This window comes from Bartonella vinsonii subsp. arupensis OK-94-513 (assembly GCF_000278235.1).
Lineage (GTDB): Bacteria > Pseudomonadota > Alphaproteobacteria > Rhizobiales > Rhizobiaceae > Bartonella > Bartonella arupensis.
This window is the reverse complement of record NZ_JH725038.1, coordinates 18,299-133,641: the sequence shown is the minus strand read 5'-3', so window position 1 is coordinate 133,641 and position 115,343 is coordinate 18,299. Positions and strand designations below refer to the sequence as shown.

The 115,343-nt window shown below is 38.4% G+C and carries 97 protein-coding genes, 3 tRNA genes, 1 other RNA gene and 1 pseudogene (1 of these 102 cut by a window edge); 49 read left to right on the top strand and 53 right to left on the bottom strand.

The window, feature by feature from the left end; genetic code table 11:
• Positions 1-1,126, bottom strand: partial view of a glutamate--cysteine ligase gene (locus ME1_RS05715; protein WP_004864473.1) — the 5' portion only. Its footprint begins 248 nt before the window's first position; 1,126 of the gene's 1,374 nt are visible here — the first part of the coding sequence; its start codon is at positions 1,124-1,126; the stop codon falls past the left edge of the window.
• 68 nt (positions 1,127-1,194) lie between these two features.
• Positions 1,195-1,938: a 16S rRNA (uracil(1498)-N(3))-methyltransferase gene (locus ME1_RS05710; RefSeq protein ID WP_004864472.1), complete on the bottom strand. Its 744-nt coding sequence runs from the start codon at positions 1,936-1,938 to the stop codon at positions 1,195-1,197.
• Between the two features lie 233 nt (positions 1,939-2,171).
• Here ME1_RS05710 and ME1_RS08135 point away from each other — a divergent pair, with 233 nt between their 5' ends.
• Positions 2,172-2,315, top strand: coding sequence for a hypothetical protein (locus tag ME1_RS08135; protein WP_004864470.1), 144 nt, complete (start codon positions 2,172-2,174; stop codon positions 2,313-2,315).
• A gap of 101 nt (positions 2,316-2,416) precedes the next feature.
• Here ME1_RS08135 and ME1_RS05705 read toward each other — a convergent pair whose 3' ends face one another.
• A complete protein-coding gene (locus tag ME1_RS05705) occupies positions 2,417-4,297 on the bottom strand; it encodes an AsmA family protein (RefSeq protein ID WP_004864467.1) in 1,881 nt (626 codons plus the stop codon).
• A gap of 322 nt (positions 4,298-4,619) precedes the next feature.
• On the opposite strand from ME1_RS05705, the gene folD reads away from it, so the two are divergent.
• Positions 4,620-5,519, top strand: a complete 900-nt coding sequence (folD, locus tag ME1_RS05700; RefSeq protein ID WP_004864464.1) for a bifunctional methylenetetrahydrofolate dehydrogenase/methenyltetrahydrofolate cyclohydrolase FolD — start codon at positions 4,620-4,622, stop codon at positions 5,517-5,519.
• Between the two features lie 40 nt (positions 5,520-5,559).
• On the opposite strand, the gene edd is transcribed toward folD, so the two are convergent.
• The 9 genes from edd to ME1_RS05655 form a co-directional block, all read right to left on the bottom strand.
• The gene (gene edd / locus ME1_RS05695) at positions 5,560-7,383 is read right to left on the bottom strand and encodes a phosphogluconate dehydratase (protein ID WP_004864462.1); all 1,824 of its coding nucleotides are present in this window, start codon (positions 7,381-7,383) and stop codon (positions 5,560-5,562) included.
• Positions 7,384-7,447: 64 nt separating this feature from the next.
• Positions 7,448-8,185, bottom strand: a complete 738-nt coding sequence (pgl, locus tag ME1_RS05690; protein WP_004864460.1) for a 6-phosphogluconolactonase — start codon at positions 8,183-8,185, stop codon at positions 7,448-7,450.
• 10 nt (positions 8,186-8,195) lie between these two features.
• Positions 8,196-9,671, bottom strand: coding sequence for a glucose-6-phosphate dehydrogenase (gene zwf, locus ME1_RS05685; protein ID WP_004864458.1), 1,476 nt, complete (start codon positions 9,669-9,671; stop codon positions 8,196-8,198).
• A gap of 119 nt (positions 9,672-9,790) precedes the next feature.
• On the bottom strand, positions 9,791-11,074 hold the full coding sequence (locus ME1_RS05680; protein ID WP_004864456.1) for an NAD(P)/FAD-dependent oxidoreductase: 1,284 nt from the start codon (positions 11,072-11,074) through the stop codon (positions 9,791-9,793).
• Between the two features lie 11 nt (positions 11,075-11,085).
• Positions 11,086-12,513, bottom strand: coding sequence for a glutamine synthetase family protein (locus ME1_RS05675; RefSeq protein ID WP_004864454.1), 1,428 nt, complete (start codon positions 12,511-12,513; stop codon positions 11,086-11,088).
• Between the two features lie 848 nt (positions 12,514-13,361).
• A complete protein-coding gene (locus ME1_RS05670) occupies positions 13,362-13,772 on the bottom strand; it encodes a hypothetical protein (protein ID WP_004864452.1) in 411 nt (136 codons plus the stop codon).
• A gap of 15 nt (positions 13,773-13,787) precedes the next feature.
• Positions 13,788-14,042 (bottom strand): hypothetical protein, encoded by a 255-nt coding sequence (locus tag ME1_RS05665; RefSeq protein ID WP_035011744.1) that lies wholly within the window; start codon positions 14,040-14,042, stop codon positions 13,788-13,790.
• A gap of 140 nt (positions 14,043-14,182) precedes the next feature.
• Positions 14,183-14,259, bottom strand: a tRNA-His gene (locus tag ME1_RS05660).
• Between the two features lie 129 nt (positions 14,260-14,388).
• Positions 14,389-15,477, bottom strand: a complete 1,089-nt coding sequence (locus ME1_RS05655) for a quinone-dependent dihydroorotate dehydrogenase (RefSeq protein ID WP_004864450.1) — start codon at positions 15,475-15,477, stop codon at positions 14,389-14,391.
• Positions 15,478-15,993: 516 nt separating this feature from the next.
• On the opposite strand from ME1_RS05655, the gene mscL reads away from it, so the two are divergent.
• Positions 15,994-16,407, top strand: a complete 414-nt coding sequence (gene mscL, locus ME1_RS05650) for a large conductance mechanosensitive channel protein MscL (RefSeq protein ID WP_004864449.1) — start codon at positions 15,994-15,996, stop codon at positions 16,405-16,407.
• A gap of 18 nt (positions 16,408-16,425) precedes the next feature.
• On the opposite strand, the gene ME1_RS05645 is transcribed toward mscL, so the two are convergent.
• Entirely contained in the window at positions 16,426-18,699 is a 2,274-nt protein-coding gene (locus ME1_RS05645; RefSeq protein WP_004864447.1) for a PAS domain-containing sensor histidine kinase, read from the bottom strand.
• Positions 18,700-18,914: 215 nt separating this feature from the next.
• The gene (locus tag ME1_RS05640; RefSeq protein ID WP_004864445.1) at positions 18,915-21,437 is read right to left on the bottom strand and encodes a DNA translocase FtsK; all 2,523 of its coding nucleotides are present in this window, start codon (positions 21,435-21,437) and stop codon (positions 18,915-18,917) included.
• A 448-nt stretch (positions 21,438-21,885) separates the two neighbouring features.
• Between ME1_RS05640 and ME1_RS05635 the strand changes: the two genes are divergently transcribed.
• The 3 genes from ME1_RS05635 (at position 21,886) to rpoH (ending at position 25,378) form a co-directional block, all read left to right on the top strand.
• Positions 21,886-23,316, top strand: a complete 1,431-nt coding sequence (locus tag ME1_RS05635; protein WP_004864442.1) for an aldehyde dehydrogenase family protein — start codon at positions 21,886-21,888, stop codon at positions 23,314-23,316.
• A gap of 32 nt (positions 23,317-23,348) precedes the next feature.
• Positions 23,349-24,347: an RluA family pseudouridine synthase gene (locus ME1_RS05630; RefSeq protein ID WP_004864440.1), complete on the top strand. Its 999-nt coding sequence runs from the start codon at positions 23,349-23,351 to the stop codon at positions 24,345-24,347.
• A 152-nt stretch (positions 24,348-24,499) separates the two neighbouring features.
• Entirely contained in the window at positions 24,500-25,378 is an 879-nt protein-coding gene (gene rpoH / locus ME1_RS05625) for an RNA polymerase sigma factor RpoH (protein WP_004864438.1), read from the top strand.
• 156 nt (positions 25,379-25,534) lie between these two features.
• Here rpoH and ME1_RS05620 read toward each other — a convergent pair whose 3' ends face one another.
• The 3 genes from ME1_RS05620 to ME1_RS05610 form a co-directional block, all read right to left on the bottom strand.
• A complete protein-coding gene (locus ME1_RS05620; RefSeq protein ID WP_004864437.1) occupies positions 25,535-26,962 on the bottom strand; it encodes a hypothetical protein in 1,428 nt (475 codons plus the stop codon).
• 229 nt (positions 26,963-27,191) lie between these two features.
• Positions 27,192-28,481, bottom strand: coding sequence for an adenylosuccinate synthase (locus ME1_RS05615; RefSeq protein WP_004864435.1), 1,290 nt, complete (start codon positions 28,479-28,481; stop codon positions 27,192-27,194).
• A gap of 402 nt (positions 28,482-28,883) precedes the next feature.
• Positions 28,884-30,047 (bottom strand): phosphoserine transaminase, encoded by a 1,164-nt coding sequence (locus ME1_RS05610; protein WP_004864433.1) that lies wholly within the window; start codon positions 30,045-30,047, stop codon positions 28,884-28,886.
• Between the two features lie 404 nt (positions 30,048-30,451).
• On the opposite strand from ME1_RS05610, the gene ME1_RS05605 reads away from it, so the two are divergent.
• Positions 30,452-30,527, top strand: a tRNA-Phe gene (locus tag ME1_RS05605).
• Positions 30,528-31,272: 745 nt separating this feature from the next.
• Here the strand turns inward: ME1_RS05605 and ME1_RS05600 are convergent.
• The 5 genes from ME1_RS05600 to ME1_RS05580 all read right to left on the bottom strand — a co-directional run bounded on the left by ME1_RS05600 (position 31,273) and on the right by ME1_RS05580 (position 35,287).
• Positions 31,273-31,590 (bottom strand): hypothetical protein, encoded by a 318-nt coding sequence (locus ME1_RS05600; RefSeq protein ID WP_004864431.1) that lies wholly within the window; start codon positions 31,588-31,590, stop codon positions 31,273-31,275.
• A gap of 343 nt (positions 31,591-31,933) precedes the next feature.
• Positions 31,934-32,488, bottom strand: coding sequence for a biotin transporter BioY (locus tag ME1_RS05595; protein WP_004864428.1), 555 nt, complete (start codon positions 32,486-32,488; stop codon positions 31,934-31,936).
• Between the two features lie 36 nt (positions 32,489-32,524).
• Positions 32,525-33,139, bottom strand: coding sequence for an energy-coupling factor transporter transmembrane component T family protein (locus tag ME1_RS05590; RefSeq protein ID WP_004864426.1), 615 nt, complete (start codon positions 33,137-33,139; stop codon positions 32,525-32,527).
• A complete protein-coding gene (locus ME1_RS05585; RefSeq protein ID WP_004864424.1) occupies positions 33,136-33,816 on the bottom strand; it encodes an energy-coupling factor ABC transporter ATP-binding protein in 681 nt (226 codons plus the stop codon). The genes ME1_RS05590 and ME1_RS05585 overlap by 4 nt, the downstream gene beginning before the upstream one ends.
• A gap of 40 nt (positions 33,817-33,856) precedes the next feature.
• Positions 33,857-35,287 carry an amino acid permease gene (locus ME1_RS05580; RefSeq protein WP_155815147.1) on the bottom strand — a complete coding sequence of 477 codons (1,431 nt, stop codon included), beginning with the start codon at positions 35,285-35,287 and terminating at the stop codon, positions 33,857-33,859.
• Between the two features lie 178 nt (positions 35,288-35,465).
• On the opposite strand from ME1_RS05580, the gene ME1_RS08285 reads away from it, so the two are divergent.
• Positions 35,466-35,798 (top strand): hypothetical protein, encoded by a 333-nt coding sequence (locus ME1_RS08285; RefSeq protein WP_004864421.1) that lies wholly within the window; start codon positions 35,466-35,468, stop codon positions 35,796-35,798.
• Between the two features lie 314 nt (positions 35,799-36,112).
• Here the strand turns inward: ME1_RS08285 and ME1_RS05570 are convergent, their stop codons facing one another.
• Complete coding sequence (locus ME1_RS05570; RefSeq protein ID WP_004864419.1) at positions 36,113-36,319, bottom strand: SlyX family protein; 207 nt, start codon at positions 36,317-36,319, stop codon at positions 36,113-36,115.
• A 469-nt stretch (positions 36,320-36,788) separates the two neighbouring features.
• On the opposite strand from ME1_RS05570, the gene ME1_RS05565 reads away from it, so the two are divergent.
• The 8 genes from ME1_RS05565 to lpxK all read left to right on the top strand — a co-directional run bounded on the left by ME1_RS05565 (position 36,789) and on the right by lpxK (position 44,890).
• Positions 36,789-36,864, top strand: a tRNA-Thr gene (locus ME1_RS05565).
• Between the two features lie 667 nt (positions 36,865-37,531).
• The gene (locus ME1_RS05560; RefSeq protein WP_004864417.1) at positions 37,532-37,951 is read left to right on the top strand and encodes an EVE domain-containing protein; all 420 of its coding nucleotides are present in this window, start codon (positions 37,532-37,534) and stop codon (positions 37,949-37,951) included.
• A 241-nt stretch (positions 37,952-38,192) separates the two neighbouring features.
• Positions 38,193-38,642, top strand: a complete 450-nt coding sequence (locus tag ME1_RS05555) for an SRPBCC family protein (RefSeq protein ID WP_035011742.1) — start codon at positions 38,193-38,195, stop codon at positions 38,640-38,642.
• A gap of 957 nt (positions 38,643-39,599) precedes the next feature.
• Positions 39,600-40,931 carry a TldD/PmbA family protein gene (locus ME1_RS05550; RefSeq protein ID WP_004864413.1) on the top strand — a complete coding sequence of 444 codons (1,332 nt, stop codon included), beginning with the start codon at positions 39,600-39,602 and terminating at the stop codon, positions 40,929-40,931.
• Positions 40,918-41,721, top strand: a complete 804-nt coding sequence (locus ME1_RS05545) for a 3'(2'),5'-bisphosphate nucleotidase CysQ (protein ID WP_004864411.1) — start codon at positions 40,918-40,920, stop codon at positions 41,719-41,721. Before ME1_RS05550 ends, ME1_RS05545 begins: the two co-directional genes overlap by 14 nt.
• Positions 41,722-41,766: 45 nt before the next feature.
• On the top strand, positions 41,767-42,009 hold the full coding sequence (locus ME1_RS05540; protein WP_004864408.1) for a DUF4170 domain-containing protein: 243 nt from the start codon (positions 41,767-41,769) through the stop codon (positions 42,007-42,009).
• Positions 42,010-42,525: 516 nt separating this feature from the next.
• Positions 42,526-43,848 carry a lipid IV(A) 3-deoxy-D-manno-octulosonic acid transferase gene (gene waaA / locus ME1_RS05535; RefSeq protein WP_004864406.1) on the top strand — a complete coding sequence of 441 codons (1,323 nt, stop codon included), beginning with the start codon at positions 42,526-42,528 and terminating at the stop codon, positions 43,846-43,848.
• Positions 43,838-44,890, top strand: a complete 1,053-nt coding sequence (lpxK, locus tag ME1_RS05530) for a tetraacyldisaccharide 4'-kinase (protein WP_004864405.1) — start codon at positions 43,838-43,840, stop codon at positions 44,888-44,890. Before waaA ends, lpxK begins: the two co-directional genes overlap by 11 nt.
• Positions 44,891-44,902: 12 nt before the next feature.
• Here lpxK and ME1_RS05525 read toward each other — a convergent pair whose 3' ends face one another.
• The gene (locus ME1_RS05525; RefSeq protein ID WP_004864403.1) at positions 44,903-45,139 is read right to left on the bottom strand and encodes a DUF2093 domain-containing protein; all 237 of its coding nucleotides are present in this window, start codon (positions 45,137-45,139) and stop codon (positions 44,903-44,905) included.
• Between the two features lie 114 nt (positions 45,140-45,253).
• The gene (gene mutL / locus ME1_RS05520) at positions 45,254-47,092 is read right to left on the bottom strand and encodes a DNA mismatch repair endonuclease MutL (protein WP_035011740.1); all 1,839 of its coding nucleotides are present in this window, start codon (positions 47,090-47,092) and stop codon (positions 45,254-45,256) included.
• A gap of 291 nt (positions 47,093-47,383) precedes the next feature.
• Between mutL and ME1_RS05515 the strand changes: the two genes are divergently transcribed.
• The gene (locus ME1_RS05515) at positions 47,384-48,472 is read left to right on the top strand and encodes a 2'-deoxycytidine 5'-triphosphate deaminase (protein ID WP_004864399.1); all 1,089 of its coding nucleotides are present in this window, start codon (positions 47,384-47,386) and stop codon (positions 48,470-48,472) included.
• A 549-nt stretch (positions 48,473-49,021) separates the two neighbouring features.
• Positions 49,022-50,170 carry an FMN-dependent L-lactate dehydrogenase LldD gene (gene lldD / locus ME1_RS05510; protein WP_035008846.1) on the top strand — a complete coding sequence of 383 codons (1,149 nt, stop codon included), beginning with the start codon at positions 49,022-49,024 and terminating at the stop codon, positions 50,168-50,170.
• Between the two features lie 133 nt (positions 50,171-50,303).
• Here lldD and ME1_RS05505 read toward each other — a convergent pair whose 3' ends face one another.
• The 4 genes from ME1_RS05505 to ME1_RS05490 form a co-directional block, all read right to left on the bottom strand.
• Complete coding sequence (locus ME1_RS05505) at positions 50,304-51,269, bottom strand: transketolase family protein (protein ID WP_004864396.1); 966 nt, start codon at positions 51,267-51,269, stop codon at positions 50,304-50,306.
• Positions 51,266-52,114, bottom strand: coding sequence for a transketolase (locus tag ME1_RS05500; protein ID WP_004864394.1), 849 nt, complete (start codon positions 52,112-52,114; stop codon positions 51,266-51,268). The genes ME1_RS05505 and ME1_RS05500 overlap by 4 nt, the downstream gene beginning before the upstream one ends.
• 85 nt (positions 52,115-52,199) lie before the next feature.
• Positions 52,200-52,757, bottom strand: coding sequence for a 16S rRNA (guanine(966)-N(2))-methyltransferase RsmD (rsmD, locus tag ME1_RS05495; protein WP_004864393.1), 558 nt, complete (start codon positions 52,755-52,757; stop codon positions 52,200-52,202).
• Positions 52,738-54,141 (bottom strand): pseudouridine synthase, encoded by a 1,404-nt coding sequence (locus ME1_RS05490; RefSeq protein WP_004864390.1) that lies wholly within the window; start codon positions 54,139-54,141, stop codon positions 52,738-52,740. The genes rsmD and ME1_RS05490 overlap by 20 nt, the downstream gene beginning before the upstream one ends.
• Positions 54,142-54,403: 262 nt before the next feature.
• Between ME1_RS05490 and ME1_RS05485 the strand changes: the two genes are divergently transcribed.
• The gene (locus ME1_RS05485; protein WP_004864389.1) at positions 54,404-54,850 is read left to right on the top strand and encodes a nucleoside deaminase; all 447 of its coding nucleotides are present in this window, start codon (positions 54,404-54,406) and stop codon (positions 54,848-54,850) included.
• Between the two features lie 113 nt (positions 54,851-54,963).
• Here the strand turns inward: ME1_RS05485 and ME1_RS05480 are convergent, their stop codons facing one another.
• The 18 genes from ME1_RS05480 to gshB all read right to left on the bottom strand — a co-directional run bounded on the left by ME1_RS05480 (position 54,964) and on the right by gshB (position 77,586).
• A complete protein-coding gene (locus tag ME1_RS05480; RefSeq protein WP_004864387.1) occupies positions 54,964-55,491 on the bottom strand; it encodes a hypothetical protein in 528 nt (175 codons plus the stop codon).
• A 203-nt stretch (positions 55,492-55,694) separates the two neighbouring features.
• Positions 55,695-58,610 (bottom strand): isoleucine--tRNA ligase, encoded by a 2,916-nt coding sequence (gene ileS / locus ME1_RS05475; RefSeq protein ID WP_004864384.1) that lies wholly within the window; start codon positions 58,608-58,610, stop codon positions 55,695-55,697.
• A gap of 255 nt (positions 58,611-58,865) precedes the next feature.
• Complete coding sequence (locus tag ME1_RS05470; protein WP_035011768.1) at positions 58,866-60,353, bottom strand: outer membrane beta-barrel protein; 1,488 nt, start codon at positions 60,351-60,353, stop codon at positions 58,866-58,868.
• 154 nt (positions 60,354-60,507) lie between these two features.
• A complete protein-coding gene (locus ME1_RS05465) occupies positions 60,508-61,338 on the bottom strand; it encodes an outer membrane beta-barrel protein (protein WP_004864382.1) in 831 nt (276 codons plus the stop codon).
• 336 nt (positions 61,339-61,674) lie between these two features.
• Complete coding sequence (locus ME1_RS05460; RefSeq protein ID WP_004864379.1) at positions 61,675-62,526, bottom strand: outer membrane protein; 852 nt, start codon at positions 62,524-62,526, stop codon at positions 61,675-61,677.
• A gap of 316 nt (positions 62,527-62,842) precedes the next feature.
• Positions 62,843-63,673: an outer membrane protein gene (locus tag ME1_RS05455; protein WP_004864378.1), complete on the bottom strand. Its 831-nt coding sequence runs from the start codon at positions 63,671-63,673 to the stop codon at positions 62,843-62,845.
• 799 nt (positions 63,674-64,472) lie between these two features.
• Positions 64,473-64,784 carry a hypothetical protein gene (locus tag ME1_RS05445; RefSeq protein ID WP_004864375.1) on the bottom strand — a complete coding sequence of 104 codons (312 nt, stop codon included), beginning with the start codon at positions 64,782-64,784 and terminating at the stop codon, positions 64,473-64,475.
• Positions 64,785-65,381: 597 nt separating this feature from the next.
• The gene (locus tag ME1_RS05440) at positions 65,382-66,002 is read right to left on the bottom strand and encodes a ribonuclease D (protein WP_004864373.1); all 621 of its coding nucleotides are present in this window, start codon (positions 66,000-66,002) and stop codon (positions 65,382-65,384) included.
• On the bottom strand, positions 65,999-67,390 hold the full coding sequence (locus tag ME1_RS05435; protein ID WP_004864371.1) for a M20/M25/M40 family metallo-hydrolase: 1,392 nt from the start codon (positions 67,388-67,390) through the stop codon (positions 65,999-66,001). Before ME1_RS05435 ends, ME1_RS05440 begins: the two co-directional genes overlap by 4 nt.
• Before the next feature lie 77 nt (positions 67,391-67,467).
• Positions 67,468-68,337: a bifunctional DNA-formamidopyrimidine glycosylase/DNA-(apurinic or apyrimidinic site) lyase gene (mutM, locus tag ME1_RS05430; protein WP_004864369.1), complete on the bottom strand. Its 870-nt coding sequence runs from the start codon at positions 68,335-68,337 to the stop codon at positions 67,468-67,470.
• Positions 68,338-68,375: 38 nt separating this feature from the next.
• Positions 68,376-69,623, bottom strand: a complete 1,248-nt coding sequence (locus ME1_RS05425) for an aminopeptidase (protein WP_004864368.1) — start codon at positions 69,621-69,623, stop codon at positions 68,376-68,378.
• Between the two features lie 30 nt (positions 69,624-69,653).
• Positions 69,654-70,505: a cell wall hydrolase gene (locus ME1_RS05420; protein ID WP_004864366.1), complete on the bottom strand. Its 852-nt coding sequence runs from the start codon at positions 70,503-70,505 to the stop codon at positions 69,654-69,656.
• Positions 70,506-71,098: 593 nt separating this feature from the next.
• Positions 71,099-71,821 carry a phosphate signaling complex protein PhoU gene (gene phoU, locus ME1_RS05415; protein ID WP_004864364.1) on the bottom strand — a complete coding sequence of 241 codons (723 nt, stop codon included), beginning with the start codon at positions 71,819-71,821 and terminating at the stop codon, positions 71,099-71,101.
• Positions 71,822-71,844: 23 nt separating this feature from the next.
• Positions 71,845-72,603, bottom strand: coding sequence for a phosphate ABC transporter ATP-binding protein PstB (pstB, locus tag ME1_RS05410; RefSeq protein ID WP_004864363.1), 759 nt, complete (start codon positions 72,601-72,603; stop codon positions 71,845-71,847).
• Between the two features lie 42 nt (positions 72,604-72,645).
• Positions 72,646-73,938, bottom strand: coding sequence for a phosphate ABC transporter permease PstA (gene pstA / locus ME1_RS05405; RefSeq protein WP_004864360.1), 1,293 nt, complete (start codon positions 73,936-73,938; stop codon positions 72,646-72,648).
• Entirely contained in the window at positions 73,935-75,395 is a 1,461-nt protein-coding gene (pstC, locus tag ME1_RS05400) for a phosphate ABC transporter permease subunit PstC (RefSeq protein ID WP_004864358.1), read from the bottom strand. The genes pstA and pstC overlap by 4 nt, the downstream gene beginning before the upstream one ends.
• 62 nt (positions 75,396-75,457) lie before the next feature.
• Positions 75,458-76,501, bottom strand: a complete 1,044-nt coding sequence (locus tag ME1_RS05395) for a PstS family phosphate ABC transporter substrate-binding protein (RefSeq protein WP_004864356.1) — start codon at positions 76,499-76,501, stop codon at positions 75,458-75,460.
• Between the two features lie 146 nt (positions 76,502-76,647).
• Entirely contained in the window at positions 76,648-77,586 is a 939-nt protein-coding gene (gene gshB, locus ME1_RS05390; protein WP_004864354.1) for a glutathione synthase, read from the bottom strand.
• An 86-nt stretch (positions 77,587-77,672) separates the two neighbouring features.
• Between gshB and ME1_RS05385 the strand changes: the two genes are divergently transcribed.
• Complete coding sequence (locus tag ME1_RS05385; RefSeq protein ID WP_004864353.1) at positions 77,673-78,413, top strand: molybdopterin-synthase adenylyltransferase MoeB; 741 nt, start codon at positions 77,673-77,675, stop codon at positions 78,411-78,413.
• A 9-nt stretch (positions 78,414-78,422) separates the two neighbouring features.
• Here ME1_RS05385 and ME1_RS08330 read toward each other — a convergent pair whose 3' ends face one another.
• The 3 genes and pseudogenes from ME1_RS08330 to ME1_RS05380 all read right to left on the bottom strand — a co-directional run bounded on the left by ME1_RS08330 (position 78,423) and on the right by ME1_RS05380 (position 80,214).
• Positions 78,423-78,557 carry a hypothetical protein gene (locus ME1_RS08330; RefSeq protein WP_280641462.1) on the bottom strand — a complete coding sequence of 45 codons (135 nt, stop codon included), beginning with the start codon at positions 78,555-78,557 and terminating at the stop codon, positions 78,423-78,425.
• A gap of 543 nt (positions 78,558-79,100) precedes the next feature.
• Positions 79,101-79,538, bottom strand: a pseudogene (locus tag ME1_RS08280) (MFS transporter); the annotation flags it as partial.
• Positions 79,539-79,626: 88 nt separating this feature from the next.
• Positions 79,627-80,214 carry a c-type cytochrome gene (locus ME1_RS05380; protein WP_004864351.1) on the bottom strand — a complete coding sequence of 196 codons (588 nt, stop codon included), beginning with the start codon at positions 80,212-80,214 and terminating at the stop codon, positions 79,627-79,629.
• A gap of 104 nt (positions 80,215-80,318) precedes the next feature.
• On the opposite strand from ME1_RS05380, the gene ME1_RS05375 reads away from it, so the two are divergent.
• The 24 genes from ME1_RS05375 (at position 80,319) to truB (ending at position 104,868) form a co-directional block, all read left to right on the top strand.
• A complete protein-coding gene (locus tag ME1_RS05375) occupies positions 80,319-81,050 on the top strand; it encodes a 3-deoxy-manno-octulosonate cytidylyltransferase (protein WP_004864350.1) in 732 nt (243 codons plus the stop codon).
• On the top strand, positions 81,047-81,910 hold the full coding sequence (locus ME1_RS05370) for a prephenate dehydratase (RefSeq protein ID WP_004864348.1): 864 nt from the start codon (positions 81,047-81,049) through the stop codon (positions 81,908-81,910). The genes ME1_RS05375 and ME1_RS05370 overlap by 4 nt, the downstream gene beginning before the upstream one ends.
• Before the next feature lie 411 nt (positions 81,911-82,321).
• Positions 82,322-82,729, top strand: a complete 408-nt coding sequence (locus ME1_RS05365) for a hypothetical protein (protein ID WP_004864345.1) — start codon at positions 82,322-82,324, stop codon at positions 82,727-82,729.
• 833 nt (positions 82,730-83,562) lie between these two features.
• Positions 83,563-83,660, top strand: an RNA gene (gene ffs / locus ME1_RS07845) — signal recognition particle sRNA small type.
• Positions 83,661-83,941: 281 nt separating this feature from the next.
• Positions 83,942-85,864, top strand: coding sequence for a DNA polymerase III subunit gamma/tau (locus tag ME1_RS05360; RefSeq protein ID WP_004864342.1), 1,923 nt, complete (start codon positions 83,942-83,944; stop codon positions 85,862-85,864).
• A 14-nt stretch (positions 85,865-85,878) separates the two neighbouring features.
• Positions 85,879-86,202: a YbaB/EbfC family nucleoid-associated protein gene (locus tag ME1_RS05355; RefSeq protein WP_004864340.1), complete on the top strand. Its 324-nt coding sequence runs from the start codon at positions 85,879-85,881 to the stop codon at positions 86,200-86,202.
• A gap of 37 nt (positions 86,203-86,239) precedes the next feature.
• Entirely contained in the window at positions 86,240-86,845 is a 606-nt protein-coding gene (gene recR / locus ME1_RS05350) for a recombination mediator RecR (RefSeq protein ID WP_004864338.1), read from the top strand.
• A 68-nt stretch (positions 86,846-86,913) separates the two neighbouring features.
• Positions 86,914-87,942: a YeiH family protein gene (locus ME1_RS05345; RefSeq protein ID WP_004864337.1), complete on the top strand. Its 1,029-nt coding sequence runs from the start codon at positions 86,914-86,916 to the stop codon at positions 87,940-87,942.
• A gap of 100 nt (positions 87,943-88,042) precedes the next feature.
• A complete protein-coding gene (gene tsaB / locus ME1_RS05340) occupies positions 88,043-88,726 on the top strand; it encodes a tRNA (adenosine(37)-N6)-threonylcarbamoyltransferase complex dimerization subunit type 1 TsaB (RefSeq protein WP_004864335.1) in 684 nt (227 codons plus the stop codon).
• Positions 88,726-89,217: a ribosomal protein S18-alanine N-acetyltransferase gene (rimI, locus tag ME1_RS05335; RefSeq protein WP_035011734.1), complete on the top strand. Its 492-nt coding sequence runs from the start codon at positions 88,726-88,728 to the stop codon at positions 89,215-89,217. The genes tsaB and rimI overlap by 1 nt, the downstream gene beginning before the upstream one ends.
• A gap of 31 nt (positions 89,218-89,248) precedes the next feature.
• Positions 89,249-90,625, top strand: a complete 1,377-nt coding sequence (gene miaB / locus ME1_RS05330) for a tRNA (N6-isopentenyl adenosine(37)-C2)-methylthiotransferase MiaB (protein ID WP_004864332.1) — start codon at positions 89,249-89,251, stop codon at positions 90,623-90,625.
• Positions 90,626-90,788: 163 nt separating this feature from the next.
• Positions 90,789-91,895, top strand: coding sequence for a PhoH family protein (locus ME1_RS05325; protein ID WP_004864330.1), 1,107 nt, complete (start codon positions 90,789-90,791; stop codon positions 91,893-91,895).
• 12 nt (positions 91,896-91,907) lie between these two features.
• A complete protein-coding gene (gene ybeY / locus ME1_RS05320; RefSeq protein WP_004864328.1) occupies positions 91,908-92,384 on the top strand; it encodes an rRNA maturation RNase YbeY in 477 nt (158 codons plus the stop codon).
• Positions 92,385-92,481: 97 nt separating this feature from the next.
• Positions 92,482-93,501, top strand: a complete 1,020-nt coding sequence (locus ME1_RS05315; RefSeq protein WP_004864326.1) for a hemolysin family protein — start codon at positions 92,482-92,484, stop codon at positions 93,499-93,501.
• Positions 93,464-95,098, top strand: a complete 1,635-nt coding sequence (lnt, locus tag ME1_RS05310; protein ID WP_004864324.1) for an apolipoprotein N-acyltransferase — start codon at positions 93,464-93,466, stop codon at positions 95,096-95,098. The genes ME1_RS05315 and lnt overlap by 38 nt, the downstream gene beginning before the upstream one ends.
• 146 nt (positions 95,099-95,244) lie before the next feature.
• On the top strand, positions 95,245-95,658 hold the full coding sequence (locus tag ME1_RS05305; protein ID WP_004864323.1) for a helix-turn-helix domain-containing protein: 414 nt from the start codon (positions 95,245-95,247) through the stop codon (positions 95,656-95,658).
• A 130-nt stretch (positions 95,659-95,788) separates the two neighbouring features.
• Positions 95,789-97,057, top strand: a complete 1,269-nt coding sequence (gene metK, locus ME1_RS05300) for a methionine adenosyltransferase (protein WP_004864321.1) — start codon at positions 95,789-95,791, stop codon at positions 97,055-97,057.
• A complete protein-coding gene (locus tag ME1_RS05295; RefSeq protein ID WP_004864319.1) occupies positions 97,054-97,755 on the top strand; it encodes a tRNA (guanine(46)-N(7))-methyltransferase TrmB in 702 nt (233 codons plus the stop codon). Before metK ends, ME1_RS05295 begins: the two co-directional genes overlap by 4 nt.
• A gap of 127 nt (positions 97,756-97,882) precedes the next feature.
• On the top strand, positions 97,883-98,533 hold the full coding sequence (rimP, locus tag ME1_RS05290) for a ribosome maturation factor RimP (protein ID WP_035008921.1): 651 nt from the start codon (positions 97,883-97,885) through the stop codon (positions 98,531-98,533).
• Positions 98,534-98,580: 47 nt separating this feature from the next.
• Positions 98,581-100,212: a transcription termination factor NusA gene (gene nusA, locus ME1_RS05285; RefSeq protein WP_004864315.1), complete on the top strand. Its 1,632-nt coding sequence runs from the start codon at positions 98,581-98,583 to the stop codon at positions 100,210-100,212.
• A complete protein-coding gene (locus tag ME1_RS05280; protein ID WP_004864314.1) occupies positions 100,213-100,848 on the top strand; it encodes an RNA-binding protein in 636 nt (211 codons plus the stop codon).
• Positions 100,845-103,370: a translation initiation factor IF-2 gene (gene infB, locus ME1_RS05275; protein WP_004864311.1), complete on the top strand. Its 2,526-nt coding sequence runs from the start codon at positions 100,845-100,847 to the stop codon at positions 103,368-103,370. Before ME1_RS05280 ends, infB begins: the two co-directional genes overlap by 4 nt.
• A 126-nt stretch (positions 103,371-103,496) precedes the next feature.
• The gene (gene rbfA / locus ME1_RS05270; RefSeq protein ID WP_004864309.1) at positions 103,497-103,904 is read left to right on the top strand and encodes a 30S ribosome-binding factor RbfA; all 408 of its coding nucleotides are present in this window, start codon (positions 103,497-103,499) and stop codon (positions 103,902-103,904) included.
• Between the two features lie 4 nt (positions 103,905-103,908).
• Positions 103,909-104,868: a tRNA pseudouridine(55) synthase TruB gene (gene truB, locus ME1_RS05265; RefSeq protein WP_004864308.1), complete on the top strand. Its 960-nt coding sequence runs from the start codon at positions 103,909-103,911 to the stop codon at positions 104,866-104,868.
• A gap of 447 nt (positions 104,869-105,315) precedes the next feature.
• On the opposite strand, the gene ME1_RS05260 is transcribed toward truB, so the two are convergent.
• Positions 105,316-106,944 (bottom strand): MFS transporter, encoded by a 1,629-nt coding sequence (locus ME1_RS05260; RefSeq protein WP_004864306.1) that lies wholly within the window; start codon positions 106,942-106,944, stop codon positions 105,316-105,318.
• A gap of 317 nt (positions 106,945-107,261) precedes the next feature.
• Between ME1_RS05260 and rpsO the strand changes: the two genes are divergently transcribed.
• The 3 genes from rpsO (at position 107,262) to ME1_RS05245 (ending at position 110,994) form a co-directional block, all read left to right on the top strand.
• Positions 107,262-107,531: a 30S ribosomal protein S15 gene (gene rpsO, locus ME1_RS05255; protein ID WP_004864305.1), complete on the top strand. Its 270-nt coding sequence runs from the start codon at positions 107,262-107,264 to the stop codon at positions 107,529-107,531.
• Positions 107,532-107,787: 256 nt separating this feature from the next.
• The gene (gene pnp, locus ME1_RS05250) at positions 107,788-109,923 is read left to right on the top strand and encodes a polyribonucleotide nucleotidyltransferase (protein ID WP_004864304.1); all 2,136 of its coding nucleotides are present in this window, start codon (positions 107,788-107,790) and stop codon (positions 109,921-109,923) included.
• 72 nt (positions 109,924-109,995) lie between these two features.
• Positions 109,996-110,994 (top strand): class I SAM-dependent methyltransferase, encoded by a 999-nt coding sequence (locus tag ME1_RS05245; RefSeq protein ID WP_004864301.1) that lies wholly within the window; start codon positions 109,996-109,998, stop codon positions 110,992-110,994.
• 19 nt (positions 110,995-111,013) lie between these two features.
• On the opposite strand, the gene hslU is transcribed toward ME1_RS05245, so the two are convergent.
• Together hslU and hslV are read right to left on the bottom strand one after the other, a co-directional pair.
• A complete protein-coding gene (gene hslU, locus ME1_RS05240; protein ID WP_004864299.1) occupies positions 111,014-112,324 on the bottom strand; it encodes an ATP-dependent protease ATPase subunit HslU in 1,311 nt (436 codons plus the stop codon).
• Positions 112,325-112,906, bottom strand: a complete 582-nt coding sequence (gene hslV, locus ME1_RS05235) for an ATP-dependent protease subunit HslV (protein WP_035008919.1) — start codon at positions 112,904-112,906, stop codon at positions 112,325-112,327.
• A 220-nt stretch (positions 112,907-113,126) separates the two neighbouring features.
• On the opposite strand from hslV, the gene ME1_RS05230 reads away from it, so the two are divergent.
• Positions 113,127-114,116, top strand: a complete 990-nt coding sequence (locus tag ME1_RS05230) for an asparaginase (protein ID WP_004864295.1) — start codon at positions 113,127-113,129, stop codon at positions 114,114-114,116.
• A gap of 177 nt (positions 114,117-114,293) precedes the next feature.
• Positions 114,294-115,238: a type I pantothenate kinase gene (gene coaA, locus ME1_RS05225; RefSeq protein WP_245256278.1), complete on the top strand. Its 945-nt coding sequence runs from the start codon at positions 114,294-114,296 to the stop codon at positions 115,236-115,238.
• Positions 115,239-115,343 lie beyond the last annotated feature (105 nt).

The window sequence follows — 115,343 nt, the reverse complement described above, 5'->3', positions numbered from 1 at the left end:
CTTTAGGAACACGTCTGCGCATATCCAGAACTTCTTCAAAACACCAATCTTTTGTCAAAGCCTCTGCTTCATTCAATGCTTCACTATCATAAAGAAGCCCAACCCAAAAAGCCGACAATGCACAAATATGCTTCCAAGAACCGCAATCAGCACCTCTCATTTCTAAAAATCGTTTTAAGCGTACTTCAGGAAATAAAGTTGAGAGATGATTAATCCAATCTCCCATATTGGGTATTGCGTTTGTAACTTGTCCTCTTAATGCTCCCTGCATAAATTGACGAAAAGTTATATGTGTACAATCATAATAACGACCATCGCGCACGACAAAATACATGGGGACATCAAGTGCCCATTCAACATAATCCGCAAAACCAAAACGCTCAGAAAATACAAACGGAAGAACTCCTGACCTCTGATTATCAGTATCGCGCCAAATTTCAGAGCGCCAAGATAAAAAGCCGTTCGGTTTTCCTTCTGTAAAAGGTGAACTGGCAAATAATGCTGTCGCAATAGACTGTAATTTCATTGATACTTGCATTTTTCGCCGCATATCAATTTCAGATGAAAAATCAAGATTCACTTGAACCGTTGATGTGCGATACATCATATCAAGGCCACTATGACCAACCTTTGGCATATAATTTGTCATAATCTGATAACGTGACTTAGGCATTCGCGGAGTTTCAGCTAAAGTCCACTTTGGACTAGCCCCCATACCAAGAAAACCAATACCCAATGGCCCTGAAATTTTTTTGAGAAGAGTTAAATGCTCCATCACCTCGCAATAAGTATGACCAATGGTTTTCAGTGGTGCACCAGATAATTCAAATTGCCCCCCAGGTTCCAAAGAAATGGCACCTTGACCAACTGATCCTATAAGCCCAATAATATTTCCCTCATCTACAATAGGCTTCCATCCTAAAGCTTCTTGCATTCCCTCTAGAAGTGCACGAATCCCTTTAGAACCTTCATAGGGAACAGGACGAAAACCATCTATATAAAATGGAAATTTTTCATGCTCCGTACCAATACGCCAATCATGCTCTGCTTTACACCCCCCTTGGAAATAGCTAACCAAGGAATCTAAGTTATAAATTTCACTTTCATCCGTTATATCAAGCGCCATAACTTATTGTATCCTATCATCAGTTCCATCATTTTAAATGAATTGTTTAGAATGATTTTACGAACGTCTCAATTAATTGACCAATCCCCCACGGTAACATTAAGAAGAGCCAAAGCAGCAACAGCTGCAGTGTCAGCACGTAAAACACGCGGACCTAAAGATATCGGAATCACAAAAGGATGTTTTTTTAATAAGTTCCGCTCTTCTTCACTAAAACCACCTTCTGGTCCAATGAGCACCCCAGATGCTGTCATCTCATACTTTTTTAAAAGATGTAATGGATTATGTGGTTTATGCGCTTCATCACAAAAGAACAAAGGTCGTGCCTCGTTCCAATGAGCTAAAAGCTCTGCTAACGAGATAGCAGATACACATTCAGGCACGGATAAGATGCCACACTGCTCTGAAGCCTCAATAACATTAGCTTTCATACGCTCCATATTAATACGCGTAACTTGTGTGTGATGCGTTATAACAGGCTGCAACATTGATACCCCCATTTCAACAGCTTTCTGCACCATATAATCCAAACGCGCGTTTTTGAGTGGAGCAAAGCAGTAAATGAGATTTGAATGCGTCGTTTGCAATCTTTCTTGATGAATAAGCTGAATCACAACAAATTTTTTCTTAATGGTGGTGAGTCTAGCAAGCCATTCACCATCCTGTCCATTAAAAAGTAAAATTTCAGCGCCTTCTTGCATGCGCAAGACATGTATAAGATAAGCAGCTTGTGCCCCCTCTATCTTGATTGCTTCATTCAAAGCAAGTGGTTGTCGGACAAATAACCTTTTAAGTTTATAATTTATGCGCATAGAATTGTGCCAAAGCTAACTATAATCATCAAGAAGATAAAAAAACATATAACAAAAAGAGAGAATTATATCTATAGAACTATAATATATTAAAGAATTATAGAGTTTTTTCGCTTTATGAGATAATGCTGGGAACAAATGGATCACTAAATGATTCTGCTTATCTGTAATTTTATAAAAACACATTATTCACCATTGTATTCAGTCATAGGTCACATAGTTTGAGGGAAAATATGTCTGCTAAAAAAGCCACAATTATCACTATTATTAGCCTGTTAGCTTTTATTCTGATCACTGTAGGAATCGGCTCTGTTGGAGCAGATGGGAAGTTTTCCGTCACTAAAGATGGCTATGGCATTTCTTCACAAATTCAATAAGCTCCAAGCTCTGGATAGCTTATCTATAAAATTTTATCATGACATAAGACTTTTAACAGTTTTTCTAAAATTTTTACCAATACCAATATGAAAAATAGCGATCAATCTGCATAGATACCTTGTTTAACCAAAAAAATTCCGCGTTCTTGTCCTTTAGAACTAAGAGAAAAAGTAAAAGGCCAAACGAGACTGTTAGCAAGGCATTGAACATCTTGACAGAGCGTTTCTGAACTATGCGTTTTTCGCAATCTTGCCTGCAAACTAAACTCATTCTGTAGTTCTTGCATGACAGAAAATGCAATTGTTCCCCAAATGGATAAACTCCAATCTGCCGTGCACATCAATGATTCTGTTACCTTTATCGTACTATCTGAAAATGTTGTTTGAATATCCCAGAAATCGAAAGCTGTTGAGAGGGCATCGTCTCCCATTAAGAGAAATTGCTCATTTTTTGAAAGTCTCATTTGTAAATCATTCAAATCATATCCTAACAATCGACCAGAAGACATATTCAATGTTAATTTACCCTGCATCTTTGAAAAGATTTCTGACCAAGAACTGGCAAGCGTTTCTGCCGTCATAGTAAAGTTTGTTTTGCTCTGTGCCAATGGAGTTATTCCTAGAGCCTCTGCAGCAGTTTGTATATCAATAGAAGTCCCTGAAGCACGTCCTTTAATACGCATTTTCTGCTTATCTGGTACAATTTCGATATTGCTTTGAAATGAGCCACCAAAAACATTTGCATGTCCAAGATCAAAAATACCATGCCTATTTCTTATTTGTATCGCAGCAGCTAAATTCGTAAGCGCAAATTTCCCTATTTTTGCTTGAGGCAAAGAAAGTCGTAGATCCACCCCAATACGATTAAAAATTGCCATATCAAGAAATGAATCCTGATTTTTAACCGAAAAAAACATTGATCCCAAAACATTAAAATCTAGATTATCAAATGCTAAAGATCCCCTTATAATTGGTACATAGTCCTGAAAATCAACTTCTAAAGCTCCACGCGCATTTGCTGTACCCATCGTAAATGTAACATTATTCATTTGGATATGCATTGGCTGTGCTAAAAAACCAGACTCCCATACAATAGGTGCTTTTAATCTATACCCCCAAAACTGATTGCCTCCAATCCAAGACAATGTCTGATCCCAACCAGGAGAACGCATCGATACTTTTCCATCAAAACGATAATATTCAGATAATCGAGCCTGCCCTATAAAGGTTACGCCACCACGCACAGAATTAAGACTTGCCTTAATCTGGCTTTTCCCTCCTGCTAAAAGCAGCAATGCTTGGTCAGCATCAACTGATAATTTTGTCAACTCTCCGCGCCAACGAGCATCTGCACGAAATCTCACTTCCTGTGTTGATTCGGGCCAATCTAAGGTCGCATTTAAACCCGTTATTTTTTCTGCTACTCTGGAAATATTATCATGATACACAAGAACGCCATTTTCGACGACAATCCGCCCAAACGGTTGTCTCAAAAGATGCTCTATATCTGGATGATCAGGATTATGCTTCAATATTTCACGAGCACTGCGTATTGCTAATCCTAATGCACCTTGTGATCGTGAAAACCTATCAAAAAAATCTGCAGCTGTTTTTACGGGCTTTTCCATAACAAACTGAGGGCGCACAATTCGCGTTTCTGAAAAAGAAACATGTCCCAAAAGAAGGTCGATCAAAGAAAGGTCAACTTCTATTGATTCAGCTTCCATCAACGGTACAACATGATTCATCTTTGATGTTAAAGTAACACCAGAAAGAAGTGCTTTAGGGTAAGGAAAAAGATTTAATCGAGGGGGATCACGCAATTGCACATTATAACCCGTCCACGCACTCAAATCCTGTGCTAAACGAATACGAATCATATCGGTAGAAACAAGATAAGGTAAAATAAAAAGACCAACTCCAAGCGAAAAAATAATTGTAATAAAAATTCCGCTCAAAAATTTTATTATTCTGACGTGCACAATCTTCCTCTATACTCTCACTCCTATAACAAGATTAAAAGCAAACTCAAATGATCGTCAAAAAACTTCTTATAATCCTAAAATTTGCCATATCTCATTTAACAACTTCATTATTCTTGTTCTTATCCAAAGTTTACGAGAACAGCAATGTTGCTGCTTCTTTACAAAGAGATTATTTTAAAAGCTGTCAAAAATTATAAAATACATAATATTGTCATACCATTCTTACTGTTTTCATAGGAATATTTCTATAAAACGCTATTGTATTGTCAGCAAATGCTTTACAAAAAAATAAACAGCCCTATCGAAAGGATCTCTCTCAATGAATAATATTATCGACGGAAAAAAGCTCGCTGAAGAGATTATTGTAAAAGTTAAGGCTGAAACAACAAAACTCCGCAATCACTATAATATACAACCTGGTATTGCTGTTATTATTGTCGGAGATGACCCTGCAAGTCAGGTTTATGTTTCATCAAAAAGCAAAAAAGCCGAAGAGTGTGGTTTTTTTTCAATTAAACATATGGTTTCCAAAGAAACACAAGAACATGAACTTCTTCAACGCATTGCCGCATTAAATTCTGACCCTAAAATCCATGGCATTTTGGTGCAACTTCCCTTGCCCCCCCATATTAATACAAACCGCATAACACAAGCCATTGCTTTCCAAAAAGATGTTGATGGTTTTCATTATATCAATGTAGGAAAACTCGCAACCAACAACCTTGAGGACGCTATCATTCCTTGTACACCAGCAGGCGCTATGATGATGATTGAACAACAATGTGGACGAGATTTATCCGGTCTTGATGCCGTTGTTATTGGACGCTCTAATATTGTAGGAAAACCTATGGCCGCTCTTTTAACAGCAGCAAATGCTACCGTGACAATTGCCCACAGTCGTACCCGTGACCTTGATGATGTATGTCGTAGCGCAGATATTTTAGTAGCAGCCATAGGCCGCCCACGTATGATTAAAAGGGACTGGGTTAAAAATGGTGCTATTGTTATTGATGTTGGCATTAATCGCATTGCAGCTCCAGAAAAAGGCATAGAAAAGACACGTCTTGTTGGTGATGTCGATTTTGAAGAAATAAAAGGAAAAGCTGCTGCAATTACCCCTGTTCCAGGAGGGGTTGGGCCTATGACAATTGCCATGCTCATGGTTAATACGCTCAAGGCAGCGGCTCGAGCACATAATCTGCCTGTGCCAAAATTTTAAGAGATTTTACACATATTTATTGCAATGAATATTCCTTTACTCATACTATCAAAACAGATGCTCCTTGATCTGCACTATTAACGGATTTGCGAAAAACATGAAAAAGCTCACGCCCAAAGCCATATTCATTTTTTGAAAGATCAGGAAGTATGATTGTCCGTGCATTAAATTTTGACAAATCTTCCAAAAGAGCTAATTCTCCCACATGTGCATCAAGACGAACGATATCACCATCTTGCAAACGCGCAATGGGACCATTATCCAAAGCTTCTGGTGTAACATGGATTGCAGCAGGAATTTTTCCTGATGCACCCGACATACGACCGTCCGTTACCAATGCCACCTTTTGACCACGATCTTGTAAAAGACCTAAAATTGTCGTTAATTTATGAAGTTCCGGCATGCCATTGGCTTTTGGCCCTTGATAACGAATGACAGCGATAAAGTCTTTGTCATTCAATGCTCCAGATTTAAAAGCCTTTTGCAGCCCCTCTTGATCATCAAATACAAGAACTGGAGCTTCAATCCGCCAATGCTCAGATTTAACAGAGGAAACTTTAATAATAGCTGTACCCAAATCTCCCGACAAAACACGAATCCCACCATCAGGCCGAAATGGGTTTTTCCACCCTGATAGCACCTTCTGATCACCACTTTTATTGAGAGCAGGCACACGCACCACGCTACTATCAGCGGAAAGCTTTACTTCAATTGCATAAGCATTGAGGTCTTTACCAAAAACTGTACAGACATCTTCATGCACGAGACCCGCCTCAATGAGCTCGCGAATAACAAATCCCATACCACCAGCGGCATGAAAATGATTGATATCGGCCAAACCGTTAGGATAAATCCGTGCTAAAAGAGGAACAACTGACGAAATTTCTGCAATATCATGCCATGTCAATTGAATACCGCAAGAGGCAGCCATAGCAATCAAATGAATCGCATGGTTGGTAGATCCCCCTGTCGCATTTAATCCTACAATAGCATTCACGAAAGAACGTTCATCAACTATCATACCAAGGGGACTATAATCATCGCCAAGTGCTGTCATTTCAAATACACGCTGAGTAGCTTCCTTTGTTAAAGCGTCACGCAACGGTGTATTTGCATTAATGAAAGAGGCTCCAGGCATCTGTATCCCCATCATCTCCAGTATCACCTGATTTGAGTTAGCAGTCCCATAAAATATACATGTTCCTGGACCATGATAAGAACGTGCTTCTGATTCGAGCAAGGTTTGGCGATCTATCTTATTTTCCGCGTAAAGCTGGCGGATCTTGGCTTTTTTATCATTGCCTTGCCCACTTGTCATAGGGCCAGCAGGAACAAAAATTCCTGGCAAGTGACCAAATGTTAGTGCCCCAATTACTAAACCAGGTACGATTTTATCACATACTCCAAGATACAACGCAGCATCAAACAGTTCGTGTGATAAGCTTATAGCCGTCGCCATTGCAATCACATCACGCGAAAAAAGAGAAAGCTCCATCCCCACATTCCCTTGTGTTACACCATCACACATCGCAGGAACACCACCTGCCACTTGTGCAACACCACCAACCATACGAGCAGCCTCTTTAATGAGGTGAGGAAAAGACAAAAAAGGTTGATGTGATGAAAGGATATCATTATACGCAGTAATAATACCAATATTTCCTACGATATTACACTTTAAGCGTTCTTTGTCTATTTGACCACAGGCTGCAAAACCATGAGCCTGATTGGCACACCCTAAAAAACTTCTTTTGGGACGATTTTCATGTGCCTTAGCAATATGATCTAAATAAATTTCTCGTGTTGGTAGAGAACGTTCATAAATCTTTCGTGTAACCGTAGCAATTGTCTTAGAAAGCGCCATATTTATACCCCCTCATTTACGCTTTCCATCATTAACGAGAGATTGCGTGTTTTCTACATCTGTATCACATTTTCACTTCACTTATTTCATTTTCATCTGGTGACCAATAAACCTGTATAAGGTGATGGGTATTGCGTAAAACCGCACGAACAGGCATTTCTATTTCATCCCCATCCTGACAAACTGCTTCAAAACAATCGCGTTTCTGAAAACCTTCAAAATGAAGAATAATGCAACGAGATTGTATGATAACTGGCAAAGTGAGCGTAAGCCTTGGCTCAAGAGTACTCTTCGCATGAAGTGGTAAAACAAGTGCCTGTGTTTGAAGATCAAGTGCTTGTTTCAAACGATCAGCATCAGGAAAAAAAGAAGCCGTATGACCATCAACCCCCATTCCTAAAACAATAACATCAAATGGTCTAGGCAAAGTATTGATACGACTAGCGGCTGAAAAAGCCGCAAGCTCAACAGTAATTGCCTTATGATAAAGTCCTACAAAATGTGCTTTAGCTGCAAAGTTTTGTAATAAATGACGGCGTACCCTATGTTCATTTGAACGCTCATGCTGAGCAGGCACAAAGCGTTCATCGACCAAAGTGATGATAATATTTTGCCAATCAATATCAGCTTTTGACAAATAATGAAAAAACAATTCTGGTGTTTTACCACCAGAAACTGCTAAAATTGCGCGCTTACGCTCAAGGACAGCTACACTAAGCTCTGCTGCAACACGATCAGCCAATGCTAAAGCTAAATCCGTGGGCGTTTCAAAATTTAAACGATCAATATTCATTCCATGCATACTTATTACTCTAAACTAAATTGTTCCATATACGCCCATCACGTTCCATCAAAAGTGTCGAAGCAGATGGCCCCCACGAACCAGCTCTATATCCATGAACAGGCTGCTTTATTGCTTGCCATCCCTCAAGAATAGGATCAATCCAACACCAAGCAGCTTCAACTTCATCACGACGCATGAACAGTGTTTGATCCCCACGAATAACATCCATCAAGAGGCGTTCATAAGCATCAGGATTACGTTCAGAAAATGCAGACGCAAAACTCATGTCCAATGGAATATGACGAAATCGCATACCACCAGGACCTGGATCCTTAATCATCAACCATTGTTTTACCCCTTCATTAGGCTGGAGACGAATAACGAGGCGATTAGAAAAAATTTCATCCAAATGCGTATTAAAAATATTATGAGGAATGGGTTTAAAAACGACAACAATTTCAGACATCCGTGTAGGCATACGTTTACCAGTTCGTAAATAAAAAGGTGTATCCGCCCAACGCCAATTGTTAATCTTAACTTTAAGCGCTACAAATGTTTCGCTCTTACTGACCTTTTTCCCCAAATCATCAAGATAAGAGCCTACAGAAATACCATTCAAGATACCAGCAAAATACTGGCCACGTACAGTGTATTGCTCTACATTATGCACATTAAGAGGTGTTAAAGAATGTAAAACTTTCAGTTTTTCATCACGCACCGCATTTGCCTTATTGGTAAATGGTACTTCCATAGCAACCAAACATAGCAATTGCAGCATATGATTTTGTACCATATCGCGTAGCGCACCTGCACTTTCATAATATTCAGCACGTCCTTCTAATCCTAAAGATTCAGCAACTGTTATCTGAACATGATCAATATAATTGGAATTCCATAACGGCTCATAGAGTGTATTGACAAACCGCAACGCCATTAGATTTTGAACTGTTTCCTTGCCAAGATAATGATCAATACGAAAGATTTGATCTTCATCAAACACTTTTGCAAATATATCATTAATCTCTATTGCTGTTTTTACATCACGTCCAATGGGTTTTTCAATGATAATCCGTGTTTGCTGCGTTACCAAACCATTTTTCTCTAATCTCATCGCGATATCATCAAAAAGGTGTGAACCAATCGCTAAATAAAAAGCCCGAATATCAGCTGAATCCTTTGACAACACTAGAGCAAGATCCTGCCATCCCCGATCTGATGTAATATCAACAGAAACATAAATTAAACGCGCAAGAAAACGGTTCAATTCAATTTGGTTGAGATCTTTTGGATGAACATGTTTTTCCAGAGAAGCCCGAACAAAATTTTGATATTCTTCATTACTCAGTGAAGAACGTGAAACCCCAATAATACGCGTTGGCTCACTTAATTGTCCAACACACTGGCAATGATAGAGAGCTGGAATAAGTTTGCGTGATGTTAAATCGCCATTGCCACCAAAAACAATACAATCAAAGGAAGAGACTGGAATAATTTGACTCACCATGAACTTGTCTCTCTTCCTATTTAATTATAAAAGCTTAAACAATTTACAGAAGCTCCAATCATTAAAGCAGACAGATCTTAAACAAGCCATTAATTTTCTTCGTTTTAAACAATATCCAGTTACAAATGATCCATTAAAGAAAACCAGCGCATTGCTAAAAACATAAGCGGATAACGCAGAATTTTCCCACCAGGAAAAGACGAAATCTTTAAATCCTGAAAAGACGCAAAACGTTCACGTTTCCCAGTAAGCCACTCAGAGTATAATTTCCCTATAAAAGGAGCAAGTATAACCCCATGTCCTGAATAACCACCACAATAAGTTATACCCGAAAGAAGTTGGCGAACATAAGGCATACGTTCAACTGTGATAGCAACTGTTCCCCCCCAATGGTGTGTCAGCTTTATAGAGTGTAGATGAGGATAAATTTCAATAATCTGCCGTCGTATACGTTCTTCTAAATTTGCAGGATACTGATTATCGTAACTTTCTACTCCACCAAATAATAAGCGATTATCAATGCTTTTGCGAAAATAGCGTACCATAAAACGGGAATCATCTACCGATTCGCCTCCCTGAAGAATAGGATTGTCTTTTGATAAAGGTTCGGTTGCTCCAATATAAGAGCGGATAGAAAAAATATTTCTTTCAATAAAATGTTGAAGTCCAAGTTTATAACCATTGGTCGCCAATAAAACATGTTCAGCCTTTATTTTGCCCCGTTCCGTTAGCACACTATAATGGCTACCATCGCGTTTTACTGCAGATACTTGCGTCTTCTCATAAAGTTTAGCACCAGCGTTTTTTGCGTTTTTGGCTAATTCAACAACAAGCTTTAAGGGATTTATATGACCTGTCCCCGCATCATAAATACCACCATGATAAAAAGAAGAACCAATACGCTTAGCTGTTTCATCCTTGTCCAGAAAAGTAAGACCATGATAACCATAACGCTGCATCGTTTCCACATGCCGTTGATAAGATGTGAGTTCACGTTTTTTATGGGTAACGGAAAGATGACCTTCCATAAAATCACACTGACAATCGGACTTTGCACACCAAGATAGAACATCTCTTTTGGCTTCTTCAGCGAGATCAAACAGCACTTTACTTCGCTCAAAACCATATTTTTTTTCCAGTGTTTCTACCCATTGTCGTTGTCCCGTTCCCAATTGCCCACCATTGCGCCCTGAAGCACCGTCACCAAACCGTGAAGCCTCAAACAAAACAACATGTACTCCAGCCTTAGCTAAATGATAAGCCGCTGAAAGCCCTGTAAATCCACCTCCGATAATAACCACATCGCACTGTATCTGTTCATCTGAAAACGGATAAAAGGGGCGTTCTTCTAAACTATCTTCATACCAAGAAATTCCCGGAGAAATCGGATTGTAATCAATCATCGTGATAAACCTCAAACATTAAGCAAGAGATATTCGCGCTCCCACGGGCTAATCACTTCCATAAAAGTTTCAAACTCTTGTCGTTTGATTGCAGCATAGGTACTGACAAACGCATCTCCTAGAATTGCACGTATCGCTGTATCTTGTTCAAATAAGTTGACCGCTTCAATGAGACCACGTGGCAATTCAATGTTATCAGCATTCACATTATTTGTTGTTGGCTCATCGGGTTCAAGCTTATGCTGCAATCCAATGAGACCGCAAGCCAAAGAAGCTGCAAGAGCTAAATAAGGATTAGCATCTGATGAAGGGAGTCTATTCTCAACACGCCGTCCTTGTGGAGCAGAGCGAGGTACACGAAAAGCTGTGGTACGATTATCATATCCCCATCGCAAATTAACAGGTGCTGAAATATCAGGCATGAGACGTCGATAAGAATTTACATAAGGAGCCAGCATAACAAGCCCCCCTGCCATATGTCTTTGTAATCCACCAATAAAATGGCGAAAAAAGACACTTTCCTCACCATCTTCTTGTGTAAAAATGTTCATACCCGTCTTCTGGTCAACAACCGATTGGTGAATATGCATAGCAGAACCCGGTTGTCCTTGAATAGGCTTAGCCATAAAAGTTGCATACATATTATGCTTAAGTGCCGCTTCACGAATTGTGCGTTTGAACATAAACACTTGATCAGCTAATTCAATCGGATCACCATGACGTAAATTGATTTCAAATTGGCCAGCCCCCTCCTCATGAATGAGCGTATCAATTTCCAATCCTTGCGCTTCTGAAAAATGATAGATATCATCAATGAACTCATCAAATTCATTTACACCGGCAATCGAATAGCCCTGTCCCCCGCCAATTGAACGTCCTGAACGACCAACTGGAGGTACTAAAGGATAATCAGGATCAGGATTTTTCTCTACTAAATAAAATTCAATTTCTGGTGAAACAACCGGCTTTAGTCCCATTTCTGTGTAAAAATCAATCACTGTTCGCAAAACATTGCGTGGTGTATAATCCACAACTTGCCCATTTTGATACACAAGATCACAAATCACTTGTGCGGTAGGCGCATCTTCCCATGGCACAATGCTTAACGTAGAAAGATCAGGCTCAAGGCGTAAATCTCCATCTGTTTTCGGATATTCAAAACCATGCCCATCTTCAGGATAATCGCCTGAAATTGTTGCCACAAAAACGGCTGAAGGCAATGCCAATGATGTTTCTGATGTAAATTTTTTAGAAAGCATCATCTTGCCACGTGGTACACCTGCTTGATCAGGCGTAATACACTCAATATCTTCTACATTACGGAAAGCAAGCCACTGTGAAACTTGCTCCCAGTTTTTTACACCACGTAAATTTTTGAGAAAGCCAGAAACAGGTTTAGAACCCTTATTTTGCATTTTTTTACCATTTTTCACAACCATGACACACTAACTCAAAAAATAACCAAATTACGCCCTTACGCTACCACCCCAATGAACGTCACGAAAAAACTTTATCAACGTAAAAAGAATGACACAACTTATATTGAGGTAAAAGAGACCTTACCACCATTATAAGCTGCTTACACTATCAAATATAGTAAAAAATGGTACTGCACGCGATACATCGGTACTAACGTTCTCTTAAAAAACACACAGATAATTAATCAGCTTCAAAAAACAACCTTACCAATGAAGTACTAGCTAGAGGGTTGCATGCACAACGCAATAATGGCACACTGATTCCCACAAGCGTGCTTCACATATTGTACGTATAGCCTGTACAGAGTCTACCGCTCCTAAATACTTAGACGTAATACTACTGGATCGTACAGTGACCGCAGTTGCACTCTTAAACACCGGTTCCTACCATATCATAATGCTTGACAAAAGCATCATGCCATCATAGCAACCGCTTTGCGTATGGGTTCCACAACATAGTTCTACAAATTGTTGACGCATTGCCAAGCTAAGAGTTTTCTTGCCCACCTACGCCAATGAGACCATCACTATCTTCTTTTTGAATCGTAAAACAAAATGATTTCCCATTAGCGATAAACCATCTGCTCAAAGTCCAGCTAGCTCAAACTCATAGCATTCTAAACCTTTAGGCTCGCTCTTCCCCCAAGGGGGCATAGTCAGATATATCACTTCCGTCACGTATTCACGCGCTGGGATAAAAAATCTGAAACTACGAGGCAACGCTGCATTTGTATGCAGCGTTGTTGTTAGGTATAAGCTTCTATTGAGATAGTTCTAATGGGAAGCACCCACAGCTAATGGTATAGGGATTAATTTGGATTCTTTCGAAATGTTATATATAAATTTAATGTGCCGCCCCAAAACATACCACCAGTGAACCCACTTAAAAGACCAAAAAGAAGGTTAAAATCAAATGCATATTTCAAATCAGGTTCAATCTTGAGAAAAACAATCAATGCGAATTTGATGACAAAAGCGATAAGAATAAATGTCAGCGTCAACCGCGTACCAGGCAGAATAATTAAATCCGTTCCCTCTTTGATTTTTAAACGCGGAGTGGCATGCCAGAGCAACCAGCCAACACCAACGCCGATCATCAGCCCTGCCAACATTGAGATTGCTCCCCAGCGCGGGAACGCCAGCTGGCTAATCACAGCGCTTGCGCCCAAAATCTGACATATACCCAAGAAATTTTGCTCGGCGCGATGCTTTATAGCCATGATTGGTGGACCTTTTTATATTTTTCTCTTAAATCCTTTGATGATAAACCGCGCTTGATAGCGCGCGAGAAGTATCGGCATACGACAAACGAAAAAAGCCAACAATCCCAGCTCAGGAGCAGCCCGATGTTTGCTCATGATGCTTGCAATCTGAATCAACCGATCCATCTGTTCTTCATTAAGAAGGTTGCCGGTCAGTGCAAACCATGCGTTCTGCAAATAACGGTTTTCATCGGCAATATCAATCAAATTACATCCACGAATAAACAATGCGGAAAGGCTGCTTTTAGCTTGGCAATGTCCTGCTCTTGTAGGCTTTGGCTCAAACGCAAAAAAGGCCGATAACTGCGGCTTTTAACCACAGCAAAAGTCGCACTAAATAAGAATTAGAAAAGTTGTAACAAGATAAATGGTACGGTTGGTGGGATTTGAACCTACGACCTCTGGTGCCACAAACCAGCGCTCTAACCAACTGAGCTACAACCGCATAAAAACTTAATGCATCATAAGTGTTTACTATTCCGTAAATACTCATTCTCTATCTGTGTGACATAAGGAAGATCAAAAGAGTTTGCAAGCCCCTTTAAAAAAATCCCGCATTTTTTATTAATTTTTTTTATAAAGGAAGCGCGCGCTTTGCCCAATGGTCAACACTGTGATCACGATAAGCTTTTATACTCTCAACTCCATCTTGCTGCATACACTGCAAAATCTCTTTCAGAATAGTTATAGCAAGCTCTGGTCCCTCATAAACCATCCCACTATATAACTGAATCAAATCTGCACCAGCTTTAACTTTTTCCAATGCCGTTTGTGCATCCCTTACACCACCAGCACCAATAATTGCTATCTTCTTACCTAATTTTTGACGCATTTTTGCAAGCACAATTGTAGAGCGCTCAAAGAGTGGACGTCCAGAAAGCCCCCCCTCCTCACTACTAAGAAAACTATTGTGAAGCCCTTGGCGTGAAAGAGTGGTATTGGAAACAATAAGACCATCAAAATCAGAAAACTTCATTTCTTCAGCGATATCATCCAATTCTTTTTCTGATAAATCAGGTGCAATTTTTAAAAAAATGGGAACGGAAAATCCATGTTTTTTCTTTTGCTCATTACGCGCCTGCGAAATTGCATTCATCAAAAGATGCAAACTGTCACGTGCTTGCAAAGCGCGTAACCCTGGCGTATTAGGCGAAGAAATATTAATCGTAAAATAATCAGAAACATCATAAAAATGAGCAATACCAGCAGTATAATCGTTAATCTTATCAACCGTATCTTTATTGGCACCAATATTGATTCCTACAATACCAAGGTGTTTACATGCACAAAGTCTGCTGTAGACAATGTGATGTCCGTCATTATTAAATCCCATTCTATTAATAATTGCTTCATCTTCTTTTAAGCGAAAAAGCCGTGGTTTAGGATTTCCTCCCTGAGGCTTTGGCGTCACTGTCCCAATTTCAGTAAAACCAAATCCTAACTGAAAAACAGCATCAACAACTTCTGCATTCTTATCAAAACCCGCAGCAAGACCAACAAAATTTTCAAACTCAAGCCCCGCAACAGTCACACTTAAACGCTTATCAACGACCTTTTGATACCTGTTCAATCCACTTTTTAGACTGATAATAGCTAAACGATGAGCATGTTCTGGATCCAACATAAATAAAGCAGAACGACCAATACAACGAAAAAAATTCATCTATTTTTCTCCACAACATTCCCTCTTATATCTCGCACAGCCTTCCATAAGAGATGGTATGCTATTTAAACAAGAATACAAATCCCACCAGAAAGAAAATTTATAACATTATCACTCATACTACTTGTGAACATTGATCAAAAAAGATTTTCCGCTTTAAAAAATGTTCTTTTGTTCACAATTGTTCATATTGTGCAATGAAGCACTTTTTTAAAATTTTATTATAAAAAGCTTGAAACAATTTTATAAATCACCAAAATTTTCCATTTCTATCTTAAAGGGAGAGTAGATACAGCTTAAAAAAGCTTTTTGTCGTTCTGCACTCTATGCGATACCCTTATATAGAGTCAAACAATGCCCCTTGTTAGTCTTTTAAAATATATCATAATATTTTCAAAAAAGAGTTTTCATATTATAATGTCAGGTTTACTAAGAAAATAAAAACTACCCTTTTCTTTTTTATCAAAAGCGATAATTAAAATGAGCATCTGTCGCATACATAAAGGGGAAAACGCAATGCTTAAAGAATTCAAGGAATTTGCTCTAAAAGGTAACATGATTGATCTCGCCATCGGTGTGATTATAGGAGGAGCTTTTGGTGGTTTGGTCAATTCAATTGTCAATGATATTTTTATGCCAATCATTGGGCTTATTACAGGTGGAATTGACTTTTCTAACATGTTTCTTCAGCTTGCCGGCGAGAAACAAGCTACATTGAGTGCCGCTAAAGCAGCGGGAGCAACCATTAGCTACGGCAACTTTATAACTTTACTTATTAATTTTCTCATTATTGCTTGGGTCCTTTTTCTCTTTGTTAAAGCTATGAATAAGCTCCGTCGAAAACAAGAAGAAGAGGAAAGTTCAAAAAAAATGTCTCTAGAAGAACAACTTCTGTCAGAAATCAGAGATCTTTTGGCCAAGAAAAAATAAACTTATGCGTGATTTGACTCATGGAACATTTGACTCATGGGACACTGGAAAAAACATTTCCACAGTTGTTCCATGATTGGGTTTTGAAAATAATAAAAATTGGCCACCACTTTCTTCTACCATTGCTTTACACATTGGAAGACCTAAACCTGTTCCAACAAAAGCGCTGTCGCCAGATCGTCCATCTTTGCGCTCTACTTGTCCATAGGGTTGCAGTGCTTGTATAATCTCTTCATCACTCATCCCAATACCGTTATCACTTACTGCAATCTTCACGCGCTCTTTTTTTCTATAAGAAACGTGAACAATAATTTGCCCACCCGACGGTGTAAAACGGATGGCATTGGAAAGAAGATTCCATATAATTTGCCGAAATATCTGTTGTGACACACTAATAAATGGCACATGAGAAGGAGCAGCAATACGCATCATAATGCCATTATGATTAGCCTGTGTTTCAAGAAAAGCCATACTGGCACGTAAACAAGATATCACATCAAATGCTTCCACAGGCATATTAATCTTGTTATTTGAGCCAGAATAATTTGCTTTTGAGCATTCTAGTAATTGATTAACCAGCGATAATATATGTTTTCCAGATGAAATAATATCGCGTAAATATCCACGATACCGCTCATTATCTATCAGACCAAAACGGCCATCTTTCATAATTTCTGCAAAACCAATGAGAGCGTTTAAAGGTGTCCGTATTTCATGAATCACTTCAACCATTTGATTTTCTTCTACTCTTTTATCTACTGGTAGAATTTCCTCTGTTATATTATGCAATATAACAGCATAATTGTCTTGTCGTGCCAAAGGTACAATTGTCATAAAAACCGTTATATTTTTATGACTTTTCGTCACGAGTTCTGCTCTCTCTCCGCGATTAAAAACCTGATTTTTTTCCTTCACACGGATCAACTTAAAATATTTTTCAAATAAAAAACGACTTTGCAAAGTAAATAATGATGATAACGGCTTGGCTAGTAATTCGTTGATTTCATAGCCAGTTAATGCCAAAGCAGCACTGCTAACCGCTCGAATAAAACCCTGTTCATCCAACCAAAAAATGCCATCCGTTGCTGTATCCAATAATGATAAAACAACTGCTGGTTCTTTGATGAGAGTTTGTTCTATAGCATTTTCCGGTAATGTCTGTGCACTAGGCAACAAAACAGCTGTTTCCTTAACCCAATGATCACATCCTACCGATGAATGCAATTCTTCACGCAATCGTTGTGCAATTTCACGAAATGCTGAACGCTCTATCTCCGAAAGACTTGGTGTTTTTGTTTCCAGATTTTCATCTTTTTTCTCTTGTCCATTTTCTTGCTTCTTCAAAATACCAAAGCCATAAAATCCCTCAAGCCGTCGTTCGTTATCAAAAATTGGCACAGCAGATAATTCAACATCAAGCCACTCTGGAGAATCATCAATAGGCCATTGAACTGTCCATTTATTCCAAGGTAAAGCCGCTTCAATAAAGCCGTTTAAGGATTGATACCGTTCATCACTAAATCTCTTGGTAAGTTCATAAAAATCAGATCTCAAAATAGAAGACGATAAAGGTCCAACAATTTCAGCTAACTCTTTTGAAACATCACAAAAACGTCCATTTTTATCCATTCTCCAAGTAAACCGTTGTGGTAAAAGTTCCGGATTAAAATGAAAAAGCTCCTGTTTACTCTTCAACTCTTCCGCTTTTAATGGCATGCATAAAACCAAAAAACTTGCTGGTTTTATTTCTAGGCGAATAATACCAACTTGTGTATAAGCACCCGCTATGGATAAAATGGTTTTGACTGTCTTCTCATGATCAATCGTCTGTAGTAGAATTTGGATTGTTTCATCAACAAAAGAAAAATGAGAAGAAGCTTCTAATATTGTTGCATATTCATCAATTATCGCAACGGACATTGTTGCATTATCCAAGCCAGCGATAAGAGAAATCTTTTCCTCTTCCAGAGGAGATTCTAATAAAAATACCTTGCCTAAACCAATAATATCAATAGAAACTACAGAAAATTCAGCAGTATGCTTTAAACCATCTAATGCAACAGAACTTGCACATTGAGCACTCTTCAATATTTTATGACGCTCCATTTTGTCTAAAAAAGACCGGTCTTTCATCATATCCGATACAGAAGAAAAACCAAAAAAATACGCCGCAGCTCCATTGGACCAAAGAAGATTGTTACAATCAGAGGAAAGAACAAAAGCTCTCTGTCCTCGCATGAAGGTTTGTTTAATTTCTTCACATTCCAGATAATCTAAAAATGTAAAAGACATCTTAAACCCTTCTTTGTATTTATGCTACATACCAGCAACCCTAATACAAAATATCGCTTCTATTTTGTCACTCCCCATTTAATATTTTTAATATTCCACAGTTTAAAAATAAGTACAGAACAACCCTCGCTCATAGCATAAAGCAAGCATTAATCATTAAAATAATGATCGTTAGACATTTTTAAAGCTATATATTCTTAAAATTATCTCGCTTACTACATGTACTCATTGAGTAAAATTTCACGTTTCCCTACATGATTAGCAGCTCCAACAATGCCTCTTTCTTCCATGCGCTCAACGAGAGAAGCTGCTTTATTATAACCGATTGCAAGGCGGCGTTGAATATAAGATGTCGAACATTTTTTATCACGCATAACAATCTTTACAGCTTGCATATAAAGTTCCTCACCATCTTCACTAGATTTTTCTTCCTTTGAAACTCCAGAAACTGAATCCGTAGCCTCATCTTCTTTGTTATCGTCTTCACTATCCGTTACCGTTGCTAAATAATCAGGCTTTCCTTGCATTTTAAGATGTGCAACAATGGATTCAACTTCTTCGTCAGAAACAAAAGGCCCATGAACGCGTACAATACGTCCACCACCTGCCATATGAAGCATATCACCTTGCCCCAACAGTGTTTCAGCTCCTTGTTCTCCTAAAATTGTACGACTGTCTATTTTCGATGTAACCTGAAAAGAAATACGGGTTGGAAAATTTGCTTTAATCGTACCAGTGATGACATCAACAGAAGGACGCTGTGTGGCCATAATAAGATGAATACCCGCTGCACGTGCCATTTGCGCTAAACGTTGAATGGCATTTTCAATTTCTTTACCTGCCACCATCATGAGATCAGCCATCTCATCAACAATCACAACAATATAAGGAAGCTGTGTTAGATCCATTGCTTCTTCGTGATAAAGTATTTCCCCACTTTCCTTATCAAAACCCGACTGTACAGTGCACATGATCGTTTCGCCTTTTTGTGCTGCAAGGGCAACGCGAGCATTAAAACCATCAATATTACGCACACCTAATTTAGCCATTTTTCGGTAACGTTCTTCCATTTCACGAACCGCCCATTTTAAAGCTGTTACAGCTTTTTGCGGATCCGTCACAACAGGCGTTAAAAGATGAGGAATACCATCATAAACAGAGAGTTCTAACATTTTAGGGTCAACCATGATCAAACGGCACTGCTTTGGTGTCATGCGATAAAGAATCGACAAAATCATTGTATTAATTGCGACAGATTTGCCCGATCCTGTTGTTCCTGCAACCAATAAATGAGGCATTTTTGCCAATTCTACAATTACCGGTTCACCATTAATCCCTTTCCCCAAAGCAAGAGCGAGTTTAAATTGGCTTTCACGAAAAGAACTTGTTTGGATTAATTCTCGTAAATAAACGGTTTCACGAACCGCATTTGGCAACTCAATTCCAATAACATTCCGTCCAGGAATTACAGCTACGCGTGTAGAAATAGCAGACATAGAACGCGCAATATCATCAGAAAGGTTAATGACCCGCGATGATTTTACTCCAGCTGCAGGCTCAAACTCATACATTGTTACCACTGGACCTGGATGAACATGGATAATTTCACCCTTAATGCCAAAATCTTCCAAAACACTTTCTAAAAGTCCAGCACCGCGTTCTAATGTTTCCTGTGGAATCACTGTACCTTCATGAAAAACAGGTTCCTGCAATAAATTTATTGGAGGAAATTCATAAGTAGCATCATCAAAAGATTGAACATTTGACGTAAAAGCGGAATTATAATTACTGAGCGACGAACTAGCAGATCGTAATGATTTGCCTTTTGGTTTCATTACAGAAGAATCCCTTGGATTTTTTGCAATAGCTCTTGATGTAGAGCAAGCAATATTGCTCGTATTTTTGGTGTCTATAAGAGCCTTTACATCGCTTAACCTATCAGAAGAATCTTCAATAGCAAGCTGAGAATGATACTCTTGATTCTCTTTAACTGTATGATTCTTTGCATGCATTAAATCAGAAATTTGTTCGTCTTTCCCAATCTCTCCCGCTGGAGTTTCTGCTGTAATTGAATCATAAAATTGTGGAAAGCGGTATTCAAGAACACGGTAAAGAGCAGTAATTGATTCATCAAAGGCAGAAGGTGTATCAGATGTAATCTCATTATTCGTGCAATCAATCGACAAATTATCTTCTGAAATTTGAGCATCAACCTGCTCTAGCATAAAGGATTCACACTCAAAAAATGCATCATCAGAAAGATGAAAAACAGGCTTTATTTTTTTCACCACATTTTCTACTTGTAATTTATGTTCCTCTGTATCTTTCTCAAGCGGCATACTAACAGCTTGCCGTGATAATTGCTTCAAAACCGCTGAATGACAAATTGACGCTTTATTCTCTATCGATTGAGAATTAATGACTCTTTTTGTTGATGAGAGATTTTTTGTTTTTTTGTGCGTATGTGGAATGTTTGTAAGATTTTTTTGCTCTTGCTTTGTAAAAATTTTAAACTGTTTTGCAAAAATTGGATCTGCTTCTATCCGACGACGTAAAATCTCAACTTCTGGTGTTCGCGTAAAACGTACATTTTGTCCCAAGGCAAATGCTTTTTTCCATACTTCCGGATAAGGAAATATCTCAACAATCTTAGTAGATACATTTCCTTCTGATGCACTTTGTGGATTCTCATCAGAAAAAGAAGACGTAGAAACAGATTTTTTTTTCGAATTATGCATGATACCCAACAAACTTATAATAATAATGAGAACAATTGCCTCTTCAAAAAGAATATAGAGAGACTATAACACGAAGGTTAATAACCTTTTGCTGACTGCTACTTTTTAACAAAAAATAATGCCATAATTTCTTTCCGTAGGACTTTCTCTGCAAATCTAGGGAAATTACAAAATTCATGATGTCATGAAACTGTACTCTCTTTGTTTTTAAGAAAATTCTATGAGAAAAAATTGCCAATTATTCTTTTTCCTGCTTCTTTCATAAAAATGATGAGCGCAATAATATAAACACTAGTATAATAAGTGCTCTTTCAATTCTCCGTGCTTTATTGTCATAAAAATAAATCAATTTGTTGCTTTGACAAAATTATCCTTGTTATTCTTGTTTAAAAAGGATCAAATAGGGTAAAATTTAACAATATAAAAAGAGAAAAATGAGGGAATAATCATGTTTAATAAGCGGAAATTTTATATTAACGGTCTATGGGATGATCCAAGCACTCCCCACGATCTACACGTCATTGATCCATCAACAGAAGAAGCTTGTGCTGTCATTAGCCTTGGCAGCGTAAGAGACGCAGATAAAGCAATTAATGCTGCTAAAGAGGCTTTTCAAACTTGGAAAACAACCCTGCCTAGTGAACGTCTTGGTTTCGTCGAAAAAATTTTAGAAATCTACGAAAAACGCTCAGGTGATATGGCAAAAACCATTTCAATGGAAATGGGAGCACCGATTGACATGGCACTCAATGCACAAACAGCTACCGGCAGTTCTCATATTCGCAACTTTATCAAGGCTTATAAAGAATTTTCATTCCAAGATGTTTTAATAGAAGGAAATGAACAAGCAATTCTCCATTATGATCCTATCGGCGTTGTAGGACTGATTACTCCATGGAATTGGCCTATGAACCAAGTAACACTTAAAGTCATCCCTGCTCTCTTAGCTGGCTGCACGATGGTGTTAAAACCTTCTGAAATTGCTCCTCTTTCTGCCATGCTCTTTGCTGAAATTTTAGATGAAGCCGCTTTGCCTGCCGGTGTTTTTAATTTAATCAACGGTGATGGTGCCAACGTTGGCTCTTACCTCTCTGCTCATCCAGATCTAGAAATGATTAGCTTTACCGGATCAACCAGAGCAGGAAAAGATATTTCTAAAAATGCCAGCAATACTTTAAAACGAGTTTGTCTGGAACTTGGAGGGAAAGGCGCTAATATCATCTTTGCTGATGCTGATACAGACGCTATTCAACGTGGGGTACGACACTGCTTTTATAACAGTGGACAAAGCTGTAATGCACCAACCCGTATGCTTGTAGAACAAGCCCTCTATGATGAAGCTATCCAAACAGCCAAAGAGATTGCCGAACAGACAAAAGTGGGACCAAGCCATCAAGCAGGAAATCATATTGGTCCCGTAGTTTCAAAACAACAATACAACAAAATTCAAGATCTTATCCAATCTGGAATTGATGAAGGTGCAACTCTTGTTGCAGGTGGGACTGGTTTACCAATGGGAATGGAATGTGGTTATTATGTACGCCCCACAGTTTTTGCTGATGTGAAACCTCATATGCGTATTTTTCGAGAAGAAATCTTTGGTCCAGTCCTCTCAATTCTTCCCTTTAATACAGAAGATGAAGCTGTAGCTTTAGCCAATGACACCGAATATGGTCTTACAAATTATATACAATCACAAGATCGCAGTAAATGTCGTCGTATCGCAGCACAAATACGGTCCGGTATGGTAGAAATTAATGGACATGGGTTGCCTAGTGGGAGTTACTTTGGAGGCGTAAAATTTTCTGGACGTGCTCGTGAAGGTGGTCTCTGGGGAATTAAAGAATTTCTCGATACAAAAGCAATTTCATATTGGTAAAAGGATCTTATTAAAAGCTTAATAGGAATTATATGATCACACAGCAAATAACGGATGAAGATGCTCTTGGGCAACGACTCGATCAGTGGCTTGCTAAACAATACCATAATGCGCTGTCACGTTCACGCCTACAAACCCTCATCCGTGAAGGCTATCTTAAAGTTGATGGTCAACTCATAAGGGAACCAAAAACAAAATTAAAACCTAACCAAATCATTGAATTGACAATGCCTGTCCTTCGTGATGCGGAACCTAGGGGTGAAGCCATCGCTTTGGACATTCTTTTTGAAGATGATCATGTTATTGTCATCAATAAACCAGCTGGTCTTGTTGTTCATCCCGGCAATGGTAATTGGACCGGAACATTGGTTAATGCTCTTATCCATCACTGTGGGAATAGTTTATCTGGTATCGGCGGGGTTAAGCGCCCCGGTATTGTCCATCGTCTCGATAAAAACACAAGTGGCGTCATGGTTGTTGCCAAAAACGATCTCGCTCATAAAAGTCTCAGTGCCCAATTTTCTGACCATGGGCGTACCTGTGCATTAGATCGGCGTTATCACGCTTTGATTTGGGGAGTTCCTAGTCGCAATATCTGGACAATTGATGCTTCTCTTGGTCGTTCTCCCCATAATCGAATAAAGCAAGCTGTCGTCCATAACCACAAAACTCATGCGCGCCATGCTGTTACACATTTTTCTCTCCTTGAAAAATATAGAATCTGTGCAAATACAACACCTTTTGCCAGTCTTCTGGAATGTCGTTTGGAAACTGGAAGAACTCATCAAATTCGTGTTCATATGGCTCATATTGGACACCCGCTCATAGGTGATACTGTTTATGGAAATGCTTTTAGAACAAAATCAAATATCCTTAATCCCATCACTAAAAATGCAATCGATCAATTCAACCGACAAGCGCTCCATGCCGCTAGCCTTACTTTTGAACACCCCGCTACAGGCCAAATTATGTCTTTTTCTTCACCACTCCCTCAAGATATGGCTGAACTTATCAAGCATTTTAAAAAATAAATTGAAACTTTTTGCTTTATCAGGATTTCACAATAGATATCTTTTTTTGAACAAATTTGAAAATTATGCTAGGATAAAGTTGAAGAGATGTTTAGAATATCTGGAAAAAGAATTTGCCTTATGAGGGAATTCGTACAAAAGGAGGGTGCTTTATGGCCCATATGAATCTGCTATCAGTCACAACAGGTGACGGAGGATTGAATCGTTACCTGGAAGAAGTCCGTCGTTTTCCAATGCTTGAGCCAAAGGAAGAATACATGCTGGCTCAGCGTTATCGTAAACATAATGATTTAAAGGCTGCGCATAAGCTTGTAACCAGTCACTTGCGGCTTGTAGCCAAAATCGCCATGGGATATAGAGGCTATGGGCTGCCTATTGGGGAAGTTATTTCAGAAGGCAATGTTGGCCTTATGCAGGCTGTTAAGCGTTTCGAGCCAGAACGTGGTTTTCGTCTTGCAACTTATGCGATATGGTGGATTAAAGCATCAATTCAAGAATATGTATTGCGATCTTGGAGTTTAGTAAAAATGGGAACAACCGCTAATCAAAAGCGTTTGTTTTTCAATCTTCGTAAATTAAAAAGTAGACTTCAAGCCCTTGACAGTGGCGATCTTAACGAGGAACAAGTAAAAGAAATTGCAACCCAATTAAATGTCACAGAAGATGAAGTTATTTCTATGAACCGTCGACTTGGTGGTGACACTTCACTCAATGCGCCTCTTCGCACAAAAGAAGGTGAAAACGGCGAATGGCAAGATTGGTTGGTGGATGACTCTGACAATCAGGAACAGGCTTTGATTGAACAAAGCGAATTGGAAAATCGTCGTTCCATGCTTATAAACGCTATGGACAATCTGAATGAACGTGAAAAGCGTATATTCAAAGCTCGTCGTTTAAGCGATAAACCATTAACGCTAGAAGAGCTCTCAAGTGAATTTAATATCAGTCGTGAACGTGTCAGACAAATTGAAATGCGTGCATTTGAAAAAGTACAAAATTCTATCAAAGCTTCTGCCTTATCTCAAAGTTAAGTGTAGAGCCTACGAAATTAGATATAAATCCAATTTGTTTGCGTGTTCTTGATAAGAAAAGAGCTGTATTGGTTTTATACTCTTGAATCGGTCAACAGAACCCTTTTGGCAGAAAGGGTTCTTTATGTAGTTTCTTGCATTACTCACATTGGTGTTTTATTTTTTCTGACCAAGAACTGTGAGCTTATCTGGTTGCGCGAGCCATTGTCCAATAACTTCATTAAAAATAGACTCACCTGTTGGTCCTTTTGCAAAGGTTAACTCATTTATACGTCCGTTTTTATCTGTTAACACCAAACGCACCCAATCCAATTCTCGCATCAATTGTAAATTCCGGTCAAGAAATGGATGATTGCCGCTTAAAGCAACAAGAAAAAAATCATCGTCAATCTTCGCTGCAACAGCCCTTGTTAAAGCTTGTCCAATGGATTGTTCACTTGCTTTAAAAGTTAATGCTTGGACATTACTTATAGCTTGACCTGAAAATTTATCAGAAGGAATAAAGATAAGATCCATCATATATGCAGCAGGAAAAGACATATCGGTATTACGACGTAGAATTAACCGTAATGATAACCCTTCATCGGGAATTGTTATATCACCTTGTATAGCCGATTCTTCTGGAGCTCCCTTTACACGAGACTCCTTTATAAGCGTCCAACGAGCACTTCCTGTCGCCACTTTTTCTGTATCAGAATTCGTACGCGCTTGATAAAAAACAGCTTCACCTAGTTGCTCAGGTAATTGCAAATTATTCGCTACAACTGTTGAGCTCCCCTCTTCATTCGAAGAATCCGCTGTTTTATCTAAACCGACGTCAACTTCGCTTCCATCCTCTAATAAGCGTTTTGTTAACTTTTGATTAACCGAAATTGCCTTTGATAATGCATGAGAAACTTGAAGATTTTGCTCCGTTAACTGGTAATCATCTGTTACAAACACACGCCCCCCAATGAAACAAATACCAACAGTTAAGATGGCAAAACTAGCAAAAGCAGAAGCACTTATTACAATGCGCCTTTGCATCGATGACCGATGAGCACGACGCAAAGCCTGAGAAAAAATATGCGAAACAATGTGCGGATTATCCCCTTGCGAGGAAGCAGTTAAAGGGGAAGCTTTTAACATATTGTCATCAATATTTTGAGAAGGAAAATCTGCTTTCATATTGACAGGCTCTGCATCTGGCATAACTGATACACAAGGCTTATTAAGCGCCCTTTTGTCCTTTGAACTTGTAACAGAAGCTTGTCTTTCTTTTGTTTCTACCTCTGAAAACGCATTATTCTGTGGCAATGGAGAACTTTGTATGTGCTTGCCATCTTCAGTACTCTGTGTAGAATTCCATCCAATGACTGAAGAAAGCAACTTCTTTTCAACTGCTAAATACTCTTCCTCAACAGTTGCAATAGCACTTCGTAAAGTCTTTCTCTTCTCATCTGCTATGGCATGCGGTACTTTTGCTGCTACAAACTGATGTTCTAATGTTTCGATAGCCCGTTTATAAATTCGCTTACGCACTTGTGCTGTACCATTACTCTGTGCACTAATTGCCTTTTTTAAGATTCCAACGAAATCTACCATATCCTTTATGTCTTTCTCAGACCGAAAAAAGAAATCCCATCATAAAACTAAAAATGCCTTCATTTTAGCCTTCTAAATTGATTGCCATTTACATCGATACAACTATCGTAATAATTTAAAATGAATGTGAAAAATAAACAATACTATTTTACAGCTTTCTCTCCTTTGCCTTTTAAACTCTCCTGGTAGAAAAACACAAAAAAACCTGTATAGAAATCATACATAATGATTAATTTGCAAAAGGGTCAGTTATAAGGATAGTATCTTCACGCTCAGGGCTAGTGGATAATAAAGCCACCTTTGTATTAATTCGTTCTTCAATATAGCGTATATATTTAACAGCCTGCACCGGTAAATCCTCCCATCTCAATGCATGTGCTGTTGCTTCCTTCCATCCTTCTAATGTTTCATAAATAGGTTTTACACGGGCTTGAGCTCCCATGGAAGAGGGTAAATAATCGATTTTTTTACCATTAAGCTCATAACCAATACAAACTTTAATTTCATCCAAACCATCCAAAACATCAAGCTTCGTCAGTGCTATCCCCTGAACACCACAAACCGTTACCATCTGTCGTACTAAGACAGCATCAAACCAACCACATCGGCGTTTTCGACCCGTCACAACACCAAATTCACACCCACGCATCCCAAGAAATTCGCCAATATCATTTATCTGCTCTGTTGGAAATGGTCCTTCTCCCACACGTGTTGTATAAGCTTTTGCAATCCCCAAAACGTAATGAATTGAGCTAGGCCCCATACCTGAACCAGTACATGCCTGTCCAGCAACTGTATTAGATGACGTCACATAGGGATAAGTTCCAAAATCATTATCTAATAAAGCACCTTGTGCACCTTCAAAAAGAACGTGCTTTCCCATCTGATAACTTTCATCTAAAAGACGCCACGTACAATCCATAAAGGGTAGAACTTCATCCGCTACTTGCATCAACTCATCATAAAGTGTTTGAGAATCAATTTCTGCAACCCCCATCCCACGCCGTAAAGCATTATGATGTCCCAAAAGCCGTTCGATCTTAGCCATAAGCGTCTCAGGTTCTGCTAAATCCATCACGCGAATCGCACGACGCCCCACCTTATCTTCATAAGCTGGTCCAATACCACGCTTTGTCGTACCAATTTTTAAACCAGATAAACCGCTTTCACGCGTTGCATCAAGATCGCGATGCAAAGAAAGAATCAACGGAGCATTTTCAGCAATACGTAAAATTTCTGGGGTAATCTTTACACCCTGATCACGTAGTTTTTTTAATTCTGCTACAAAATGGTGAGGATCAATAACAACACCATTGCCGATAATTGATAACTTCCCACGAACTAAACCAGACGGCAAAAGCGATAATTTATAACTAACCCCATCAACAACCAATGTATGACCTGCATTATGCCCCCCTTGATATCTCACCACAATATCTGCCCGTTCAGACAGCCAATCTACAATCTTACCTTTGCCTTCATCACCCCATTGTGTACCGACAACTACTACATTGGCCATAACTTTCTCCGTCGCGTTTTTCAAATAAAACCAGCATTCAAAAACAAATGTCTCTTTATAACGAAACCTTAGAGCAAGTGCGACTCTTCATTTCAGCTTTTTCCCAATCTTTAAGTAATTAAATTTTCAGATTCATAATAATAAAAGGCAAACAAATGCTAGGATTATAAAATATATCTTTATTTTAAATCAGTCATTTTTTTCGCAAAAAGTAGAAAAATTGAGAGCTTTTGGTGGTTTTGTCGTCAACACTTGATAAATCATCCACTCTCCCTTGTGATCTTTCACAATCTATGCAGCATTTTTAAATTGTTTGTATGACACAAAAATACGAAAGATCATGATAATCTCCCGTATTCTTTTTCTTGAAAAAAACGGATTATAAAAATCGCTAATAATTACTTAAAGTCGCGCTTTTTCAACTTGAAATGCCCATTCAAGCCAATGTGTTAAAATTTCAAGATCGGAAGCCTCAATCGTTATACCTGTCCAAATCCGCAGCCCTGGAGGAGCATCTCGATACGAACCAATATCATAAGCAGCCCCCTCCTCATCAAGACGATTCACTACCGCTTTTATAAAAGATACCCGCTTTTCAGTCTCTAAAGCAGTAATAACTGGATCAACAATATCCAAACAAACAGATGTATGAGAACGTACGTGAGGATCTTTTGCCAAATATTCCAACCACGGAGTTTTACGAACAAAAGCATCAAGTACAGAAAAATTTTTCTCAACGCGCGCCATTAATGCCCGTAAACCACCCTGCGCCTTTGCCCACTTCAATGCATCAAGAAAATCCTCAACACATAGCAAAGAAGGCGTATTGATGGTTACCCCTCTAAAAATATTTTCAGTCAATTTTCCATCTTTTGTCATACAGAAAATTTGTGGCATGGGCCAAGATGGAACATAACTCTCAAGTCTTTCAACAGCACGAGGACTTAAAATCAACATACCATGTGCAGCCTCTCCTCCAAGAACTTTTTGCCATGAAAAAGTAACAACATCTAATTTTGAAAAATCAAGATTTTGTGCAAAAGCTGCTGAGGTTGCATCACAAATTGTCAACCCTGCTCGCTTATCTGGAATGAAATCTGCATTAGGAATACACACACCTGAAGTCGTTCCATTCCATGTAAAAACAACATCACGATCAAAGTCAATTTGTGTTAAATCTGGTAATTCACCATAGGGAGCTTCAAAAAGACGCACATCAGAAAGCTTTAATTGTTCAACAACATCTGCAATCCACCCGGATCCAAAACTTTCCCACGCTGCCATATCGACGCCACGCTCACCTAATAAAGACCATAGAGACATCTCAACAGCACCGGTATCTGAGGCAGGAACAATCCCTATACGATAATCCGAAGGCACTTCAAGAACCTCACGGGTTAAATTGACGACTTCAGCAAGTCTCAATGCTGCTTCTCTCGATCGATGTGAACGTCCAACTAATGCATTTTTAAGAACTTCAAGACTCCAACCAGGACGTTTACTACAAGGACCTGAAGAAAAATTAGGATTATTTGGACGACAACTTGGTTTTTTTAACATTATCATTATTTCTCCCCTTTAGATGGCTTGCCTTTCTTTAAAGAAAGGCGAATTACTACAAAGACTGCGCCAATAGTCTTTGCAAACAAAAATCAAAAATGTTTTCTATTTATTTCGTAAGCTCAAAATACGCGGGAATCTTTTAAAAACATCTCTCTTAGACCATGAATCGAGATTGATTCTCTAAAAATAATTTCCTCGTGTCATCACTACGATAAAGACAGCATCCTGATAACGATACACTAACGTGACATAACATAGCTATCAAGTTTATTTTATTGGAAAGAGTCACTATATTGCTTAGAATACGGAGATAAACTTATAAAAAATCGATTATTTTTCGTTTCATGACTGGACAGAGAAAATTTTAATGTTATAACCGCACACGTTTCACGTGTTTTGTGAAACGTGCCCAGATAGCTCAGTTGGTAGAGCAGCGGACTGAAAATCCGCGTGTCCGTGGTTCGAATCCGCGTCTGGGCACCACTTTGTGTCTTTAACCCAAATAACTTATTGATTCTACATATGTTTTTTGAGTGAAGGATACGTGGATAAAAGTAAGGGAATAGGATTTCGAATCTACCCCTATTCGGAATTTTTTCAATTACGAATCAGGCGTTCTTTTCAGAGCGTTTCTTAGAAGAGCCAGCTGTCCAAAGAGTTTCTATTTCTAAAAAAATCTTTGAAAATCTCTCTCACCTTTGTATAATCACTAAAACTCTATACAAATTTACTTTTGATATCCTTGAAAAGATGCACCAAAATAAAGTCATATTCAAAAAATTACAGGAAATGTAATAATTTTTCTTGAGATAATACTGTAAATCTGAATGAAATAAGCTGTTTGTAGTACTTTAAAATGCAACAACTCGTTTCCATAAAAAATTAAAATAGAGGAAGAAACTTTTGCCTAATATGTTTCATTTACTCTAAAAGCTTTACTAGATTAAATCTAGTAATTTTTTCTTCCAAAGTAAAAAAACTTATAAGTTTTTATCCATAGAGAACCCAACATTGTAAAAAACGCGTATATTTCAACCTTATGATAGTCTCATAGGCTCAATATCCGCAAATCCGCAAAATAATAGCTATGAAAAAACAAAAAAACACCTGTTGTTCTGTTAAATCATCGAAAAAATTCTGAATATATTGAAAAAGATTGATGTTCCCATTATTCAGATTACTTATACTGGTCAATCATTGCTTAATGAAAAGATAATACACTTTTATCCTACCAATTAAATATAGAGAATATAGAAGCGTATAAATATCTTCCTAAATCAGCATACACACGTCCTAATTTCGAAAAAGCTGATGTTACAGTTTTCCAAAATATACCATGTTTCCCAGGATGAGCAGGTGCAATAACTTTATTCAATAAAGAATCAAAAGATAGAACCGGTTCACTCAAAAACATATTTTTTGCAGTAACAGTAGGCACAAGAACAACAGATGTTTCTTTTTGAAAAACCATATGCTCAGACGCTTTCACAACAGATGAAAACAATAAAATAATAGCGCATACAAAAAAATAATATCTTATATTCATAATTTTACTCATATATACTTTATTTTAATACTCAAAATGAATTCAATATAATATCTTTTTGTATTATATATTATAAATATAAATAATCATAGAAAAATTTTATAATTTATTAAACAATAGATATTAATATAATTTTCTATACAATTTTTGTTTAATATATCATCTGACTTTTTTAATAAACTTAATTAAAACAAATCATAATCCATGTAATTTATCAGTGATATTTTTATGCTTAACGCATCATGAATAGTATACAGATTGTATAGTAACTTTTTAAATAAATACTTAAATAACCCACAATAAGTTTCTGTTCTCTTACATATTTTTTCTATTTAAGTGGAAATTATCTTTTTCGGGGCACAATAAGGGGAATAGATTTTTTAACTGTAAGTGCTATAAAGGAGGCAATTAACACTTTCAGAAAATCGCCAATTAAAAAACCTAAAGAACTTATTAAAGCTGTCAGCAAGGGAATTTGAGTAACATAAGCCATCCATGGTATTCCAAAAAGGAAAACAATCCCAATACCACCTACAGCATTTATCACAAATAACTTAATAAAATTTAGCCGACGCCAAAGCAACTCAACCATAAAACCAATAAAAAATGCAGCAAATGGAAAACCTATCAGATAACCACTAGTAGCTCCTAAAAAAACACTAATTCCACCACGACCACTAGGCAAAAGAGGTAACCCAATTGCGACAAGGACAAGGAAAAGAAGCGATGCTAAAGCTCCCCTCTTCGCCCCGAGTATAGATCCTGCTAACATCGGTCCCATCGATTGAGCCGTAATAGGAACTCCAAGCAGAAAAGGAAGAAAAATAGGAGGGAATAGCCCCAAAACTGCATAAATAGCAGCAAATAGGGCGATATAAGATAAATCTTTTGTATTCATTAAATTATTCCTTTACTGCGAATACCTTTATCGACATTAGACTTTACTATCAGTATTACTATCATAAGAACGTGCTTCTAAGGCCTCAGCCACCTCCGAAGCCATCTTGATAGTTCGTATAATAAGGGGCATTGCAAGAGCAAAAATGTTGCTATCAAATCCGCGCGCCCGCTGTGCTTCACGCACTTCATTAAATTTCTCACTCAAAAGAGGAATAAACCTTATCGCCATAGAGATAACCATACTTACTTTTGATGGATTTATGCCAAAGCAACGAAAATGCCGTAGCCCTGCTTGAATCGTGTCAACCATATCTGAAACTTTTGTCGTAAATGAAATAAGCGATGATAAAGAAAAAAGAATAATAAGGCGTAAGACGACTTCAGCCCCCTCAAGCCAACTCTTACAAAAAACTTGAAAAACAAATATAAGTACTAAAAATAAACCCATCGATTTAAGCTGTTTTACAACATTCTTGAAAGGAATCTTCGCAACTCCATACAACAAAGCTACAAACAATAAAAAAAACGAGAGCATAGGTACAGATGAAACCATGAATAGAGTAGTTCCACATACCGCAAGAAATAACAACTTAATACTTGGCTTTATCTTATGAACAAATGTATCCCTCGGAAGATATAAGCCGATCATGACATTCTTCTTATATATTCTTTGATCGCAACAAAAGGTACATCATCTACAACTATTTCCCCCTTATCAAAAACCAACACTCTATCAAACTTTTTCAAAAACTCCAAATCATGTGATACAACAATTGCTGTTTGTGATAATTCCTCTATAACTCGCGTCACGCGACGCTTATTTCGCAAATCAAGTAATGTCGTCGGCTCATCAAAAACAATATAGTCTGGTTTCATTGCCACTACACTGGAAATGGCAACGAGTTGTTTTTGTCCACCACTTAATAAATGAACTGCGTGATTTCTGAAATTTTGAAGATCATAGCGCTGTAAAATTTCATCTACGCGCTCCTTAATTTCCTCTTTACTAAGTTTTAGATTTTTGAGACCAAAAGAGAGATCTTCTTCCACTAATGGCAAAACGATTTGATTATCAGGATTTTGAAACACAAATCCCACTTTACGCTTTACTGCCTTTGCATCACGCTTTGTATCAAGCCCATCAACACTTACAAAACCGTCAGATGGTAATTGTAACCCATTGATAAGACGAACAAATGTACTTTTTCCAGAACCATTCGCACCAATAATAGCAATTCGTCTTTCAGTAAGTTGTACAGTGATATTCTTTAAAACACACAAATCTCCAAAAATTTGCGTCACCTTATCAAATTTTATAATCCCCAAGATTTATTCCAATCAATCCCTTTTATTACCTTTTCTACTGCTATCGCTTAAGTTTATAGCCTAAGAGTAAAAACAAGCACCATATAGGAATAATAATAACTGCCAAACTCATGTCAGGCATCTGCGCAGGAATATATGTTCCAAGAAAGGGCATCTCTATTCCTATCATATCAAAAAGTCGAGTCATTAACCCATTTTTTCCAAAGCCACTTACAAACATTATGCAAAATAACAAAGCAAGAAAACAAAGGCAAAGATAGTTAGCGTAAGGATATAAACCAAACGCATAAATAAAGTCCTCTTTTCTGTTTTTATGTGCTTTTCGAAATTTTAAATGAACAATAACAATAATAGCCCAAGTAATAACCGCTGCTGCTGTTGCAAGAGCCATGATCCGCATAAAACTATTATCAGGAATAAGAGCATTAACGACAATAATTATCGCAGTACAAAACGATGAAAACAGGATAGCCACATAAGGAACACGAGCAGCACTCAGTTTACTAAAAATATGTGGAGCATTTTTTTGTATAGCTAAACTGTAAAGCATACGACCATTGGAATAAATACCACTATTGTAAACTGAAATGGCAGCCATAATGACCACAAAATTCAAAATATGAGCAGCAGCTGGAATTCCTATGGTTTCAAAGATTGTAACAAAAGGGCTACCTTTTTGCCCGATCATATTCCACGGGCTTATCGTCATAATAACACTAATAGAGCCAATATAAAAAATTACAATCCTCCACATAACTTTACGAATAGCGATTGGTATTGTTTTTTGTGGATTTGATACTTCCCCAGCAGCAATACCAATCAGTTCTGTTCCTCCAAATGAAAACATCACCACACACGTAGCCAAAACAACTCCTATTGCACCATAAGGGAAAAAACCGCCATGAGCCCAAAGATGGTGGATGCCCACTTGATTCCCATCTATTCCAGTGAAAATGAGAAACAATCCAAAAATAATCATACCAACAACAGCAGCGACTTTAATTAAAGCCAAGAAAAATTCAAATTCACCATAAAAACGAACATTCAACAAATTGATTAATGTCACCAGCAAAAGAATGATGAACGATGACTTCCAATGATCAATAAAAATCCAATGATCTAGATAAAATCCTATAACTGTAAGTTCGGTCATACTAACGAGAATATAAAGAAACCAATAATTCCAACCCGTTATGAAACCAGCTAAACTCCCCCAATATTTATAGGCAAAGAAACTAAAAGCACCCGATGTTGGTTCTTCTACCGACATCTCACCAAGCATTCGCATAATGAAATAGATAATCAGTCCCCCAAAAAGATAAGCAAGAATGGTTGAAGGACCAGCCAATTTTATAGATTCTGTTGATCCATAGAAAAGACCCGTTCCAATAACTCCTCCTAAAGCAATCATTTGAACGTGACGATTTTGAAGATTACGCTTCAATTCATTATGTTTTTCCTCAAACATCATTCCTCATTACTTTTGTTGTATTCAACCTAAATTTTTATCGAAGTAACATAAACATAGCTTTTATGCATCTTTTTCAAAAAAATACAAAAAGAACGTAAACTTATTTCCTTGTCATAATGCAACTCCTTGTTTTTCTATGCATTATGCGAATGATGCGCTAAAATTACAGGAAGAAAATATGCTCCGTCTTTTACTCAAATTAATGACTTTCATTTTTGTTACACTAACAATTATAGTATTGGTCATTGACAGCGCATACTCTGTAAGCACGTCATATTTGACGATAACCCCCTTGAATAAAATGCTAGCAAACCTTCTACAAACAGATATCTATGGGCTTAACCAGTCTATACGTAACATCATACCAGCTTTCCTATCCTCAATCTGTATTGCTTTTACTTGTTTACCAGCATGGTCTATTCTTGGTGCGTTAGCAATAGTATGTTGTATCTTAAATCACGAGAAACAAAAGCCTTTTCACAAAAAAACATATATAAAAGAAATCTACTAAATTTACCCCTCTCATTCCACCTATAAAGAAAATCTGTACAGGAAGGCAATAGTTATATGATTGCTAATTTCCCTCTCTAAAAGTTTATTCTGTTTTTCAGCACCATGAATCACATACGGGAATGACTTCTGTAATAAGATGAACAATTTCTTAAATAATAAAGGAAAGTTCCAAATCTTATAAAATCTATTCTACACGTCTAACAGAACGCGTTAAAATAAAAAACTGAGCGGTAAACGACTATGGTTATCATAAAAAAAATCCAGAAACAATTACCGAGAAAATTTGCAATCTACAAAAAGTATCTAATATCTCTATCGATGAGAAGATGGAGGAATAGTATCTTCGAAAACTCTCCGTTCTTCTAAATCCGAAAATTTCCTCATTAAAACATTAATTTTTTTAGATATCTCATTCAAACTTTTCCATTGATCAGTTACCACGCAAGAAAGCTCGTCAATAAGCTTTTCCTGATAAGCTAGCTTCGTTTCTAATTCTATTAGCCTATTTTCGTCCGACATGTTTCTTACTCCGTCTTAAATAGAAAAACGTATTTAATTTATTAAGCCCTCTTTTTATTCTCATTTTTATAAGAATGAGAAGTCCTTTTTCTACTCACTCCACTGATCTTATCTTCACATTATAAAGGTGGAGGATACCTTTTATTCCTCTAGCCGTTTACTCAATATCTTTCCTCTGCATAGAAGAAGCAGAAAATATCTTTACGAGGATATTTTGCCATCATTTTTTCCACTCCAAAGATGCGCTTTCATACCAACTTCTAAGTTTAAATGTAATCTTAAATTGGAAAGCATTTTACAGCATCAAGATCAAAAATATTGTTCTGCTCTCAAGCCCTTGCATTTCCCTCCTCCTCCCTCAATAATTACAGCATGTTATAAAGTATTGAAAAAAATGCATACTTGCTTTTGTATGTACTTTTGGCTATTACCCTCAAACTGACTGTTGTCTCGTTATATACAAACCTAGGCCGCATTAGCTCAGTTGGTAGAGCACATCATTCGTAATGATGGGGTCGCTGGTTCAAATCCGGCATGCGGCACCACTTAACTTTTTAAAATAAAACACAAATAAGAGTCTGTTCTAATTATTTTTAACTTACCCGTTCATCTATCTTTACAATGCACAATTGAATCTTATTGTATGTCATACAAAGCTGTTAGCAATACCATTTAAACTATATACAATTTTAATGCTAAATACCATTAACTTAACTGTATATGTAAGCTGTGTCTTGTTCATGAACAGCAAGCTATAGAAAGAATCGTAAAAAAACTTATCTTTTCATCAAAGGCTTGCACACCAAATAAAACATTTCCTCGTTATTTTTAATTCGCGTATCGTACTTTGCTATGTCTTCATGCTTTAAAGGTATAGTATGAGCTAGAAGATTAGCAACAATGGAATATATCCCTTTTTAAAAAGGCACTGCTAAGTAATTCATTTGAGAGATTTTAATAATCCTGAATTCTGCTTCTAATTCAATAATTATTTATGTAATCTTCATTGCAAAATTGCATTTCACAACAAGCATTATATTTTTTTCTCTATCCAATATTATTAACCGCTTATAAGAAATTTACAGATTTAATTTATTCAGGTTGCATCTATACCTTAAACGGTGTGAAAAATCCCTCTCTGTTATGACTTTAAAAGAGATATTTCACTTCGTGTAGAAAATATTGCTTACTTTGCGAAAGAATGAATATAAAATGAAACATTGGATAGCTATAATTTCCCGAGATCACGCTCGCCTTGCAGCCAAATTAGGTTTCCTTCAAGTCTGTCACGGTAAGGCTGGTCCACTTCAAAAAACATCTAAGGGAGATGAAGTCTTCATTTACTGTCCACGGAGTGAAATGAGCACTGGAAAAATTCTTCAAACTATAGAGTTTCAGTGTGTGTTTAAAGACAACAACATTTATCAAGTAGAGCAAACTCCTGATTTTACACCTTTTCGAAAAGACGTTCTCTTTAATAAACAAGCAAAACCTGTTGTTTTAAAAGAAATTCAAGGTCTAGAATTTCTATCCAATCCTCGTTGGGGGATGTTAGCAAGGCGAGGTTTTTTCGAAATTACAGCTTATGATGCAACCCGAATTCGCAAAGCCATGGGAATCCATGATGGCTAATTATTCATCTATTTTTGTTATTTCAAGTATTGTAAAGAAGACCTCTTTTAGAGACTGAATGGCTTCTTTTAATTAAAGCATAGTCTAAAGAGATTGGTACCAACGCATTATTTGTCATGACACTGCTGTTTGAAACTGGGATGAGATAGAAATGAATGTCTTAAGTTTAAGAATTTCTTTTGGCTTGAATCCTATATAGCCTATCTATTAAACGGATTTTTTTATGAAACAGGGGACTCTCATGTTTAAATGGACACATAGCGAAGAGATTAACACACAAGCAAGTGCTGAACAAATTTGGGCTATGTGGCAAGACGTAGCAACATGGCCTTGTTGGGATCACGAACTTGAATGGGTAGAGCTTCCTAGTGCTTTCAAAACAGGAGCTGTAGGACAAATGAAACCTAAAAAAGGACCGAAAGTAACCTTTACACTTGATAAAGTTATAAAAAATGTTTGTTTTTCTAATTATGCTAAACTTCCTTTCACACGCATAATTTTTGATCATGAATATATTAGCTCAACAAAATCTGATTCTTCAAAAAATAAAATTCGCCATACAGTAACTATGTCTGGCTTATTTTCTCCTTTATTTGGAGTGCTTATTGGATCAAAGATTAAATTACACCTTCGTGATGCAATGATCGAAATGAGCCGTCGTGCTCTTAATGGTGATAAATCTTTTCTATAGCTACGCTTACTCATTTAAGAAAATTGAATTCGTCAAAAAAAGATGACGCAGAAGTTTAGCCCACATTAAAGTTGAGTCTTTGAACCATGCATGTTTAACTAACCAATTGCCCATGAGGTATATGGTCATTATTTATTTAAACCTAATAAGGACATCAAAGGATCAATTCTATAATAAAGTTCTTATAAGATAACTTAATTCTATTTTATCATACAAAAGCTTCAGCATTTTTTTAGCTAAAAATAGGAAAGTTGCACCTGTTAATTGTTGTTCTATAAAAAAACTTATAAAATCAAATAATTTCTTCTTTTATGACTCCTTTGAAAGTATACCTTGAAAGATACCACGTGATAAATAAGTGCAATATTGACTCCATAAAAATACTCTAACTCTCTTTAAGTGCATCTATTCAAAAAATGATTGTTTTTTTAGACACAGAGATATCTCATGACTGGCAAATATCTTTGTGCTTATTAAAAAGACTATGAAATGCTATTTTTCCAAATTAATTATATTGAATACTCTTAATTTCCAAACTGAATCTGAGAAATAAATATAGAAGAAGTTGATCAGGATTTTCCTCTTTAATGGACAAAGTAGCTAATCAATTATCACGCATGAGAAAAGATAATCGCAGCTTTAGTTTAAGACTCAAATGTATGTGGTCTAGTCCGTTTTGCAGTTTTTGAGTTTAAAATTAAGTGTCAGCGCACAATTTTCCATTGGTTTTATATAAATATGGATTTGACTTACTGATGACAGTGAGCAAATTAGAACAGCTGAAGCCAAAGAGATCTTACTTGCTTTTTTTTGAAAGAAGCTGAAAAAAATCGTTCGATTTATTAAAAGAACGTGTGTATGCGAGTATTTATATTGATAAGCATACAAAATTACATTTTATATGAATTCGCCAAATTGCTTATCTATATAAATAATAAATATTTAAGGGAGTCTATAATGACCGACAAAAACCAGATTGATAAAGCTGCTTCGTTGGTTGAAGCTGCGAGACGTTCTGGAGCAGATGCTGCTGATGCTGTTATTGTCCGTACACATTCTACCGGTGTATCAGTTCGTTGTGGAAAAGTCGAATCGACAGAAGCTTCAGAAAGCAATGATTTTACATTGAGGGTTTTTGTGGGCAAAAAAGTAGCAAGTGTTTCTGCTAATTTAACGGCTTATCCGCAAGAACTAGCAGAGCGTGTTGTTGCAATGGCAAAAGCTTCTCCTGACAGTTTATTTGAAGGTTTGGCAAATAAAGACTATTTGGTTACACACCCTAAAGATCTTGATCTTTTTGATGATTTTATTCCACATAGCCATTTTTTAACAGAAGATGCTTTAAAAACGGAGGCAGCAGCCCTCGATGTTAAAGGAGTAAGCAATTCTGGTGGAGCTACAACAGCTTATGGCCGGAGTGGGTTTGTTCTTGTAACAAGCGATGGTTTTTGTGGGGCTTATCATTCCAGTTATTTTTCACGTTCTTGTAGTGCTGTAGCTGGTGAGGGTACAGCAATGGAGAGGGATTATGATTATACAACTGCCCTCCATTTTGCTGATTTGGAAGCAGCAGAAATTGTGGGAAAAAATGCAGGAATGAGAGCAGTTCGGCGTTTGGGAGCGGTTCGTGCTACCACAAAGGTTGTGGATGTTATTTTTGATCCACGTACGGCTCGCGGAATTGCTGGGCATATCGCATGTATGGTGAATGGAGCATCTGTAGCTCGTAAAACGAGCCTTTTACAAAATTTCTTAGGAAAAGCAGTGATGAAATCAGATGTTTATGTGACAGATCAACCTTTGCGATTGCGTGGAAATGCTTCTCGTCCTTTTGATGGAGAAGGAGTAGAGGGGCAAACATTGAATATTATTGAAAATGGTATTTTAAAAAACTGGCTTCTTTCATCATCTTCAGCGCGTGAATTGGGGCTTGAAACCAATGGTCATGGTGTACGTTCAGCATCATTGGTTCAACCAGCAAGTACCAATTTTGCTATTGAACCGAGTTTAATTTCGCCTCATGATATGATAAAAAATTTGCGTACTGGATTCTATGTTACAGAATTATTTGGGCATGGCATTGATTTCGTTACAGGACAGTACAGTCGTGGTGCTTCTGGTTTTTGGATTGAAAATGGCGAAATTGCTTATCCAGTAAGCGAAGTAACACTAGGTTCTGATTTACTCCATATGTTAGCACATTTAACACCTGCGAACGATATAGATCGGCGTTATAGTACAGCAGCACCAACATTATTAATTGAAGGAATAACACTTGCAGGAAAATAACACGCATCATTCTTCTGATTTAAACCTCTTGCTTGATATTGGTCGACAAGCAGGAGATTTAGCAATGAAGTATTTTGGATGCACGTTAGACGTTTGGATAAAAGATGGAAATTCACCAGTTAGTGAGGCCGATTTTGCAGTTGATCACTTTTTGAAAGAAAAACTTCTTGGGGCACGCCCAAATTATGGATGGATTTCAGAAGAAACTAAAGATCATCGGAAACAACAAAGCTATGAGCGCTACTTTGTGGTTGATCCTATCGATGGAACGCGTGGTTTTCTTTCTGGCAACACCTATTGGTGTATTTCAATAGCTATTATTGAGAATGGGCGCCCTATCGTGGGTGTTGTACAATGTCCAGCTCAGGGCGATGTTTATGCCGCTATTATTGGTGGAGGGGCTACATTCAATGGCAGAAAACTTCCTCTTTTGGCATCTCAGATTAAGAGCAAATATAAAGTTTCACTTGATAAATCGCTCGCTCAAAAATTGCCAGATAATTTTCTCAATCAAATCAGTTTTTATCGCTATATTCCCTCTCTTGCATATCGTATTGTCCTTGTTGCCCAAAATGAGATTGATATTGTATTGGTTCGTCCGAACTGTCATGCATGGGATATCGCCGCAGCTGATCTTATTCTACAAGAATGTGGAGGATGTTTTTTATCGCTTGATGCACCTTTTATATCTTACGGAATTGAACCTTATCAATATGGACTTTTAATTGCGGGTAAAAATAATTGCTGTCAAAATATGATAGATGTTGTTCGTCAAGCAAAGTTAGTTTAATCACATAAAAAATGCGCTAAAATTTCTTAACGATATGGAGGCACCATGACTGAAGCCAATGAAAAAAAACAATTTTTGCATCTTGTATTTGGTGGGGAATTGAAAAATCTTAAAAGTAATCAATTTAAGAATCTTGATGATTTAGATGTAGTTGGTATTTTTCCAGATTATCAATCAGCTCAGGAAGCATGGCAAGCGAAAGCACAAAGCAGTGTAGATAATGCATTACAACGTTATTACATCGTAGACTTGCATCACCTTCTTGATAATGAAATGGATGATGCATAATAAAACTTGAATTTTACATTGTTACTTTCCTCATTATGCAAATGCTGAAAAAATAAATCTTTTAAACATAATATTAGAATGTGGCATTTCAAAAAAATGAGCGTTTAAATTTGTTTATAAGCTAAGAAGAAAAAGTAAAACACCTTATATTCATAAGTTTCTATGAGAATGTTTATGCTCAAAATTCTCTTAAATCTGATAAAAAACACTATAATTGTGGATATAAAGCGCATAAAATTAGAAAAGGGATTATTTTATTAGCCAAATTATTTACCTGTACTATCTCATACTTTATGTACATATATTGTCATGGGAGAAAATTCTTGAAAAAATATAGGATAAATTGTGATATCGTTTTCCAAAGCATTCTCATGAATAAAGCGTTTTTTATTGCTTAAAATGCGAAGAATATCTTGCTCCTCGCTATAAAAAATTGATGCAATGAACAAGGATGGATGAATCGTTTAATAGAAAAAGCTTACAGACGTCTTAAAACAGGTGAATGAGGTGGTTTTAATGATGGAAATAAAGGCATGTGCAGCTCTTTTAATCTATCGGATGATTGGTTTTTGTTTACGTCCCATTATACCTTTCTATTTGTTTCTTCGTGCGGTTCGTGGAAAAGAAGAATGGGGGCGCCAAAAAGAGCGTTTGGGTAAAAGCCATAAAGTCCGTCCTCAAAGCCCATTAATTTGGTTGCATGCGGCAAGTGTTGGAGAAACACTTGCTCTTGTTCCACTTATTAATTATATTTTGTCATTAAAAATCAATATATTATTAACAACCTGCACTGTAACATCCTCTTCTCTTGTAAAAAAGCAGTTTGGTAACCGGCTCATTCATCAATATGCTCCGTTGGATTTAGATTTGGCTGTGCATCGTTTTATCAGTCATTGGAAACCTGATTTAGCATTGATTTGTGAATCAGAGATTTGGCCTCTCCGTATTAAAGAACTTGCAAAAATGCACATACCACAAATTCTTGTTAATGCTCATATGTCTGAACGTTCTTTTAAAGCTTGGCAAAAACGGCGTGTTCTTGCCAGACATATCTTTAAGCATATTGACTTGGCTATTGGACAAAATGAAAAAGATGTAGCTTATTACAACGCCCTTGGGGTAAAATCTGTTGCGCTTTCTGGCAATCTCAAGGCTGATGTTTTGCCGATTGAAGATCAAGATTTGCTTGCATATTATCGTAGTGCTATTGGCAATCGCCCAGTTTGGGCAGCTGTTTCAACCCATGAAGGGGAAGAAGAAATTGCTTTTGAAGTTCATAAAATTCTCAAAAATTATTTGCCAGATTTATTAACAATCATTGTGCCTCGCCATCCTGAACGTTTAGAAGACCTTATAAGAAAATGCGACAAAAAGAGTTTGTGCTTTATCCGTAGAAGTAACAATGCTGTTCCAAATGCAAATACAGACATTTTGTGGGGCGATACAATTGGAGAAATGGGTCTTTTTCTTCGCTTATCAAAAGTTTCTTTCATTGGGAAGTCATTATGTGGAGATGGTGGACACAATCCATTGGAGTTAGCTTTGCTTCGATCCGCCATTTTAACCGGACCTCATGTTTCAAATTTTCAAGAAATGTTTGACAAATTTGTAACCCGTGATGCAGCATATATGGTTCAAGATGCAAAACAACTTGCTATACAAGTGTATAGGCTTTTAACAAACGAAGCATTGCGACAAGAAATGGTTGATAAAGCCTATGACGTAGCAACCGGCATGGCAGGTGCATTCGAGCGCACATTAAAGCTTCTTGAGCCATTTTTGCAACCTCTCGTGATACAAACAGGTTTAAGCCAACATCGGAGTCAGTATGCATATTAGTACACCTCATTTTTGGTGGAAAGAGAGAAGTTTTTTACGTTTTTTATTAACTCCGGTTTCTTGGATATATGGTTATTTTTCAAACCGCCGTATGGCAAAAGTGCCCCCTATCATCGATCTTCCAGTTTTATGTATTGGCAATTTTACATGTGGTGGTACCGGTAAAACCCCTGTTGTCATTGCTTTTGCAAAAGCCGCTAAAGAGCTTGGTTTCGTGCCTGGTGTCGTATCACGTGGCTACGGCGGAGCATTCAAGGGAGTACATCTTGTAAATGAGAAATATGATAATGCACGCGATGTTGGAGATGAAGCGCTTTTACTCGTACGGCATGCTTTTGTTGCCATATCAACCGATCGTTATGCGGCAGCTCAACGGCTCAAGAAAGAAGGATGTACTCTTATTTTAATGGATGATGGCTTTCAAAGCCGCCGTCTTTATATGGATTATGCGTTGCTCGTTGTTGATGCAATGCGTGGTTTTGGTAATGGAGCTGTTTTTCCAGCAGGGCCTTTGCGTGTACCACTAAAAACGCAGCTTTCTTTAACAGATAGTATTTTGCTGATTGGTCATTTGGATGCGTGTGATAAAATGGCTTTTTCTCTCATGCATACCGGAAAACCTTTGCATCACGCTCATTTTAAATCGTTAGCCTCCGATAAGGTTGCAGGAAAATCATTCTTGGCATTTGCAGGTATTGGCAATCCCTATAAATTTTTTCAATCCATTAAAGAACTCTCTGGTCATGTGGTGCAAACTTACTCTTATCCTGACCACTATTTTTTTACTGACACAGATTTAAATAATCTTGTACAAAAAGCTAAAATGCAAAACTTATGGCTCGCTACAACTGCTAAAGATTATGCACGTATAAAAACAAACCGTGTGCAAAAAGATTTAAAAAATCTTATTGTATTTGATGTTCAAGTTAATTTTGCTCAAGAAGATTTTTGCTATAAGATTCTTGAGGAGGTCATAACCCGTTTTAGAGAACGGCAAAAATCCTCTTTAATCTGCATTTTGGAAAAAAGGCGAGATTCATAGCCTTCAAATTGGTTATTTTTTCTGTGCTTTTAACAATTGGCTGAGATACGGATTGCATTCAAGTTCACGATGATAGGAAATTTCACAACTCGCATATGCTTCTTGGCGATGATGATTCCAATATTTTAAATCGTCTAGCGGGATTTTTTGTCCACTGACAGCACAAAGGGTATAGGTTCCATATTCTATGATTTTATATCCATTATTGGAATAATGGATTTTTGCTTCACGTTCATCATTGGAAAACATACTTCATAATCCCTTTTTGTTAGTATGAGAGATGACACAAGAAAAGTGCCATAAGATGCCCTATAAAGTCGAGAATGAATTTAACTTTTTCTTCCTAAAATAGTGCGTGGTAACTTATTTTCTACCAAAAAGCCTCTCTATATCAGCCAATTTGAGTTCAATATAAGTAGGACGACCGTGATTACATGTGCCTGTATGAGGGGTTGCTTCTATTTGTCGTAGCAGCGCATTCATTTCTTCGGGGCGTAAAACACGCCCTGACCGTATTGAACCATGACAAGCCATAGTTGCTGCAACATAATCAAGCATTGCTTTTAAATTGTCTGTCGTATCATATTCAGCGGCTTCATCTGCAAGGTCCTTAATGAGAGCTTGTACGTTTATCTCCCCTAACATAGAGGGTGTTTCACGCACAACAATTGCTCCAGGTCCAAATGGCTCTATGCCCAAGCCAAACTTTTGCAAAGCATCTTTGTGCGTTAAAAGACATGTTGCCTCTTCTTCAGAGAGTTCTACAATTTCAGGGATAAGCAACAATTGTGAAGCAAGCGGTTTGGAATAAAGTGCATTCTTGAGTGCTTCATAAACCAATCTTTCGTGAGCCGCATGTTGATCGACAATGATCAAACTCTCTTGAGTTTGAGCAATAATGTAGTTTTTATGGATTTGTGCTCGAGCTGCTCCTAGCGGATAAGATAGTTCTTCTAATGACAATTCAGCACTTGGAATGTAAGCATCACCACTTGGCATATCTATCCCCTCCATAAGAGGAGTAACATCTTCTTTTAAACTAAAAGAATTGTTAATATCCAATGGCTTATGTACCATTGATGCAGATGCAAAAGAGTGATGCTGTGGGTTGTAAGAAGAAGGTGCGTGAGTGCTTTTAAAAGTCTTCAATGGCTGTTGTGTCTGAAATGCAGCCAACATTGCTTCAGAACGCGTTGAAGTAGGCCGAACACCCGTTTGATGCAATGCTTCACGAATTGCTCCGACGACTAAACCGCGAATAAATCCTGGATCACGGAATCGAACATCCGCTTTTGTTGGGTGGACGTTAACGTCAACATCAGCGGGTGGTAAATCAATAAAAAGAATGGATACAGGATAACGATCCCGCGTCATCACATCAGCATAAGCTCCCCGAACTGCTCCCCAAAGAAATTTATCGCGCACTGGGCGCCCATTAACATAAGCAAATTGATGAAGACTATTACTACGGTTGAAGGATGGCAAACAAGCAAACCCAGTTAAACGGACTGATTCGCGTTCAGCATTCAGTGCAATAGAGTTGGGAGCAAATTCTTTTCCCATTACTTGTGTAATACGTTGCAATTGTCCTTCAATGTTATTTTGCGTAGCAGGAAGCTCTATAGAAGTTCTGTCTGGACCTGAAAGAGAAAAACGGATATGCGGAAATGCGATAGCAATTCGTTTAATCATATCGGTAATGGCATTCGTTTCAGCGCGGTCAGTTTTCATAAATTTTAGCCGCGCTGGAGTGACGAAGAAAAGGTCACGAACTTCAACAATCGTTCCAGGATTTGCAGCAGCTGGTTTGGGACCCAAAACTTTCCCTGCTGTAACAATAATTTCAGTAGCACTCTCAGCATCTTGCGTTCGTGAGATTAATTTAAGTTTAGCAACAGAACCAATAGAGGGTAGAGCTTCTTCTCGAAACCCAAGAAAGCAGATATTGTGCACATCATCAGTAATTTTTGAAGTACAATGGCGAGAAACTGCTAAAGTTAACTGATCTGCAGGAATACCACAGCCATTATCACTCACCTTTATAAAATTTTTTCCTCCGTTTGCTGTAACAATTTCGATTCGCGTTGCTCCCGCGTCAATGGCATTTTCAACAAGTTCTTTAACGACATTTGCTGGCCGTTCAATAACTTCCCCGGCGGCAATTTGATTAATAATATTTTCGCTGAGATGGCGTATAATCATCATAAATTCTAACAGGATTCCTGCGGATTCTTAAGCAAGCTTTGATGTATGATAACATTATTTGTGTAACATTCAAGAATGAGAGTGCGTGAAAGGTGCTCTCCCAAAATAACACTCTTCATTAACTTTCAAAGAGTAGTATACAAAATGCTATTTTATTGTTCATAATATTTTCATATGAATAATTAATAAGAAAAATCAAAGGAGAAGTGTTTTTATCGCTCTAAAACATCTTGTACTACTCAATTATCTACTCCAAAAGAGAGTAAGTAAGAATGGAAGGCAAAACATATGACGCGTGTTAGCGGTATTTTGGCAGATAATGATATACAAGCTTTGATTGATAATGACATTCTCAAAGCTCTTTGTCCATTTGATACAGCCCAAATACAACCTGCAAGTCTTGATCTTCGTTTAGGAAACAAAGCCTATCGTATACGCGCTTCCTTTATGCCGGGAGCAGATGTAAAAGTTTTAGATAAGCTCGAACGGTTAAAATTGCACGAATTTGATTTGCAAGATGGAGCAGTCTTAGAAACAGGTTGTGTTTATATTGTGCCTCTTTTAGAAAGTTTGGCTTTACCTGAAATTTTATCAGCCGTCGCTAATCCTAAAAGTTCTACTGGACGATTAGATATTTTTACACGTGTAATTACAGATAATGCACAAGAGTTTGATAAGATTTGTGCCGGTTATCACGGTCCACTTTATCTTGAAATTAGCCCACGCACATTTCCAATTTTGGTGCGTACCGGTTCACGTTTATCTCAACTTAGGTTTCGCAAAGGACATAGTTATTTAAATGAAAGTGAACTCCATGTTTTGCATAGGAACGAAACGCTGATATCAGATGATCTGCCTAATATTAGTACGAGTGGTATTGGGCTTTCCATTAATTTAAAGGGGGATGAAAATGGACTTGTAGGCTATCGCGGTAAACGCCATACAAGTGTTATTGACATTGATAAACACGCTGTTGCTCACGTTCTAGATTTTTGGGAACCTCTTTTTGACCGTGGTCAAAGAGAACTCATTCTCGATCCTGATGAGTTTTATATTTTGGTTTCGCGAGAAGCTGTCCATGTTCCTCCACTTTATGCAGCTGAAATGACCCCTTTTGATCCCTTAGTTGGTGAATTTAGAGTGCATTATGCAGGTTTTTTTGATCCAGGATTTGGACATATGGAAGTGGGGGGAAAAGGGGCAAAAGCGGTTTTGGAAGTGCGCAGCCATGAAGTTCCGTTTATTTTAGAGCATGGTCAAATTATTGGCCGTTTAGTATATGAACACATGCTTCATCGACCGTTAAAGCTTTATGGACAAAATGCTGGATCACATTACCAAGCGCAGGGATTAAAGTTATCTAAGCATTTTAAATGAAGGTACACCATATTTTAATGTCATTATAAATTAAAAAAGTTTTTTACAGTACAATAGTAGTTTTTTCGAATTTGGCATTATTTGTCACTTTTTTTAATATATCTCTTTTTTCATTCAAACGACAATTTGATGATTTTATTTATGTTTCCTCTTCTGTTGATAAATAACTAAAAAATTGCTGGATGTATTCAACGGGTTACTTTTCAGTTCTAGCAACAGCCCCTTTTATTTTATGTAGGAAACACAATGATTAACTCTATACCTTATGGCCTATAGTATGAAGCATCTTTGTGGGGAGTATCTTTTAAAGAAATATTAGTTATAAGAGAAAACATCCCCATTTTTGAAAAATATGATGAAATTTTCACAACCCTAGAGAAGGTAAATAAAGTCATTTTTGTTATCAATTGATTTTTTTGAATTGCAATCTCTGTTACTTATATTTACTTAGTTTTGTGTTCTGTAAGAACATTTAAGAGGAGGTGCGTGGGCTCATCTTTATTGATTTTAAGGTGTTTTCGCTTTTCATTCAGAAACAATGGTACCATTATGATTATTTCCTCAACATTTGATTACCGCAAAGCAGCAAAACGTCGACTTCCTCCTTTTCTTTTTCACTATATTGATGGCGGAGCATATGCTGAGGAAACAATGCGACGAAATTGTACAGATCTTCAGGCACTTGCATTACGTCAAAAAATTCTGAAACAGATTGGTGAGGTTGATCTTTCAACAAAGCTTTTTGATCAAACACTTAATTTGCCGATTATACTTGCACCCGTTGGGTTAACAGGCATGTATGCACGCCGTGGTGAAGTACAAGCAGCACGTGCGGCCGTTGCAAAAGGTATTCCTTTTACCCTATCCTCAGTTTCCGTGTGCCCCATTGCAGAAGTGCAGAAAGCCGTTGGAAGTGCATTTTGGTTTCAACTTTACGTTCTCAAAGATCGTGGATTCATGCGTGATGCATTAGAGCGGGCTTGGGAATCGGGTGTGCGCACCTTAGTCTTTACAGTTGATATGCCGGTTCCTGGTGCACGTTATCGTGATGCACATTCAGGAATGTCTGGGCCTTATGCTGGAATACGTCGTATTTTACAAGCTTTTACCCATCCGCATTGGGCTTGGAATGTTGGTGTTATGGGGCGCCCACATGATCTTGGAAATGTTTCTACCTATTTGCAAAAGAAGATTGCATTGGATGATTATGTTGGTTGGCTTGGTGCTAATTTTGATCCCTCAATTGGTTGGCGTGATCTGCAATGGATTCGAGACTTTTGGAAAGGCAAAATGATTCTGAAAGGTATTCTTGATCCAGAAGACGCACAAGAAGCAGTACACTTTGGTGCTGATGGTCTTGTTGTTTCCAATCATGGTGGTCGTCAACTCGATGGTGTCTTATCAACTGCACGCGCATTGCCAGCAATTGCGGAAGCTGTAAAGGGCAAGTTGACCATTTTAGCGGATTCTGGTGTTCGTTCTGGTCTTGATGTTGTACGCATGATAGCACAAGGTGCAGACGCTGTTATGATCGGTCGTGCTTTTGTTTATGCTCTTGCAGCTGCAGGTGAAAAAGGTGTTGCACAGCTTCTTGATCTTTTTGCTAATGAAATGCGGGTCGCTATGACATTAACTGGTGTACAGGCGGTCAAAGAAATTACACGCGAAAATTTAGTGCGGACAGATGCTTTTGAGTAATAAAGAAAAGCTTGTTTCATTGGAAATAAAAATGCGAAAATTTAATGGACTTATATATCTTATTTCTTCGCATCCTCAATAATTTATGATGTTTTGAGCTAGAGAATATATTCAGATGCAATTTAATGTTTTATTATCTCATTGCTAATACAGCTTTTGTTATACCCTCTCGACTGATCCCATAATTTGCTAAAACCTCTAATTGGCTTCCATTACAAATTGGCTCATCTGGTATTCCTAATGATATAAATTTGCATGCAATGCTCTGTTCCATAAGTAATCTCGCAATTGCTTCTCCAAATCCGCCATTGATACTATGTTCTTCACAGACAACAACAGATTTGTGGGACTTGCATAATTCTAGCATAGATTCCTCATCTAAAGGTCGAATTGTTGGCACACTTGCAATCGTTGGTATAATTTCATATTTTTGCAGTTCCTCAGCAGCATCGAGACAAATCTGGACAGTTTCTCCAGTGGCAAGCAAAAGAATATCTTTTCCCTTTTTTATAATAGAAGCTTTGTGAATATCGATTTTTGAAGCATCATCATGAATATTTTCCACTGCACGCTTTCCTAAACGTATATAAACAGGCATAGGATTGTTTAGAGTAGAGAGTATGGCAGCTTCTGTTTCTTTATTATCAGCAGGAGCAATGATACGTATATTAGGAATAGCGCGAAGAGAAGCAAAATCAGAAATGGCATGATGTGTTGCCCCGAGTGGTCCATAGCTAATACCAGCACTAATACCAATCAGTCTAACAGAGTTTTCGCAATAAGCGACATCTACCTTTATTTGTTCAAGTGCACGCGTTGTCAGAAAACAGGCCTGTGAAACAACAAATGGCTTTTTTCCACACGAAGCAAGTCCAGCAGCAATCCCTACCAAATTTTGTTCAGCAATGCCAACTTCTATAATACGTTCCGGATAGAGCTTTGCGAATTGATCAATCTTTCCAGATATGAGTGAATCAGCTGTCAGAACAACAGTATCTTTATCACATTGCGCTATTTTTATAAGGGTTTTATTCATAATTTCGAGGTTTGAAAATTTTACAGCTGTTTGCGTTTTTTGATGAGGAATATCCACGCTCATTTTCCCATTAATTGAATTTTTGTTTGAATTTCATTGATAGCAATATTGTATTCTTCATCTGTTGGAACTTTATGATGCCAGCGTATGTAATTTTCCATAATGGAAATGCCACCCCCCTTTATTGTGTTCATCAGTATTGCTGTTGGTTTGTCCTTATGAAATGGAGGAGAGCTTAAGGATTTTTTCAGTTGTGTAATATCATGACCATCAATTTCGACCACATGCCAGCCAAAACTTGTAAATTTATCTGCTAAGGGCTCTGTTTTCATTAAAACATCAGTCGTATCAGTAATTTGTAGCCGATTTCTATCGATAACTGCGATAAGATTGCTGAGTTTATAGTGCGCTGCAAATAATATAGCCTCCCAGACAGATCCCTCTGTCATTTCTCCATCACCAAGAAGCACAAAAACACGGTAGGATTGAGAATTAAGCTGTCCAGAAAGAGCCATTCCTGCACCAAGAGACAAGCCATGACCGAGAGAACCTGTACTTTGCTCAATACCAGGAATTTTTTTGGTTACGTGTCCAATAAAATTTGAACCAAATTTTAAATAAGTCTCGAGAAGCTTAGGATCAAAATAACCCATTTCTGATAATACAATATACAATGCTTCAACTGCATGTCCCTTACTTTGAATATATCGGTCGCGATTGTTATCATGGATACGCGTTGGAGTTATTTGAAGAATATATTTGTATAAAATATAAATAAAATCAATACAGGAAAGGCTACTAGCTGTGTGGCCGGATTTTGCTTTTCTAATGAGGTCAAGTATTTTAAGACGTAAGCGAAGAGCATAAATTGCATCGCAAATATCCGCATTGTTGATTGCACAAATCACACTATCTCCTCCCCCCGTGAAAGATTTATAGAATAATTTCTCTTATCCTATCAGATAAAAATAAGAATTTTTTTTAAGTTTAAAGTTATGATCGCAGTTTATAGAGACGTATTGCTGTCTCACCATAAAAACGCTCATCATCGAGATAAAAGATATCAGGTAAATGAATAATCGCATCTTTCTTTTCTTCGAGCACAAAGAGTGTCTCAGCTTTTGCCCACCCACCTCTCAGAGCCTCCACAAAAGCACGCTCGCCTAAACAATGGCCATAGGGAGGATCTGCGCAAATAACATCAAATGGAAGCATTGTCCCAATATTGCCTAGTTTTGTTGCATCACGACGCAAAATACGCCCAATCGATTGCAATTCAAAAGTTTCAATATTTTTTTGAAGCAATCCACGTCCCTCAACAGAATTTTCAACAAAAACCGCAGCTTTTGCACCACGTGATAGAGCTTCTATACCTAAAGCACCCGTACCAGCAAAAAGATCCAGAATGCGTTTATTGGTCCAAAATTGTTCTTCTCGACTAGCAAGAATATTGAAAAGACTTTCACGCGTACGATCACTCGTTGGGCGAATTGACTGCCCCACAGGCGCAAACAAAACACGTCCGGCAAACTTACCGCCGACGATCCGCACGTGGTCCTCCAAATCTTTTGGCTGTTTTTGCATCACTACTATACGCTTTAGATTTTTTCATGGAACCATCAAATGTTTTAGCCCTACGCTTATTCTCAAAAGAACGTTCATCATAATTGCCTTTCACAACCTTTTCTTCTTTCTTTAAAAAACGCTCCTTCTTGCCACCAACACGCTCCTCACCATAAGGTTTTTTACCACGTTTTTGATCAAAACGAACGCTCTTCTCTTTGGCCAGCTGAACCTCTGCTGGCTTTTTCTTACCTTTATAGAAAGCTCTTTTACCTCCTAAATTGCTTTTATGATCATGAGAGGTATTTTCACTGTAAAAAGGCTTCTTACGCCCACTGTTTGGGCGTGCACCAGGAGCCATCCAAACATTAGAACGGCGCGAACGAGGCAAAATACGTTCTGCTTTTCGCTCCTCGCTCTTATCCTTACACGTAAATTTCTCATCAGATTTTGTCCCCAATCGTGTTTGATCATGCTTCACAGAACCGCCTCGTAGCTTACGTTGCACATCTCTTCCACTCGAAAAAATCCAATTCCCCTTGGTGACAACAAGATCTTTCTCACTTTGTTTTTCTGCAACAACCGCAGAATTTGAAAAGGGCTTCAGAATAGGAGAATCAAAATCTGCATTGGCTTGCATAATTAAACGCTCACCCAATTGATCACGTAACATTCGACCTTTTATCTCGCGAACTGCTCCCTCTTCCAAATCAGAGAGCTGAAATGGACCATAAGATATACGAATTAAACGATTAACCGATAATCCCAATGCACCAAGAACATTTTTTATTTCACGATTTTTTCCTTCACGCAAAGCTAAAGAAAGCCATAGATTCGACCCTTGTTCACGTTCAATCGATGCTTCAATCGAACCATAAAAAATACCATCAATCGCAATGCCATTTTTAAGATTATCAAGAGCACTTTGTTTAACTCTTCCATGAGCACGAACCCGATATTTGCGGACCCATCCCGTTACAGGAAGCTCTAATACACGTGCTAAACCACCGTCATTGGTTAACAACAAAAGCCCTTCCGTGTTAATGTCAAGCCTACCCACAGAAAGAACACGAGGCATCCCTTTCGGCAAATTGCTAAAAACTGTTGGCCTCCCTTCAGGATCACGGTTCGTGGTGACAAGACCCGCCGGCTTGTGGTAGAGCCATAACCGCGTTCGCTCTATAGGAGATAAAGGTTTGCCATCAACTTTAATCACATCAGAGCGGGTAACATTAAAAGCAGGAGTCGTCACAACTTTACCATTAACAACAACACGACCCGCAGAAATCATCATTTCTGCATCACGACGCGAGGCAACACCAGCACGCGCTAATCTTTTAGCAATCCGCTCACTCTCACCGTTTTCCTTCATTTGTTCTTTACACCAATCTCTTTGCGTACGTTCAGAAAACTGCCTGTCTGCACTATAGCTCTTATCTTAAAAGGGGAAGTAACATAATCATTTATCATTTGCTATCCTTTAGCAACAATAATACACTTGTTTACTTGCAAGTTGATTTTAAACATAAAAAAAATAATGCTTCCTCTCAAAGGATCATAGCACATTCCTTTTGCAACAGTCTTCTTTATGATGAAGCCTTTTTGATTTCCTCTATTTCAGTAGAAAGAACAGTATGACTTTGACTCCCATGGAAATAGCTCTTTTAGAAGCGCAAGAAGCAAGAAAAAAAGACGAAATCCCCGTAGGTGCTGTTATCACATGCGGAAATACAATTATTGCACGCGCTGGTAACTCCATAAAAGCCTCACATGATCCTACCGGACATGCTGAAATGCGTGTAATCCGTATGGCTTGTGAAATATTTCAAAGCGAAAGACTCCCTGATTGCAATCTTTATGTAACACTAGAACCTTGTGCTATGTGTACTGCAGCCATTTCATTTGCACGTATACGGCGTCTTTATTATGCAACAAATGACGCCAAAGGAGGCGCTATCGAACACGGCCCACGCTTTTATCAGCAACCAACCTGTCATCACAGACCTGAGATCTATTCTGGTTTCAAGGAAAAAGAAGCTGCTCAACTTCTTAAAGACTTTTTTGCACAAAAGCGGCGTTAAAAATAATTCCCCTTCTTAACGCTGGCTCATCTCTAAAAATATTGGAACTCTCTGGTTATAGCTCTTCCTTTTACCAAAACCGGTTTTGGATACACCTTTTCTCTCGCGCTCTTTTAACGCTTCGTTTTTACTTCTGGACCAACAGGCGCAATCCTTGCTGGTTGACGATAACTTAAAGGTGGCTCAGTGAGATACCGACGATAGTTTGCACTTCCAATTTGCGCTCTCTGACGACGTAAATATTCCTGCCGTTGCTTCGTATTCAACCGTGAAATACTTTCCGAACCAGCACTAGCATGCTCATTAACTGATGACGCTTTTTGGGAAAAAACAAGCCCCCTATTTCCATCAAGATGCTGCCTTGATGTTGCGGTTCTACTAAAAGAGTTATCCTGCTGCGGTAATGGTAAAACTCTGCGCGCGCTGGGATCTGGTATCACAAGTTTTGGATGTGCTTTCATCACAAGCTGACTATTGTCATTCGTCGGTGTTAGCGAAGTAATGTTAGCAACATCTTCAAAAAACTGCAATGAAACCGGCTTATCTGTACCATAGGTAGGAGCGGATAAACCACATCCTGTTAAAATAAAGCACATGCCTAAAATGCTTATTGGCAATCTTTTTACTTCACGCTTTTTCACTGCTTATCCTATTTTCCTAAGTAAAGTATATGGCTGTTCGATCTTCCCGCAATTTATTGGAGATCTGGCTTACACAAACTTACCCCCCACGGAAAAACAACGGATTTCATTATTACCATAAAAGGCTATCCGCATCAATGACAGAATTCAAACCATAACAATGCTCTTTACACCCCCCGCATTTCTATGCCTTGATTTCAATTTTAAATCTTGCCAAGCATCTGTAGTTCCCGCAAAGCTTCTGCATCGCGAGCAGATACATCAGGATAAGCTGGATCACTCCCAACATCTTGTGTATAACGCCATGACCTAGCACATTTTTTCCCCAATGCCTTTTCCGGATACACACCAACACCTTCAACATCACTCAGAGTAAAAGCATCCTCAGGTGGTGCATGCGGTTTAATTGTTAAAGCACTGGTGATGCAAATTTCTGCCATATCTAAGCTCTCCAATGCCTCCAATAAAGCTGGATTAGAAATAAAAACAATAGGTGCAGCTTCTAAAGATGATCCAATACGCTTATCAGCGCGTTCAAGCTCTAAAGCCCCCGTCACAACTTTACGAACCTGTTTCACCTTTTTCCAACGTTCAGCCAAAGATTCGTTCTGCCATTCCTTTTGCACAGAACAAAACTGTTCTAGATGCACGGATTGGCTTTCAGGATAACGTTCCAACCAAGCCTCTTCCATTGTAAAAGGCAACATGGGTGCAAGCCATGTGACCATTCGTTTAAAAACCTCACGAACAACCTGCAAAGAAGCTTTACGCTTTGTTGATGAAGGAGCATCACAATAAAGAGAATCTTTGCGAATATCAAAATAAAATGCTGATAATTCAATGATCGAAAAATCCAGCAATGCACGCATAATCTTTTTGAAATCAAACTCATCATAAGCTCGATTAATCAATTGATCGAGTTCAAAAAGCCGATGCAATATAAGTTTTTCCAGATCTGGTAGTCCGCAATAAGCTATTTCCTCTCCTTCATCATACGCCAACGTCCCAAGCATCCAACGAATTGCATTGCGTAATTTACGATATGAATCTACATTTGTTTGAAGAATTTTTTTGCCTAAACGCTGATCTTCCCAATAATCCGTCGTCATGACCCAAAGACGAAAAATATCCGCACCAGATGTTTTAATGATCTCTTGTGGAACAACCGTGTTCCCCAAGGATTTAGACATTTTCTTGCCATTTTCATCCAAAGTAAAACCGTGCGTAATTACCGCCTTATAAGGAGAACAAGCGCGTGTACCACAGCTTTCCAAAAGAGAGGACTGAAACCACCCACGATGTTGATCAGACCCTTCAAAATAAACATCGGCAGGCCATTTTAAATCAGCCCGATCTTCTAATACAAAACTATGGCTTGCTCCAGAATCAAACCAAACATCAAGAATATCAAAAACCTGAACCCAAGACTCCTGTGCACGATCACCTAAAAAACGCTCACGCGCTCCTTCAGAAAACCATGCATCTGCTCCTTCTGCTTCAAAAGCCTGCAAAATACGCGCATTCACACACTCATCTTTCAGAACAACACCATCTTCATTGGCAAAAATACAAATAGGGACTCCCCAAGACCGCTGGCGAGAAAGAACCCAATCAGGACGCTCTGCTATCATAGAAGCTAAACGGTTTTGCCCAGAAGGAGGAACAAAACGTGTCATCGAAACGGCTTCTAGAGCACGGCTGCGTAAAGTTGATCCATCTCCAAGATCTTTATCCATTGAAATAAACCATTGCGGTGTATTACGGAAAATAACCGGCTTTTTTGAACGCCAGCTATGAGGGTAGGAATGCTTTAAACGACCACGTGCAAACAATCGATCAGCTTTTATTAAAGCGTTAATAACTTCTCTATTGGCATTTCCCATTTTTCCATTATCATCAATAACGCGTGCTGGTCCCTCTTGACGATCCGGCCCCAAACCAGGAACATCCTTCGTATAAAAACCAGCATCATCAACAGGAAATGGTATAGATGAATCAATCCCCGCCTGCTCCAATAAAGGCTTATAAACATTCCAAATTTCAAAATCCTCACGCCCATGGCTTGGCGCTGTATGAACAAAACCTGTACCAGCACTCTCTGTTACATGCGAACCATCAAGCAACGGAATCTTATAATTATACCCTCCAGCCAAACCTTTAAGTGGATGAGAAAGAATAAGTGTTTTAAGCTCATCAGCAGAAACAACACGTAAACGCTTCAAAACAAGTTTTGCTTTTTCCGCACAGCTCACAGCCAATGCATCAGCAAAGAGAAGTTTTTCTCCAGCTTGAGGACCAAAATCATTTTCTGCACTTTCAACTTCATAAACACCGTAAGAAATCTGCGACGAATAACTCACAGCACGGTTACCAGGAATTGTCCACGGAGTTGTTGTCCAAATCACGACATAAGCGTCATACAAATCGCTAGAATCTGTTTTTAAAATAGGAAACTTAACCCAAATAACCTCTGATTCATGATCATGATATTCAATCTCTGCCTCTGCCAGAGCCGTTCGCTCCACAACAGACCACATCACAGGCTTTGAACCGCGATAAATTTGATCTGACAGAGCAAATTTCATCAATTCACCGGCAATGCGCGCTTCTGCATGAAAAGCCATGGTGGTATAGGGTGACTTAAAATCACCAACAACGCCAAGGCGTTTAAATTCTTCACTTTGAACAGTTATCCAATGTTGTGCAAATTCACGGCATTCTTGACGAAACTCATTAAGAGGTACATCATCCTTATTTTTCCCTTGTGCACGATATTTTTCTTCAATCTTCCATTCAATCGGAAGTCCATGGCAGTCCCAACCAGGAACGTAATTTGCATTAAAACCGCGCATTTGGAATGAACGAACAATCACATCCTTTAAAACTTTGTTCAAAGCATGGCCAATATGAATATGTCCATTTGCATAAGGCGGACCATCATGAAGAATGTAAAATGGGCGATCTTTTGCTTGATGTCGCAACTGCGCATAAAGCCCCATATCCTCCCACCGCTCTATCAATTCAAGCTCTTTTTGCGGCAACCCTGCACGCATAGGAAAATTTGTTTGTGGTAAATAAAGAGTTTTCGAGTAATCTACTGTTTCATTTTTCACAGTCATTGTGAAATATTCCCATCCACTTTTACGATTTCATTTTTGCATAACTCCCCTGAACCCTGCAACTCTGTTTTTTTAATCTATAGGGAAAGTCGAATGAACCATTCATATTAAGCAGTAATCAGGAAGATATATCATCACATTTTACGGGGTTTATCATGAAACTATCAAGAAAGAAAACCAAAAAAATGACCTTCTTAAAAAATGAGGACTCCACCATTTGGTGGAGTCCCTTAGTAATTTATTCTTTACAACAAATTAAAATTTGTAAGCGACACCAACACGGAAATCATTGGTCGTATATTTCATCTCAATTTTTTCTTTTGCAAATTTCTTTTTGCCAAAATCTGAATAACGATATTCCGCCCGCACGATCACATTGTCTAGCATTGCAAAATCAACACCGCCACCAACAGTATAACCAATCATAGTCTTTGTTTCATCGGTTAAGTTCTTAGAAGAAACAACTCTTCCATCATCTTTCTTTAACGAAACCGATACAGTGTCTTGGAGCTGTGCATAAGCAATACCGCCAGCAACATAAGGCATAAAGCGATCAGCAGCAAAACCTATACGCACACGTGTGGCACCAGCCCAATTCTGTTTCAAAGTATGGCTTAAAGTTTCAGCTTCACTGTCTCTTTCCAAACCAAGTTCAGAGACCACTTTTCTCATTTGCTCTACACCATATACACTGCTAGTGTTTTTATCCGAAGCTTGTGTAGCTTGTGCATTACGTCCAGCCGCGCTGTTTGTACCATGTGAACTAGAAACATGCGGATGAGAAGCGTGTGGATTGACGCCACCGCTGTGCGTATTAATACTATGTGAATTAGCGCCAGCCCCATGCCCAACTCCGTGAGATGCATGGTGCGCATGAGAACCCTGTTCACTGTGAGGATTCCTGTTGGTATCACTACCTACCCCATTGGCTGGCTGTGTTGGTGCTGGTGTTGCCGCCATCGACTGCGATGATCCTTCTGATAGCGATCTTGCCAATAATAGTGCTTCTTTTTTTGATCCCTGTGCCTCTGATTTAGCTGACTCTGATCTTGCTTGAACTGCTGGTGCCGCAGCTACTGCTACCCTAGCTACTGATTCTGACTTTGCTGGTTCTGTCGATGGTACCGTTGCCACTGCTGGTGTCACTGCCCCTATTGATTTTGCCGCTGCTGTCGCTGGCTTTGCTGGTGCTTCTGGCTTTGCTGGTGCTGCTGGCTTTGCTGGTGCTGCTGGCTTTGCTGGTGCTGCTGGCTTTACTGCTGCTGGCTTCGCTGGTGCTGGCGCCGCTGGTGCTGCTGCTGCCCCAGATGCTGACCGTACTGATCTGCGAGATCTTGCTACTAAATTATCTACCTCAGCATTGCCAGATGCACCTAAAGTGATAGTATTTGTGTGTTTTTGTCCAGACCAAGTTAAATCCGTATCGATACCTAAAATAAAGTTGTCGCCGAGATCAATATTAGAACCTGCGTAAAGCCCCCCTTCAAACCCTGAAAGTTTAGGGGATAAATCTTTGCTTAGCGGTATACTCTTGTCCTTACCAACAATGCTCATATCAGTTTTACTGGAAAAACCACCAACTTGGCCACCCAAGTAAAAACCCGCCCATGTAAAATTAGGAGCCACAAAAGCTGATGAAGAAGCTTTCGTTGGCTGATGAGGAACCATTACATCGGCTGCCTGCGCTGTAGAAACTGAAATCAATGCGAAAATAGATGCTGTTATTAAACGTTTCGTATTCATAAAATGTCTCCAAATATCCAAAACGAGGCATATATAGTGCATCTGTTTTAAAATATCTGTAGCAAAAATATCACATTCACAAAAAAATAGAGGCCCCATCTTTGACAGAGCCTCTTAGAAATCTTTAGTGTTAATAATTTCGTTTTTTACGAGATTAGAATTTGTAAGCTACACCAACACGGAAATCATTGGTCTTGTAGCTAAACTCATCTGTATCCCTATCGAATTGCTTTTTACCGTAATCTGAATAACGATATTCTGCACGCAGTAAGACATTATCGGTCATTGCGATATCAACACCACCACCAAGGGTATAACCAACAAATGTCTTTGTTGCATCAAAGAATTTAGCAGAAGCGATTTCTGCATTACCCGCAGCTTCTGTTGCCTTAATCGTATAGGTACCTTGCATCTGTGCATAAGCAATACCACCAGCAACATAAGGCATAATGCGATCAGCCGCTGCAAAACCAATACGCACCCGTGTAGCACCAGACCATTTTTCCTTTAAAGTGCTACTATCTGTACGCTTGTCACCTGCCTTGATACCACCAATTGTTTTTCCTGTAGCAACACTGGCCTTCAGTTCTGTAAGATCATCCTTAAAATCATTAAGTTCATTTTCTTGAAGAACATGTGAAAAACGCTCTTTTGTTTCTTCACGATCAGCCCAGACTGCATCGGTTTCAACACCTAGAATAAGACCATTTCCAATATCAAAATTGGAACCCGCATAAATACCACCCATAAAACCAGAAGGCTTAGGTGTTAAATCTTTGTTAAGTTTATTTTTGCTTGGTTCAGTTATCTCAACCTTACTTGAAAAGCTTCCAACTTGACCACCAATATAGAAACCTGTCCAAGAAAACGCAGGGACAGCAATAACTGGTGCTGCTTCATGTGGAATGATAACATCAGCAGCCTGTGCTGCAGAAGCTGCTGCCATAGCGATAACAGAAGTTGTTACTAAAGATTTTATATTCATAAATTTTGCTCCTAATTTATTTATGAAACTATCCTATAGGACTAGGTAAAGAAAATCTGTAGCAAAAATGACACTGTTATAGAAATAAAGGCTCCATTCAGAAATGACACCTCTTAACACTTTCGTTTATACGAACGATTTTAAGGTATGAAAATTTATAACTTATTGATATTAAAATCAAATTATAAATATTGTCTCTGTATTGCTTTTTACAAAGATCAATCATTAACGAATTTTTAGATATGTAATAATATGTTTTCTGTGGCACTATTGCCACAGAAAACAACTAAAACCCTGTCAAAATAAAACTTCTGAATAATTTTGCTTACAAATAAGCTAAAATTTATAAGCTACACCAACGCGAAAATCATTAGTCTTATAATTAAATTCAGCTTCATCATCTTGGAATTTCTTTTTACCAAAATCTGAGTAACGATACTCAGCACGCAACAAAACATTATCAGTCATTGCGAAATCTACACCACCTCCAAGAGTAAAGCCAACCATCGTTGTTGTTTTATCACCCACAGTACCGGTAACTGTTTTACTTGGTTTATTCTCTAACGATTTTTTTGTTCCAGAAACCGTAGCAATACCTTGCATTTGTGCATAAGCAATACCACCAGCTATATAAGGCATAATACAATCCGTGACTGCAAAACCAATCCGTGCTCGCGTGGCACCAGCCCATTTTTCTTTATAAGTAAAACCATATGATCCTGTATCGCCTGCTACAAATTTTTCAGCGTCATCCAATTTAATGCTGGCATCTGTAAACGCCTTGTTAAAATCCTCAATGTCACTAACCTCAAGCTCTTTTGTAGAGAGCGTTTTTGTATCTCCTCTATCAGCCCAAACTGCATCTGTTTCGACCCCTAGTATGAGACTATTTCCAAGATCTATATTGGAACCGGCATAAATTCCTCCCATGAAACCTGAAGGTTGAGGTGTCTGATCTTTACCAAAAAACTCACTTTTCTTACCAGAATCTGTTATGTTAACCTTACTTGAAAAATTCCCAACTTGACCACCAAGATAAAGACCTGTCCAAGAAAATGCAGAGGGAGACATAATCGGTGTCATCCGTGGGGAGGCAACCTCATGTGGAACTACAATATCAGCAGCTTGTGCCACAGATGTTGAAATCAAAGCGATAACAGAGGTCATCATTAAACATTTTATATTCATAAATTTCGCTCCTAATTCATATAATGCAATCCTGCGCAATCACGCAAAAATATCTGTAGGTAAAAATGGTACAGCCATACAGAATGGAACCTCTATCCAAAGAGAGAGCTGCTTAATAAACTAGGTGTGCACTAAAGTTTTTCAATCACATACACAGAAATTATTGATGTTATAAGAGCTTTCATCTTTGTCCTTTGAAAATCTTTCTTTATCACAATTAATGAGCACCGTTATTGAATATGTGCAATAATGTAGCTCGAAATAACAAAAGCTCCGCCAAAGACGGAACTTTTGAATGGTTTATTTTACAAATACATTAAAATTTGTAAGCTACACCAACACGGAAATCATTGGTTTTGTAAGAAGTTTCATATTTATCGTTTGAGTATTTCTTTTTACCAAAATCCGAGTAACGATATTCAGCGCGAACAATAACATTATTACTCATTGCTAAATCAACACCAGCACCAAGGGTGTAACCAACAAATGTCTTTGTTTCATCAGAAAGATTACCAGAAGCTATGACTTTGCCTGAATCTTTTCCTGTTATTGATATCGATGTGATATCTTGAAGCTGCGTATAGGCAATACCACCAGCAATATAAGGCATAATGCGCTCAGCTGCAAAACCAATCCGTACCCGCGTAGCACCAGCCCACTTCTCCTTAAAAGTGAAACTGCTAGAGCGTTTATCACCAGCTTGGATCTCTTCATTAATCTTAATACCAGCGTCGCTCACTATTTTAGTAACATAATCTTTGTGATTTGGAGCAATCAGATACACTTTCCCCGTTTTTGTGTCACTTTTGTCAGACCACATGATATCTGTATCAACACCTAAAATAAGGCCATTGCCGAGATCAATATTGGAACCTGCATAAAGACCGCCCATAAAACCTGACAATTTAGGCAAAAAGTCATCATCTACTGGAATGTTTTTTCCATTGCTGAGAATATCCATCTTCGTTTTACTTGAAAAACCACCAATCTGACCACCAATATAAAAACCTGTCCAAGAAAAAGTGGGAGCAACAACAACCGGTGCAACAGGTGTAGGATTAGGGGGAACAATAACATCTGCTGCCTGCGCTGCTGAAACTGAAACAAAAGCGAAAGCAGAAGCTGTTATTAACCATTTCATATTCATAATTTCTCTCCATAGCTGAATATTTGAACACACGATTGCATATAGAGCCGCCTCTACAGATATCTGTAGTAAAAATGATACACTCATAAAAAAAACAAAAAGCCCATCCCCCACCTCTCCCTTTAGCCATTTGTTCTAAAATAAATAGGAATTCTTAAGCTATAACAATGTAAGAAATAAACCTTATCAATCAAATTCACTGCTGTTCTTTTATAGGCTCTCCAAAATCTAAACCGCATTCTCTATGAAAAATATGCCCTGACGATTGTTGCAAAATGCAACACCTTCGCCTTAATGCTCATAAGAAACACTTTCGATTTCAACTGTCATAATGACCATATCCCATGGTGCAATCTCTTAGATTTCTGCCTCTCAAGTGAAAAAAAACTTGCTTCTCCGAGTACAAGATCACAAAAACCGCAACAAAACTACATGCAACCTTATAATTTCAGAACCTTTTTTTAAAACTCTTTACGCATTTATTTTTTTAGCGCTCCATCATCTTATGCTCTTTATCAGTCTCAATCCTCCTCTCCTTACAGCAAAAAAAATCGCCAAGAAAAAACTCCCTTAGAAATCTAAAACACTATAACTCTCTTATTCTTACACCTCTCATTTTACTGAAATAGGAACACCCGTGCATTTTATATCAAGGATGCATTCTCTCTTCTCACAAACAGACCCCACAACCAAAAGCGGCAACTGCATAATGCTCGCCCCCCTGCTTTCTCCCCTCCTTTAGACTTCATAAATTACTAAGAGAAAAAATTTATATCTCTTAACGTCGCAGCTTTGCTTATTAAAAACTCATCGGGCCTTTAAACAAATTTGGCCGACCTCTTTTACCCCTATGACCTCTTCGTTTAGAAGAAGACGCTACAGGTACCAGCTCAACAGCCTCTCTCCCTTGATTATTCTCAATACAAGAAAAATTCGTTTGAATAACTTCAGATAAACTATTGTTAGCCTGCTGAATAGCAAAAGAATCTACCGAAGGAATAACAGAAGACATACTCTGCTTCAGCTTTTGAGCCATCATCAAATTTGTTCCTTGAGCGACAGAAATTGAAGCAAAAGTAGTAAATGCTGTAATAAAATATTTCAGATTCATAGATCTAACTCCTTATAAAATATCCATAATGAATTTTACCTAGTGCCCTCACTTCAAATTTCCATAGAAAATAATACGCGTCATAGATAAAAAGTTAAGAATCCTAAAAAGTGAAAATTTGTTGCAGTTTAATTTAAAAAAATGATTTTTTTAGCTCTGCTAACGCAGAAATCACTGACTCTGTAACCAATGAAAATAGAAGCTACCTTCAGTTGTACAACAAACGAAATTGGTGTTTATAAATGCATTTTTTTGAGCAACGATATTTTATTTCGTATAAATAATGCAAATTTGATAATACTCATAGAGAAAACTGTCTCTGTGAATGTTATGTATCTTCTACTCTTCCCCCCTTATAAAGCTCTCTGTTTTTTCTAAACTTTAATAAAATAAAAGCAATTATAAACATAAAAATAGAGATTCATAAATGTACTTTTATTGAATCTCTCCAAATGAAAGAGCACTTTCTATACTCAGAATGAGGTCATAAAACACTAGTATGAAAACAGACAAAAAAACAAAAGCCCATTTGTCATGGGCTTTTGTTTTGTTACATCAATGACTTTTCTTATTCTGGTTAAAAGCCAATTTATCAACTCAGCTATGAGCGAAGATATCAACCTCTGACCATCCTAAAAGATCAAGTTTCGCCCTCATAGGTAAAAATTGAAAACATGCCTTTGCAACATTTTCACGCTCTTCACGTCTTAAGCGTTCTTCAAATATATCTCTTAAACGATGCAAATATAAAACATCTGATGCCGCGTACTCAATTTGTGCACGTGACAAAGTTTCAGCAGCCCAATCCGAAGATTGCTGCTGTTTAGAAATATTGACATTCAGCAATTCACTACAAATTTCCTTCAATCCATGACGATCCGTGTAGGTACGCGTGAGTTTTGAAGCAATTTTTGTACAAAAAACAACATCTGGCATAATGCCAAATGTATGTGCTAAAATAGCAAGATCAAAACGTCCAAAATGAAATATTTTGGTGATTGCCTTATCCGCAAGCAATTTGACCAAATTCGGTGCACTCTTTTGTCCTTTAGCAATCTGTATAACGTCAGCAGTACCATCCCCAGGAGAAAGCTGAACAACACATAAACGATCACGATGAGGGAGTAACCCTAAAGTTTCGGTATCAATCGCAATAGCATCAACTTGATAATTATCTAAGTTTGGTAAATCACCTTGATGAACACGGATCTCCGTCATTTACCCTCCCTATTTGCTAAAGCTGTAAGAATACGGGCCCAAGACCGCTGTCCTTTATGAAAGGATTTTAGATTATATTTTTCATTAGGCGAATGAATACGATCATCATTGAGTGCAAAACCAACTAAAAGACTTTCCATGCCAAGAATTCTCTGAAAGTCTCCAACAATCGGAATTGAACCACCCATGCCCGTTAATAAAGCCTTATTGCCCCACTCTTGTGATAAAGCATCCTTGGCGGCTTCAATAAAAGGAGAATCATAGGGAAGCTTGATTGCTTGAGAAGCACCATGATCCTTAAATGCAACTGTACAATCAGCAGGAATAAGACTGCATACATAACCACGTAAAGCTTGACGTATTTTCTCTGGATCTTGCTTATACACTAAACGAAAAGACACTTTTGCACTCGCTTGAGAAGCAATAACCGTTTTAAACCCTTCTCCCTCATAGCCACCACTAATGCCATTAATTTCTGCTGTAGGACGTGTCCATATGAGCTCTAAAACGCTCCGCCCTTTTTCACCAGTAGGGATTGAAAGCCCAATAGGACCAAGAAACTTTTCAGCAGTACAATTAAGATCATTCCATGATTGCAAAATATGCGGAGGTGCTTCTTCTATTCCATCATAAAAACCGGGAAGTGTTACCCTATTATTTTCGTCATGAAGTCCTGCCAGAATCTTAGCTAAAATATGAATGGGATTGGCTGCTGCTCCTCCAAAAGCACCAGAATGCAAATCACGATCAGCAGCAGTAATTGTGATCTCTTCTGCCAGAATTCCCCGAAGAGCAATAGCAACAGATGGTGTATTTGCATCCCACATCCCAGTATCGCAAACCAACGCATAATCTGCTTTCAGCTCATCCCTATTTGCTTTTAAAAAAGGTATAAGGGAAGGAGAAGCACTTTCTTCTTCACCTTCACATAAAATAGTAACCTTAATAGGAAGTTGCCCCGTCTCTTTCTTAAACGCACGACACGCTTCAACAAAAGTCATAAACTGACCTTTGTCATCTGAAGCTCCACGAGCACAAATAATTTTTTCTCCATTTTTTTCCTTGATAGAAGGTGTAAATGGATCATCCTCCCATAAACTCAACGGATCAACAGGTTGAACATCATAATGTCCGTAAAACAAGACATGCGGACAATCATCTGAGGGACCTGGATGATGCCCTACAACCATTGGATGACCCGGTGTATCACGGCGTGAAGCTTCAAAGCCAATACTTCTTAAATCCTCTACAATCCAATCAGCCGCCTTACGACATTCCCCTTTATAAGCTGCATCTGTAGAAATCGATTGAAAACGCAAAAGAGAAAAAAGGCGTTCAAGGCTCTTTTCTATATTATCATCAAGATGTGTTAGTACTTTATTAAGCATAAAAAAACCTTTCAAGCCTTATTAATTGTAGTAGTGATGACTTTAAGCCTCCTGTAGAATTTTGCAAGAGATCTTATTTATTTTTGGCACTGTGAACAGTAAAAACTTGAACGCCCCAACTGTAAAATGCGTATAATAGGCGTTCCGCATTTCAAACATTCTTTTCCTTCGCGTCCATAAACCGAAAAAGCGTGTTGAAAATAACCAAGAGAGCCATCTACGTGGACATAATCACGTAAAGAAGATCCGCCAGACACAATTGCTTCAGAAATCACATCGTGTATATTCTGTGCTAAAGAATCTGCAAATTCACGTGCATGTACGGTTTTCAATGCTAATGTAAATGCACCACGCTGTGGAGACAAACGACTACGCCATAGCGCTTCGCAGACATAAATATTCCCGAGCCCCGCTACGATAGACTGATCAAGCAAAACGCCTTTAAGGGATATTTTTTTATTTACAAAAGCCTTTTGTAAATAGCTCCCAGAAAACGCATGACTCATCGGCTCAAGCCCTAGCTTCTTTAAAAGTGGATGCTCATAAAGCCTATTTGTATCCACTAAAAGCATAAACCCGAAGCGACGAACATCATTATAAGTAAGATGATAAACTTTGCCATCCTTTACTTGGATATCCATGACAAAGTGATCATGCCTCACAAATTTCTCTGTAAGAGAAGATGTTTGCCTTTCATCCTCTATGCGCCATGATCCTGACATTCCTAAATGGCTTAAAATTGTTTCATTCTGCGAAAGATGAAACAACAAATACTTCGCACGCCGACCAACTTCTATGATCGTCCTGCCCATAAGACGTTCAGAAAATGCCTCAGGGAAAGGAAATCGTAAATCCCTTCGATTAAGCGTGACAGATAGTATCTTTGCACCCGTTACAATCGGCTCCAATCCACGACGAACGGTTTCTACCTCAGGAAGCTCAGGCATCTCTCTTCTTAAAGAATTAAGCGTTTTCCAACAAAATATTAAGCCCACTCACCCTTACGGAATACAGGAACTTTTGTGCCATCCTGCATAATGCCATCTATGTCGATTTCACCTGAACCAATCATCCAGTCAATATGAATCACACTTTTATTGCCACCACGCGCTGCAATCTCCTCTGCCGTCAAGGATGCTCCATCTAAAAAGCACTTGGAATAACATTGCCCTAAAGCAATATGACATGCAGCATTTTCATCAAACAATGTATTATAAAAAAGAAGCCCGCTCCTAGAAATCGGTGAAGAATGTGGAACAAGGGCAACTTCACCCAATCGACTTGCTCCCTCATCACTTTGCAAAACCTGTTGCAAAACTTCTTGCCCCGTCGAAGCACGTGCATCAACAATACGCCCCTCTTCAAACCGCACCTCAATATTATCAATGAGTGCTCCTTGATAAGAAAGGGGCTTTGTCGAACGAACAAAACCTTCAACCTTATGCGCATGAGGGGTAGTGAATACTTCTTCTGTTGGAATATTAGGATTGCAGACAACACCATTTTTAGCAATTGATGCACCACCATGCCATTCATGATCATCTGCCAAACCAACCATTAAATCAGTTCCCGGACCTGTGAAATGTAAAGCAGAAAAACGCTGTTCATTAAGCCAAGATGACCGTTGCTTCAAAGTTGCATTATGCGTAGTCCACGCATGCACCGCATCTTCTTCTGTAACACGTGAAGCAGAAAAAATTGCATCTGCTAACTTCTTAATCGCTTCATGAAGGGGTAAAGAAGGAAACACCGTCTCAGCCCACCCTGCTGTTGGATAAGCAACAATCGACCAGTTCATAGCAAAATTCGATATTTCTTTAAGAGCAGGCTGATAAGCAATTGAGGTAGCCTTATTTAAACGCGCAACCTTATCAAAATCTTGATTAGAAAGGAGCAAAGGATTATCACCAACAATAGCTAAACGCGCAGCCCCATTTTCAAAAGCCTTCGCCATTCCCTCATAAAGCCAAGAAGGTGCACAATCAAAACTCGCAGTATGTGCATTTTCAAAACGTGTAAGCGATAACATATCATCGCTAAAAAGCGGTGTAATTACACCAGCACCAACCTTATAGGCATGGTATGCAATACGCCGAACAAAAGGTAATGCGGAAACTGGAGCAGTCACAATAAGATCCTGCCCCTCTTGTAAATTCAGCCCAACTTTTACTGTAATTTCTGCAAGACGATTAAGCATTTCAGGCGAAATTGTTTCATGAATATCAAAGTACATTACCAATATCCTTACTTTGGTTGTGAAAAATTAGCGGCTTCTGTACCGTTTATCTAACACTGCAACAATTGCATTTAACTGATCTGATGAGGGCATAGTATAGGCTACAACTGATTTGTTCTCCAATTCCTGATCTCTACGATGAGGTGCAAATGTAGGAATAGGAACTTTATCAAGCTGTACTGTAACAAAAGTCATGGTATGTACTTTATTAACTTGGGCTACTTCTATCGAAGAAGATGCATTTTGTTTTTTCTCTGCTTTTATTTCTTGACTTACTGTATTTGCATCTAAGAAGCTCGGTGCATTGGCAGAATGCTCTTGGGCAAAAGCATAAGCTATATCATAAGGACGATCATTGGTAGGAACCTGAAGCGATCCATCACGCGAGCGCTTTTCATAAAAAGCATTTCCCCCTGCAACACGAACATAGTGCATATTTTTATAAGGAAAAGACAAACCTGCGGTATGAAAAAACTTAGCGTTTTTAAGTTTCTTATCTCGTTCGCCCCGTAAAACAGCATCAGCAGCCTCTTTAACACGGGCAACAGAGGCAGGCTCTGTCATAGGGCGCGTTAAAACACCAGGAGCGAACTGTTTGTACTGACCAACAACACCACAAATCGTTTTGGGATAGGCGGATGAATTAACACGATTCATAACAACGGTTCCAACAGCAATCATTCCTTCACGGCTTGTACGATTGGATTCAAAATACATTACACGCATAAGGCATTGGCGCTCTGTCAATGGATACACCGCTGGTTTCGTTTTCTTACTATCATTTATTTTTCCAACACCAAAATGATCTGAAGCACATCCCACAATAACAAACGGAGCTAAAAAACAAGTAACAAAAACAGTCCAAAAATTCTTTTTCATCTTATACAACACATTTCCATGTCTTTGAAATCTTTAAATTTGAATGAGTCTTAAATGCATCTTGAAAGAAAGTATACGGTTAATTGTTACAACTTAGTAAAATTTTAATACAAAGAGTAACTAAAAGGTATTGACGTGAAATAAAAAAATCTCAATTTCAGATTAATATTGTCATTATTAATGACCAAATGTAGCTACACAATATCATCCATCATGCTTCAATCGCAATAAACTAATATGCTTCCAAAAGTTAACCAAGCAATTCTGTACATAAAAAAGATGGAAGTATGAAAACTATCTCTATTAATATTGAAGAAAAAACACAAATATCCCCTTAAATAAAAATTCAAACAAAACGATCAGAAAGAAGCTCCCCTTCTTGGCACAGTATAAATAAGGATGCCATTCTATATCCCAATATATCAAATTAAGAATTAAAAATCCGCAATCTTACCTTGAAAAGTCATACGTTATTCTTTGCTCTTGCCCATACCATAATACGTCCATTATATTCCTCTCACAGCCATACTGCAAAAAATGCCCAATGGTTTTATCTTTCATAAAAAGTACATTTCATACATTAAGAGAAAATTTCAATTTCTTTTCTTCTCCTCTAACCCAACTTTATAAGTAAGATCATCGCGAGGACGATCAGAAGACATATGGCAACCTGTTATGATATAATGGAGCATTTCCGCAATATTGGTGACATGATCCCCAATTCGCTCAATATTTTTTAAACAAAAAAGTAAATGCGTACAAACCGTAATATTACGCATATCTTCCATCATATAAGTCAAAAGCTCACGAAAAAGAGAGGTATAGAGAGCATCAATTTTACCATCACGCTCACGTACTGCATCAACACGCTCTAATAAACGGCTGGTGTAAGCACTCAATACTTCCTTTAACTGATTAAGTGCTAAGGCTGTAATCGTTTCAAACCCATGGTAAAAACCAGCTGATTGACGTGTTTCTGAAAGTGCTACCGTCCGTTTAGCAATGTTTTTAGCCATATCTCCAATCCGCTCAATATCAGAAGAGATACGAATGGCACCAATGATTTCACGCAGATCAACAGCCATCGGTTGACGTTTGCAAATAATGGTAATTGCTTTTTCATCAATGTCACGTTCTGCTTCATCTAAAAACAAATCATCAGCAATAACTGTCGCCGCAAGTTGAAGATCATTACATACAATTGATGCAACAGAACGTTCAATCATCCTTTCCGCATGCTCCCCCATTTCTGTAATTCTTGCTTTCAAATATTTTAATTCTGCATCATAAGAACGGACAGTATGATTTTTAGACATATTTGACATACTCCTCAATTTACCTATCCAAAGCGCCCCGTAATATAATCTTGCGTACGTTGTTCTTTTGGTGAGGTGAAGATCATTTCAGTCGCACCAACTTCTACCAAATGCCCCAAATGAAACATGGCCGTATATTGTGAAACTCGTGCTGCCTGTTGCATGGAATGTGTGACAATAACAATTGTATAATTTTGTCGTAATGCATCGATAAGTTCTTCAATACGTGCCGTCGCAATGGGATCAAGAGCAGAGCAAGGTTCATCCATCAAAATAACTTCAGGACTAACAGCAATAGCACGTGCAATACATAAGCGCTGTTGCTGCCCTCCTGATAAACTTGTTCCTGCCTCATGGAGTCGATCTTTTACTTCTTCAAATAAACCTGCCTGCCTTAAACTTTTTTCAACCACATCATGCAATTCAGCACGCGATTTGACTAAACCGTGAATGCGTGGCCCATACGCAACATTCTCAAATATAGATTTTGGAAAAGGGCTAGGCTTTTGAAAAACCATCCCTACACGGGCGCGCAATTCTACAACATCAATTTGCGAGTCATAAATATTTTCCCCATCTAAGGTAATAAGACCCGTTATTTTAGCGCCTTCAATCGTATCATTCATACGATTAAAACAACGCAAAAAAGTCGACTTTCCGCAACCTGAAGGACCAATCAAAGCCGTAACCTGATGTTCAGGAATGTCAAGAGTAATACCATGAAGTGCTGCTTTACCTCCGTAAGAAACCTTCACATCTTGACCACGCATTTTAATTTTCATTACAAAAAATCACCTTACTTTAAAACACAAACCTTATCGAAGTTATTTGCGTCGTTCAAATCGTCGACGTAAAAAAACGGCAGAAATATTCATGATTGCAAGAAAAATCATTAATACAATAATAGCACCCGAAGTCTTTTCAACAAAAGCGCGTTCTGCTTCACCCGCCCACATAAAAATCTGAACAGGCAAAGCTGTTGCTGGATCCATGGGTGTCGTAGGAATGTTTACAACAAAAGCAACCATTCCAATCAACAGCAAAGGTGCCGTTTCACCTAAAGCCTGAGCTACACCAATAATTGTACCAGTCAAAATACCAGGAGCTGCTAAAGGAACAACATGATGAAAAACCATTTGGGTTTTCGATGCCCCTAACCCTAAAGCTGCCGCGCGAATAGAGAGAGGAACAGCGCGCAAAGCAGAACGCGTTGCAATAATAACTGTTGGGAGAGTCATAAGAGCCAACACAAGCCCACCAACAAAAGAAGCTGAACGTGGTAACCCCAAAAAATTAACAAAAACAGCAAGCCCTAACAGACCAAAAACAATCGAAGGAACAGCGGCAAGATTATTGATATTAACTTCAATAAAATCTGTAAACTTATTTTTGCGTGCGTATTCTTCAAGATAAAGAGCTGTTGCTATTCCTATTGGGAGTGAAACCACTAAAACGATGGCTATCATGTAAAGAGAACCTATTATCGCAACCCCTAATCCCGCGGTCTCAGCACGACTTGAAGCACCAAATGAAAAAAAACCAAAATTAAATGTTTTATAAAGTGTACCATCATCTGCTAAGCGTTTCATCCATTCTACTTGGCGATTAGAAACTTTGCGTTTTTTTTCTGCTACCTGCAAATCAATTTGTCCTTTATAAGCAGAATCAATATCCGCCGCTGCCAAAACTTTGATTTTTTGTGTTGTCCCAATCAGCTTTGGATTCTTTGTCACCATTTCACGCAACTGAACACGTACCCTCTTTGAAAACATACGGTTAATATCTCGTAGTGATACTCGATCATTTTGATCTATCTCAAGTTTTTTTGCCAAAGCATTGCGTACAAGAAGGGGATAATTGGCAGTAATGAGTACCTGTGGATTTGTTTCATGCTGACCACTTGGATCAATGATCTTCTCATCCAAATAAATTGATAATGTCATTTCACTTTGAAAAAAAGCTGTATAACCTTGACTAATAACAGACCATAAAAGCGCAAACAAAAAAAAGAGACCAATAAAAATGGCAGTCAAACCATACGCACGGAAACGACGTTCAGCCCAATATCGGCGTTTGAGAACAATATTGCGACGAGGAATAAGAAAATCTTCATTCATTCATATTGTTCCCGATATTTACGCACGATGTAAAGAGCAAGAATATTCATCAAAAGCGTCATCACAAAAAGTGTCATCCCTAAGGCAAAAGCAACAAGAGTTTGGGGGGAATTAAACTCAAAATCACCTGTCAATTGATTAACAATCTTAACGGTCATTGTAGTCATTGCTTCAAAGGGATTAAACGTTAAGTTCGCGGCAACACCTGCCGCTAAAACTACAATCATCGTTTCTCCAATTGCACGTGAAGCTGTCAACAAAATCGCTCCCATAATCCCTGGAAGTGCTGCCGGTATAACAACTTTTTTAATCGTTTCAGATTGTGTTGCTCCTAAACCATAAGATCCTTCGCGTAAAATGCGTGGAACAGCCGTAATAACATCATCTGATAAAGAGGAAACAAAAGGAATCAACATAATTCCCATCACAACTCCAGCTGTTAAAACACTTTGGGCCATAATAAAACCAACACCACCAGAGAGAGAAACAGAGAGATCACGTAAAAAAGGTCCAACAACCTTCAAAGCAAAAAAGCCATAAACAATGGTTGGAATGCCAGCAAGCACTTCTAACAATGGTTTTACAATTGACCGTACGCGAGTAGAAGCATATTCAGCCATATAAACAGCTGAAAATAATCCTATAGGAACAGCAAAAAGCATTGCGACAAATGCAATATAAAGCGTGCCTGCCAGAAGTGGTATAAGACCGAATTGTCCTACTTCATTGCTTGAACCGCTCGCTGAAAAACGCGGATCCCAAACCGTTCCAAAAAAGAAATTTGAAAAGGGTACAGACTGAAAAAAACTTATCGTTTGAAAGAACATGGAAAGTGCAATAGCTGCTGTTGTTAAAACAGCAACTATAGATGCACAAATCAACCCAAAAACAATCAAACACTCAACCTTATTGCGTGCACGCTGACGTGGAGAAATTTGTATAATTCCACAGATAAAACCAAAGGATGCAATGATAAAAAGGAAACCATAACCGACTAGCCGTAGCTTTTCAGAAGAAGAAACCCATGACTGTGCTATTTTTAAAACATCATCTGATGCTTCAGGAGGCAAAACAAATCCCTTTGCAAATAATTGTGCCCGTACCTCTTCACACGAAGCAGTAACCCAATTCCCTTCAAAGCGGTGAAACATTTTCACTAAACTTCGAATGGTTCCCAAAATAAGGTCATGATTTACACGCTCTGTCGCATACGCACTATATGCTCTAACCTCTTGAGAAATGCTATACTCTAAATAAATTGCACTCCCACCATTCCAGAAAATGAAAAGAATAAGAGCTGGAATAACAGTGATCAAAAATGTCCACCAGCCGTAGTAATACGCACGAGAATGCATTTTATATTGTGCATACTCAAGAGTGCGAGCCCGCATATAAGAAATACAAAAGCCAACAAAACCAAGAGAAAACAGGAGAAAAATAATGAAGGAAATGCGCATATTCTCTTTCAATGTTTACAAAAAAGTAGCATAGAAAACCCTTACACTGCAAATTCAAAGAATTATTCCAAAGTCATCACTCTCCCAGAAGAAAAAGCAGAACGCTGTGCTTGTCTTTCTTTTTCAGAAGCCACAACCAAACCATATTCAGCCAAGGGGCCATCTGGACCAATCATCTGATCAGAAAGAAAAAAGTCAACATATTCCCGCAAACCAGGAATGAGACTTAAATGCGCTTTCTTAATATAGAAAAAAAGTGGACGCGAAACCGGATATTCGCCACGTGTAATTGTTTCAACAGTTGGCACAAAACCATTAATATCTGCAACCTTTAGCTTATCAGCGTTATTTTCATAAAAAGACAAACCAAAAACACCAATCCCTGTTTTATTAGAAGTGAGACGCGCCAATGTTTCAGAATAATCGCCATCAATATCAATAACTTTTCCATCTTTACGCACAGCAACACAAGCAACGTGTATCGCCTTATCATCCATCCCTAAAGTTTTCATTTCTTCAATTGCTCCACTTTCCTTACAGCCTTCAGCTAGCAATTTTTCTTCAAAAACTTCACGGGTTCCGTGCTTTTCTCCAGGAATATAAGCTGCTATTGTCCAATTAGGAAGAGCGCTATTGACCGCATTCCATTTTGGAAGGTTATTGGGTTGTAATTTTCCGTCTATAATAATCCGCGCCGCAAGTGCCTTATACACATCTTTTGGCTGCAATTTCCAATCAGGGCCATTGATATCTGTCGCTAAGACAATTCCATCATAGCCAATGCGTATTTCCTCTACATCTTTTACACCAGCATCAAAACAAGATTGCAATTCACTTGGCTTTATTGCCCGCGAAGCATTCACGATATCAATTGTGTTCTCCCCAATACCACGGCAAAATTCCTTAATTCCAGCACCTGAACCACCCGATTCAATAATTGGAACCTTAAAATGAGGATAAGTTTCTCCAAATATCTCAGAAACGATTTTTTGATAAGGTAAAACTGTAGATGAACCAGCAATCTGAATTTGATCACGTGCATTGCCAACACCTGTCAACACAATTGCAAAAACCAGTCCCATTCCAACTGATAATAGTTTGCTCATCCATAAACTCCTTAAGTAATGTCAACTAAGGTCTCTTATTTGCCCTATAAATTTAAAGTGTAGTTCACATTTGCAATATAACAAACATAAAAAAAGCAACATTCATAATTTTTCTGAAAAAACTATATTGCTCTGTGCAAACAAATTTAATGTGAACATTTTAATTCAACAATATCCCAGAAAAGATGAGCAATATCCGTGCCACCAAAACGTTTAATTTCACGAATTCCAGTCGGAGATGTCACATTGATTTCGGTGATATAATCTCCAATCACATCAATTCCTACAAAAAGAAGTCCACGCTCCCGTAAAGCTGGAGCAATACGCTCGCAAATTTCATAATCACGTTTTGTTAAGTCAATATTTTCTGCGCGACCTCCAACATGCATATTAGAGCGAATCTCTGTTTCTGCAGCAATCCTATTAATCGCTCCAACAGGGGTCCCATCAAGGAGAATAATTCGCTTATCGCCTTTTTGTACTGCCTCTAAATAGCGCTGCACAATAAAAGGTTCACGATAAATTTGTGCAAACATTTCCAAGAGCGATGCCAAATTACGATCATCCTTTTTCAAATGAAAAACACCAGCTCCCCCATTGCCATAGAGTGGTTTAATAATGATATTGCCAAACGTAGCTCTAAAGTCCATTATTTCTTCAATGTCTTTTGTAATTAACGTCTCTGGCATTAAATCAGGAAATTCAGTCACAAAAATTTTTTCTGGACTATTGCGCACCCATGCTGGATCATTCACAACGAGCGTCTTAGGATGAACGCGTTCTAACAAATGCGTCGTAGTAATATAATTGAGATCAAAGGGGGGATCTTGACGTAAAAGAACCACATCCATATCCACTAACTGTGTGCGAAAAGACTTCTCTAATTCATAATGCTTCCCCTCTTCATCATGTACCGTCAATGGCTCTACCCGTGCAATGACACAACCATCGCGCATAGATAAACTGTCTGGTGTGTAATGAAAAAGAGAATGTCCGCGCTCTTGCGCTGCTAAAGCAAGTGCAAATGTCGTATCTCCTTGTATCCGAAGTGTTGAAATATGATCCATCTGAATGGCAATTTTCATGAATAAAACCTCCCTTACTAAAAGTAGACTAGTCTATGCGCTCTAAACTTAGTAAACAATAAAAGAACTATGACAAGAGAACGATCATGATACAAGAAGCAGATACAAAATTAAGTAATGAAGAAATAGAACGCTATGCACGCCATATTATTGTTCCTGAAATTGGTGGTGCGGGGCAACAAAAACTGAAAGCTGCGCGCATCCTTGTTATTGGCGCGGGTGGTCTTGGAGCTCCTGTCCTCACCTATTTGGCTGCCGCAGGCGTTGGTACTCTTGGAATTGTTGATGATGATATCGTTTCACTTTCCAATTTACAACGCCAAGTTATTCATAAAACCAGCACAATTAATCAATTCAAAACCGATAGTGCTAAAGCTTCTATAAAAGCAATAAATCCCCATGTTATAGTTGAAAAACATAACATGCGCTTAGATAAAAGTAATGTGGATAAACTACTAAACGCCTATGATATCATTGTTGATGGTAGTGATAACTTTACCACACGCTATCTGCTTGCCGATCATGCTGCTCAATGCAAAAAACCTTTAATAAGTGGTGCTGTAGGACGGTTTAACGGTTCACTAACGGTGCTTATGCCCTATAAAGACAATAATCCTCATTATCGCGACCTCTTCCCCAACCCACCTGCTCCAGAAACTCTTTCAACATGTGCTGAAACTGGAATTATTGGTGTTTTACCCGGAGTTATCGGAACACTCCAAGCAATGGAAGCTATTAAACTGATCACAAACATCGGTGAACCCTTAGTGGGGAAAATTCTTCTCTATAATGGTTTGTTAGCTCAATTTAATATCATCACTTATTAATATCATCACTTATAAACGGTCAGATCCCGACGAGAATGCAACAACCATCAAGGTTTGCATATAAGAATTTTGGGGGACAAGAAAAATACGATCAAGCAAAACCATATTCAACCATTCCTCCATTGTGCGTGACAATCGCTTCATGTGCAAGCGCTTAAGCGATTTTCAAATCATGACTTACTAAACAGATAACCCAAGTAATATTTCTGTTGTAAATGGTGCAAAAAAGTAATGATCTGTGCACACTCACATAAAGAGAAGACGTTGTGGTTTATCAAGCATGATAAAGTGTAGTTTGATGATGATTGCACACGCAAGAGTGATCCGTTGTCTCTTTCTACCATGAAAAAACTCATGTGGATAACGTAGCGAGAAAAAGGAGCCATCAATCTCATGAAAACTTAATATATCAATGATCTCCCCTTTTTCCTTATCCTCACCACTTTTGAAAAGGTTCTTTTCTTTACACTCTTGAGTAAAAACAAAAAAGAAAGCTTAGAAACTATGTTCGATGAAATAAACCAGATTTAGCAATACAGAATTCTGGATGATTTCAGTGCGCTTCATTCAGTCATTTACGACATAGAAAAATTCTGATAAGAAGTTATTATATTTCATTAGTAATGATACACCCTCGTTTTTTTGATCTATGAAACTTCAGAAACAATCACTTTTTCAACTGTATTTTTATATCATTTTTTTCAAAATAGATTTACCAGAGAGCGATATCCACTTGATGGTGACCCAACCACACATGAAAAAGGTTAAAGTTGGTAGTACAAGGTAATAAGACGGTGAAATTTTGACAGGGAGAAATGAAATAACGCTTAATGATGCTCTTGAAAATATTCTTCTGCTAAAAGATGCAACACCGATAATGCCAGAAATATGTTGGTTTTTTTGGTTAAGCTCTGAGAAAAATAAACTCTTTGCTCCTATCGGCACAGTGCAAATAAATCCATAAATGAACGAAAATGCGATAATTGACGCAACAACTTGACTGCTCTGAACGAAAAATTAAAGCGCCATACACATGAAGAACGAGAAACATTTTATAGAATTCTTATATTTTTTATCAAGTGCGTGATATTTTGACATCAATGAATTGGAAAAATATTGAATAGAACTCTTTAGAAGCCAGAAAATACCTCAATGCATATTAAGGCTCTCTTTTACCTTAGGAAAAATAAGCTAAACTTGGTTTGGTAATGATTTATTCTTGAAATGGTTTATCTTTTGTTTGATCGAGTTCACCCTCTTTATTACTCATTGGTAAAGGAACAGGATGATCAGATAAACTGCGTAAATAAAGCAAAAGATCAGAACGATCTTGATCATTTTTGATCCCACGAAAAGACATGATTGTTCCTGGAAATACTGTACGTGGCGATTGTATATAACGATCTAAAGTTGCAAAATCCCATCTTTGATCAGAATTTGCACGTAACGCCCGTGAATAAACAAAATCTGGCGCCGCTGCCAAAGGGCGGTTTACTATATCCCAAAGCACTGGGCCAACACGGCTAGATTTATTGCGTCCAGAAGTATGGCATATAGCACATTGGCGAAAAATCTTACGGCCATTTTCAAGACTACCCTGTTGAAGACGATCATACAGTGACAAAGAATTGTCAGACGTTTTCTGCTTCTCTTTGAACTCATCCTTCTTTGTAGCTGTATGAGAATGTTGAACCGGAGTAGAATAATCGTAAATTATATTGCTCAGTGTGGAAATTCCCACTAAAATCATCAGCACAAAGAAACAAGCAAAAATGAAATAAATGACTGTCGAGCGATTCATAAAAACTTAAACGTTCATCCTTTCATTACCATTTTTAGTTTAAGCTTTTTCCTTACAACATACAATATTATAAATACATTACACACGGCATTTGGAACTTTGCAATGGCACTTGAACCTATTATTCTTATTCCTGCCCGTATAGGCTCAACCCGTCTACCTAAAAAAGCTCTTGCTGATATTGCCGGAAAGCCGATGATTGTTCATGTTGCGGAACAAGCAAAAAAAGCTGCAATAGGACGTACTCTCGTTGCAACAGATCATAATGACATTGCCAAAGTTGTCACAACTTACGGGCATGAATGTATCATGACATCTCGCGATCATAAATCTGGATCCGATCGGATTTATGAAGCTTTAACCCATATTGATCCTAAACAACGCTACAATGTTATTGTGAATTTACAAGGTGATCTGCCAACAATAACGCCTCATGAAATCATGAGTACTTTACGCCCTCTAGAAAATAGCTTCACTGATATTGCGACCTTGAGTGCTAAAATTGTTGAGGAAGATGAAAAGATAAATCCGAATGTTGTCAAAATTATTGGTACACCGCTTTCTCAAAATCGCCTTCGTGCTCTTTATTTTACCCGTGCAACAGCACCCTATGGGGAAGGACCCCTTTTCCATCATATTGGAATCTATGCCTATCGACGCGAAGCACTTGAAAAATTTGTCGCGCTTAAACCCTCTCCACTCGAGCAACGTGAAAAACTTGAACAATTACGTGCACTAGAGCATAATATGCGTATTGATGTAGAAATAGTAAATACAATTCCCTTAAGCGTCGATACGCAAAGGGATCTTGAGAAAGTACGCAAGATTTTAGCATGAACACACTGAGAAAAAACAATAAAATCTCTTTCCAAGGAGAATATGGGGCAAATTCCCATATTGCTTGCTCTAATATGTTTCCCGATATGGAAGCTATACCTTCTACTACTTTTGAAGATGCCCTTCACTTGGTCGAAAGTGGCCATACTGATCTGGCAATGATTCCTATTGAAAATACTCTTGCTGGACGTGTTGCAGATATTCATCATCTGTTACCGCAATCTTCCCTCTATATTATTGGTGAATATTTTTTGCCTATCCATTTTCAACTCATGGCTTTACCTGGCGTTACGCATGAAGAAATTAAAACTGTCCACAGCCATACACATGCGCTTGCACAATGCCGTAAAATCATCCGTAAAAATGGCTGGATACCTGTTACTTCTGCTGATACAGCTGGAGCTGCAAAATTTATTAAAAAAAATGCAAATCGTTCACAAGCAGCCTTAGCTCCTTTGATTGCGGCAGAACTCTATGGACTTGATATTCTTGAGAGAAATGTTGAAGATAGTCCCCATAACATTACCCGTTTTGTCATCCTTTCGCGTTCTCAACAACATGTGCCAAAACCCAAAAATGGAGAAAAAATCATCACGAGTCTTCTTTTCAGAGTGCGCAATGTACCAGCTGCCCTTTACAAAGCTCTGGGAGGATTTGCTACAAACGGTATCAATATGACAAAATTAGAAAGCTACCAAATTGGTGGCAATTTCAATGCAACACAATTTTTTGTTGATCTTGAAGGACATCCTGAAGATCCCATGATGCAACTCGCCTTGGAAGAACTCTCTTTCTTTTCTGCTGAACTTCGTATTATTGGCATTTATCCTGCTAAGAACGATCGAACACCACATGTATGACAGATCATTAAATTGTATAATTTTTCGTGGACAAAAAAGAATATTTTGTAAAGCCCGTAATATAACTCTCCTAAAAAACATGTCCTCTTTCTTCTGAAAGAACTTGATAATGAATTCTGAAAAAAAATCGAAACAGCACCTCTTAAAGGAATATTTAAATTATTCGCAATACCTTTATAAATGAAATAACAGAGCATGACTTCATGCACGAACAGAAAATAATTTAAATTGCTTACAGAATATAACAGACAATAATGCTTTCAATTGTCTTGGATTTTAATAAGGATCAAACTAATTTTTATAAAATGAGAAAATGCCGTTAGGCCTGCTTTATATATTAAATTTGACCTTTCATATTTACGAAAACTGATTTACAATTAGTCTTACTTTGGGGTGATTAAAGGGAAAAAAATGAAAAAAAATTTCAGTAAAGGATTATTAGCTGCCAGTATTCTTGTTTACTCCAGTGTTGCATTTGCTGGATTTGGTGAGAAAGAGTGGGATTTTGCGCCAGGTGAAAGTGCTAAGATTGGTGCGCCCGATAAGATGCATCACGGTGTTGAATATTCTTGTAAAATATTTAAGCCCAAGAAAGCGTCTTTTACTTTATCTTACTCTTCCCCTTCTGACTTAGAAAAATTAAAAATTGTTGCTGATGATGAGAAAAAAATAACGCATGATAAAAAACATCAAATCTTTAGGCTTAAAGGTGTAAAATCTCTCACTATAAGCTTCCCTCCATCAGGGAATTATGTTTTTAAAAATGTTACGAAGAAAAGAATTATTGGAAAAAATTGTGATACAGGGGATTATGATTGATAATCTTTCCAAGAACATCTAATTTTGTATAAATTTCTGCAATTATTGAAATAAGCTTTTTAAAAATCGTATGTGGTAAGTTATCAGAGCGATTTTTCAATAAAAGCATCATATTCATCTTTGCAATTGAACCATCTCAAAATTATAATAAATTACACTGTAAATCACATACATAAAAAGTAACAAAAAACTGCTTTGGTCCTGTAAGAGTGTTCCAGATCTTGTCCAATATAAGAACATATAGAATAACAGATATGTCCTGTTAATAAAAAATGAATGTCACAACACACACGAGAAGTCCTCGCCTTATTTTATTTTAATCATGCTAAAATCATACGATTGAGCTGTGTTTAAACTACATTTCTCTCAGTTTACGCAAAGAAAGATTAACTTTACTGTTTCTCTAACTGTTCAAAATTCTGTTCAAAATTCATCAGTCCCCTAAAGCGATATAATCTGAATTACGTTATCATTATTCTAGCAACAATATTTCTCCTAAGTTTTCAATTTCAATTCATTAAATAGGATGTATACTTCATCTCCCCCTTTTTGCAGCTACAAGTTTCTATAAATGTTGAATAACTTCAAAAAAAAATACCCCTCTCCGAAAATCCCAAAATAGATCTCGATCAATCAGCAATTCCTGAAAATAAACACTCTGTTTATAGCCAATAAATAGAGTGCACTCTTCCAATGAAAATGAATGAATCTTCATCCTCTTTTAGTTGTCCATAGATGCAAAAATGAAGCTCAAAGAAAAAAATCTTTGTCATTCTTATTATAATTTTGTTTCTTAGCTTGATTTTTCATTCTAAATCGACAATATGAGCTTGGGAGGTTGGTGATGGACGAACTGCTCGCCAACCGGGTCAGGTCTGGAAAGAAGCAGCCCCAACGAGTTCTGGTACGGGTCATCGTACCAGCCTCCTTTATTATCAGGTAGATCATATCTTTGTCATTTCTTACAGAAAGCAATGTTGCTGACATTGCAGAAAATTTTCAAGCAGCAGTTTTTAGTGAAGCATTTTGAATTTTCAAAGTGGCGTTACGCATAAGCAGAGAGAAAATTTGGCTCTCTTTAAACAAATTGTCCCGTTCTTTCAAAAAATAAATTGATTGAGAAAAAATCCTTTTATATTAAAGTACAGTATTAATCTGTGCCTTTGTATTATTGGAATGTACGCATAAAGAGCTTCAAAATTGGAATCGTTGATGGAAAATACGCCGGTAGAAACGACCTATCGTGTTCTTGCTCGCAAATATCGACCTCAAAATTTCTCTGATCTTATTGGTCAAGAAGCAATGGTGCGTACCCTCACGAATGCCTTTGAAACAGGTCGTATTGCACAAGCGTGGATGCTCACAGGAATTCGCGGAGTGGGTAAAACCACAACAGCGCGTATTTTAGCACGTGCCCTCAACTACAAAACAAAGGATATTAACCAACCAACAACTCTATTAAATGCGCTTGGTGAACATTGTACACAAATTATTGAAGGACGCCATATCGATGTTATAGAAATGGATGCGGCTTCACATACAGGTATTGACGATATTCGTGAAATTATTGAACAAATACGTTATCGCCCTGTTTCTGCACGCTATAAGGTTTATATTATTGATGAAGTACATATGCTTTCAACACAAGCATTTAACGGCTTATTGAAAACGCTTGAAGAACCACCAGCGCATGTGAAATTTATTTTTGCAACCACAGAAATTCGCAAAGTTCCTATTACAATTCTTTCACGTTGCCAACGTTTTGATCTACGGCGTGTTGAATCAGCAGTTTTAAGTGCGCATTTGCGCCAAATTGCAAAATATGAAAATGTAGAAGTGGAAGATCAAGCACTCTCTATGATCGCTCGTGCTGCTGAAGGCTCTGTACGTGATGCACTGTCCATTTTTGATCAAGCAATTGCACATAGTAACGGCAATGTCAGTGCTATTGCTGTGCGCACAATGTTAGGATTAGCTGATCAAGCACGTATTATTGATCTCTTTGAATTCATTATGAAGGGCAATGTTGTAGATGCATTGCATGAATTACGCAGCCAATATGATGCAGGTGCAGATCCTCTCACTATATTAACAGAATTAGCTGATTTCAATCATCTGGTTACACGTCTACGTTTTACTCCAAAGATAGCCGAAGATCTCTCGCTTACTGAAAATGAACGTTTAAGAAGCCTCGATTTTTCACAAAAACTTTCCATCCCTGTTTTATCTAGAAACTGGCAGATGTTACTCAAAGGTTTACAGGAAGTTAGTCAAACTGCACATCCGCTTCAAGCTGCTGAAATGTTACTAATTCGTCTTGCACATACGGCTGATCTTCCAACTCTTGATGAAGCTTTGAAAAAGCTTACCCAAGAAAAAACATCTCTCACAAACGTTCCAAATGCTTCTCATCAAGAAGTCACAAATGCAAATAATACGACAAAAGAAACAGCTGTATATACCCCTTCTGCCCCAAATGTTTCAAAAAAAATAGCAAATCAATCAGATTTAAAAACACCATTGAGAAATCAATTAGACCACTCCTTACAATCAAAAGATTCGGTTGAAATTCAAACTCCTGAAAGAACAAAATCTCTTGAAACTTCTCAATCTGTTGACCTTTCTGAAAATATTGCGAATTTACCACATTCCTCCACGCAAACAGCAAAAGAAATTTTTGAACCGCAAACTGTCGTTATTAATTCCTTGCACGATATTGTTAAATTAGCTGAACAGTATAATGAATTTTCTTTCAAAATCCTTGTTAAAGAATTCGTTCATCCTGTTTCTTTTAAACCAGAGCATATTACCTTAAGGCTTTCTGAAGATGCTCCGCATTCACTTGCTCGCGATATAGAAAAAAACCTTTTCCAATGGACTGGGAAACGCTGGACAATAACCTTCATTAATGAAGGAGGAGGACCAACCCTACAAGAAGAAAGTGTGGCTATCCAAAAGACTCTTTTTTCCAATGCACAAGCAGATCCCGATATCATAAAAATACTCAACCATTTCCCAGAAGCAAAAATTGTCGATATTCGCCTGAATAAACAAGAACACGATCTTGATTTGCTCCCCAATACCTTTAAAAATACTGATACTTTTAAAAATGAAAGTGATATCAATGATGAATAAGGATACCTATTCCTATGCGTAACATGATGAACATGATGAAAAAAGCCAAAGAAGTGCAAGAAAAAATGCAGAAAATGCAAGAGGAAATGGCAAATATGCAAGCTATTGGCTCTGCAGGCGGCGGTCTTGTCAGCATCACCTTAAATGGCAAAAATGCTATAATAGCGATTCAAATTGATCCTTCATTACTCAATCCTGAAGAAGCTGAAATTCTTGAAGATCTCATTGTAGCAGCTCATAATGAAGCTAAAATGAAAATTGAAATTGCTATAGAAGAAAAAACCAAAAGTATAGCAGCAGGACTACCACTCCCATCGGGTTTAAAACTGCCACTCTAAATGAACTGGATTGCATTAAATCTCGGGGGATAAAAGTATGTCTAAATATATTGCAGGACCTGAAATTGAGCGTCTCATTCAGCTTTTAACGCGAATACCAGGTCTTGGTCCACGTTCAGCACGTCGTGCTGCGCTTCACCTTATTAAAAAAAAGGAGTCCTTATTGGAACCTTTAGGAGCAGCAATCCAAGCAGCTGTAGAAAAAGTCGGTCTTTGTTCTGTTTGTGGAAATGTAGATACAACTGATCCCTGTTCAATTTGTACAGATCCCCGCCGTGATGATACAACAATTATTGTTGTTGAGGATATTGCTGATCTCTGGGCTCTTGAACGCGCAAAAACTTTAGCAGCACGTTATCATGTACTAGGCGGGCGACTTTCTCCATTAGATGGAATAGGTCCAGATGAACTCAACATCGCTCCCTTAGTACAGCGTGTTGTAAAAAACCAAATTACAGAGATTATTCTAGCCGTTAATGCCACTGTTGAAGGACAGACAACTGCACACTATATCACTGACCAACTTTCCAATTTCCCCGTTAAAATTACTCGGCTTGCTCATGGAGTGCCAGTAGGAGGTGAATTGGATTATCTGGATGATGGAACCTTGGCTGCTGCCTTACAAGCAAGAACAAATCTTTAAAACTACCCTTACTTAATTATCACCCTTTCTGTCCATTATTGCTCTTAATTTTTAGGAAGACATCAAAAATGCCAAAGAAAAGTCCCTCTCTTTTAAACGATTTTGGCCCTGGCATTCTCGCATGTCTGCTCATATCTGCCTTAGCTTATGGTTTGGAATTTTTAGAAAAACAGCTTCTTGCAGAGACATGGCTTGAAAGTCTTGTTTTAGCAATCCTACTAGGCTCCATTGCCCGCAGTTGTTTTACTTTTCCAAAATATTTTCAAAAAGGTATAAACTTTTGCGCAAAAACACTTCTCGAAATTGCTATTGTTCTTCTCGGTGCAAGCATTAGCATCCATGCTGTTCTTTCAGCCGGTTGGAATTTGCTTGCTGGCATCGTATTCATTATATTTATAACGATTCTTATCAGTTTTGCTGTTGGACGACTTTGTGGACTTTCTTCGCATTTAGCAATGTTGGTTGCTTGTGGTAACGCCATTTGTGGTAATTCAGCTATTGTTGCAACTGCTCCCGTCATCAATGCGAAACACGAAGATGTAGCCGCGTCAATTGCCTTTACCGCTCTTTTAGGCGTTCTTATCATTTTACTTCTACCCTTTTTACAGACACTGCTCCACTTATCATTTAGCCAATACGGCGTGCTTGCAGGCATGGTTGTTTATGCTGTACCACAAGTTTTAGCCGCAACAGCTTCTGTCTCTTTTGTAAGTGTTCAAATTGCAACAATTGTCAAATTAGTACGGGTTTTAATGTTAGGCCCTGTTATTTTTACTCTATCAATTATTTATCGCCGATCAGCACAGACACGCTTGCGTATACATACACTTGTTCCGTGGTTTATCATTGGTTTTATTATCATGATGCTTGTCCGCTCAAGCGGACTTATTCCTACAACAGCTATTAACCCTATAAAAACTATCGCTCAGATGTTCACTATCATTTCAATGGCAGCCTTGGGATTAGGGGTTGATATCCGCTCATTAAAAAAAGCAGGATGGCGTGTTATTTTAGCATCAACCTGCTCAATACTCATTCTTGCTGCTTGCAGTCTTATTATGATAAAATTAATTGATTTAAAACATATCATGTTTTGAAACTGCATCTTTTTAAAAAATATTGCAACATACTCAATAAAATAAACAGGACTAAAAAATACAGTAGTCTTTTAACCCATTATTCAATGAGAATATTTTTATGCTTATCCTTGCTATAGACACTGCTTCAATCTATTGTGCGGTTGCGCTCTTTCATCATAAATCTGTCATTGCCCATATCAGCGAACGTATGAATAAAGGACATGCTGAAAAACTCATTGGATACATTGCACAAGTAACTGACCAAGCTAATATGTCTCTTAATCAGGTTGATCGCATTGCTGTCAATATTGGACCTGGATCCTTCACCGGTGTGCGTGTAGGTGTTTCAACAGCAAGAGCTTTGGCACTCGCACTCAAAATACCAGCTGTTGGAGTCAGTGCATTTGAAGCGTTAGCAGCACAGATAAGCAATAAAAACACCACATCGGCCATCACTGTTGTTATTGAAGCCGGAAGAGACATGTTCTACCATCAAGACTTCAATAATGATCTTACACCTTTAGGGACACCTGGCTTAAAAACAATTGAAAATATTATCGAAGATTTACCACAACAAACGACATTAATTGGTCCAGCAGCTGATATCATAGCGCTATACATAAAAAATAATAAAGTAAACAAAACAATCGTGCGAGATAAAATTCTCTGCGAAGCAGCTGATATTGTAAACTATGCCCACCTTGCCGCAAATAAAAAACCACAAGATCCGCCCCGTCCACTGTATTTACGCAATGCTGACGCAAAACAACAAACGGGTTTTATTTTACCGCGAAAAAAATGATGTTCAAATTTTCATTGACAAAAAAACATTTTTGGATTGCTCCACTCCAAGCTGATGATAGTACTTCCCTCCACCAAATTCATCAGCATTGTTTTGTCCCTGCTTGGGGAAAACAGGCTTTTGATAATTTCTTAACAGATACCTCTATCTTCGGATACAAAGCCTCTTTCATTGGTCAACCAGATCAAATGTTAGGCTTTTGCCTATGCCGTCTCATTCTTGATGAAGCAGAAATTATCACTATTGCTGTTCACCCTCATTTTCGTCGAAAAGGAATTGGCACCTTGCTTATCGATAGCACACTCCGCCATCTTCACCACGAACGCGCTATAAAATTGTTCTTGGAAGTAGAAGAAACAAATCTGTCTGCTTTAAACCTTTATCAACATTTCGAATTTCAGAAAATTTCTAAACGACCTGCTTACTACCAATCAAAAAATAGCCGCACAGATGCAATCATTATGCAAAAAACTTTTCAGCAAACAGATTGAGATCTGCGTAAAAAACATTTAGACATGCATTATGAATAAAATAAATCCTAAAAATACGCCTCCTGTTACGTCTAAAAAGGTTTTTATTAAAACCTATGGGTGTCAAATGAATGTGTACGATAGCCAGCGAATGACTGATAGTCTCAGTTCACAAGGTTATGTTACGACACAAACACCAAATGATGCCGATCTTATTCTTGTTAATACCTGCCATATTCGTGAAAAAGCAGCAGAAAAACTCTATTCTGATCTTGGTCGTTTACGTGTGATGCGTCAAGAAAGAACACCTGACAAGCCTTTGATGATCGGCGTAACTGGTTGTGTGGCACAAGCCGAAGGAAGTGAAATTTTGCGCCGTGCTCCAACGGTAGATCTCGTCATTGGTCCGCAAATGTATCATCGCTTGCCAGACTTATTAGAAAAAGCCAAACAGGGGAAAAAAGTTATCGAAACAGACTATGCTGTTGAAGATAAATTTGCTCACCTACCACCTCATAATAAACGCGCTGTAAGAAAACGAGGCGTGAGTGCATTTTTAACAGTGCAGGAAGGCTGCGACAAATTTTGCACTTTTTGTGTTGTTCCTTACACACGCGGTGCCGAAATATCACGATCTGTTGAACAAATTACCGAGGAAGCACGCCAACTCATTGAAGCGGGTGTTAAAGAAATTACGCTCCTTGGTCAAAATGTAAATGGTTGGCATGGACAAAGTGCTAATGGCAAAACTTGGCGCCTTGGTGATCTTCTCTATCATCTTGCTAAACTGGATGGTTTAAAGCGTCTCCGTTACACAACCAGCCACCCACGAGATATGGATGACAGCCTTATTGCTGCTCACCGAGACCTTGATATATTGATGCCTTACCTGCATCTTCCTGTTCAATCAGGTTCAGATCGCATCTTAAAAGCAATGAACCGTCAACACAAAAGCATTCATTATCTTCAGCTTATCGAAAAAATTCGTACCGCGCGACCTGATATTGCTTTTTCAGGTGACTTTATTGTAGGATTTCCAGGAGAAACAGATGAAGATTTTGAAGAAACCATTAAACTTATTAAACAAGTGCAATACAGTTCAGCCTATTCTTTCAAATATTCACCGCGACCTGGAACCGTTGGCGCAACAATGAAAAATCATGTTGATGAAACTGTAAAAGATGCTCGACTTCAACATTTACAAGTGCTTCTTCTTGAACAGCAAAATGCATTTTTGCGTTCTAAAATTGGTCAAAAAACCGATGTTCTCATCGAAAAAGCTGGGCGTCATTCGGGACAAATGATAGGTCGTTCCCCTTGGCTTTTACCTGTTGTCGTGGATACAGAGGCCTCTATGGGCACTGTAATGGAAATTCATATTAAAAATGCAAGCTCAAACAGTTTTGTCGGTGAAATAGCAAATGTATAAATATGCCTCTCATACCTTGTATACAATATAGATTTTAGAAAACCCTTTTATTTTTGAAGAAAATGATTACATCTAAAGCTTGCATTCTATGAAAGTGAGATTGTTTTTTTATAAAGTTTTCTCAAGAAAATGTGCAAAACTTATGTGAATACGGGAGAATAGGTTGAAAGCTTCAACCGAAAAAGTAAAGCGCGTTAAAGACAAAATAAATGCTGCCCCTGAAAATACACGTATCTTCAGAAAAGCAAGCACACAAGATGTGAATCATGTTGTTTTAATTTTTGAAAATAATAGATATGCGAAAATAGTTTTTGGTAAACTGGACGAAAATCTTGCTTATATCGAACAAAAACTCGGACTTAGTATTCATCCACGTGGTAATGAAGTTCTCATCCGTGGAACTGTTGATGCTATAAAACGCGCAGAATATATATTACAGCAGCTTTATGAACGCGCTAAAACACATCAAGAGCTCACTTTATCAGACACAGAAGGAGTGATTGCCATGGCAAATTTGCAGAAACAGCAAGAAGCCTCAACAACACCCCAACCTGCGAAAAAAACTATTGCTGCACGATTAAGTACCCATAAAAAAACAATCCATGCTCGGACTCCAACACAAGATGCTTATATACGTGCAATGGACCGTAGTGAACTTGTATTCGGGGTAGGACCAGCAGGAACAGGCAAAACATATCTTGCTGTTGCTCACGCTGCAATGCTTTTGGAGCGTGGTATTATTGAACGAATTATCCTCTCACGTCCTGCCGTTGAAGCTGGAGAGCATCTTGGCTTTCTTCCTGGAGACCTCAAAGAAAAAGTTGACCCATATTTACGTCCACTTTATGACGCCCTTTATGATATGATGCCTGCCGAAAAAGTAGAGCGCATTTTAGCTTCTGGTGTTATAGAAATTGCCCCTCTTGCGTTTATGCGTGGGCGAACACTTACCCATGCAGCTGTCATTCTTGATGAGGCCCAAAATACTACCTCCATGCAAATGAAAATGTTCCTCACACGTCTTGGAGAAGGAACACGTATGATCATCACCGGTGATGTAAGCCAAATTGATTTGCCTAGCGGACAAAAATCAGGTTTAATCGAAGCAATCCGCATTCTCTCACACGTAGAAAATATTGCAATTATTCGCTTTAATGAAAAAGATGTTGTGCGCCATCCCCTTGTTACCGCTATCGTCCGTGCTTATGATCATGATTCTGGTGTACAAATTCAAGAAACACCATCCCCAAGTACTTCATCAAAAAAGTGAGTTTGATTTGTCATGATTACTATTGGTATAACTGTGGAGAGCTCTGGATGGAATGATGAGAAAACACTTTATGATATCACTGAAAAAATATTAACAACAACAATGCATCATGTCTCATTGGAAAATGTTATAAGCGAAGTCAGCCTCCTTTTTACGGATAACAAACATATGGCACAAATCAACGCACAATGGCGTAATAAAAACAAACCCACGAACGTGTTATCCTTTCCTGCTTTTCCACTTAAAGCTGGAGATCCTCCTGGGCCTATGCTTGGTGATATTATTATTGCACGAGAAACTGTTGCGCTTGAAGCAAAAAAAGAAGGAAAATCATTTCAGGATCATTTGGCACATATGATTGTTCATGGTTTACTCCATCTACTTGGCTATAACCATGAAACAGATGACGAAGCGCTTCACATGGAAAAGCTTGAAAGAGAAATTCTTCAAAAGCTTTCCATAAAAGACCCCTATACTGAAATATCTTAAAATGATAAAAATGAGCCTTCTTAAATCGCTATCGCTCTCAGAAAATTTACAGCCTTTTATGTCTCTATTATAAAGAAAGTTTGAAGATTTCAAAATCATGGCAAACAAAATAAATACACCAAATAACAATCAAATATCTTCTCATAGCGAAGAACATGCCTCTCAACAGGCTCATCGTCCAGAAAAATATTCCCTACTTAATCATTTGTTTTCGTTTTTACGTGGCCGTAATTGTAAGTCATTGCGCGATGATTTGACTGTTGCACTCAATACTGACAACAAAAAAGATACAGCCCTCTTCTCACCTGAAGAACGTACTATGCTGCATAATATCTTACGTTTACGTGAAGCACGCGTTGATGATGTTATGATTCCACGTTCTGAAATTGAAGCATTGGAAATAAATACCCCGCTTGGAGAAGCTCTTAAATGTTTTGCAAAAATTGGCCATTCTCGCGTACCTGTTTATGCTGAAACTCTAGATGATCCACGAGGAATGATCCATATCCGCGATATCCTTAATTATATGACACGCTTTATTATTAACTCAACCCAAACCGAGCAGAAGTCCGATTCACTCCAGTTAAATCATATGGATCTACACACTCCAATCGGTGAATTGGATTTAATTCGAACAGTTCTCTTCGTTCCTAGTTCCATGCTAGCAAGCAAATTATTAACACGTATGCAAACTACACGAACACAGATGGCTCTCGTTATTGATGAACATGGTGGCACAGATGGTCTCGTTTCTATGGAAGACATTGTCGAATTGGTCGTTGGTGATATTGAAGATGAACATGACAATGTAGACAATGCTATCGTGCGTGAACCCAATAACAAATGGCTTGTTGACGGAAGAACCGAACTAGAAGATGTAGAAGAAGCTCTTGGTCCTGATTTTATCGTAGGAGAATATGGTGATGACGTTGACACTATTGGTGGTTTAATTGTCTCTATTCTGGACCGTATTCCTGAAAAAGGTGAAGTCGTTGAAGCTGTCCCTGGCTATCGATTTCGTATTTTAGAAGCTGATAAACGCCGGATTAAGCGGTTGCGCATTTTTCGCATTCCAGAAAATGAAAATTTTGAAAACAATGCCATCCCTAAAAAATAATCAATCCTTTCTAAGCAATTTTACACTTTTCTTGTTTTCTGTTACCGGTTGGAAACGACAAATATGGGTGTTTCTCTGTGGTGCCTTTACTTCTTTTGCACTTCCACCTTTTTATTTGACACCTCTGTGCTTTTTAACTTTTCCCATCTTTATTGTTCTCCTTGACTCAATCCGTACTATCCAGAACAATAAAAAGCGCTTTCTTACCTACGCTCTAAGCTGTGGTGTCTTTGGCTTTAGTTATTTTACCTGTAATCTTTGGTGGTTGTGTAGTGCCTTATTAATTGATCCGGTTTCTTTTGGTTGGGCGGTACCGTTTGCTATTTTAGGCCCGCCTCTCTACCTTTCTCTTTATTGGTTTTTTTCTGGTTTTATTGTCGGTTTATTATGGACAAAAGGAATAGCACGCTTCTTTGTCTTGGCTTTTGCGCTAGGATTAGCAGAGTGGTTGCGCGCATTCTTATTCACAGGATTTCCATGGAATTCTCTTGGTTATACAGCAATGCCAACCCCAATGCTCATGCAATCTGATGCAATCGTTGGACTTTACGGAATGAATATTCTTGCTGTCTTAGTCTACAGTTTACCAACTGTTTTATTAACGAATGAAAAAAAGAAAATCGCACTTTCTCTCTGCTTATCGCTTATATTCATCCACATTGGCTTTGGATTTTACCGCCTCAACAGCATGCCAAATACCTCTGATGATCAAAAAAGAAATTATTGGGTGCGTATTGTCCAACCTTCTATCCCGCAAAACATAAAATTAAACAATACTACACGGGAAGCTATATTCGAAACTCATATGAATCTAAGTGCAATACCAACAGCCGAAAAAAATCCAGAACCAGACTTTATCATATGGCCTGAAGCATCTCTTCCTTACCTTCTCGATGAGAACTCTGATATAACAATGCGCATTGCCTCTCTTCTCAAGCCCCAACAATGGGCTATTATTGGAGCTATACGCGCCAATGACGATCCTTCTCATGAACAAACACAATATTTTAATACAATTGCAGCCATCAATGCTGAAGGTGATATTTTAAAGACTTCTGATAAACTCCACCTAGTGCCTTTTGGTGAATATCTTCCCTATGAGAATTTCTTGAAAAAAATTGGATTACGTATCCTTGCTGATAATATTGGTGGATATAGTGCTGCTAGTATGCGCAAAACTGTTACGATACCAAACGGTTTTTCTTATCTACCGCTGATTTGTTATGAAGCAATATTTCCCAATGAAATGACTTTTGAAGGTTCCCCTCCACAAGCAATCATTAATGTTACAAATGATGCATGGTTCGGAGCAACACCTGGACCATATCAACATCTTCAACAAACACAGCTTCGTGCCATTGAACTGGGAATTCCCATAATCCGAGCAGCCAATAATGGAATATCGGCGGTTATTGATTCTTATGGACGAATCATTGTAGCTCTTCGGCAAAATGCTGTTGGCGTTCTTGATTCACAAATCCCATCACCCGTTACCCCCATAGGAAGCAATGAATATAGAATATTCTCTACTTTTATCTTATTCCTTCTTATGCTATTGTGCCGTATCGGTTTTGGTTCTACAAAACAGTTTAAGTGATCAGATGCCCAAGTACAGTATTGTGTTGCGCATACCAGTAATATTGGGAAAAAATGTTACATATTATTTTAATTATATGATAAACCAACCTCACATAAATCTGATGTTGGTTTAGAAGCAGAGTGCTGGAAATAAAGAGTTGCATTATGACTGAAACTAGAAAAAAACCCGATCCTATAGATGTCTATGTTGGAACCCGTATTCGTTTACGTCGTAATATTTTAGGACTTACTCAAGAGAAGCTAGGTGAAAAACTAGGCATCACTTTCCAGCAAATCCAGAAATATGAAAAAGGTACAAATCGTATTGGCGCAAGTCGTCTTCAAGCAATTGCAGAAATTATGGATGTTCCTGTTTCTTATTTTTTTGATAAAGGCCTTAATACACAACATGTAGAAGGTTTTGCTGAAAGCGATAATGATTTTATGGATTTTTGCTCTAGCAGTGAAGGAATCCAGCTCATGCGTGCTTTTACGAATATATCTGACGCTAAAGTGCGCCGAAAAATTATTGATTTGGCAAAAGCACTTTCTGAAGAAGATATGACAAATAAGCTATAAAATAAAAATTCTATCTTTTCTCTCACTTATCTTATAAATCAGCATTGACGATTTGCCGTTGTATTGGCAAATAGGGGCAACTTTAATAGACGATTCATAACTGTTGGTTTTCTTTTTTGAAGGAGTTCCTATGCCGCATCAAGATTATCTTTTTACGAGTGAATCGGTATCGGAAGGGCATCCTGACAAAATCTGTGATCGTATTTCTGATGAAATCGTTGATATGGTTTATAAAGAAGCACAAAAAACCGGTACAGATCCATGGATTGTACGAATCGCTTGTGAAACCCTCGTAAGTGTAAACCGTGTTGTTATTGCCGGTGAAGTGCGTGTTCCTGATACACTTTTAAAAAGAGATAAAAATAAAGAAATCATCTACGATGAAACTGGTTGCCCTCTCATTAATCCTACTCGTTTTCGTGCAGTAGCGCGTCGTGCTATCCGTGCAATTGGCTATGAACAAACCGGATTCCATTGGAAAACTGTTAAAATTGATGTTCTTCTACGCCCTCAATCAACTGATATTGCACGTGGAGTTGATAACGCCATGGACCGGCATGGTGAAGAAGGAGCAGGTGATCAAGGTATCATGTTTGGATATGCTTGCCGTGAAACACCTGAACTCATGCCAGCACCCATTTATTATGCGCATAAAATTCTCAAACTTCTTGCAGCTGCGCGCCATAAAAAGGAAGGAGAAACTGGAAAATTAGGACCAGATGCCAAAAGCCAAATAACAATACGGTATAAAAATGGAAAACCCATAGAGGTGACCTCTATCGTTCTTTCAACACAACATTTAGATGAAAGTTGGGATTCCAATAAAGTACGTACAGTGGTCGAACCCTATATTCGTCAAGCTTTGCATGATATCCCCATTTCTGATCAATGCAGTTGGTACATTAATCCAACAGGGAAATTTGTTATCGGTGGTCCTCAAAGCGATGCCGGATTAACGGGGCGCAAAATTATTGTTGATACTTATGGAGGCGCTGCTCCTCATGGTGGAGGCGCTTTTTCAGGCAAAGATACGACAAAAGTCGATCGTTCTGCAGCCTATGCTGCACGCTATCTCGCTAAGAATATTGTTGCGGCTGATTTAGCAGATCGATGCACCATTCAACTCTCTTATGCAATTGGCATCGCACAACCCTTATCTATTTATCTTAATCTCCATGGAACAGGAAAAGTCGATGAGAAAATTCTCGAAGCAGCTATTCGCAAAATAATGGACCTTTCACCAACTGGCATTAGAAAACATCTTGACCTTAATAAACCTATTTATACCAAAACAGCCGCCTATGGCCATTTTGGGCGTAAGCCACAACTTGATGGTTCATTTTCGTGGGAAAAAACCGATCTTATCGAAACCCTTCACAAAATGATTAAAATGTCATGACTGAGCATAATACACGTACGCGTGAAGCCTTCTTTGGTCGCCGACAAGGAAAACGCCTAAGAAACAGTCAACTTGCACGTATAAACACGCTTCTCCCAACTTTTAAGATTGATTTAAATACCCCTTCACCCATCGACTTAACATCCCTATTTCCCAATAAAGTAACAGAAGTCCGGCTTGAAATTGGTTTTGGTGGAGGTGAGCATTTACTTCATGAAATGGACCATTTTCCGCAAACTGGTTTTATTGGCATCGAGCCCTTTATCAATGGTATGGCAAAAATGTTACTGTCTCTTGAACAGTATAAAAAGTATCAAAGCCATATTCGCCTTTATGATGATGATGCTACACATCTTCTTGATTGGCTTCCAAATGCATCACTTGATGGAATAGATCTTTTCTATCCTGATCCATGGCCTAAAAAAAAGCATTGGAAACGCCGTTTCATTAACATAAAAAATCTGAATCGTTTCGCTCGTGTTCTTAAAACAGGTAAAAAATTTCGCTTTGCTAGCGACATAGACGATTATGTAAACTGGACCCTCTACCATTGTGCACAACATAATAATTTTGAGTGGGAAGCAGAAACCTCTAAGGATTGGAAAACTCCTTATCCGCTATGGTTAGGAACCCGCTATGAAGCAAAAGCTCTCCGCGAAGGGCGGATACCTACCTATCTTACCTTTATCAAAAAATAAATCATAAAACGCCTTTCTTATAAACAACTTGAAAAGTTTTGAATTTAAGAGTATCAATAGCTAAATTCTTGGTCTTATGATGAGGAGTGGGCCGTTGGACCCGCTCTTTTTTAATGTCATAAAACTGATGAAAATGACTTGGACAAAATGTATGAACGAAACTGAAAAAATAAGTGATCTTGATGAACCACGCCTTTTTGAAGAAGATGGCGTTGAGGCGCGTGTTGCTGCTCTTATCTTACCATTGCTTAAACCTTTAGGTTTTCGTTTAGTTCGCGTTAAACTGCTCGGTCTGAATGGTTTAACTCTTCAGATTATGATTGAACGCGCAGATGGCTCTATGACCGTGGAAGATTGTGAAATTGTTAGTCGAACTGTTTCTCCCCTCCTTGACGTGCAAAATGTTATTGAACGCAAATATCACTTAGAAATTTCATCTCCTGGTATTGATCGCCCACTGGTAAGAAAATCTGACTTTTTTCATTGGCAAGGGCATCTTGCAAAAATTGAAACCAAAACAACAATTGATGGGCGCCGAAAATTCCGTGGAACACTTACAAATATCACAGAAGACGGATTTATTTTAAATACTGATAAAGCCGCATATGGAGAAGCCATGTATACCTCTATCCCCTTTTGTGATATTACAAACGCACATTTGGTACTTACCGATGAACTTATTCGCGACGCATTGAAAAAAAATAAAGATTTAAGTCAACAATTAATTCCCGAAGATAATTCTCATGTCTCGAAAAAAACATCAAATGACAAGAATTAATATCACTGGGAAATGCCCATCGAGTGGCACAAAGAAGGAGAAAATTGATGGCTACAAGCGCTAACAGGCTTGAAATTCTGCAAATTGCAGATGCTGTTGCACGTGAAAAGTCAATTGATCGTGAAATTGTCATTTCTGCAATGGCTGATGCTATTCAGAAAGCAGCACGTTCTCGTTATGGTCAAGAAACAAATATCCGTGCTGAAATAAACTCCAAAACAGGTGAAATTAAATTACAACGCCTGCTTAAAATTGTTGATGTTATTGAGGATTATACCACCGAAATTACTTTGACTGATGCACTCAAACGTCAAGAAGATGCAAAAATTGGTGATTTTTTTGCTGATCTTTTACCTCCTATGGACTTTGGACGTATCGCAGCACAATCTGCTAAACAAGTTATTGTCCAAAAGGTACGTGATGCAGAGCGTGATCAGCAATATGAAGAATTTAAAAATAAAATTGGTGAAATTATTTCTGGTACAGTAAAACGTGTGGAATATGGCAATGTGATCGTTGATTTAGGTCGTGGTGAAGCTATCGTGCGCCGTGATGAATTAATTCCACGTGAATCTTTTCGCTATGGAGATCGTATTCGTGCCTTTGTCAATGATGTGCATCGTGAATCGCGCGGTCCGCAAATTTTCCTTTCGCGTACACATCCTCAATTTATGGTGAAACTTTTTACTATGGAAGTACCGGAAATCTATGATGGTATTATAGAAATTAAATCCGTTGCCCGCGATCCAGGTTCACGTGCTAAAATTGCTGTTGTCTCACGCGATGGTTCCATTGATCCTGTTGGAGCGTGTGTTGGAATGCGAGGAAGCCGTGTTCAGGCTGTTGTTGCAGAATTACAAGGTGAAAAAATTGATATTATTCCTTGGTCTCCTGATGCTGCAACATTTATTGTCAATGCACTACAACCGGCTGAAGTTTCGAAAGTTGTTCTCGATGAAGATGCGGAACGTATCGAAGTCGTCGTACCTGACGACCAGCTCAGTCTTGCCATTGGTCGTCGTGGACAAAATGTTCGCTTAGCTTCACAATTAACAGGGTGGAATATTGATATTTTAACGGAACAGGAAGAATCTGAAAACCGTCAAAAAGAATTTACCGAACGTAGTAAATTGTTCATGGAATCCCTAGATGTTGATGAGATGATTGGGCAGGTTATGGCATCAGAAGGTTTTTCTTCTATTGAGGAAATCGCCTATATTGATCTCGAAGAAATTGCCTCCATTGATGGTTTTGATCATGAAACTGCTGCTGAAATCCAAAGCCGCGCACGCGAACATCTCGAACATAAAGAAAAAGAGCTTGATGAAAAGCGCAAAGAACTCGGTGTTTCTGATGAATTGCGAGCAATTCCTGGACTGACAAGTGCTATGTTGGTTGCTATTGGCGAAGATGGTGTAAAAACAATAGAAGATTTTGCTGGTTATGCAGTCGATGATTTGGTTGGCTGGAGAGAACGTAAAGAAGGTCAAACACAGAGTTTTTCTGGTATCCTGACCCCATTTGATATTACACGTGCTGATGCAGAAGCTATGATTTTAGCAGCGCGTGTGCAAGCAGGTTGGATAGAGCAAGCTGATCTTGTTACAGAAACACCTGCAGAAAATGAAAGCTCTGCAAAAGATGAAAAAAGTGATAATTTGAACGTGGATACAGTTTAAATGAATGAACGGACCTGCATTGTGACAAGAAAAAATGCTTCAGCAGAAACGCTGATCCGTTTTGTTATTGGTCCCAATAATCAAATTGTCCCTGATCTGAAATCCAATTTGCCTGGGCGTGGCGTTTGGGTTTCTGCTCACCATTCTGCCATTGAAACAGCAATCAAACAGAATGCTTTTAAGAAAAAATTTAAGATAGATGTTGAGGTTGCACAAAATCTTGCGCATATTGTTGATACGCTTTTGCTAAAAGCCGCTCTTTCAAGCCTTTCCATGGCGCGAAAAGCCGGCGCCATTGTCATGGGGGCAACAAAAGTGGATGCTGCTATCCGTTCTGGTCAAGTTATTCTCGTACTTCACGCTAAAGAAGCTACAGAAGATGGAAAGCGCAAAATTGCACAAGCCATCCATACAATACAACAACAAACAAGACGAAATATAAAAAACATATCTTTATTTACAAGTGATGAAATGCGGGTGGCTTTTGGCGCTAATCCTGTCATGCATGCCGCCTTATTGGACACCAAAGCTGCTGAAGGATTTCTCAAAACGATAAATAAACTGCTCGCCTATCGTGATAACACGCACAGCAAGCCTGGTGAGAGAACGGCACAAGCCGTGAAGGAAATACAATGAGTGAAAAGAATAACGACAAGATAACAGTCAAGAGGACACTAACCTTAAAGCGGTCAGTCCTAGAAACAGGTACGGTCAAACAAAATTTCAGCCATGGCCGTACAAAAGCTGTGGTTGTCGAAACTAAACGACGCAAAATCACGCGTCCTGACGAAAAAGTTGAAATACAACAGCCAATTACAAAACCTCATGTGGCTTCTCAACGTTCTAAACCTCGATTCGAAGAAGCAAAACCCCATGAGCCCGTCGCTAATAAAAGCAATCTCTCATCTGCTGAAATGCAAGCGAGACTTCGTGCATTAGAAGAAGCACATATCCAAGAAAAAATAACACGTGAACTAGCTGAAGAAGAAGCAAGACGAGCAAAAGAACGTGAAGAAAGTTTACAGCAGTCAATTCAAGAAACAAAAATACATCAAGAAGAAGAAAGTCAACCAGAACAATCTGCGCCTTCTCCTTCCACTCCCTCCTTCATAGAACCAATTGATATCCCTATTCCACCTAAAAATACAACTGTCATCGAAAAACGTAAAGCAGATGAAAATAAAGAAGATGATCGACATAGCCGACGCGCTAACCCTGCTAAATTAGAAGCGCGTGCACCTAAAGTTGTGAAAGGTGCTGATGAACGACGTCGTGGAAAGCTAACCCTTCATAGTGCTCTGGATGAAGAAGGAAGCGCGCGTGGACGTTCAATGGCTGCTATGCGTCGCAGGCAGGAAAAATTTAAACGTGCACAAAACCAAGAACCAAGGGAAAAAATTTCTCGTGAAGTTGTTCTTCCTGAAACCATTACGATTCAAGAACTTGCACAGCGTATGACTGAACGCTCTGTTGATGTGATTAAATTCCTCATGAAACAGGGACAAATGATGAAACCAGGCGATGTTATTGATGCCGATGTTGCTGAGCTCATCGCTGTTGAATTTGGACACACTGTCAAACGTGTTTTAGAATCTGACGTAGAAGAAGGCATCTTTAATATAGCTGATAATCCTCAGAAAATGCAGCCGCGTCCGCCTGTCGTAACAATTATGGGCCATGTCGACCACGGAAAAACTTCTCTTCTTGATGCTATTCGAAAAGCAAATGTTGTTTCTGGTGAAGCCGGTGGGATTACACAGCATATTGGTGCTTATCAAGTGGAACAAAATGGTCAAAAAATTACCTTTATTGATACACCTGGACATGCCGCCTTCACAGCGATGCGTGCTCGTGGAGCGCGTGTTACAGATATTGCTGTTCTCGTTGTAGCTGCTGATGATAGTGTCATGCCGCAAACGATTGAATCAATCAATCATGCCAAAGCTGCTGGTGTGCCCATTATTGTTGCTATCAACAAAATTGATAAACCAGCTGCTGATGCTCAAAAAGTGCGTACAGAACTTCTACAACATGAAGTGTTTGTTGAAACCATGGGTGGAGAAACTTTGGAAGTTGAAGTTTCTGCTAAAACTGGTCAAAATCTTGATAAACTTCTCGAAGCTATTCTCCTTCAAGCTGAAATTCTTGATCTAAAAGCAGATCCTCAACGGACAGCAGAAGGCGTGGTCATTGAAGCTAAACTGGATCGAGGACGTGGATCTGTTGCAACAGTTCTTGTGCAAAAAGGAACGTTGCATCCCTCTGATATTATCGTTGCTGGTAATGAATGGGGACGCGTACGCGCTTTGATTGATGACCATGGTCGTCATATTAAAGAAGCCGTTCCTTCTACACCCATTGAAATTTTAGGTATGCAGGGAACACCACAAGCTGGTGATAGATTTGCTGTTGTTACTCATGAAGCAAAAGCACGCGAAATTTCTGAATACCGTCAGCGATTAGCACGTGATAAAGCTGTCGCTCGACAAACGGGGTCTCGTGGTTCTCTCGAACAAATGATGACCAGATTACAAACCACTGGTGTTAAAGAATTTCCTCTTATTATTAAAGGAGATGTACAAGGGTCAATTGAAGCAATCGCTTCAGCATTAGAAAAGCTGGGGAATGAGGAAGTCCGTGCACGTATTGTGCATTCTGGTGCCGGAGGTATCACTGAAAGTGATATTTCTCTTGCTGAAGCTTCTCACTCAGCTGTCATTGGTTTTAATGTTCGCGCCAATAAACAAGCACGTGATTGTGCTAAAACTCAAGGAATTGAAATTCGCTATTACAACATCATCTACGATCTTGTTGACGACATAAAAGCCGCTATGTCAGGGTTGCTCTCACCAGAACAGCGTGAGACTTTCCTTGGTAATGCTGAAATTCTGGAAGTCTTTAATATTACAAAAATTGGAAAAGTTGCTGGTTGTCGTGTGACAGAAGGTAAAATAGAACGGGGCGCTGGTGTTCGCCTTATCCGTGATAATATTGTTATTCACGAAGGGAAACTAAAAACACTCAAGCGCTTTAAAGATGAAGTCAATGAAGTGCAGAGTGGGCAAGAATGTGGAATAGCATTCGAAAACTATGAAGATATGCGCGCAGGAGACATCATTGAAACTTTCCGCATCGAACATATTAATCGCACATTATAAAATAATTTAATGGCTTTATTCCTAAAAATGAAAAAAGTTATTGAATTTTATGTGCAAGTGCTTTGTTCTTTTTAAATCTTTTAAGATGATCAAAAGAAAAGTGATTGTAACAAGGATAAGATTTCGATGAAAAATACAGGGCCATCACAACGTCAACTCAGAGTAGGAGAGCAAGTCCGCCACGCAGTATCCCATGTACTACAGCGTGGCATTTTACTCGAGGATGCCTTGAAAAACATGGTGATTTCTGTCTCGGAAGTGCGCATGTCAGCAGATTTAAAAATTGCTACCTGCTTTGTTTCTCCCCTCAGTACTCTCAAAAGTGCATCTCATGGTTGTGTCGTTGATATACTCAATAAACATAGCCGCTTTATCCGTGGGGAAATCAGTCATGCATTGCGACAAATGAAATATATGCCTGAACTGCGTTTTCGACTTGATAGTAGTTTTGATAATTTTTTAAAAATCGATACCCTACTTCGCTTACCTGAGGTCGCACGCGATCTTCACCATAGTGATAAAATTGAGGATTAGAAATATGGCACGGCAACGTAAAAAAAAAGGCCGTTCTGTTTCTGGTTGGGTCATCTTTGATAAACCCAAAGGAATGAGATCAACAGAAGCTGTTTCACAAATTAAATGGCTCTTTCATGCGCAAAAAGCAGGACATGCGGGAACGCTGGATCCTCTTGCTTCTGGTCTCTTACCAATTGCATTGGGCGAAGCAACTAAAACCGTGCCTTACGTGATGCAAGGAACAAAAACCTACCGCTTTGAAATCGCTTGGGGAGAAGAGCGTTCAACAGACGATCTCGAGGGTGAAATAACAAAAACATCTCTCAAACGTCCAACACAAGAAGAGATACTCGCTCTTCTTCCTCAATATACAGGCGTTATTTTACAAACACCCCCACAATTTTCAGCAATTAAAATTTCTGGTAACCGCGCCTATGATCTAGCCCGCGAAGGTGAAATTGTTAATATTCCACCGCGCCAAGTGGAAATAGAAACTTTTAAATTAATAGAATCTCCTAGCAAAGAATGTTCACTCTTTGAAATAACCTGCGGAAAAGGAACCTATGTACGTTCCTTAGCACGCGATATGGGACGTGATCTTGGTTGTTATGGGCATATTGCTCATTTAAGACGTATCGCAGTGGCTCCCTTTTGTGAAGATGATCTCATCACGTGGGATGAACTAAAAGCGGTAGCACTGGATAAAAATGCAACAAATGAAAATGATGTTTCTCCTAAAAGAAATTTTTCAACACTTGATGCACTTTTAATTGAAACAGGTGCTGCACTGGATTGCCTCTCTCATTACACCCTTAGCGAAACCCAAGCACAGCGTGTCATGATGGGCACTTCTATACCTCTTTGTACTCACAATGCACCTCTTGATGAAGATGAGATTTGTGTCACCTACAAAGGACAACTTCTTGCTATAGGTTCCCTCGATAAAAGCTTGTTCAAACCAAAGCGGATTTTCACAATTTGATTCAGAATAGTCTCTTTAAAAAGATATTTTTTATATCAATAAAGAGAAGAAGGTTTTTTCATTGCTTTACCTTTTTATGATAATTCATATCAGAACCTCAATTAGTAAGGCATTCATAAATCCAACCTTCTCTTGTATAAATAAAAGCACAAGAATTTGTCTTTGTTATTTTAAATTATCTCTGATCATTACTGGATATACGTGCATATCTTTAGTGTTAAAAAAAAATTGTAGAATGAGAAAAGCTTTAGCTTAAATGAAGCACAATACCTATAATTTCCGACTGTTTATTCAACAGAAATCTATCCTCAACTTATCAACAAACATAAAGTGCTCACTGAAATATCTCATTTTTCTTCTGTTCTGTTCATACTAACAAATTTATTCCATAAAAATAAATTGCATTTATAACAGTTTATAAAAAACTGTATAACTCTCCTCTTATCTTTAAGGTATTTGATCAGCAGAGGATTTTAAAAGCATCTCATTGGCTTGTGGTATTGTTTGCCGCTCAATCATGCGGTGTACTCTTATCCCGTCAGGTGCACGATTTAAATGACGCAGAAGCTTATTCACCTCTGCGTCTGCTTTTATGCGGCGGTGATTATGGCGTAGATAATCTACCCATGTTGGCATATGATAAACTTCTGTCCAATATTCAGGTCTTTCAAGATCTCGTAAGAGAACCCATTGGCGAGCGCCATCACGTAAACGAATATGGCGACGACGTGTCATCACTTTGAGAAATTCTTCAAGATCATTTTCATGAATTTGATAATCGATCATAATCATAATCGGACCGCTTTGTGCTTTTAAGTCAAGTAAAAGCTCTGGTTCTCGGAAATGATCAAGCGGATCCAAATCTATTTGGGGAATTTCCTGAATTCTAAACTTTATCCCCGCAAGAGCTCCAAAAACCAAGAAAAGAGAACACACATTCAACGCAACAGTAGGAGAATAACCATCAGCTAAAACACCCCAAATTACGCTTCCAATTGCCATCCCTCCATAAGATGCAGTTTGATAAAGCGCTAAAGCACGTGCAACAACCCAACGCGGTGTAGAAAGCTGTACAGATGTATTAAATAGCGATAACGCCAAAACCCAACATAAGCCTGCAGGAAACAAAGCAATATGGCTTACAATCAATGAACGGCTCATTGCTAAAAAAAAGCAAGAAAAGGCAAAACCAATAAATGAACTTGCAATAATCGTCTCTAAACGAAAAAAACGCCGTACAGATGCATTAATCATACCAGCCGTCATAGCTCCAAGACCAAAACAACCAAGCAATGTCCCATAAAGAAGAGCGCTTCCTCCAAGAATTTTATGCACAACAATTGGTAAGAGAGCCAAAATCGAAATTGCCCCAATGCCAAAAAGAAATGCCCTGACCATAATACTTAAAAGATTGGGTGACATCGCAACATAACGCAAACCATCTGAAACAGCTCCTAAAAGCCTTTCTCGTGGCAATTTGTTATTTTCATAGCTCGGTTTCCAAAAAAACAAAGCACCAATTAAAGGAATGTAACTTATTGCATTAAATAAAAAAGCTGCGGCTGCCCCCAGAGTTGCAATAATAGCACCACCAATAGCAGGGCCTACACTACGCATCAAATTAAAGCCAACACTGTTTAAACTAACAGCAGCAGGAATATTTTCCCTGCTCACAATATCTCCTATTGTTGCCTGCCAAGAAGGATTATAAAAGGCACTTCCACACCCAATTAAAAACGTAAAGCATAAGAGAAGCCCAGGTGTTAAAACGCCCATATAGGATAAAATAGCCAAACTCATTGATATAACCATCATTATAATCTGGGCATACAACATAATTTGGCGCCGATTGAAATTGTCAGCCAATGCCCCTGCCATCAGAGAAAATATCACAAGTGGTAATGTGGTAGCGCTTTGAACAAGTCCAACCATGGAGTGCGAAGAACTTATTAACGCCATTAACCACCCTGCTCCTACAGCTTGGATAAGCCCCCCTAAATTAGAAATGAGAGTGGATGACCACAAATTTCGAAATACCGAATTACGAAAAAGTTCTAATGTTGAAATGCTCTGCATCTTTTGCCTCCCAATCGATATTTATCGCTTTTCTTACCACACACTCTCTCCGTAAGCCGTCATCTTTGTATCAAAAGGATGCATAATTCTTTAAAAAATTCTCATAAAACCTACTTAAAATCAATATTTCAAAAAAAATCCTTTCTCTAAAGAAGGTCTTCAAGATGCTTTTAAGGACTAGTATTTTAACCTCCTTTCCTATATAAATGCTAAAGCAAGTGAGAGTTCAACTCTTCTTGTTTTTTCACAGACCCCTGCTGAACGACATCTTGGCTGTGGGTGACTTTTGTTTCTTTGTTTTTTGAAAGGATGATACGATGTCGATTACAGCTGAACGTAAACAAGCTCTTGTCGCAGAATATGCAAATAAAGTCGGTGATACAGGATCACCAGAAGTGCAGGTCGCTGTACTTTCTGAACGTATTTCTAATTTAACTAACCATTTTAAATCTCATAAAAAGGATAACCATTCTCGTCGTGGTCTTTTGAAGATGGTGTCTCAACGTCGTCGTCTTCTTGATTATCTGAAAGGAATTGACCAAAATCGTTATCAGACACTTATCAGAAAGTTAGGTTTGCGCCGCTAAAAGAAAAATGGGTGGGTGGTCTTTCTAAAACCACCCATTTTTTTCAGCTTGCTGCTTTTAGTTAAAAACTTAAAAACTGACAAATAATCATCATGAGGCAGAATTGCTCGTTGTTTCGCCTTTAAAGGCGATTTACTTCTCTCTTCTCGCGAACAGACAGAAGTGTCTTGTTATCCTGCCCATAACTTTAAATATGCTCCGCAAAAACAGAATGTGAGCACTTGAAAATATGAACACTGATCATTAAGGATAAAAAATGTTCAAAACGCACAAGATAGAAATTGAATGGGCTGGGCGGCCACTCACCATCGAAACAGGGAAAATAGCGCGTCAAGCTGATGGTGCAGTAATTGCTACCTACGGAGAAACTATTGTCTTAGCAACCGTTGTATCAGCAAAAACTCCAAAACCGGATCAAGACTTTTTTCCACTTACAGTTAATTATCAAGAAAAATCGTATGCCGTTGGTAGAATCCCCGGTGGTTATTTGAAACGTGAAAGCCGACCAACTGAAAATGAAACTTTAGTTTCACGCTTGATTGATCGTCCAATTCGCCCCCTCTTCGCCGATGGATATAAAAATGATACACAAGTCATTGTTTCCGTTATACAACATGATCTCGAGAATAATCCCGATATCCTTGCGATGATTGCATCTTCTGCCGCATTAACCTTATCAGGTGTTCCTTTCATGGGCCCCATTGCTGGTGCACGTGTCGGATATTGTAACGGACAATATGTTCTCAATCCTCATATAGATGAAATGCCAGAATCAAAACTTGATCTTGTTGTAGCAGGAACAGAAAGCGCTGTGTTGATGGTTGAATCAGAAGCACACGAATTGCCAGAAGACATCATGTTGGGTGCCGTTATGTTTGGGCACAAAGGCCTTCAACCTGTTCTTGATGCTATCATCAAGCTCGCCGAAGTTGCTGCAAAAGACCCACGCGACTTTGTTCCCGAAGATCTTTCTGATCTTGAAAAAGCCATGCTGGAAATGGCTGAACAGGATATACGAAAGGCTTATACTATTACAGATAAACAAGAACGCTATGCTGCAATTGACGCCCTAAAAACAGAAGTCATCAACAAATTTATGCCAGAAGAGGACGAGGATTGTAAATTTAGTACAGATCAAATTGCAACCGTTTTCAAACAATTGCAAGCAAAAATTGTGCGCTGGAACATTCTTGACACGGAAAAGCGCATTGATGGGCGCAATCTTTCGACAGTACGCCCCATTCAATCAGAAGTGAGTATTTTACCCCGTACACATGGATCAGCACTCTTTACGCGTGGAGAAACACAAGCAATTGTCGTTGCAACACTAGGAACTGGTGAAGATGAACAATATGTTGACTCCTTAACTGGTATGTATAAAGAAACATTTCTCCTTCATTACAATTTTCCACCATTTTCAGTAGGTGAAACAGGACGTCTTGGTTCTCCTGGTCGTCGCGAAATTGGACATGGCAAATTAGCATGGCGCGCTCTTCATCCTATGTTGCCAACTAAAGAATCCTTCCCCTATACCATTCGTGCTGTTTCAGAAATTACTGAATCCAATGGATCATCTTCCATGGCAACTGTTTGCGGAACTTCACTCGCTCTCATGGATGCTGGCGTTCCTCTGGCACGCCCTGTTGCAGGTATTGCTATGGGCTTGATTAAAGAAGGTGAACGCTTTGCTGTCCTTTCCGATATTTTAGGAGATGAAGATCATCTTGGAGATATGGATTTTAAAGTAGCAGGAACAGAAAATGGTATTACTGCTTTACAAATGGATATCAAAATTGATGGTATTACCGAAGAAATTATGAAAATCGCACTTGATCAAGCCAAAGAGGGACGAATCCATATCCTGAACGAAATGGCTAAAGCTTTAACCAGTGCGCGTGCAGAACTCAGTGAATTTTCTCCACGCATCGAAGTTATGAACATTCCTGTTGATAAAATTCGGGATGTTATAGGCTCTGGCGGTAAAGTTATTCGAGAAATCGTTGAACAAACTGGAGCAAAAATCAATATCGAAGATGATGGGACAATTAAAATTGCTTCTGCCGATGCTAAAACCATTGAAGCAGCAAAACGTTGGATCCATTCTATTGTTGATGAACCTGAAGTTGGTGCTATCTACCAAGGAACGGTTGTAAAAACGGCAGAATTCGGTGCTTTTGTAAATTTCTTTGGCTCACGTGATGGACTCGTTCACATCTCTCAACTCGCATCAGAACGCGTCACAAAAACAACAGACGTTGTTAAAGAGGGTGATAAAGTTTGGGTTAAATTAATGGGCTTTGATGAACGTGGCAAGGTTCGGTTATCAATGAAAATCATCGATCAACAAACCGGTAAAGAAATTACAAGTGATAAGCCAGTAAAAGAAGGATGATCTGCCTTCTTATCATAAAATAAGATGCCATTCTTATATCAGAATGGCATTTTTTCTTTGAAAGAGCCATATGTGTTACTGTTTTTACCTTTTAAAAATCATAGCCTCCCTCTTCCCAATCCCAATCAGTCTTGGTTGGGTTTTGGTTTAACAGAAATCCCTAGCCTCGAATGGGCAAAAAATTTAAATGTTATAACGCCTTGGCGACCGGATTTTTTAAAATTTTCCAATGCTCAGTTTCACTGCACTCCTCAAATAGATAGGACCTTCACCTATGATGGTGCACTCTTACGTTTGAGCAAATATCGTGGTTTTAACCAAAATTGTTTTCTTGATTTATTAGAATGCGTCAAACCTGGTGGATGGATTGTTATCGGTGGAAATAAAACAGCTGGCGCTGCCTCAATGATGAAATGGATCAAAACATTTGTTCCCGTTACTGATAAATTTTCTAAAAACCATGGGCTGGTATTCTGGCTTCAAGTTCCACAAAAAATAGAGAAACAGAATATTGAGCAATTGCGCTCACCACCGCTTACTTTTGAAAATAAATTTCAGACCACTTCTGGCATGTTTTCGCACGGTCGTATTGATCCGGGATCTGCCGCTCTTGCTTTCCATATGCGCACAATTATTTGCGGAAAAACTGCTGATTTTGGTGCTGGTTGGGGTTTTCTTTCTTACGAAGCTCTTGAACAAAGTGAAAAACTAACAACACTTGACCTTTATGAGGCCGACTACAACGCTTTGAAAGCAGCCAAAGAACACCTTAAACACAAAACAGCTTCTTGTCCGATTCATTTTTATTGGCATGATCTCGTACATGAACCAATCACAGATCTGTATGATACCATCATTTCAAATCCACCATTTCACACGCAGCAAACAACAGATATTTCATTAGGACAGAATTTTATTATAAAGGCTGCAAAATATCTAAAGCCAGGCGGCAATCTTCTTCTTGTTGCTAATCGCCACCTGCCTTATGAGACATTGTTAAAAGACATTTTTCGCACAGTATTGATACATGAAGAAGCCCATGGGTTCAAAGTTATCGAAGCACGCCGCTAGATAAAAACAAGCAATCTCTCTAAAGAATGAAGCGTGAAAGATCAATATCAGCCGCAAGCTCACCTATAGATTTTCTCACATAAGCGGCGTCAACTTTAAAGGATGTTCCAGCTTTATCAGGCGCTGTAAAGGAAATCTCATCCAAAACGCGTTCCATCACTGTTTGCAAACGACGAGCCCCGATATTTTCAATCCTAGCATTTAAATCTACAGCAATATCGGCTAAAGCATCAATCGCATCATCGGTAATTTCTAAGTGAACCTCTTCCGTTGCCATTAAAGCAATATATTGCTTAATCAGACTGGCTTCAGGTTCGGTTAAAATACGTCGTAAATCTTCCCTTGTGAGAGCATTTAACTCCACCCGAATGGGCAAACGCCCTTGAAGTTCTGGCAATAAATCAGATGGCTTAGAAACATGAAATGCGCCTGATGCAATAAAAAGAATATGATCTGTTTTGACTTGACCATACTTTGTAGCAATTGTTGTTCCCTCCACCAGAGGCAAAAGGTCCCGTTGAACACCTTCACGCGAAATGGCAGCACTTGCTCCACCATCTCTGGTTGCTATTTTATCAATCTCATCGATAAAAACAATTCCATCATTTTCAGTAACACGGAGTGCTTCTTGTATAATTTGATCTTGATCAAGAAGCTTTTCAGATTCATCATCCATGAGGGGTTTAAAAGCATCTTTTACTGTCGTTTTGCGGACCTTTGTACGCCCTCCCATTTTGCCAAAAATATCTGACAAATTCATTATTCCCATTTGCGCACCTGGAATCCCCGGAATATCAAAAGTCGAAGCGCTATTGCTGTTATTATCAGCTACTTCAATTTCAATCTCTTTCTCATCTAATTCACCTTCACGCAATTTTTTGCGAAAACTATCACGGGTAGCGGGACTTGCTGTTTTCCCAACAAGAGCATCTAAAACGCGCTCTTCAGCATTAACGTGCGCCTTTACTTTGACTTCCTCTCGTTTTTTTTCACGCACAAGAGAAATGGCAATCTCAACAAGGTCGCGAATAATTTGCTCAACATCACGTCCTACATAACCAACTTCAGTAAATTTAGTCGCTTCTACTTTAACAAAAGGCGCTCCAGAAAGTTTTGCTAATCGACGCGCTATACCTGTTTTACCAACACCTGTTGGCCCTATCATCAAAATATTTTTTGGCATAACCTCTTCACGCATAGGACCATCAAGCTGCTGTCTACGCCACCGATTACGCAATGCAATAGCAACAGAACGTTTGGCATCATCTTGGCCAATAATAAAACGATCAAGTTCAGAAACAGTCTCACGAGGGGAAAATACAACACACATTCAAATAGCTTTCTCTAAAGATGATAATTCTGTATCCAATGTTTCAATCGTAAAATGATCATTGGTGTAAACACAAATTTTAGCAGCAATATCCATAGCTTTACGAGCAATGGTTTCTGCATCCAAGTCCATATCCATGAGTACTCGAGCAGCTGAAAGAGCAAAATTGCCTCCAGAACCAATTGCCATAACGCCATCTTCTGGCTCTAAAACATCGCCCAGCCCTGTTAAAGCTAAAGTTATTTTCTTATCAGCTACCAGCATCATTGCTTCGAGACGACGCAAATAGCGGTCTGTTCGCCAATCTTTTGCAAGTTCTACACATGCACGCATAAGCTGATCAGGATATTGCTCAAGCTTCGTTTCCAATCTTTCCAATAAAGTGAAAGCATCCGCTGTAGCACCTGCAAAACCAGCAATAACTGCTCCACCCTTTCCAATACGACGAACTTTGCGTGCATTGCCTTTCATAATCGTCTGCCCAAGTGAAACCTGTCCATCACCAGCCATCACAACTTTTCCATCTTTTCGTACAGTAATAATAGTCGTACCATACATTACGTCTGGTTTATGTTCTTCCATAAGGAAACTCATTAATATTAACCTCTATTCTTAATATTGATTTCTTTTCATCAAATGTAAAATCAAATCACTATTGCCTTTATTTAAGAACATACACTGCAAAACACAATGATTCAGCACAATTCAATTTATTGAAATAAAAAAATGATATCATTGTTATCAATGCAAATTGTTGCTAAATAGTTTTTGTAAATAGTTTGCGTCTTTTAGAGGAAAAATGATGAAAAAAATAGCCATAGGAACATTGGGAGGAACAATTGCAATGGCGGCTGACAATTTTGGCCAAATGCAACCAATATTAACCTCAGATATTCTCATCAAAAGTGTTCCTGACTTAAATAAAGTTGCTCATATTCAAGCGCAAACATTAACACAATTGCCTAGTGGATCTTTATCTTTTAAGATTCTTTTTGAAATCATAGAGTGGGCAACACAACAAATAAAAGCTGGTGCAGAAGGTATTGTTTTAACCCAAGGTACTGATACACTGGAAGAAACTGCTTTTTTTCTTTCCCTTTATTGGGATAAAGCGGAACCACTCGTTATAACGGGTGCTATGCGTATACCTTGTGAAGCAGGTGCTGATGGACCAGCGAATATTTTAGCAGCAACCCGCGTTGCTGCTCATCCACAAAGTCGAAACAGAGGCGTTCTCGTTGTCATCAATGATACCATTCATTCACCTTATTGGGTCCAAAAAAGCCATACCGTCAAAATTGAGACATTTCAGTCAGGCCTCGTTGGTATTTTAGGCACTATTTTAGAAGGAAAACTGCTTTATTTTAATGACCAAAAATTTTTTCCGACAACATTTGATCTTCCCCAAAACTATGATCATCAAATTGCACTCTTATACTCCTCTTTATCCTCTGACACACAATTAATGAAATTCTGCCTTGAAAGTGGGCATTATGCTGGACTTGTCGTTGCTGGTTTTGGATCAGGACATTGCAGTTTTGAAGAAGCAGACATCATACGACAATATACACAAAAAATGCCAATCATTATCGCTAGCCGTACCTGCACTGGCTCAACAACCCGCAAAACTTATGGCTATAAAGGTTCAGAAGTTGATATGATTGCTTCTGGTGCCCTTATGTCTGGTTATTTATCAGCAGTAAAAGCACGCTTACTTTTGTGGGCTTTTTTGGCACAAGGGTACTCATTGGCACAAATCAATGCACAATGGAATGACTGGACTATAAGCTAACAAAAGACTATCTGTTACTTTAAAGAAGAGAACATGCATAATAAAGCGCATTTGAATACGAAATAGCCTACCTGTTTGTCTCTTAATCAATTACTACAGCAAAAGAATTTTCGACCAACACAAATGATTGATACGCTTCTCCAAAAAATTGATCAAGAAAATAACTTGGTCAAATCCATTTCTGATCGATATTCACCCTACCGTGTCTTTACTGCACAAGAGTGGTCACAATTTCGTGCAGACACACCGCTGACCTTAACTTTTGATGAAATTAAACGTTTGCGCTCAATCGATGATCCCATTGACCTTGAAGAGGTACAACGTATTTATCTTTCCTTATCACGTCTGCTATCATGCCATGTTGAAGCAGTACAGCAACTTTTTCATAAACGTCAACAATTTTTACATCAAAAAGGAACAAAAAAAACGCCTTTTATCATTGGAATTGCTGGCTCTGTTGCGGTAGGAAAATCAACTACCGCTCGCATTCTTCAAGAACTTTTGAAACGTTGGACATCTAGTCTTAAAGTTGATTTGATTACAACAGATGGTTTTCTTTATCCCAACGCTGTTTTACAGCAAAAAAACCGTATGAATCGTAAAGGATTTCCTGATTCTTATGACATTAAAAAATTACTCTGCTTTCTTTCTGCTATAAAAGCTGGTATTGGTAATGTTCGTGCTCCACTTTACTCGCATATGACTTATGATGTTCTAGAAAATCAAACAATTATCATTGATCGTCCCGATATTTTAATTGTTGAAGGAATTAATGTGTTACAGGTCAGTGATCTTCCTAAAGATGGAAAAATTATTCCTTTCGTTTCAGACTTTTTTGATTTTTCAATCTATGTAGATGCCGAAACAGAAGTCATTCGTCACTGGTACTTGGAACGTTTCAAACGTTTGCGCAAAACAACTTTTCAAAATCCTGAATCCTACTTTCATCGGTATGCACACCTTACCGAAAAAGAAGCTTTAAAAATTGCTGAAGACCTTTGGCAAACCATTAATTTGAAAAATTTACAAGAAAATATATTGCCAACACGACCACGGTCTAATCTCATTCTACGTAAAGGAAAAGACCATTTAGTTGAATATGTCGCACTTCGACGACTATGAGGATTTCATCAATATGGCAACACATTGATTTATAAAGATAAATCATCCTTTTTCAACTTGTATCATACCCCCGAATATTGTAAGATTCTCTCATCTCAAATCATT

What these genes read in the sequence shown, in the direction of transcription:
- recR (WP_004864338.1), top strand. Translation starts at nt 86,240, where the DNA reads ATGTCTAAATATATTGCAGGACCTGAAATTGAGCGTCTCATTCAGCTT.
- ME1_RS05610 (WP_004864433.1), bottom strand. Translation starts at nt 30,047, where the DNA reads ATGATAATGTTAAAAAAACCAAGTTGTCGTCCAAATAATCCTAATTTT.
- ME1_RS05525 (WP_004864403.1), bottom strand. Translation starts at nt 45,139, where the DNA reads ATGTTTTCCAATGATGAACGTGAAGCAAAAATCCATTATTCCAATAAT.
- ME1_RS05385 (WP_004864353.1), top strand. Translation starts at nt 77,673, where the DNA reads ATGATACAAGAAGCAGATACAAAATTAAGTAATGAAGAAATAGAACGC.
- ME1_RS05710 (WP_004864472.1), bottom strand. Translation starts at nt 1,938, where the DNA reads ATGCGCATAAATTATAAACTTAAAAGGTTATTTGTCCGACAACCACTT.
- ME1_RS05345 (WP_004864337.1), top strand. Translation starts at nt 86,914, where the DNA reads ATGCCAAAGAAAAGTCCCTCTCTTTTAAACGATTTTGGCCCTGGCATT.
- ME1_RS05445 (WP_004864375.1), bottom strand. Translation starts at nt 64,784, where the DNA reads ATGAATCTGAAATATTTTATTACAGCATTTACTACTTTTGCTTCAATT.
- miaB (WP_004864332.1), top strand. Translation starts at nt 89,249, where the DNA reads ATGAATAAAATAAATCCTAAAAATACGCCTCCTGTTACGTCTAAAAAG.
- lpxK (WP_004864405.1), top strand. Translation starts at nt 43,838, where the DNA reads ATGCATATTAGTACACCTCATTTTTGGTGGAAAGAGAGAAGTTTTTTA.
- ME1_RS05360 (WP_004864342.1), top strand. Translation starts at nt 83,942, where the DNA reads ATGGAAAATACGCCGGTAGAAACGACCTATCGTGTTCTTGCTCGCAAA.
- ybeY (WP_004864328.1), top strand. Translation starts at nt 91,908, where the DNA reads ATGATTACTATTGGTATAACTGTGGAGAGCTCTGGATGGAATGATGAG.
- ME1_RS05375 (WP_004864350.1), top strand. Translation starts at nt 80,319, where the DNA reads ATGGCACTTGAACCTATTATTCTTATTCCTGCCCGTATAGGCTCAACC.
- ME1_RS08135 (WP_004864470.1), top strand. Translation starts at nt 2,172, where the DNA reads ATGTCTGCTAAAAAAGCCACAATTATCACTATTATTAGCCTGTTAGCT.
- ileS (WP_004864384.1), bottom strand. Translation starts at nt 58,610, where the DNA reads ATGACTGTGAAAAATGAAACAGTAGATTACTCGAAAACTCTTTATTTA.
- pnp (WP_004864304.1), top strand. Translation starts at nt 107,788, where the DNA reads ATGTTCAAAACGCACAAGATAGAAATTGAATGGGCTGGGCGGCCACTC.
- ME1_RS05505 (WP_004864396.1), bottom strand. Translation starts at nt 51,269, where the DNA reads ATGAGCGTGGATATTCCTCATCAAAAAACGCAAACAGCTGTAAAATTT.
- ME1_RS05470 (WP_035011768.1), bottom strand. Translation starts at nt 60,353, where the DNA reads ATGAATACGAAACGTTTAATAACAGCATCTATTTTCGCATTGATTTCA.
- ME1_RS05630 (WP_004864440.1), top strand. Translation starts at nt 23,349, where the DNA reads ATGATCACACAGCAAATAACGGATGAAGATGCTCTTGGGCAACGACTC.
- ME1_RS05675 (WP_004864454.1), bottom strand. Translation starts at nt 12,513, where the DNA reads ATGGTTGTGAAAAATGGTAAAAAAATGCAAAATAAGGGTTCTAAACCT.
- ME1_RS05460 (WP_004864379.1), bottom strand. Translation starts at nt 62,526, where the DNA reads ATGAATATAAAATGTTTAATGATGACCTCTGTTATCGCTTTGATTTCA.
- edd (WP_004864462.1), bottom strand. Translation starts at nt 7,383, where the DNA reads ATGGCGCTTTCTAAGACAATTGCTACGGTTACACGAAAGATTTATGAA.
- ME1_RS05635 (WP_004864442.1), top strand. Translation starts at nt 21,886, where the DNA reads ATGTTTAATAAGCGGAAATTTTATATTAACGGTCTATGGGATGATCCA.
- mutM (WP_004864369.1), bottom strand. Translation starts at nt 68,337, where the DNA reads ATGCCTGAGCTTCCTGAGGTAGAAACCGTTCGTCGTGGATTGGAGCCG.
- rimI (WP_035011734.1), top strand. Translation starts at nt 88,726, where the DNA reads ATGTTCAAATTTTCATTGACAAAAAAACATTTTTGGATTGCTCCACTC.
- ME1_RS05580 (WP_155815147.1), bottom strand. Translation starts at nt 35,287, where the DNA reads ATGATGTTTGAGGAAAAACATAATGAATTGAAGCGTAATCTTCAAAAT.
- mutL (WP_035011740.1), bottom strand. Translation starts at nt 47,092, where the DNA reads ATGATTATACGCCATCTCAGCGAAAATATTATTAATCAAATTGCCGCC.
- gshB (WP_004864354.1), bottom strand. Translation starts at nt 77,586, where the DNA reads ATGAAAATTGCCATTCAGATGGATCATATTTCAACACTTCGGATACAA.
- rpoH (WP_004864438.1), top strand. Translation starts at nt 24,500, where the DNA reads ATGGCCCATATGAATCTGCTATCAGTCACAACAGGTGACGGAGGATTG.
- rpsO (WP_004864305.1), top strand. Translation starts at nt 107,262, where the DNA reads ATGTCGATTACAGCTGAACGTAAACAAGCTCTTGTCGCAGAATATGCA.
- pstC (WP_004864358.1), bottom strand. Translation starts at nt 75,395, where the DNA reads ATGCGCATTTCCTTCATTATTTTTCTCCTGTTTTCTCTTGGTTTTGTT.
- ME1_RS05595 (WP_004864428.1), bottom strand. Translation starts at nt 32,488, where the DNA reads ATGAATACAAAAGATTTATCTTATATCGCCCTATTTGCTGCTATTTAT.
- ME1_RS05380 (WP_004864351.1), bottom strand. Translation starts at nt 80,214, where the DNA reads ATGAATCGCTCGACAGTCATTTATTTCATTTTTGCTTGTTTCTTTGTG.
- ME1_RS05560 (WP_004864417.1), top strand. Translation starts at nt 37,532, where the DNA reads ATGAAACATTGGATAGCTATAATTTCCCGAGATCACGCTCGCCTTGCA.
- ME1_RS05425 (WP_004864368.1), bottom strand. Translation starts at nt 69,623, where the DNA reads ATGTACTTTGATATTCATGAAACAATTTCGCCTGAAATGCTTAATCGT.
- phoU (WP_004864364.1), bottom strand. Translation starts at nt 71,821, where the DNA reads ATGTCTAAAAATCATACTGTCCGTTCTTATGATGCAGAATTAAAATAT.
- mscL (WP_004864449.1), top strand. Translation starts at nt 15,994, where the DNA reads ATGCTTAAAGAATTCAAGGAATTTGCTCTAAAAGGTAACATGATTGAT.
- ME1_RS05295 (WP_004864319.1), top strand. Translation starts at nt 97,054, where the DNA reads ATGACTGAGCATAATACACGTACGCGTGAAGCCTTCTTTGGTCGCCGA.
- ME1_RS05370 (WP_004864348.1), top strand. Translation starts at nt 81,047, where the DNA reads ATGAACACACTGAGAAAAAACAATAAAATCTCTTTCCAAGGAGAATAT.
- ME1_RS05485 (WP_004864389.1), top strand. Translation starts at nt 54,404, where the DNA reads ATGACTTTGACTCCCATGGAAATAGCTCTTTTAGAAGCGCAAGAAGCA.
- ME1_RS08330 (WP_280641462.1), bottom strand. Translation starts at nt 78,557, where the DNA reads ATGAAGCGATTGTCACGCACAATGGAGGAATGGTTGAATATGGTTTTG.
- ME1_RS05435 (WP_004864371.1), bottom strand. Translation starts at nt 67,390, where the DNA reads ATGCTTAATAAAGTACTAACACATCTTGATGATAATATAGAAAAGAGC.
- ME1_RS05680 (WP_004864456.1), bottom strand. Translation starts at nt 11,074, where the DNA reads ATGATTGATTACAATCCGATTTCTCCGGGAATTTCTTGGTATGAAGAT.
- ME1_RS05365 (WP_004864345.1), top strand. Translation starts at nt 82,322, where the DNA reads ATGAAAAAAAATTTCAGTAAAGGATTATTAGCTGCCAGTATTCTTGTT.
- ME1_RS05645 (WP_004864447.1), bottom strand. Translation starts at nt 18,699, where the DNA reads ATGTCTTTTACATTTTTAGATTATCTGGAATGTGAAGAAATTAAACAA.
- ME1_RS05455 (WP_004864378.1), bottom strand. Translation starts at nt 63,673, where the DNA reads ATGAATATGAAATGGTTAATAACAGCTTCTGCTTTCGCTTTTGTTTCA.
- rimP (WP_035008921.1), top strand. Translation starts at nt 97,883, where the DNA reads ATGAAAATGACTTGGACAAAATGTATGAACGAAACTGAAAAAATAAGT.
- ME1_RS05260 (WP_004864306.1), bottom strand. Translation starts at nt 106,944, where the DNA reads ATGCAGAGCATTTCAACATTAGAACTTTTTCGTAATTCGGTATTTCGA.
- ME1_RS05420 (WP_004864366.1), bottom strand. Translation starts at nt 70,505, where the DNA reads ATGAAAAAGAATTTTTGGACTGTTTTTGTTACTTGTTTTTTAGCTCCG.
- ME1_RS05465 (WP_004864382.1), bottom strand. Translation starts at nt 61,338, where the DNA reads ATGAATATAAAATCTTTAGTAACAACTTCTGTTATCGCTATGGCAGCA.
- hslV (WP_035008919.1), bottom strand. Translation starts at nt 112,906, where the DNA reads ATGGAAGAACATAAACCAGACGTAATGTATGGTACGACTATTATTACT.
- metK (WP_004864321.1), top strand. Translation starts at nt 95,789, where the DNA reads ATGCCGCATCAAGATTATCTTTTTACGAGTGAATCGGTATCGGAAGGG.
- pstB (WP_004864363.1), bottom strand. Translation starts at nt 72,603, where the DNA reads ATGAAAATTAAAATGCGTGGTCAAGATGTGAAGGTTTCTTACGGAGGT.
- ME1_RS05555 (WP_035011742.1), top strand. Translation starts at nt 38,193, where the DNA reads ATGTTTAAATGGACACATAGCGAAGAGATTAACACACAAGCAAGTGCT.
- ME1_RS05395 (WP_004864356.1), bottom strand. Translation starts at nt 76,501, where the DNA reads ATGAGCAAACTATTATCAGTTGGAATGGGACTGGTTTTTGCAATTGTG.
- ME1_RS05540 (WP_004864408.1), top strand. Translation starts at nt 41,767, where the DNA reads ATGACTGAAGCCAATGAAAAAAAACAATTTTTGCATCTTGTATTTGGT.
- ME1_RS05620 (WP_004864437.1), bottom strand. Translation starts at nt 26,962, where the DNA reads ATGGTAGATTTCGTTGGAATCTTAAAAAAGGCAATTAGTGCACAGAGT.
- ME1_RS05315 (WP_004864326.1), top strand. Translation starts at nt 92,482, where the DNA reads ATGGCAAACAAAATAAATACACCAAATAACAATCAAATATCTTCTCAT.
- lnt (WP_004864324.1), top strand. Translation starts at nt 93,464, where the DNA reads ATGAAAATTTTGAAAACAATGCCATCCCTAAAAAATAATCAATCCTTT.
- ME1_RS05305 (WP_004864323.1), top strand. Translation starts at nt 95,245, where the DNA reads ATGACTGAAACTAGAAAAAAACCCGATCCTATAGATGTCTATGTTGGA.
- zwf (WP_004864458.1), bottom strand. Translation starts at nt 9,671, where the DNA reads ATGGTGAGTCAAATTATTCCAGTCTCTTCCTTTGATTGTATTGTTTTT.
- ME1_RS05550 (WP_004864413.1), top strand. Translation starts at nt 39,600, where the DNA reads ATGACCGACAAAAACCAGATTGATAAAGCTGCTTCGTTGGTTGAAGCT.
- ME1_RS05570 (WP_004864419.1), bottom strand. Translation starts at nt 36,319, where the DNA reads ATGTCGGACGAAAATAGGCTAATAGAATTAGAAACGAAGCTAGCTTAT.
- ME1_RS05670 (WP_004864452.1), bottom strand. Translation starts at nt 13,772, where the DNA reads ATGGCTATAAAGCATCGCGCCGAGCAAAATTTCTTGGGTATATGTCAG.
- ME1_RS05440 (WP_004864373.1), bottom strand. Translation starts at nt 66,002, where the DNA reads ATGACGGAGATCCGTGTTCATCAAGGTGATTTACCAAACTTAGATAAT.
- truB (WP_004864308.1), top strand. Translation starts at nt 103,909, where the DNA reads ATGGCACGGCAACGTAAAAAAAAAGGCCGTTCTGTTTCTGGTTGGGTC.
- ME1_RS05280 (WP_004864314.1), top strand. Translation starts at nt 100,213, where the DNA reads ATGAATGAACGGACCTGCATTGTGACAAGAAAAAATGCTTCAGCAGAA.
- ME1_RS05640 (WP_004864445.1), bottom strand. Translation starts at nt 21,437, where the DNA reads ATGCATAATTCGAAAAAAAAATCTGTTTCTACGTCTTCTTTTTCTGAT.
- folD (WP_004864464.1), top strand. Translation starts at nt 4,620, where the DNA reads ATGAATAATATTATCGACGGAAAAAAGCTCGCTGAAGAGATTATTGTA.
- pgl (WP_004864460.1), bottom strand. Translation starts at nt 8,185, where the DNA reads ATGCATGGAATGAATATTGATCGTTTAAATTTTGAAACGCCCACGGAT.
- ME1_RS05515 (WP_004864399.1), top strand. Translation starts at nt 47,384, where the DNA reads ATGACGCGTGTTAGCGGTATTTTGGCAGATAATGATATACAAGCTTTG.
- rbfA (WP_004864309.1), top strand. Translation starts at nt 103,497, where the DNA reads ATGAAAAATACAGGGCCATCACAACGTCAACTCAGAGTAGGAGAGCAA.
- waaA (WP_004864406.1), top strand. Translation starts at nt 42,526, where the DNA reads ATGATGGAAATAAAGGCATGTGCAGCTCTTTTAATCTATCGGATGATT.
- ME1_RS05615 (WP_004864435.1), bottom strand. Translation starts at nt 28,481, where the DNA reads ATGGCCAATGTAGTAGTTGTCGGTACACAATGGGGTGATGAAGGCAAA.
- nusA (WP_004864315.1), top strand. Translation starts at nt 98,581, where the DNA reads ATGGCTACAAGCGCTAACAGGCTTGAAATTCTGCAAATTGCAGATGCT.
- infB (WP_004864311.1), top strand. Translation starts at nt 100,845, where the DNA reads ATGAGTGAAAAGAATAACGACAAGATAACAGTCAAGAGGACACTAACC.
- ME1_RS05355 (WP_004864340.1), top strand. Translation starts at nt 85,879, where the DNA reads ATGCGTAACATGATGAACATGATGAAAAAAGCCAAAGAAGTGCAAGAA.
- lldD (WP_035008846.1), top strand. Translation starts at nt 49,022, where the DNA reads ATGATTATTTCCTCAACATTTGATTACCGCAAAGCAGCAAAACGTCGA.
- ME1_RS05590 (WP_004864426.1), bottom strand. Translation starts at nt 33,139, where the DNA reads ATGATCGGCTTATATCTTCCGAGGGATACATTTGTTCATAAGATAAAG.
- pstA (WP_004864360.1), bottom strand. Translation starts at nt 73,938, where the DNA reads ATGAATGAAGATTTTCTTATTCCTCGTCGCAATATTGTTCTCAAACGC.
- ME1_RS08285 (WP_004864421.1), top strand. Translation starts at nt 35,466, where the DNA reads ATGCTCCGTCTTTTACTCAAATTAATGACTTTCATTTTTGTTACACTA.
- ME1_RS05230 (WP_004864295.1), top strand. Translation starts at nt 113,127, where the DNA reads ATGAAAAAAATAGCCATAGGAACATTGGGAGGAACAATTGCAATGGCG.
- hslU (WP_004864299.1), bottom strand. Translation starts at nt 112,324, where the DNA reads ATGTGTGTTGTATTTTCCCCTCGTGAGACTGTTTCTGAACTTGATCGT.
- ME1_RS05600 (WP_004864431.1), bottom strand. Translation starts at nt 31,590, where the DNA reads ATGAATATAAGATATTATTTTTTTGTATGCGCTATTATTTTATTGTTT.
- ME1_RS05655 (WP_004864450.1), bottom strand. Translation starts at nt 15,477, where the DNA reads ATGAATTTTTTTCGTTGTATTGGTCGTTCTGCTTTATTTATGTTGGAT.
- tsaB (WP_004864335.1), top strand. Translation starts at nt 88,043, where the DNA reads ATGCTTATCCTTGCTATAGACACTGCTTCAATCTATTGTGCGGTTGCG.
- ME1_RS05490 (WP_004864390.1), bottom strand. Translation starts at nt 54,141, where the DNA reads ATGAAGGAAAACGGTGAGAGTGAGCGGATTGCTAAAAGATTAGCGCGT.